117 protein-coding genes (1 of these 117 cut by a window edge) are annotated in these 110,632 nt (G+C 69.2%); 67 read left to right on the top strand and 50 right to left on the bottom strand.

The window, feature by feature from the left end; all coding sequences use genetic code 11:
• The 7 genes from E0H45_RS23520 to E0H45_RS23490 form a co-directional block, all read left to right on the top strand.
• Positions 1-279 carry the 3' portion of a DinB family protein gene (locus E0H45_RS23520; protein WP_131340927.1) on the top strand. 285 nt of this gene lie to the left of the window's left edge, so 279 of the gene's 564 nt are visible here — the last part of the coding sequence; its start codon lies beyond the left edge, outside the window; its stop codon occupies positions 277-279.
• A 156-nt stretch (positions 280-435) separates the two neighbouring features.
• Positions 436-642, top strand: coding sequence for a hypothetical protein (locus E0H45_RS23515; RefSeq protein WP_131340925.1), 207 nt, complete (start codon positions 436-438; stop codon positions 640-642).
• Positions 643-646: 4 nt separating this feature from the next.
• Positions 647-1,558, top strand: a complete 912-nt coding sequence (gene sigJ / locus E0H45_RS23510) for an RNA polymerase sigma factor SigJ (RefSeq protein WP_131340923.1) — start codon at positions 647-649, stop codon at positions 1,556-1,558.
• Positions 1,559-1,577: 19 nt separating this feature from the next.
• Complete coding sequence (locus tag E0H45_RS23505) at positions 1,578-2,303, top strand: SDR family oxidoreductase (protein ID WP_131340921.1); 726 nt, start codon at positions 1,578-1,580, stop codon at positions 2,301-2,303.
• On the top strand, positions 2,300-2,689 hold the full coding sequence (locus E0H45_RS23500) for a DUF4345 family protein (protein WP_131340919.1): 390 nt from the start codon (positions 2,300-2,302) through the stop codon (positions 2,687-2,689). The genes E0H45_RS23505 and E0H45_RS23500 overlap by 4 nt, the downstream gene beginning before the upstream one ends.
• Positions 2,690-2,723: 34 nt before the next feature.
• Positions 2,724-3,845, top strand: coding sequence for a CaiB/BaiF CoA transferase family protein (locus E0H45_RS23495; RefSeq protein WP_131340917.1), 1,122 nt, complete (start codon positions 2,724-2,726; stop codon positions 3,843-3,845).
• A 13-nt stretch (positions 3,846-3,858) separates the two neighbouring features.
• On the top strand, positions 3,859-5,001 hold the full coding sequence (locus E0H45_RS23490; protein ID WP_131340915.1) for an acyl-CoA dehydrogenase family protein: 1,143 nt from the start codon (positions 3,859-3,861) through the stop codon (positions 4,999-5,001).
• Between the two features lie 224 nt (positions 5,002-5,225).
• Here the strand turns inward: E0H45_RS23490 and E0H45_RS23485 are convergent, their stop codons facing one another.
• Positions 5,226-5,954: a GAF and ANTAR domain-containing protein gene (locus E0H45_RS23485; RefSeq protein ID WP_131340913.1), complete on the bottom strand. Its 729-nt coding sequence runs from the start codon at positions 5,952-5,954 to the stop codon at positions 5,226-5,228.
• A complete protein-coding gene (locus E0H45_RS23480) occupies positions 5,954-6,748 on the bottom strand; it encodes an ANTAR domain-containing protein (protein ID WP_131340911.1) in 795 nt (264 codons plus the stop codon). Before E0H45_RS23480 ends, E0H45_RS23485 begins: the two co-directional genes overlap by 1 nt.
• A gap of 349 nt (positions 6,749-7,097) precedes the next feature.
• On the opposite strand from E0H45_RS23480, the gene E0H45_RS23475 reads away from it, so the two are divergent.
• From E0H45_RS23475 to E0H45_RS23465, 3 genes are read left to right on the top strand one after another with little or no spacing between them, the layout of a single operon-like run.
• On the top strand, positions 7,098-7,694 hold the full coding sequence (locus tag E0H45_RS23475) for a sulfite oxidase-like oxidoreductase (RefSeq protein ID WP_131340909.1): 597 nt from the start codon (positions 7,098-7,100) through the stop codon (positions 7,692-7,694).
• Positions 7,664-8,422, top strand: a complete 759-nt coding sequence (locus tag E0H45_RS23470) for a ferredoxin reductase (protein WP_131340907.1) — start codon at positions 7,664-7,666, stop codon at positions 8,420-8,422. The genes E0H45_RS23475 and E0H45_RS23470 overlap by 31 nt, the downstream gene beginning before the upstream one ends.
• On the top strand, positions 8,419-8,679 hold the full coding sequence (locus tag E0H45_RS23465) for a DUF6510 family protein (RefSeq protein WP_131340905.1): 261 nt from the start codon (positions 8,419-8,421) through the stop codon (positions 8,677-8,679). Before E0H45_RS23470 ends, E0H45_RS23465 begins: the two co-directional genes overlap by 4 nt.
• Positions 8,680-10,043: 1,364 nt before the next feature.
• Here the strand turns inward: E0H45_RS23465 and E0H45_RS23460 are convergent.
• A complete protein-coding gene (locus E0H45_RS23460; protein WP_165546576.1) occupies positions 10,044-10,775 on the bottom strand; it encodes a MerR family transcriptional regulator in 732 nt (243 codons plus the stop codon).
• 62 nt (positions 10,776-10,837) lie between these two features.
• Here E0H45_RS23460 and E0H45_RS23455 point away from each other — a divergent pair, with 62 nt between their 5' ends.
• The 5 genes from E0H45_RS23455 (at position 10,838) to E0H45_RS23435 (ending at position 17,531) form a co-directional block, all read left to right on the top strand.
• On the top strand, positions 10,838-12,058 hold the full coding sequence (locus E0H45_RS23455) for an acetyl-CoA C-acetyltransferase (protein ID WP_131340903.1): 1,221 nt from the start codon (positions 10,838-10,840) through the stop codon (positions 12,056-12,058).
• A gap of 5 nt (positions 12,059-12,063) precedes the next feature.
• Positions 12,064-14,199 (top strand): 3-hydroxyacyl-CoA dehydrogenase NAD-binding domain-containing protein, encoded by a 2,136-nt coding sequence (locus tag E0H45_RS23450; protein ID WP_131343724.1) that lies wholly within the window; start codon positions 12,064-12,066, stop codon positions 14,197-14,199.
• 205 nt (positions 14,200-14,404) lie between these two features.
• On the top strand, positions 14,405-15,688 hold the full coding sequence (locus E0H45_RS23445; protein WP_131340901.1) for an ABC transporter substrate-binding protein: 1,284 nt from the start codon (positions 14,405-14,407) through the stop codon (positions 15,686-15,688).
• On the top strand, positions 15,685-16,647 hold the full coding sequence (locus E0H45_RS23440; protein ID WP_131340899.1) for a carbohydrate ABC transporter permease: 963 nt from the start codon (positions 15,685-15,687) through the stop codon (positions 16,645-16,647). Before E0H45_RS23445 ends, E0H45_RS23440 begins: the two co-directional genes overlap by 4 nt.
• On the top strand, positions 16,647-17,531 hold the full coding sequence (locus E0H45_RS23435) for a carbohydrate ABC transporter permease (RefSeq protein ID WP_131340897.1): 885 nt from the start codon (positions 16,647-16,649) through the stop codon (positions 17,529-17,531). Before E0H45_RS23440 ends, E0H45_RS23435 begins: the two co-directional genes overlap by 1 nt.
• A 46-nt stretch (positions 17,532-17,577) precedes the next feature.
• Here the strand turns inward: E0H45_RS23435 and E0H45_RS23430 are convergent, their stop codons facing one another.
• Together E0H45_RS23430 and E0H45_RS23425 are read right to left on the bottom strand one after the other, a co-directional pair.
• Complete coding sequence (locus E0H45_RS23430) at positions 17,578-17,937, bottom strand: DMT family transporter (RefSeq protein WP_131340895.1); 360 nt, start codon at positions 17,935-17,937, stop codon at positions 17,578-17,580.
• A 4-nt stretch (positions 17,938-17,941) separates the two neighbouring features.
• The gene (locus E0H45_RS23425) at positions 17,942-18,262 is read right to left on the bottom strand and encodes a DMT family transporter (protein WP_131340893.1); all 321 of its coding nucleotides are present in this window, start codon (positions 18,260-18,262) and stop codon (positions 17,942-17,944) included.
• Between the two features lie 73 nt (positions 18,263-18,335).
• Between E0H45_RS23425 and E0H45_RS23420 the strand changes: the two genes are divergently transcribed.
• Positions 18,336-18,686 (top strand): MerR family transcriptional regulator, encoded by a 351-nt coding sequence (locus E0H45_RS23420; RefSeq protein WP_131340891.1) that lies wholly within the window; start codon positions 18,336-18,338, stop codon positions 18,684-18,686.
• 15 nt (positions 18,687-18,701) lie between these two features.
• Here E0H45_RS23420 and E0H45_RS23415 read toward each other — a convergent pair whose 3' ends face one another.
• Positions 18,702-19,079 (bottom strand): MerR family transcriptional regulator, encoded by a 378-nt coding sequence (locus E0H45_RS23415; RefSeq protein ID WP_131340889.1) that lies wholly within the window; start codon positions 19,077-19,079, stop codon positions 18,702-18,704.
• A 76-nt stretch (positions 19,080-19,155) separates the two neighbouring features.
• On the opposite strand from E0H45_RS23415, the gene E0H45_RS23410 reads away from it, so the two are divergent.
• Entirely contained in the window at positions 19,156-19,884 is a 729-nt protein-coding gene (locus tag E0H45_RS23410; protein WP_131340887.1) for an SDR family oxidoreductase, read from the top strand.
• Between the two features lie 25 nt (positions 19,885-19,909).
• On the opposite strand, the gene E0H45_RS23405 is transcribed toward E0H45_RS23410, so the two are convergent.
• Positions 19,910-20,533, bottom strand: coding sequence for a class I SAM-dependent methyltransferase (locus E0H45_RS23405; RefSeq protein WP_131340885.1), 624 nt, complete (start codon positions 20,531-20,533; stop codon positions 19,910-19,912).
• Positions 20,534-20,552: 19 nt separating this feature from the next.
• Complete coding sequence (gene def, locus E0H45_RS23400) at positions 20,553-21,182, bottom strand: peptide deformylase (RefSeq protein WP_131340883.1); 630 nt, start codon at positions 21,180-21,182, stop codon at positions 20,553-20,555.
• A gap of 58 nt (positions 21,183-21,240) precedes the next feature.
• On the opposite strand from def (E0H45_RS23400), the gene E0H45_RS23395 reads away from it, so the two are divergent.
• Positions 21,241-21,714, top strand: coding sequence for a winged helix-turn-helix domain-containing protein (locus E0H45_RS23395; RefSeq protein ID WP_165546574.1), 474 nt, complete (start codon positions 21,241-21,243; stop codon positions 21,712-21,714).
• Positions 21,715-21,798: 84 nt separating this feature from the next.
• On the opposite strand, the gene E0H45_RS23390 is transcribed toward E0H45_RS23395, so the two are convergent.
• The gene (locus tag E0H45_RS23390; RefSeq protein WP_131340879.1) at positions 21,799-22,671 is read right to left on the bottom strand and encodes a GNAT family N-acetyltransferase; all 873 of its coding nucleotides are present in this window, start codon (positions 22,669-22,671) and stop codon (positions 21,799-21,801) included.
• A 60-nt stretch (positions 22,672-22,731) separates the two neighbouring features.
• Between E0H45_RS23390 and E0H45_RS23385 the strand changes: the two genes are divergently transcribed.
• Positions 22,732-23,682 carry a DNA glycosylase AlkZ-like family protein gene (locus tag E0H45_RS23385; protein ID WP_131340877.1) on the top strand — a complete coding sequence of 317 codons (951 nt, stop codon included), beginning with the start codon at positions 22,732-22,734 and terminating at the stop codon, positions 23,680-23,682.
• On the opposite strand, the gene E0H45_RS23380 is transcribed toward E0H45_RS23385, so the two are convergent.
• Complete coding sequence (locus tag E0H45_RS23380; RefSeq protein ID WP_131340875.1) at positions 23,671-24,534, bottom strand: nucleotidyltransferase domain-containing protein; 864 nt, start codon at positions 24,532-24,534, stop codon at positions 23,671-23,673. The two genes, E0H45_RS23385 and E0H45_RS23380, sit on opposite strands and share 12 nt — an antisense overlap.
• Positions 24,535-24,583: 49 nt before the next feature.
• On the opposite strand from E0H45_RS23380, the gene E0H45_RS23375 reads away from it, so the two are divergent.
• The gene (locus E0H45_RS23375; RefSeq protein WP_131340874.1) at positions 24,584-24,961 is read left to right on the top strand and encodes a YchJ family protein; all 378 of its coding nucleotides are present in this window, start codon (positions 24,584-24,586) and stop codon (positions 24,959-24,961) included.
• Between the two features lie 101 nt (positions 24,962-25,062).
• Here the strand turns inward: E0H45_RS23375 and E0H45_RS23370 are convergent, their stop codons facing one another.
• Positions 25,063-25,254 (bottom strand): hypothetical protein, encoded by a 192-nt coding sequence (locus E0H45_RS23370; RefSeq protein WP_131340873.1) that lies wholly within the window; start codon positions 25,252-25,254, stop codon positions 25,063-25,065.
• A gap of 52 nt (positions 25,255-25,306) precedes the next feature.
• Here E0H45_RS23370 and E0H45_RS23365 point away from each other — a divergent pair, with 52 nt between their 5' ends.
• Entirely contained in the window at positions 25,307-25,726 is a 420-nt protein-coding gene (locus tag E0H45_RS23365; protein WP_131340872.1) for a hypothetical protein, read from the top strand.
• Between the two features lie 43 nt (positions 25,727-25,769).
• Here E0H45_RS23365 and E0H45_RS23360 read toward each other — a convergent pair whose 3' ends face one another.
• Positions 25,770-26,300 (bottom strand): YbhB/YbcL family Raf kinase inhibitor-like protein, encoded by a 531-nt coding sequence (locus E0H45_RS23360; RefSeq protein ID WP_131340870.1) that lies wholly within the window; start codon positions 26,298-26,300, stop codon positions 25,770-25,772.
• 145 nt (positions 26,301-26,445) lie between these two features.
• On the opposite strand from E0H45_RS23360, the gene cobT reads away from it, so the two are divergent.
• The 4 genes from cobT (at position 26,446) to E0H45_RS23335 (ending at position 30,228) form a co-directional block, all read left to right on the top strand.
• Entirely contained in the window at positions 26,446-27,510 is a 1,065-nt protein-coding gene (cobT, locus tag E0H45_RS23355; protein ID WP_272949002.1) for a nicotinate-nucleotide--dimethylbenzimidazole phosphoribosyltransferase, read from the top strand.
• Positions 27,507-28,739 (top strand): uroporphyrinogen-III C-methyltransferase, encoded by a 1,233-nt coding sequence (gene cobA / locus E0H45_RS23350; RefSeq protein ID WP_131340868.1) that lies wholly within the window; start codon positions 27,507-27,509, stop codon positions 28,737-28,739. The genes cobT and cobA overlap by 4 nt, the downstream gene beginning before the upstream one ends.
• A complete protein-coding gene (locus E0H45_RS23345; protein WP_131340866.1) occupies positions 28,736-29,542 on the top strand; it encodes a TrmH family RNA methyltransferase in 807 nt (268 codons plus the stop codon). Before cobA ends, E0H45_RS23345 begins: the two co-directional genes overlap by 4 nt.
• A 137-nt stretch (positions 29,543-29,679) precedes the next feature.
• Positions 29,680-30,228: a phosphotransferase-like protein gene (locus E0H45_RS23335; RefSeq protein WP_131340864.1), complete on the top strand. Its 549-nt coding sequence runs from the start codon at positions 29,680-29,682 to the stop codon at positions 30,226-30,228.
• A 1-nt stretch (position 30,229) separates the two neighbouring features.
• Here the strand turns inward: E0H45_RS23335 and def (E0H45_RS23330) are convergent, their stop codons facing one another.
• The 3 genes from def (E0H45_RS23330) to E0H45_RS23320 all read right to left on the bottom strand — a co-directional run bounded on the left by def (E0H45_RS23330) (position 30,230) and on the right by E0H45_RS23320 (position 32,154).
• Positions 30,230-30,835, bottom strand: coding sequence for a peptide deformylase (def, locus tag E0H45_RS23330; RefSeq protein ID WP_131340862.1), 606 nt, complete (start codon positions 30,833-30,835; stop codon positions 30,230-30,232).
• Between the two features lie 109 nt (positions 30,836-30,944).
• Complete coding sequence (locus tag E0H45_RS23325) at positions 30,945-31,760, bottom strand: LLM class F420-dependent oxidoreductase (RefSeq protein ID WP_131340860.1); 816 nt, start codon at positions 31,758-31,760, stop codon at positions 30,945-30,947.
• A gap of 55 nt (positions 31,761-31,815) precedes the next feature.
• Positions 31,816-32,154 (bottom strand): winged helix-turn-helix transcriptional regulator, encoded by a 339-nt coding sequence (locus E0H45_RS23320; RefSeq protein ID WP_238155205.1) that lies wholly within the window; start codon positions 32,152-32,154, stop codon positions 31,816-31,818.
• Positions 32,155-32,219: 65 nt separating this feature from the next.
• Here E0H45_RS23320 and E0H45_RS23315 point away from each other — a divergent pair, with 65 nt between their 5' ends.
• The gene (locus E0H45_RS23315; protein ID WP_131340858.1) at positions 32,220-32,837 is read left to right on the top strand and encodes an NADPH-dependent F420 reductase; all 618 of its coding nucleotides are present in this window, start codon (positions 32,220-32,222) and stop codon (positions 32,835-32,837) included.
• Here E0H45_RS23315 and E0H45_RS23310 read toward each other — a convergent pair.
• The 8 genes from E0H45_RS23310 to tkt all read right to left on the bottom strand — a co-directional run bounded on the left by E0H45_RS23310 (position 32,796) and on the right by tkt (position 42,470).
• The gene (locus tag E0H45_RS23310) at positions 32,796-33,008 is read right to left on the bottom strand and encodes a hypothetical protein (protein ID WP_131340856.1); all 213 of its coding nucleotides are present in this window, start codon (positions 33,006-33,008) and stop codon (positions 32,796-32,798) included. The two genes, E0H45_RS23315 and E0H45_RS23310, sit on opposite strands and share 42 nt — an antisense overlap.
• A gap of 102 nt (positions 33,009-33,110) precedes the next feature.
• Positions 33,111-33,926, bottom strand: coding sequence for an isocitrate lyase/PEP mutase family protein (locus E0H45_RS23305; RefSeq protein ID WP_131340854.1), 816 nt, complete (start codon positions 33,924-33,926; stop codon positions 33,111-33,113).
• Between the two features lie 165 nt (positions 33,927-34,091).
• Positions 34,092-34,868: a 6-phosphogluconolactonase gene (pgl, locus tag E0H45_RS23300; RefSeq protein ID WP_238155204.1), complete on the bottom strand. Its 777-nt coding sequence runs from the start codon at positions 34,866-34,868 to the stop codon at positions 34,092-34,094.
• Entirely contained in the window at positions 34,865-36,004 is a 1,140-nt protein-coding gene (locus E0H45_RS23295) for a glucose-6-phosphate dehydrogenase assembly protein OpcA (protein WP_131340852.1), read from the bottom strand. Before E0H45_RS23295 ends, pgl begins: the two co-directional genes overlap by 4 nt.
• Positions 36,001-37,551, bottom strand: coding sequence for a glucose-6-phosphate dehydrogenase (zwf, locus tag E0H45_RS23290; RefSeq protein ID WP_131340850.1), 1,551 nt, complete (start codon positions 37,549-37,551; stop codon positions 36,001-36,003). Before zwf ends, E0H45_RS23295 begins: the two co-directional genes overlap by 4 nt.
• 25 nt (positions 37,552-37,576) lie before the next feature.
• On the bottom strand, positions 37,577-39,157 hold the full coding sequence (locus E0H45_RS23285) for a glucose-6-phosphate isomerase (protein WP_131340848.1): 1,581 nt from the start codon (positions 39,155-39,157) through the stop codon (positions 37,577-37,579).
• Positions 39,154-40,263, bottom strand: a complete 1,110-nt coding sequence (gene tal / locus E0H45_RS23280; protein WP_131340847.1) for a transaldolase — start codon at positions 40,261-40,263, stop codon at positions 39,154-39,156. Before tal ends, E0H45_RS23285 begins: the two co-directional genes overlap by 4 nt.
• 38 nt (positions 40,264-40,301) lie before the next feature.
• Entirely contained in the window at positions 40,302-42,470 is a 2,169-nt protein-coding gene (gene tkt, locus E0H45_RS23275) for a transketolase (protein WP_131340846.1), read from the bottom strand.
• Between the two features lie 259 nt (positions 42,471-42,729).
• Between tkt and E0H45_RS23270 the strand changes: the two genes are divergently transcribed.
• Both E0H45_RS23270 and E0H45_RS23265 read left to right on the top strand, forming a co-directional pair.
• Positions 42,730-43,695: a heme o synthase gene (locus tag E0H45_RS23270; RefSeq protein WP_131343716.1), complete on the top strand. Its 966-nt coding sequence runs from the start codon at positions 42,730-42,732 to the stop codon at positions 43,693-43,695.
• A 120-nt stretch (positions 43,696-43,815) separates the two neighbouring features.
• Complete coding sequence (locus tag E0H45_RS23265; protein WP_165546573.1) at positions 43,816-44,928, top strand: ScyD/ScyE family protein; 1,113 nt, start codon at positions 43,816-43,818, stop codon at positions 44,926-44,928.
• Between the two features lie 19 nt (positions 44,929-44,947).
• Here E0H45_RS23265 and E0H45_RS23260 read toward each other — a convergent pair whose 3' ends face one another.
• From E0H45_RS23260 to E0H45_RS23250, 3 genes are read right to left on the bottom strand one after another with little or no spacing between them, the layout of a single operon-like run.
• Positions 44,948-45,874: a COX15/CtaA family protein gene (locus E0H45_RS23260; protein ID WP_131343714.1), complete on the bottom strand. Its 927-nt coding sequence runs from the start codon at positions 45,872-45,874 to the stop codon at positions 44,948-44,950.
• Between the two features lie 19 nt (positions 45,875-45,893).
• On the bottom strand, positions 45,894-46,679 hold the full coding sequence (locus E0H45_RS23255; RefSeq protein WP_131340844.1) for an ABC transporter permease: 786 nt from the start codon (positions 46,677-46,679) through the stop codon (positions 45,894-45,896).
• Positions 46,676-47,386 (bottom strand): ABC transporter ATP-binding protein, encoded by a 711-nt coding sequence (locus E0H45_RS23250; RefSeq protein WP_131343712.1) that lies wholly within the window; start codon positions 47,384-47,386, stop codon positions 46,676-46,678. Before E0H45_RS23250 ends, E0H45_RS23255 begins: the two co-directional genes overlap by 4 nt.
• Positions 47,387-47,526: 140 nt before the next feature.
• Here E0H45_RS23250 and E0H45_RS23245 point away from each other — a divergent pair, with 140 nt between their 5' ends.
• From E0H45_RS23245 to E0H45_RS23210, 8 genes are read left to right on the top strand one after another with little or no spacing between them, the layout of a single operon-like run.
• A complete protein-coding gene (locus E0H45_RS23245; protein ID WP_131340843.1) occupies positions 47,527-48,252 on the top strand; it encodes a helix-turn-helix transcriptional regulator in 726 nt (241 codons plus the stop codon).
• Positions 48,249-49,661 carry a Fe-S cluster assembly protein SufB gene (gene sufB / locus E0H45_RS23240; RefSeq protein WP_131340842.1) on the top strand — a complete coding sequence of 471 codons (1,413 nt, stop codon included), beginning with the start codon at positions 48,249-48,251 and terminating at the stop codon, positions 49,659-49,661. Before E0H45_RS23245 ends, sufB begins: the two co-directional genes overlap by 4 nt.
• On the top strand, positions 49,661-50,863 hold the full coding sequence (sufD, locus tag E0H45_RS23235) for a Fe-S cluster assembly protein SufD (protein ID WP_131340841.1): 1,203 nt from the start codon (positions 49,661-49,663) through the stop codon (positions 50,861-50,863). Before sufB ends, sufD begins: the two co-directional genes overlap by 1 nt.
• Positions 50,860-51,198: a non-heme iron oxygenase ferredoxin subunit gene (locus E0H45_RS23230; RefSeq protein WP_131340840.1), complete on the top strand. Its 339-nt coding sequence runs from the start codon at positions 50,860-50,862 to the stop codon at positions 51,196-51,198. The genes sufD and E0H45_RS23230 overlap by 4 nt, the downstream gene beginning before the upstream one ends.
• A gap of 23 nt (positions 51,199-51,221) precedes the next feature.
• A complete protein-coding gene (gene sufC / locus E0H45_RS23225) occupies positions 51,222-51,983 on the top strand; it encodes a Fe-S cluster assembly ATPase SufC (protein WP_131340839.1) in 762 nt (253 codons plus the stop codon).
• Positions 51,980-53,236, top strand: coding sequence for a cysteine desulfurase (locus tag E0H45_RS23220; RefSeq protein ID WP_131340838.1), 1,257 nt, complete (start codon positions 51,980-51,982; stop codon positions 53,234-53,236). The genes sufC and E0H45_RS23220 overlap by 4 nt, the downstream gene beginning before the upstream one ends.
• Positions 53,237-53,238: 2 nt before the next feature.
• Positions 53,239-53,697, top strand: coding sequence for a Fe-S cluster assembly sulfur transfer protein SufU (gene sufU, locus E0H45_RS23215; protein ID WP_131340836.1), 459 nt, complete (start codon positions 53,239-53,241; stop codon positions 53,695-53,697).
• On the top strand, positions 53,690-54,070 hold the full coding sequence (locus E0H45_RS23210; protein WP_131340834.1) for a metal-sulfur cluster assembly factor: 381 nt from the start codon (positions 53,690-53,692) through the stop codon (positions 54,068-54,070). Before sufU ends, E0H45_RS23210 begins: the two co-directional genes overlap by 8 nt.
• 52 nt (positions 54,071-54,122) lie before the next feature.
• Here the strand turns inward: E0H45_RS23210 and E0H45_RS23205 are convergent, their stop codons facing one another.
• A complete protein-coding gene (locus tag E0H45_RS23205) occupies positions 54,123-54,599 on the bottom strand; it encodes a quercetin 2,3-dioxygenase (protein ID WP_131340832.1) in 477 nt (158 codons plus the stop codon).
• Between the two features lie 64 nt (positions 54,600-54,663).
• Between E0H45_RS23205 and E0H45_RS23200 the strand changes: the two genes are divergently transcribed.
• Positions 54,664-55,272: a TetR/AcrR family transcriptional regulator gene (locus E0H45_RS23200; RefSeq protein ID WP_131340830.1), complete on the top strand. Its 609-nt coding sequence runs from the start codon at positions 54,664-54,666 to the stop codon at positions 55,270-55,272.
• On the top strand, positions 55,269-55,886 hold the full coding sequence (locus tag E0H45_RS23195; RefSeq protein ID WP_131340828.1) for an acVLRF1 family peptidyl-tRNA hydrolase: 618 nt from the start codon (positions 55,269-55,271) through the stop codon (positions 55,884-55,886). The genes E0H45_RS23200 and E0H45_RS23195 overlap by 4 nt, the downstream gene beginning before the upstream one ends.
• Here E0H45_RS23195 and E0H45_RS23190 read toward each other — a convergent pair.
• From E0H45_RS23190 to E0H45_RS23170, 5 genes are all read right to left on the bottom strand, one after another.
• Positions 55,874-56,386 (bottom strand): hypothetical protein, encoded by a 513-nt coding sequence (locus E0H45_RS23190; RefSeq protein ID WP_131340826.1) that lies wholly within the window; start codon positions 56,384-56,386, stop codon positions 55,874-55,876. The genes E0H45_RS23195 and E0H45_RS23190 overlap by 13 nt on opposite strands.
• On the bottom strand, positions 56,383-62,868 hold the full coding sequence (locus E0H45_RS23185; RefSeq protein WP_131340824.1) for a hypothetical protein: 6,486 nt from the start codon (positions 62,866-62,868) through the stop codon (positions 56,383-56,385). The genes E0H45_RS23190 and E0H45_RS23185 overlap by 4 nt, the downstream gene beginning before the upstream one ends.
• Positions 62,869-62,979: 111 nt before the next feature.
• The gene (locus tag E0H45_RS23180; protein WP_131340822.1) at positions 62,980-63,555 is read right to left on the bottom strand and encodes a hypothetical protein; all 576 of its coding nucleotides are present in this window, start codon (positions 63,553-63,555) and stop codon (positions 62,980-62,982) included.
• Positions 63,556-63,558: 3 nt separating this feature from the next.
• Entirely contained in the window at positions 63,559-64,098 is a 540-nt protein-coding gene (locus E0H45_RS23175) for a hypothetical protein (RefSeq protein ID WP_131340820.1), read from the bottom strand.
• 44 nt (positions 64,099-64,142) lie between these two features.
• Positions 64,143-71,210, bottom strand: coding sequence for a hypothetical protein (locus E0H45_RS23170; protein WP_131340818.1), 7,068 nt, complete (start codon positions 71,208-71,210; stop codon positions 64,143-64,145).
• Between the two features lie 146 nt (positions 71,211-71,356).
• On the opposite strand from E0H45_RS23170, the gene E0H45_RS23165 reads away from it, so the two are divergent.
• From E0H45_RS23165 to E0H45_RS23105, 13 genes are all read left to right on the top strand, one after another.
• Positions 71,357-71,818 carry a hypothetical protein gene (locus E0H45_RS23165; protein ID WP_131340815.1) on the top strand — a complete coding sequence of 154 codons (462 nt, stop codon included), beginning with the start codon at positions 71,357-71,359 and terminating at the stop codon, positions 71,816-71,818.
• A 52-nt stretch (positions 71,819-71,870) separates the two neighbouring features.
• On the top strand, positions 71,871-72,605 hold the full coding sequence (locus tag E0H45_RS23160) for a hypothetical protein (protein ID WP_131340813.1): 735 nt from the start codon (positions 71,871-71,873) through the stop codon (positions 72,603-72,605).
• Entirely contained in the window at positions 72,605-73,411 is an 807-nt protein-coding gene (locus E0H45_RS23155) for a CpaE/TadZ family protein (RefSeq protein WP_131340811.1), read from the top strand. The genes E0H45_RS23160 and E0H45_RS23155 overlap by 1 nt, the downstream gene beginning before the upstream one ends.
• Entirely contained in the window at positions 73,408-74,718 is a 1,311-nt protein-coding gene (locus E0H45_RS23150; protein WP_131340809.1) for a TadA family conjugal transfer-associated ATPase, read from the top strand. The genes E0H45_RS23155 and E0H45_RS23150 overlap by 4 nt, the downstream gene beginning before the upstream one ends.
• Before the next feature lie 84 nt (positions 74,719-74,802).
• Positions 74,803-75,708, top strand: a complete 906-nt coding sequence (locus E0H45_RS23145; RefSeq protein WP_131340807.1) for a type II secretion system F family protein — start codon at positions 74,803-74,805, stop codon at positions 75,706-75,708.
• On the top strand, positions 75,705-76,625 hold the full coding sequence (locus E0H45_RS23140) for a type II secretion system F family protein (RefSeq protein WP_131340802.1): 921 nt from the start codon (positions 75,705-75,707) through the stop codon (positions 76,623-76,625). Before E0H45_RS23145 ends, E0H45_RS23140 begins: the two co-directional genes overlap by 4 nt.
• 100 nt (positions 76,626-76,725) lie before the next feature.
• Positions 76,726-76,944 carry a hypothetical protein gene (locus E0H45_RS23135; RefSeq protein WP_131292644.1) on the top strand — a complete coding sequence of 73 codons (219 nt, stop codon included), beginning with the start codon at positions 76,726-76,728 and terminating at the stop codon, positions 76,942-76,944.
• Positions 76,945-76,954: 10 nt separating this feature from the next.
• Positions 76,955-77,371 (top strand): TadE/TadG family type IV pilus assembly protein, encoded by a 417-nt coding sequence (locus E0H45_RS23130; RefSeq protein WP_238155202.1) that lies wholly within the window; start codon positions 76,955-76,957, stop codon positions 77,369-77,371.
• A gap of 8 nt (positions 77,372-77,379) precedes the next feature.
• Positions 77,380-77,835: a TadE/TadG family type IV pilus assembly protein gene (locus E0H45_RS23125; protein WP_131340797.1), complete on the top strand. Its 456-nt coding sequence runs from the start codon at positions 77,380-77,382 to the stop codon at positions 77,833-77,835.
• Positions 77,822-78,553 carry a TadE/TadG family type IV pilus assembly protein gene (locus E0H45_RS23120; RefSeq protein WP_238155200.1) on the top strand — a complete coding sequence of 244 codons (732 nt, stop codon included), beginning with the start codon at positions 77,822-77,824 and terminating at the stop codon, positions 78,551-78,553. The genes E0H45_RS23125 and E0H45_RS23120 overlap by 14 nt, the downstream gene beginning before the upstream one ends.
• 19 nt (positions 78,554-78,572) lie before the next feature.
• Positions 78,573-79,217 carry a hypothetical protein gene (locus E0H45_RS23115; RefSeq protein WP_238155198.1) on the top strand — a complete coding sequence of 215 codons (645 nt, stop codon included), beginning with the start codon at positions 78,573-78,575 and terminating at the stop codon, positions 79,215-79,217.
• Between the two features lie 108 nt (positions 79,218-79,325).
• Positions 79,326-80,270, top strand: a complete 945-nt coding sequence (locus tag E0H45_RS23110) for a hypothetical protein (protein WP_131340795.1) — start codon at positions 79,326-79,328, stop codon at positions 80,268-80,270.
• 21 nt (positions 80,271-80,291) lie between these two features.
• Positions 80,292-83,300 (top strand): AfsR/SARP family transcriptional regulator, encoded by a 3,009-nt coding sequence (locus E0H45_RS23105; protein WP_131340793.1) that lies wholly within the window; start codon positions 80,292-80,294, stop codon positions 83,298-83,300.
• 55 nt (positions 83,301-83,355) lie between these two features.
• Here E0H45_RS23105 and ypfJ read toward each other — a convergent pair whose 3' ends face one another.
• A complete protein-coding gene (gene ypfJ, locus E0H45_RS23100; protein WP_131340791.1) occupies positions 83,356-84,258 on the bottom strand; it encodes a KPN_02809 family neutral zinc metallopeptidase in 903 nt (300 codons plus the stop codon).
• Positions 84,259-84,387: 129 nt separating this feature from the next.
• Here ypfJ and abc-f point away from each other — a divergent pair, with 129 nt between their 5' ends.
• The gene (abc-f, locus tag E0H45_RS23095) at positions 84,388-85,986 is read left to right on the top strand and encodes a ribosomal protection-like ABC-F family protein (RefSeq protein WP_131340789.1); all 1,599 of its coding nucleotides are present in this window, start codon (positions 84,388-84,390) and stop codon (positions 85,984-85,986) included.
• Between the two features lie 24 nt (positions 85,987-86,010).
• Positions 86,011-86,781, top strand: a complete 771-nt coding sequence (locus tag E0H45_RS23090; RefSeq protein WP_131340787.1) for an enoyl-CoA hydratase/isomerase family protein — start codon at positions 86,011-86,013, stop codon at positions 86,779-86,781.
• Here E0H45_RS23090 and E0H45_RS23085 read toward each other — a convergent pair.
• From E0H45_RS23085 to E0H45_RS23075, 3 genes are read right to left on the bottom strand one after another with little or no spacing between them, the layout of a single operon-like run.
• The gene (locus E0H45_RS23085) at positions 86,778-87,221 is read right to left on the bottom strand and encodes an SRPBCC family protein (RefSeq protein WP_131340785.1); all 444 of its coding nucleotides are present in this window, start codon (positions 87,219-87,221) and stop codon (positions 86,778-86,780) included. The genes E0H45_RS23090 and E0H45_RS23085 overlap by 4 nt on opposite strands.
• A complete protein-coding gene (locus E0H45_RS23080) occupies positions 87,218-87,553 on the bottom strand; it encodes an ArsR/SmtB family transcription factor (RefSeq protein WP_238155196.1) in 336 nt (111 codons plus the stop codon). The genes E0H45_RS23085 and E0H45_RS23080 overlap by 4 nt, the downstream gene beginning before the upstream one ends.
• Entirely contained in the window at positions 87,550-87,990 is a 441-nt protein-coding gene (locus E0H45_RS23075) for an SRPBCC family protein (protein ID WP_131340783.1), read from the bottom strand. The genes E0H45_RS23080 and E0H45_RS23075 overlap by 4 nt, the downstream gene beginning before the upstream one ends.
• Positions 87,991-88,121: 131 nt before the next feature.
• Between E0H45_RS23075 and E0H45_RS23070 the strand changes: the two genes are divergently transcribed.
• The gene (locus E0H45_RS23070) at positions 88,122-90,020 is read left to right on the top strand and encodes an ABC transporter ATP-binding protein (protein ID WP_202872493.1); all 1,899 of its coding nucleotides are present in this window, start codon (positions 88,122-88,124) and stop codon (positions 90,018-90,020) included.
• Positions 90,020-90,196, top strand: a complete 177-nt coding sequence (locus E0H45_RS42555; protein WP_165546571.1) for a hypothetical protein — start codon at positions 90,020-90,022, stop codon at positions 90,194-90,196. The genes E0H45_RS23070 and E0H45_RS42555 overlap by 1 nt, the downstream gene beginning before the upstream one ends.
• Before the next feature lie 15 nt (positions 90,197-90,211).
• Here the strand turns inward: E0H45_RS42555 and E0H45_RS23065 are convergent, their stop codons facing one another.
• The 3 genes from E0H45_RS23065 to E0H45_RS23055 form a co-directional block, all read right to left on the bottom strand.
• The gene (locus E0H45_RS23065) at positions 90,212-90,715 is read right to left on the bottom strand and encodes a hypothetical protein (protein WP_131340781.1); all 504 of its coding nucleotides are present in this window, start codon (positions 90,713-90,715) and stop codon (positions 90,212-90,214) included.
• Positions 90,716-90,779: 64 nt separating this feature from the next.
• Positions 90,780-91,535 carry a polyprenyl diphosphate synthase gene (gene uppS, locus E0H45_RS23060; RefSeq protein ID WP_131340780.1) on the bottom strand — a complete coding sequence of 252 codons (756 nt, stop codon included), beginning with the start codon at positions 91,533-91,535 and terminating at the stop codon, positions 90,780-90,782.
• Entirely contained in the window at positions 91,535-92,611 is a 1,077-nt protein-coding gene (locus E0H45_RS23055) for an ATP-dependent DNA ligase (protein WP_131340778.1), read from the bottom strand. The genes uppS and E0H45_RS23055 overlap by 1 nt, the downstream gene beginning before the upstream one ends.
• A gap of 96 nt (positions 92,612-92,707) precedes the next feature.
• Here E0H45_RS23055 and E0H45_RS43335 point away from each other — a divergent pair, with 96 nt between their 5' ends.
• The 7 genes from E0H45_RS43335 (at position 92,708) to E0H45_RS23015 (ending at position 96,205) form a co-directional block, all read left to right on the top strand.
• Entirely contained in the window at positions 92,708-93,409 is a 702-nt protein-coding gene (locus E0H45_RS43335) for a DUF1707 and FHA domain-containing protein (RefSeq protein WP_238155195.1), read from the top strand.
• A gap of 212 nt (positions 93,410-93,621) precedes the next feature.
• On the top strand, positions 93,622-94,065 hold the full coding sequence (locus tag E0H45_RS23040; protein WP_131340776.1) for a hypothetical protein: 444 nt from the start codon (positions 93,622-93,624) through the stop codon (positions 94,063-94,065).
• A gap of 207 nt (positions 94,066-94,272) precedes the next feature.
• Positions 94,273-94,701 (top strand): FxLYD domain-containing protein, encoded by a 429-nt coding sequence (locus E0H45_RS23035; protein ID WP_131340774.1) that lies wholly within the window; start codon positions 94,273-94,275, stop codon positions 94,699-94,701.
• Positions 94,702-94,816: 115 nt separating this feature from the next.
• Positions 94,817-95,116: a hypothetical protein gene (locus E0H45_RS23030; RefSeq protein WP_131340772.1), complete on the top strand. Its 300-nt coding sequence runs from the start codon at positions 94,817-94,819 to the stop codon at positions 95,114-95,116.
• Positions 95,113-95,523: a MerR family transcriptional regulator gene (locus E0H45_RS23025; RefSeq protein WP_131340770.1), complete on the top strand. Its 411-nt coding sequence runs from the start codon at positions 95,113-95,115 to the stop codon at positions 95,521-95,523. Before E0H45_RS23030 ends, E0H45_RS23025 begins: the two co-directional genes overlap by 4 nt.
• Positions 95,520-95,855, top strand: coding sequence for a YnfA family protein (locus E0H45_RS23020; protein ID WP_131340768.1), 336 nt, complete (start codon positions 95,520-95,522; stop codon positions 95,853-95,855). Before E0H45_RS23025 ends, E0H45_RS23020 begins: the two co-directional genes overlap by 4 nt.
• Before the next feature lie 20 nt (positions 95,856-95,875).
• On the top strand, positions 95,876-96,205 hold the full coding sequence (locus E0H45_RS23015) for a hypothetical protein (RefSeq protein WP_131340766.1): 330 nt from the start codon (positions 95,876-95,878) through the stop codon (positions 96,203-96,205).
• Positions 96,206-96,260: 55 nt separating this feature from the next.
• Here the strand turns inward: E0H45_RS23015 and E0H45_RS23010 are convergent, their stop codons facing one another.
• Positions 96,261-97,235, bottom strand: a complete 975-nt coding sequence (locus E0H45_RS23010) for a zinc-binding dehydrogenase (RefSeq protein ID WP_131340764.1) — start codon at positions 97,233-97,235, stop codon at positions 96,261-96,263.
• A 100-nt stretch (positions 97,236-97,335) separates the two neighbouring features.
• On the opposite strand from E0H45_RS23010, the gene E0H45_RS23005 reads away from it, so the two are divergent.
• Positions 97,336-98,547 carry an ROK family transcriptional regulator gene (locus E0H45_RS23005; protein ID WP_131343701.1) on the top strand — a complete coding sequence of 404 codons (1,212 nt, stop codon included), beginning with the start codon at positions 97,336-97,338 and terminating at the stop codon, positions 98,545-98,547.
• Here E0H45_RS23005 and E0H45_RS23000 read toward each other — a convergent pair.
• The 6 genes from E0H45_RS23000 to E0H45_RS22975 are packed head-to-tail and all read right to left on the bottom strand — an operon-like array spanning position 98,519 to position 104,696.
• Positions 98,519-99,886, bottom strand: coding sequence for a GH1 family beta-glucosidase (locus E0H45_RS23000; protein WP_131340762.1), 1,368 nt, complete (start codon positions 99,884-99,886; stop codon positions 98,519-98,521). The two genes, E0H45_RS23005 and E0H45_RS23000, sit on opposite strands and share 29 nt — an antisense overlap.
• Positions 99,883-100,836 carry an aldo/keto reductase gene (locus tag E0H45_RS22995; RefSeq protein WP_202872491.1) on the bottom strand — a complete coding sequence of 318 codons (954 nt, stop codon included), beginning with the start codon at positions 100,834-100,836 and terminating at the stop codon, positions 99,883-99,885. The genes E0H45_RS23000 and E0H45_RS22995 overlap by 4 nt, the downstream gene beginning before the upstream one ends.
• Positions 100,833-101,624, bottom strand: coding sequence for a VOC family protein (locus tag E0H45_RS22990; protein WP_131340760.1), 792 nt, complete (start codon positions 101,622-101,624; stop codon positions 100,833-100,835). The genes E0H45_RS22995 and E0H45_RS22990 overlap by 4 nt, the downstream gene beginning before the upstream one ends.
• Before the next feature lie 27 nt (positions 101,625-101,651).
• Positions 101,652-102,476 (bottom strand): carbohydrate ABC transporter permease, encoded by an 825-nt coding sequence (locus tag E0H45_RS22985; RefSeq protein ID WP_131340758.1) that lies wholly within the window; start codon positions 102,474-102,476, stop codon positions 101,652-101,654.
• A complete protein-coding gene (locus E0H45_RS22980) occupies positions 102,473-103,390 on the bottom strand; it encodes a carbohydrate ABC transporter permease (protein ID WP_131340756.1) in 918 nt (305 codons plus the stop codon). The genes E0H45_RS22985 and E0H45_RS22980 overlap by 4 nt, the downstream gene beginning before the upstream one ends.
• 4 nt (positions 103,391-103,394) lie before the next feature.
• Positions 103,395-104,696: an ABC transporter substrate-binding protein gene (locus E0H45_RS22975; RefSeq protein WP_131340754.1), complete on the bottom strand. Its 1,302-nt coding sequence runs from the start codon at positions 104,694-104,696 to the stop codon at positions 103,395-103,397.
• 164 nt (positions 104,697-104,860) lie between these two features.
• On the opposite strand from E0H45_RS22975, the gene zapE reads away from it, so the two are divergent.
• The 3 genes from zapE (at position 104,861) to E0H45_RS22955 (ending at position 107,222) form a co-directional block, all read left to right on the top strand.
• Complete coding sequence (gene zapE, locus E0H45_RS22970; protein ID WP_131340752.1) at positions 104,861-105,871, top strand: cell division protein ZapE; 1,011 nt, start codon at positions 104,861-104,863, stop codon at positions 105,869-105,871.
• 191 nt (positions 105,872-106,062) lie between these two features.
• On the top strand, positions 106,063-106,335 hold the full coding sequence (locus E0H45_RS22960; protein ID WP_165546570.1) for a hypothetical protein: 273 nt from the start codon (positions 106,063-106,065) through the stop codon (positions 106,333-106,335).
• A gap of 17 nt (positions 106,336-106,352) precedes the next feature.
• Positions 106,353-107,222 carry a PPK2 family polyphosphate kinase gene (locus E0H45_RS22955; RefSeq protein WP_131340747.1) on the top strand — a complete coding sequence of 290 codons (870 nt, stop codon included), beginning with the start codon at positions 106,353-106,355 and terminating at the stop codon, positions 107,220-107,222.
• A 2-nt stretch (positions 107,223-107,224) separates the two neighbouring features.
• Here E0H45_RS22955 and E0H45_RS22950 read toward each other — a convergent pair whose 3' ends face one another.
• Both E0H45_RS22950 and E0H45_RS22945 read right to left on the bottom strand, forming a co-directional pair.
• Complete coding sequence (locus E0H45_RS22950) at positions 107,225-108,322, bottom strand: Clp protease N-terminal domain-containing protein (protein WP_131340745.1); 1,098 nt, start codon at positions 108,320-108,322, stop codon at positions 107,225-107,227.
• Entirely contained in the window at positions 108,322-108,549 is a 228-nt protein-coding gene (locus E0H45_RS22945) for a ribbon-helix-helix domain-containing protein (RefSeq protein WP_131340743.1), read from the bottom strand. The genes E0H45_RS22950 and E0H45_RS22945 overlap by 1 nt, the downstream gene beginning before the upstream one ends.
• A gap of 159 nt (positions 108,550-108,708) precedes the next feature.
• Between E0H45_RS22945 and E0H45_RS22940 the strand changes: the two genes are divergently transcribed.
• Positions 108,709-109,587, top strand: coding sequence for a DUF559 domain-containing protein (locus E0H45_RS22940; protein WP_131340741.1), 879 nt, complete (start codon positions 108,709-108,711; stop codon positions 109,585-109,587).
• 34 nt (positions 109,588-109,621) lie between these two features.
• On the opposite strand, the gene E0H45_RS22935 is transcribed toward E0H45_RS22940, so the two are convergent.
• The gene (locus E0H45_RS22935) at positions 109,622-110,416 is read right to left on the bottom strand and encodes a sirohydrochlorin chelatase (protein WP_131340739.1); all 795 of its coding nucleotides are present in this window, start codon (positions 110,414-110,416) and stop codon (positions 109,622-109,624) included.
• On the bottom strand, positions 110,413-110,632 hold a 220-nt coding region (locus E0H45_RS22930), incomplete at its 5' end, for an elongation factor 1-alpha C-terminal domain-related protein (protein ID WP_420323344.1). The genes E0H45_RS22935 and E0H45_RS22930, both read right to left, overlap by 4 nt.

Genomic DNA, 110,632 nt, shown 5'->3' with positions numbered 1-110,632 from the left:
CGCGAGGCCTGCGCCCACAGCGACCGCTCCATCGCCGAGCTCGACCTCGACCACCCGGCGGAGGTGCCGCACTGGGCCGAGGGCCAGCGCAGTACGACGTTCGGCGCCCTGCTGGTCCGCGTCGTCGACGAGACCGCACACCACGCCGGCCATGCGGACATCGTCCGCGAACTGATCGACGGCCAAGGCGGCAAGGACGCCGACATGCTCGACGAGGCCGCCTGGTCCGACTACTACGCCACGATCCAGCGGGCGGCCGAGAAGTTCCGCCAGTCCTGAAACAGGGTGTGACTGCCTGTTCACTGGCGCACCCGCGGTGTTACTGTCAACCCCGAGTGCGCCCCTGCCCCTGGCGACGATCCGTCGCTGCGGATGGTCCAGGGGGAAAATGAGCGTCACCGTCGTCGGGTTGCGGGTCGCCTTGGTGGCGCACCGATGAACCTCGCGGACATCATCCGCACCCAGGCCGCCCTGCGGCAGCTCGCGGAGCGGCTCGGCGCGGAGTACGCCGATGCTGCCCCCGGTCACGTCGTCCGGCTCGTGACCAAGGTTGCCCAAGGCCAGGCGAACGCGGGCCACCGCGGCTGGCAGCTCATCGAGCTCACCGAACTCGAGGTCCGTGCACGCCTGCTGACAGACTGAGCGCGTGGATGACTTCGAGCGCCAGCGGGGGCGGCTGTTCGGGATCGCATACCGGATGACCGGTACGGCGACCGATGCCGAGGAGATCGTGCAGGACGCGTGGCTGCGTTGGCAGGATGTCGACCGTACGACGGTGCGTGATCCGGACGCGTACCTGGCGAAGGTTGTCACCAACCTGTCGATCAGGCAGCTGACGTCGGCGCGGGCGCGGCGGGAGATGTACGTCGGGCAGTGGCTCCCGGAACCTGTGCTGACCGGGCGGTCCGAGTTCGATGCGCTCGGGCCGTTGGAGGTCGTGGCGGAGCGGGAGTCGGTGTCGTTCGCGCTGTTGCTCCTGCTCGAACGGCTGACGCCTGCCGAGCGAGCGGCGTACGTGCTGCGCGAGGCGTTCGCCTACGGGTACCGCGAGGTTGCCGAGTTGATCGGAACGTCGGAAGCGAACGCGCGGCAGCTGGCGTCGCGGGCGGGTAAGAAGCTGAGCGCCGAAGGGCCACGTCAGCAGCCGGTCGACCAGGCGGGTTGGCGGAAACTGGTCGAGCGGTTCATCGCGGCCGCTCGGCTGGGGGAGATCGAGGAGCTCGAGAAGCTGCTGGCCGAGGGCGTGGTGTCGCGCGCCGACAGCGGCGGCAAGGTGTCCGCGGCCCGCAACGTGCTGGTCGGCCGCGACCGCGTGGCGCGCTACCTGGTCGGGGCGCTCCAGCGTTTCGGTGTCGGTATCGAGGCCCGCTTGACGGAGGCGAACGGCGGTCCCGCGCTGGTGGCCGTCGGGCCCGAAGGGACCATCATGGCGATCTGCTTCATCGGCGTCGGGCCGGAGGGCGTCACCGATGTGCAGTTCGTGATGAACCCCGAGAAACTGGCCTTCGCCGTCGCCCAGTTGTCACAAATCGGAGGGCTGCCCGATCTCAGCTGGTGACCGAAAGGAATCCAGCACAATGACCTCCATCCTTGTCACCGGTGGAACCGGCACCCTTGGCCGGCCGACCGTGGCTCGATTGCGCGCCGCCGATCATCAGGTCCGCGTGCTCAGCCGGAAGCCTGGCCCCGACCGGGTCGTCGGCGATCTGACAACCGGCGAAGGACTGGCCGCGGCGATCGACGGGTCGGACGTGGTCGTGCACCTGGCCACGAGCCAGGGCCGCCGGGACGTCGAGCAGACTCGAAACCTGCTCGACGCCGCCAAGGGCGTGCAGCACCTCGTGGTGATGTCGATCGCTGGCATCGAACGCATCCCGCTCGCGTACTACCGGTACAAGCTCGAGTCCGAGCGCCTGGTCGCCGAGTCGGGCGTGCCGTACACGATCCTACGGGCGACCCAGTTCCACAACCTGGTCGACCGGGTCTTCGCCGCGCAGCGTTTCCTGCCGGTGGTGCTCGCCCCCTCGATCACGTTGCAGCCGATCGCCGTCGAGGACGTCGCGGTCCGGCTCGCCGAGCTCGTCGACGAGCCTCCGGTCAACGGTCGCACCGCGGACATCGGCGGTCCGGAGCGCCGGCCCGTCGTCGAACTGGCGCGGATGTGGAAGCAGGCGAGGTCGTCGCGCCGGCCGGTGCTGCCGTTGCGGCTGGGCGGCAAGACGTTCCGGGCGTTTGCCGACGGCGAGGCGACGGTGGACGGTCCGGCGTACGGGCGGATCACGTTCGCGGAGTACCTCGGATGAGGGGGTACGTGCGCGGCGTGCTGGTGGCGCTCGCCGCGCTCCAGTTCGTCCTCGGGTTCTGGCTGACGTTCGCGCCGAAGACGTTCTACGACAACGTTCCGACGGTCGACTGGGATCCGCCGTTCGCCGAGCACGCGTTCCGCGACTTCGGTGCGGCGTCGCTCGGCCTCGGCGTCGTCCTGACCGCCGCCGCGATCCGCCTCGACCGCTACCTCGCGACCTTGGCGCTGCTCGCCTATCTCGCCTTCTCGGTGCCGCACACGGCCTTCCACCTCGGCCATCTCGACGGCGACCAGCCCGGCTGGTCCGTCGTACTCGCGGTCGGCGTGGGCCTGATGGTGGTGCTGCCGCTCACCGCACTGGCGGGAACGCGCAGGATGACTTGACGACTGTGACAGTAGGACTGTCACAATAGCGCCCATGGGTCCACTCGAGGGCGTGCAGGTGGTCGAGCTGGCCGGTATCGGTCCGGCGCCGTTCGCGTGCATGATGCTGGCCGAGCTCGGCGCCGAGGTGTTGCGGATCGATCGCCCCGGCGGCGGGGTGTCGATGGGCCCGCCGGAGCTGGATCTGGTCAACCGCGGCCGGCGCAGTGCGGCCCTGGACCTCAAGCAGCCGGCCGCGGTCGACGTCGTACGGCGGCTGGTCGCGCAGGCCGACGTACTGGTCGAAGGGTTCCGGCCCGGGGTGGCCGAGCGGCTCGGGCTCGGGCCGGCGGACTGTCACGCGATCAGTCCGCGGCTGGTGTACGGGCGGATGACCGGGTGGGGGCAGGACGGTCCGCTCGCGCAAGCGGCCGGGCACGACATCGACTACCTCGCATTGTCCGGCGCGCTGCATCTGATCGGGCGGGCCGGCGGGCCGCCGCAGGTACCGGCGAACCTGCTCGGTGACTTCGCGGGCGGATCGCTGTACCTCGTGATCGGCGTACTCGCGGCGCTGAACGAGGCCCAGCGCAGCGGTCAGGGACAGGTCGTGGACGCGGCGATCGTGGACGGCTCGGCACACCTGACGACGATGCTGCTCGGGGCCCTCGCCGCCGGATCGTGGCAGCAGGAGCGCGGGACGAATTTGCTGGACACCGGTGCGCCGTTCTACGACGTGTACGAGACCGGCGACGGGAAGCATGTCGCGGTCGGGGCGCTGGAGCCGCAGTTCTACGCCGAGCTGATCGACAAGCTCGGTCTGGACGCGCCGGACCGCAACGATCCTTCGCGGTGGCCGGAGTTGCGGAAGGTGCTGACCGAGACGTTCCGGCAGCGGACGCAGGCCGAGTGGACGAAGCTGTTCGACGGCTCGGACGCCTGCGTCGCGCCCGTGCTTCCGTTGGCCGGCGACCACCCGCATCTCGTTGCCCGAGGCACCTTTGTGGACCACCACGGCGTCCGGCAGGCGGCCCCCGCGCCGCGCTTCGACCGTACGCCGACCAGCCTGGACCGGCCGCCCGCGCGGCCGGGGGAGCACACCCGGGAAGCCTTGGCCGACTGGGGGATCACAGATATCGACGGGCTGCTCGAGTCCGGCGCCGCCGTACAGGACTGAAAGGAATCCGCCCGTGGAACGTCAGCTGTTCGACGCCGATCACGACGCCTTCCGGGAGACCGTCCGGTCGTTCTGCGACAAGGAGATCGTCCCGCACCACGACAGTTGGGAAGACGCCGGGATCGTCCCGCGCGAGCTCTGGACCGCGGCCGGCGCGGCGGGCCTGCTCGGCTTCATGATGCCGGAGCAGTACGGCGGTGGTGGCGCGCGGGACTTCAGGTTCAACACCGTGCTCATCGAGGAACTGACCCGGGTTCGCGCGAGCGGGGTCGGCTTCACCATCCACACCGACATCAATTCGGCGTACCTGCTGGACTACGCGACCGACGAGCAGAAGGCGCGCTGGCTGCCGGCGTTCTGTTCGGGGGAGACGATCACCGCGATCGCGATGACCGAGCCCGGGGCCGGCAGCGACCTGCAGGGGATCCAGACCACCGCGCGGCGCGACGGCGACCACTACGTGCTGAACGGGCAGAAGACGTTCATCTCGAACGGGATCCTGGCCGACCTGGTGATCGTGGTGGCGAAGACCGACCCGGACGCCGGTGCGCAGGGGATCTCGCTGATCGTGGTCGAGCGCGGGATGCCCGGGTTCGAGCGCGGCCGGAACCTGGACAAGATCGGCCTCAAGGCCCAGGACACCGCGGAGCTGTTCTTCGACGACGTCCGGGTCCCCGTGGACAACCTGCTCGGCGAGGAGGGCAAGGGCTTCATCTACCTGATGGAGAAGCTGCCCCAGGAGCGGTTGACGATCGCGGTCGTCGCGGCCGCCGCCTGCGAGAACATCCTCGACGACACGCTGCGGTACGTGAAGGACCGCAAGGCGTTCGGCCGTCCGATCGGGTCGTTCCAGAACAGTCGTTTCGTCCTGGCGGAGCTTGCCACCGAGACCCAGATCGCCCGGGTGTTCGTCGATCGCTGCATCCAGGAACTGAACGCCGGCACGCTGACCGTCGCGGAGGCCGCGATGGCGAAGTGGTGGACCACAGAGCTGCAGAAGAAGGTCGTCGACCGATGCCTCCAGCTGTACGGCGGCTACGGCTTCATGACCGAGTACCCGATCGCCAAGGCCTACCTGGACACCCGCATCCAGACCATCTACGGCGGCACCACCGAAATCATGAAAGAGATCATCGGCCGCACGATGGGTGTCTAGACGCAGGGGAACCGTCGCTCGGTGCGCACGCGGGTGGCGCCGTCGCGACGGATCCTGCGCCTGATCACCAGCAGACGCTGCGAGCGTCCTGTGCTGGGTCTCACCGTGTGTCGTGCGCAACCCCTCCGGCGGCGCGACACACCTGGCGCCGAGGTCTTGGGCATGCCCGAACAGGCGCGCTCAGCCTAACCCGTACGGCACCAGGGCACCACGCCTCGTGACAACTACTCCGGCGCCGGGGCCGGGGTGAGTGTCAGCCTGGTCTGGACGATGTCGTCGGCGACTTCGGTCAGGCGGCGGTTGTTGGCCCGGGCGTACGAACGCATCAAGGCGAACGCGTCGTCGACGTCGATGTCGAGGCTGTGGCTGAGGAATCCCTTCGCCTGCTCGATCAGGATCCGGCTGTTCAGTGCGTTCTGGAGTTGCTCGGTGACGATCTCCTGGCGGGCCAGCGCGCGCTGGTGCACGATGCCGATCGTGGCCGCGTCGGCCAGTGCCTGCCCCAGGGTGATGGTGTCGGCATCCAGTTCCCCGGTGGTCCTGCTGAACAGATTCACCGCCCCGAGGACGGTGTCGCGCAAGCGCATCGGCAGCGCCTGCACCGAGAGGTAGCCGCCGCTGACAGCGGCCGCGGTGAAGCGCGGCCAGCGCCCGTGGGCGTTCCGCAGGTCCGGGTGCTGTACCGGGCGGCCGGTGCTGAACGCCTCGAAGCACGGGCCCTGGAGGGTCTGCAGCTGGGTCAGCTCGACCAGTCGCGCCTGTTCGGTGGAGGCCGCGACCAGGTTCAGCGCGCCGTGGTGATCGGCGAGCAGAATGCCGCAGGCCGACACCCCCAGTAGCTCGCTGCAGTGGGCGGCGAGCCGGTCCAAGAACTCGATGACGTCGAAGTCGTCGACGAGCGTGTCCGACAGTTCGATGAACACCTCGCGCACTCTACGGTCGGATGCACTCATCAGTCCTCCTCCTGTTCCTTCTCGTCCTGTTCGGGGTCTGTCGGGTCTGTCGGGTCTGGCTGTCGCGGTGGATGGCCGCCGGTCGCGAGGTCACCGTCCAGGTGCAGACGATCGGACATCACGTCGACGGCGACCGTGTACAACGACAGTCCACTGCTGTAGGCGTGGGCGCGCAGCCGCAGCAGCGCGTCGGTGACACTGATGCGCTGCTGGGAAGCGAGTCTGCCCGCGGCCTGGTGGACCTCGGCACGGCGAGCGGTGAAGGCCGCCCCGATCACCTCGTCCAGGTCCGGGCTGACGCCATGCCGGCTGTCCAGGGCGAGCACGAAGAGGGCGTCGGCGAACACCAACGCCTCCTCCAGTTGCTCGCGCTGCAGCGGTCCCGGCTCCCGCCGGTAAACGGTCAGTACGCCGACCCTCGCGGCTCCGGCAGCGACCGGGAACGCGAAGACGCCGCGCACACCCCGTGCGCCACCAGCCGCGGCGAACGCCGGCCAGCGTCGGCCGGCCGCGACCCCGGCAAGGTCGGGATTGAGCACCGGCGCACTGATGGTGGCCGCCTCACCGCTCGGTCCCTCGCCAAGCTCGAACTGCAGCTCGTCCAGCTCGCCGATCTCGGGGCTCGTGGCCAGCACCGGCTCGAGCAGCCCGCCGTCGCGTGTCATCGCGAGCCCGGCGCCGGCCGCGGAGAGGGCCTGCGCACAGGCGGACACGGCGTGCGCCAGCGACGGGCTCGCGCCGTCAGCAACGGCTCTGATCGCCCCCCACACCCTCGCGCTGCGGTCGTGATCCACCCAATCCGTCCAGACTCGAACCGCCGGTGGGCGGAATGCCCACCCTAGCGGCCGGATCGTCGAAGTGTTGTTCATAGCGCGCGCGTCACCAACAGACTCTTTGCGGCCGCGCCGTGCCCGGTCCCCAGCTCCGCCGGTCCAGCCGCCTAAGGATGACCAGTACCCGATGCCGCGATCCTCATCCGTCGGTCGCCGGGTTCCGCCGCCCCTCCCGGACCCACTGCGATGCGCGAGCCGTGGTCCGGGGCAGCGCTCTGGTTCTCGATTCTAGTCCCGTGTTCGGTCCCGCGGCTCTCCCAGCACGCAAGTGGTCGTGATTGACTGCGTTCAGGAGCCGAGGGAGGTCGTTATGGGCATCGTGTCGCCGGGGTTCACAGGTCGGCGCGGCGGTGGGACGGATCTGCCGCCGGGGCAGTACCTCACGCACGAGTTTCCGGTGCTGTCGGCGGGACCGACACCGCACATCCTGACCGACCACTGGGAGTTCACGGTCACCACGGAGACCGGCGAGAAATACAAGTGGGACTGGGCGGCTCTGACGGCGTTGCCGGCCGAGGAGATCACCAAGGACATCCACTGTGTGACCCGGTGGTCCAAACTGCAGACGACCTGGAAAGGCGTCTCGCTCGACACGCTGCTCGCGGACGTCGAGACCGGCGCGGACTTCGCGATGGCACACAGCTACGGCGGCTACACCACGAACGTGCCGCTCGAGGATCTGCTCGACGGGCAGTCCTGGATCGCCTACGAGTACGACGGTGAGCCGCTGCACCCCGAGCACGGCGGACCCGCACGGCTGCTCGTTCCGCACCTGTACTTCTGGAAGAGCGCCAAGTGGGTCCGGGGCCTGGTGCTGTCCGACACCGAGGACCTCGGCTTCTGGGAGACCGCCGGCTATCACGAGTACGGAGACCCATGGAAAGAACAGCGATACGCCGGCGACTGACGTGGCAGGTCGCCACAGTGGCCGACGTACGGCGGGAGACCGAGACGGCTCGCACGATCGTGCTCGACGTGCCGGACTGGCCGGGGCATCTCGCGGGGCAGCATCTCGACGTACGGCTGACCGCGGACGACGGGTACCGGGCGTCGCGGTCCTACTCGATCGCGTCGGCCTGGGACGATTCGCACGGCTCGACGATCGAGCTGACCGTCGAACAGGTACCTGACGGCGAGGTGTCGCCGTACCTGGTCGAGGTGCTGAAGGTCGGGGATCCGTTGGAGATCCGGGGACCGGTCGGCGGGTGGTTCGTGTGGAAGCCCGAGCAGGAAGGGCCGGTGCAGCTGATCGGCGGGGGATCGGGTGTCGTTCCGATGCGGGCAATGCTGCGCGCGCACGCAGTCGCCGGTACGACGCCGGCGCGGTTGCTGTACTCCGTGCGGCGGCCGGAGTCGGTGATCTACGTGAGCGATCTGAAGGAGCTCGCCGCGTCGGACGATGTCGACGTACGGCTCGTCTATACGCGGGAGGCGCCGGCCGGGGAGCCGCGGGTCGGGCGGATCGACGCGGAGCTGATCGAGCAGTACGCGTTCAAGCCCGAGGACGGCGCGACGACGTACGTGTGCGGCCCGACGCCGTTCGTGGAGACGGTGGCGGACCTACTGGTCGCAGCCGGGCACGACCCGGCCCGCGTCAGAACTGAACGTTTCGGCCCGACAGGAGGACCTCGATGAGCGACTACTTGGACGGCAACGCAGCCGCGGGCGCCCTGAGCGAACTGTTCGCAGTCGACCTCACCGCAGCCATCGCCCAATGCAACGGCTGCGGCCAAACCACCGTCTTCGCCGAGTCCCGCCTGTACGTCGACGCCCCCGGCATGATCGCCCGCTGCGCCGGCTGCGACACCGTCCTCCTCCGCGTAGTAACCACCCCCACCAACACCTACCTAGACCTCCGAGGCCTCACCTACCTCCGCATCCCCAACTCGTGATTCAGCGGGGGCGTGAACACAATCTGGTGCCGCCACACAACCAATAACCTGTCCAAGCACCCCGCCACACCAGCCCCCCCCCGCCCCTCGCCCCACCAACACCTACCTAGACCTCCGAGGCCTCACCTACCTCCGCATCCCCAACCCCTTAGGTCAGCGGGGGCATGAACGCCATCCGGTCCCGCCGCACACCAAATAACCTGTTCACCCACCCCGCCACACCGGCCCACCCCCACCCCTCGCCCCGCCGCACACCTAACGTCGCGCCGCACCCGACTCCCACCTCGTGCCGCGCCTCACGCCCACCTCGCGCCGCCCCCAGGCCCACCTCCCGCGCTGCACCCACGCGCACCTTCCGCGCTGCACCCACGCGTACCTTCCGTCCCACCCGCTCCCGCCTCCCGCGCACGCCGACTTCCCGCCCCAGCGGAGGGCCTCAACGCAGCCCGTGGTGGGGGCGCGCCGGCGTGGTGGGGGCGCTGAACAGGCAATAACAGGTGCGAGCCCCCGGCAACCTGTTCACACATCCCGACACACCGGCCTACCCCACCTCTCGCCCCACCCCAGACCTAACCTCGCGCCGTACGCCACTCCGTCTCCCTCCCGCCCACTCCCACCTCCGGCCCCACCCAGGCCGACCTCACGCTCAACGGGAGGGCGCCAACGCAGCCCGTGGTGGGGGATGTGTCGGCGTGATGGGGGCGCTGAACAGGCAATAACCGATGCGAGCCCCCGGCAACCTGTTCAACGCCCCGCGATGCGGCGAGCGCGGGCGGCGGGTTGGTTGGGTGGGCGGGTGGTTGAGTGGCGGACCGCGGGACCGTGCGCGGCGGGGCGTGCGGTTGGTGGGGCGGGGTGTGGCGGGAGGTGTCGGGGGCGGGGGTGTGCCGGCGTGGTGGGGGCAGTGAACAGGCAATAGCCGGTGCGAGCCCCCGGCAACCTGTTCACACACCCCGGCACACCGGCCACCTCCACCTCCACAGCGGAGGGCGTCAACGCAGCCTGTGGTGGGGGTGCCGGCGTGTGGGGGCAGTGAACAGGCAATAGCCGGTGCGAGCCCCCGGCAACCTGTTCAACGCCCCGCGATGTGGCGGACCACGTGCCGCGGGCGGTTGGTTGGGCGGGTGTGGCGGGAGGTGGGGGTGTGCCGGCGTGGTGGGGGCATTGAACAAGCAATAACCAGTGCGAGCCCCCGGCAACCTGTTCAACGGCCCGCGATGTGGCGGGGCGTCGGGCGGCGGGGCGGGTGGGTGGGTGGTTGGGTGGCGGACCGCGGACCGCGGACCGCGGACTGCGGGCGGTTGCTTGGGCAGTGGGCCGGGGTGTGGCGGGAGGTGGGGTGGGCGGGTGGGGCGGGGGTGGGGTTAGCGGGGTTTGTGTTGGGTTCGGCGGATGGTGTCTCGTTGGGTTTCGCCTACGGCTCGTTCGTAGGCCAGGACGAGGCCTTGGATGGTGACTGGTTTGAAGCGTTCTACTAGTTGCTGGATGTGTTCCGGGGGGCCGCCGGAGTCGCGGTAGTGGGGCCAGACCTTGGTGCGGAAGACCTCGGTCAGTTCCTCGGCGATTGCGCGGCCGTGCTCGGTGAAGATGCGGCCGGCGTCCAGTACGGCCTCGACCGGGAGATCCAGGTCGAGCAGTTCGACGCCGAGACTCAGGTGCGCGGTCGCGACCTGGAACACGTCCTCGTCGGGCGTCGGCTCGACCACCCCGAGCGCCACCAGCATTTCGATGTCGTCGTCGTTCAGCTCCCGGCCGGTACGCCGTACCAGTGTCGCCCGATCAAGCGTTTCGGGGAGATCGCGCATCCACGGCGTCAGTAGCGTCCGGTGCAGCGCGATGTCCTGGGGTGTCGCGTCGGTGGGGATCCGGTCCAGGTACCCCTCGATCGCCTGCAGCGTGAACCCGTGCGCCTGCAGCTCGCGCACCAGATCGAGCCGCGCGATGTGTTCTGCGCCGTAGTACCCGACCCGCCCGCGCCGGATCGGCGGCGGAATCAGCCCCCGCCCCGCGTAGAACCGCAACGTGCGCACCGTCATACCGACCCGAGTCGACAGCTCGTCGACTGTCAGGGTCGCGTCCCCCGCCACTTCCGACATGGCGGAGATCATAACGGCCCCCACTTGACCATCATGACAGCGTTACTGTCACAATCGACCCCATGACCAGCGAAGCCTTTCTGTACGACGCGATTCGGACACCGCGCGGCAAGGGCAAGCCCACCGGTGCGCTGCACGAGGTCAAGCCGATCCAGCTGATCACCGGGCTGCTGCAGGAGTTGCGGACCCGGCATCCCGATCTGGATCCGGCCGTCATCGACGACGTGGTGCTCGGGGTCGTGACGCCGATCGGCGACCAGGGCATGGACATCGCGCGGACCGCCGTACTGATGGCCGGCTATCCCGAGACGACCGGCGGCGTGCAGCTGAACCGCTTCTGCGCCTCGGGTCTCGAGGCTGTCAATCAGGCAGCGCAGCGGGTGCGGTCGGGGTGGGAGGACTTCATCCTGGCCGGCGGCGTCGAGTCGATGTCGCGCGTGAAGATGGGCTCCGACGGCGGTGCGTGGGCGATGGACCCGGAGACCGCTCTCGAGACCGGCTTCATCCCGCAAGGCATCAGCGCGGACCTGATCGCGACGCTCGACGGCTTCTCCCGCACCGACGTCGACACGTACGCCGCCGAGTCGCACGCTCGGGCCGCGAAGGCGTGGGTCAACGGGTACTTCGCGCGTTCCGTCGTACCGGTCGTGGATCGGAACGGGCTGCGGATCCTGGACCATGACCAGCTCGTCCGGCCCGGGACGTCCGTCGAGACTCTCGCCGGGCTGCCGTTGTCGTTCGAAGCGATCGGGGAGCACGGTGGGTTCGACTCGGTCGCGCTGGAGAAGTACCTGACCGTCGAGCGGATCTCGCACGTGCACCATGCGGGCAACTCGTCGGGCATCGTCGACGGGGCGGCCCTGGTTGCTGTCGGCAACGAGAAGGCGGGTGAGGCGCTCGGGCAGGCACCGCGCGGCCGCGTGGTCGCGACCGGCGTCAGCGGCGCGGATCCGACGATCATGCTGACCGGCCCGGCGCCGGCTGCTCGCAAGGCGCTGGCCAAGGCCGGGCTCGAGGTCGACGACATCGACCTGTTCGAGATGAACGAGGCGTTCGCGGCCGCGGTCATGCACTTCATGAAGGATCTCGGCGTACCGCACGAGAAGGTGAACGTGAACGGCGGTGCGATCGCACTCGGCCACCCGCTCGGCGCCACCGGCGCGATGCTGATCGGAACCCTGCTGGACGAGCTGGAGCGACGCGAGCTCCGCTACGGACTGGCCACCCTGTGCGTCGGCGGCGGGATGGGCGTCGCGACGATCATCGAGAGGCTGCCCGCATGACCACCATGATCGAGTGGAAGAACGACGCCGGTGTCGTCACGCTGACGATGAACGACCCGGACGCCTCAGCGAACACGATGAACGACGCGTACGTCGAGGCGATGGGCGCGACCGTCGAACGCCTGGTCGCCGAGAAGGCGCTGCTCAAGGGCGTGATCGTGACGAGTGCGAAGTCGACGTTCTTCGCCGGCGGGAACCTCCAGCTGCTGTCGCAGATCCAGCCGTCCGACGCGGCCGAGGTGTTCGCCACGATCGAAGAGGTCAAGCGGCAGCTCAGGACCCTGGAAACGTTGGGTGTCCCGGTGGTTGCCGCGATCAACGGATCCGCGCTCGGCGGCGGGCTCGAGATCGCGCTCGCCTGCCAGCACCGGATCGTTGCCGACGACAACCGGATCGAGATCGGCGTACCGGAAGTGACGCTCGGGCTGCTGCCCGGCGGCGGGGGAGTGACCCGCACGGTTCGGATGCTCGGACTCCAGGACGCGCTGATGAAGGTGCTGCTGCAGGGTCAGCGGATGAAGCCCGCGCACGCCGCGAGCGTGGGGATCGTCGACGAGGTCGTGCCGGCCGCGGAGCTGCTCGACGCGGCCCGCCGGTGGATCGCGACGTACGACGGCGACGCCAAGCAGCCGTGGGACCGCGACGGGTACAAGATCCCCGGTGGTACGCCGTCCTCGCCGAAGCTGGCCGCTTTCCTGCCCGCGTTCCCGGCGAACCTGCGCAAGCAGCTCAAGGGCGCGCCGTACCCGGCGCCGCGGGCCATCATGAGCGCCGCGGTCGAGGGCAGCCAGGTCGACTTCGAGACCGCCTCGCGGATCGAGTCGCGGTACTTCGTGTCGCTGGCGACCGGCCAGATCGCGAAGAACATGATCCAGGCGTTCTTCTTCGACCTGCAGTCGATCAACGCGGGCGGGTCGCGGCCGTCCGGCGTACCGAAGTACTCCGCGCGCAAGGTCGGTGTGCTCGGGGCGGGGATGATGGGCGCCGGCATCGCGTACGTCTGCGCGAAGGCCGGGATCTCCGTGGTGCTCAAGGATGTGTCGTTGGAGGCGGCCGAGCGCGGCAAGGAGTACTCCGAGAAGCTGCTCGCGAAGCAGGTCGCGAAGGGGCGCTCGACCGCTGCCGATGTGGAGGCGTTCCTGAGCCGGATCACCCCGACCGGCGACCCGAACGACCTGGCCGGCTGCGACCTGGTGATCGAGGCCGTCTTCGAGGACGGCGGGCTGAAGCAGAAGGTGTTCGCGGAGATCGCCGACGTGGTCGAGCCGGATGCGCTGCTCTGCTCGAACACCTCCACGCTGCCGATCACCGCGCTCGCCGACGGCGTCGACCGGCCGGACGACTTCATCGGCATGCACTTCTTCTCGCCGGTCGACCGGATGCCGCTGGTCGAGCTGATCGTGGGGGAGAAGACCTCGGACCGGGCGATCGCGCAGGCGTACGACGTCGTACGGCAGATCAAGAAGACGCCGATCGTGGTCAACGACAGCCGTGGGTTCTTCACGTCGCGGGTGTTCGGCACGCTCGTGATGGAAGGTGCCGCGATGGTCGCCGAGGGTGTCGACCCGGTGATGATCGAGCGTGCCGCGACGCAGGCCGGCTTCCCGGCGCCGCCGCTGGCGATGCTGGACGAGGTGACCCTGACGCTGCCGCAGAAGATCCGGGACGACGCGCGGGCGGCGGGTGACAGCGCGGGCGCGTTCGACGACCACCCTGGGATGGCGGTTACCGACCGGCTCGTCAACGAGTTCGACCGGCGCGGCAAGGCCGCCGGTGTGGGGTTCTACGACTACCCGGCCGACGGGCCGAAGCGGTTGTGGCCAGGGTTGCGGGAGCACTTCGCTGCCGACGGTGACGTGCCGCTCGTCGACCTGCAGGAGCGGATGCTGTTCGCGATGTCTTTGGAAACCGTGAAATGCCTCGACGAGGGCGTGCTGCGCTCGGTGCCGGACGCCAACATCGGGTCGATCTTCGGGATCGGCTTCCCGCCGCTGCACGGCGGCGCGTTGCAGTACGTGAACGCCTACGGGCTCACCGCGTTCGCGGACCGGGCCCGCGAGCTGGCAACGACGTACGGCGCCCGCTTCGAGCCGCCGGCGCTCCTGATCCGGAAGGCAGCGGCCGGCGAGATCTTTTGCTGATCACGGCCCGATACCAACTACACACGTTCAAACAAATTGCAGCGCGCCCGGTCTTGCGCCGGGCGCGCTTTTGAGCCATTGTGCTGCCACTTCTACAACGATTGACTTGCAGTACCGTGTGCCAGAACTCGGAGATGCTTAACGCCGTTAAGTACCTCGGAACCGTGCGTCCCCTGCGACGTTCCCTCTCGGGAAGGTGGAATTCATGCCTGCTCATGTTCCGAACGCCGGACTCTCCCGGCGCGACCTGCTCAAGCGGACCGGGGGCCTGGCCGCCCTCGCCGCATTCACCGCGGCCTGTGGCGGCAATACCGGCCGACCGTCGTCCGGCGGCGGAAGTGGCGGCGCCAAGGTCAACCTGGCGCAGTGGTACCACCAGTACGGCGAGACCGGGACCCAGCAGGCGGCGCTGAAGTACGCCAAGGCCTACCCCGACGCGAACGTCACCGTGCAGTGGACGCCTGGTGACTACGACGCCAAACTCGCATCCGGCCTGCTCTCCAGCAAGGGCCCGGACGTCTTCGAGGGCCACTTCAACATCGGCATGGTGAAGAGCAACCAGGTGGTGCCGCTGGACGACATCATGGCCGACGTCAAGGACGACTTCCAGCCGGGCGACCTGGCCACCAACACCCTGGACGGCAAGATCTACGGGGTCCGGATGATCATCGACCCGCAGGTCATCTACTACCGCAAGAGCCTGCTGGACAAGGCCGGGATCAAGCCGCCGGAGACGATCGACGACCTGATCTCCGCGGCCAAGGAACTCACCACGAACAAGGTCAAGGGCATCTTCGTCGGCAACGACGGCGGCAACGTCATGGGCGGTCCGGCGCTGTACTCGTCCGGCGGCGAGTACCTGACCAAGGACAACAAGCCCGGCTTCACCGATGATCGCGCCGCCCAGGCCTTCGGCAAACTGCACGAGCTTTATGCCAGCAAGAGCGTCCTGCTCGGTGCGCCTACGGACTGGTGGGACCCGACCGCGATCAACCAGGGCCTGGTGGCGATGCAGTTCATCGGTATGTGGGCGGTGCCGGGAATGCAGAAGGCGCTCGGCGACGACCTCGGCGTCATCCCGTTCCCGAAGCTCGACGCGCAGGCCAAGCCGGCCGTGTACTCCGGCGGCTGGACCCAGTTCGTGTCCACCAAGAGCGCGAACGTTGACGCGGCGAAGAAGTTCGTCAAGTGGCTGTGGATCGACAAGTCGGAGTACCAGGAGGACTGGTCGCTGAACTACGGCTTCCACATCCCGCCGCGCAAGAGCCTCGCAGCCAAGGCCGCCAAGCTGCAGAGCGGCGTCGCCGCCGACACGGTCAAGCTGACCCAGGACTACGGCTACACCGACAACCCGGCCTGGACGCCCAAGATGGGCACGGCATTCACCGATCTGCTCACCAACGTCATCAAGAAGGGAGCTGACCCAGCTGCCGAGATCGCCAAGGCCGAGAAGACTGTCAATGCCGAGCTGTCCCGGTTGTTCGGATGAGCGCTCCGGCCAAGGCGTCCGCGGACCCCGCTGCCCCTGGTGAGCGGCAGGGAACGCGGCGACGTCGTCACAAGGGGATCGCCGGGAACGCGCTGTGGTTCTGGATCTTCGTCGGCCCGTTCGTGGTCGGGCTGCTGATCTTCTCGTACCTGCCGATCATCTGGAGCCTGGTCCTCAGCTTCTTCGAGGCGTACAACACCGCGACACCGTCGAAGTTCGTCGGGCTGCGCAACTACGTCGACATGCTCACCGACCACAACTTCCTGTCCAGCCTGGGCACGTTCACGATCTTCGCGGTGTTCATCGTGCCGCTGACGTTCGTGCTCGCGCTCGCGCTGGCGTTGCTGGTCAACCAGGTGAAGATCGCGCGGGCGTTCTTCCGGTCGGTCTTCTTCCTGCCGACCGCGTGCTCGTACGTCGTCGCGTCGCTGATCTGGAAGCTGTCAATCTTCAACGGCGTCCGGTTCGGCCTCGCGAACACCGTGCTCGGCTGGTTCGGGATCGAGAACATCGCCTGGCTGTCGACCGTGGATCCGCCGTGGTACTGGATCCCGCTGGTGACCGTACGGCTGTGGCTGCAGCTCGGGTTCTACATGATCCTGTTCATCGCCGGGCTGCAGCGGATCTCGCCGACGTTGTACGAGGCGGCGTACGTCGACGGGGCGAAGCCCGGGTGGCAGGTCTTCCGGTACATCACGTTGCCGCAGCTGCGGGCGACGTCGGTCGCCGTACTGATCCTGAACCTGATCGCGGCGTACCAGGCGTTCGACGAGTTCTACAACCTGGTCGGCAACGTCAACTACGCGCGGCCGCCGCTGGTCTACCTGTACAGCATCTCGCTCGGCTCGATCCAGGACCTCGGGCACGGCTCGGCCGGCGCGCTGATCCTCGCGGTCATCATCATGATCGTGACGCTGCTGCAGAACCGGATCTTCGGCTTCGGAAAGGCGGGCGACTGATGGCTGTCTCCGAACGTACGACGGGAACTCCGCAGCCGATCGGGTTCAGCCGGAGCACCCTGGGCCGGGTCGGCCTGGTGCTGCGCTGGATCGCGCTGCTCATCGCGGTCGTGCTGTTCCTGGTCCCGTTCTACCTGATCCTGCGCAACGCGTTGTCCACCGAACAGGACATCACGGCACCCGACTGGACGCTGTTCCCGTCGCACCTGCAGTGGAGCAACATCACTGAGCTGTTCAACGACACCACGGTGCCGATGGCGCGGGCGCTGTTCAACTCCGCTGTCGTCGCGATCCTGGGTACGGCGGGACAGTTGCTGTTGGCATCGATGGCGGGGTACGGGCTGGCCCGCATTCCCTATCGGCACGCGGACAAGATCTTCTACGCGATCGTGGCGACGCTGATGATCCCGGCCGCGGTGACGTTCATCCCTTCGTTCATCGTGGTGTCGTCGCTGGGCTGGGTGTCGTCGCTGCGGGGCCTGATCATTCCGACGTTGTTCAGCGGGTTCGCGGCATTCCTTTTCCGGCAGTATTTCCTCGGATTTCCGCGGGAACTGGAGGAGGCGGCGCGGGTCGACGGCGCGGGGTACTTCGGGGTGTTCTGGCGGATCGTCGTACCGAACTCCCTGCCGTTCTTCGCGGCACTCGCGGCGATCACGTTCATCGGCAACTGGAACTCGTTCCTGTGGCCGTTGGTGATCGGCCAGGACTCGTCGTCGTGGACCATCCAGGTGGCGATGTCGACCTTCATCACCGCCCAAACCATCAACATCCACGAGCTCTTCATGGCGGTCGCGGTCTCGATCCTCCCGCTGGTCCTGATCTTCGCCTTCCTCCAGCGCTACCTCATCCAGGGCGTAACCCAGTCCGGCATCAAGGACTGACCCCGAACCGGCGGGGAGTCCACCAGGCTCCCCGCCACTTGGAGCGTCACGTGGGGTCGGGTTGGCGGTCGGCGAGTTTTAGCCAGATGACTCCGGTGATGGTGACTGCTAGCCAGAGGGCTTTGGTGGGGGTGAGGGATTCGTCGAAGAAGACCGGGCCTAGGAGAGCGGCGCCGGCGGAGCCTAGGCCTGCCCAGGTGGCGTAGCCGATGCTTACCTCGATGGTGCGTAGGGCCTGGCTGAGGGCCCAGAGGGTGAGCAGGAAGAACACGGCGGCCGCGACGGACCACTGCCAGACGGTGAAGGCGTGGCTGCCACCCACCGAGAGCGCGTAGCCGACTTCGAAGGCGCCGGCGAGCAGCAGCGTGAGCCAGGCGGTGCGGGGTGACTGGGGCTTGGCGTTCATGCGATCACGATCCGCTCGAGAGTTGGAGCCCGACGACGCCGCCGATGACCAGGGCGATTCCGATGGCCTTCCGCCACGTGAGTTGCTGGCCGAAGAGGAGCGCGCCGAGCAGGGTGATGCCGACTCCTGCGAGTGACGTCCACAGGGCGTACCCGACGCCGACGTCGAAGGTGAGGAGGGCGCGGCTGAGGAAGTACGTGCCGAGGCCGCCGGTGACGAGGGTCGCGGCGGTCCAGCCGCGGTGCTTGAAGCCTTGCGCCTTGCCGGCGGAGATCGCCACGGCGATCTCGAACACGACGGCGATCGCGAGGTAGAGCCAGTGCATGAGATTCCTTCCAGGGAGGTGCGACCTCCTCAGGGTGGAACTTCACACTGGTGTCAGGTGCAACACTGGGTGCATGCGGATCGGAGAGCTCGCCGAGGCCACCGGCGTGAGCACACGCTCGTTGCGGTACTACGAGGAGCAGGGCCTGATCCGCTCGAGTCGTACCTCGGGCGGATGGCGGGACTTCGACGAGTCGATGGTCGAGCGGGTTGTGATGATCCAGCATCTGTTCGCGGCCGGGCTGGGCAGTGCCGTCATCGGTGAGCTCTTGCCGTGCCTCGACGCGCCACCCGAAGAGCGCACCGGAGTGCTGGAGATGCTCCTGGCCCAGGAGGTTCAGCGCCTCGAGGCCAAGCGCCGCGAGATCGACCGCGAACTCGACGTACTCCAAGCGCTACGCCAAGAAACCACCGCACCCCGCTAAAGAGGCCGGCGGGCACTACGGGTGCGTGTCCGTGATCCCGATGACCTCGTCGAGGCGGTCCAGGGCGGCCTGCAGGTCGTCGACCTTGGCCTGGATGCGGTCGCGCTCGGCGCGCAGCATGGCTCGCTGCTCGGCGTCGGTGTGCCCGGAGTCCCAGCAGGGCAGGAGCTCCGCGATCCTCTGGCTGGTCAGGCCGGCGGCATACATCTGCTGGAAGAAGCGCACCAGAGTCACGGCGTCCTGCCGGTAGAGGCGCTGGCCCGACGGGCTGCGCTCCGCTGTGAGCAGCCCCTGCTGCTCGTAGTAGCGCACGGCGCGTACCGAGACGCCGGCGCCCCGTGCCACCTCGCCGATGCGGAGCACCCGCTCGGCCGACGTCTCCGTGACGGTCATGGTGACTCCTTTCACACCGGGTCCGAACGGCTGACACTTGCCCCTGACGTCAGCGTCAGGTTTTAGCGTACCGGACATGGACATCAACAACTCAGTTGCCCTTGTCACCGGGGCCAACCGCGGCCTGGGTCGCGCCTTCGCCCAGCGTCTCCTCGATCGGGGCGCGCGCAAGGTCTACGCCACGGCTCGCCGTCCCGAGAGCGTGGACCTGCCCGGCGTGGAGGTACTGGCCCTCGACGTCACCGACCCCGTGTCCGTGCAGGCAGCGGCCGCGGCGGCCCCCGACGTCTCGCTGCTTGTCAACAACGCGGGCATCCAGACGGGGACCGACCTCGTGACCGGTTCCTTGGACGCGATCCGGCTCGAGTTGGAGACCAACATGCTCGGCCCTCTGGGGCTGATCCGGGAGTTCGCGCCGGCCCTCGCCAGGAACGGCGGGGGTGCGATCGTGAACGTCCTCTCCGCGATGTCGTGGTTCGGGACCGGCGGTGGCCACGCCTACCATCTGAGCAAAGGCGCCTCGTGGGCCATGACCAACAGCGTCCGCTTGGAGCTCGCAGAGCGGGGCACCATCGTGACGGGCGTCCACCTGGGCCTGGCGGACACCGACATGGCAGCCGGCTGGCCCGTGGACAAGATCGCGCCGTCGGACCTGGCCGACGCTGCGCTCGACGGTGTCGAGGCGGGCTCCGCCGAGGTCCTCGCCGACCAGTGGAGCAGGGACGTCAAATCCCGGCTGTCGCTGTCACCCGAAGAGTTCAACGCCGCGATGGACCGCTCCCTGGCAGCACTGACAACCGCCTGAACTCTCGCCCCGGAGCTGGTCGCGGTTACGTTCCGGAAAGCCGGTGGGTCCAGAAGAGGGTGTGCCCACCCGACCCTTCGGGGACGAAGGACTCGGTGTCTACGACGAGACCGGCGTCGGCCAGCCAGCTTCGGTACGTCGCCGTGTCGGTGTGGCTCCACCACATGGGGGCGCCGCCGTCCAGCCAGTTGTCGTCGGTGCCGGTCCAGGCGGTGTGGCCCGTCGTACAGAGGAAGCATCCGCCGGGCCGGAGCCACGTGGCAATCCGCGCGAGCAGCTCCTGCTGCTCGTCGAGCGGCAAGTGGATCAGTGCGTAGAGCGAGACGACGGCGTCGAAGGATTCGGGTGCGAAGTCGAGCGACATCGCGTCGGCGTTGATGAATTCGGCCTGCGGTACGAGTTCGCGTGCGCGACTGATCTGGACCTCGCTGATGTCCACGCCGACCACGTGGTGCCCGGCGGCGGTGAGCGCACGCGCCACGGGTACGCCGCTGCCGCAGCCCACATCGAGCACCCGGCTGGTGGTCCCGAGTCGTGCGATCAGCTCGTCGATCCAGGACTGGTACTTCGAGTCGGCGTCGGTGGCGTCGTCGTAGCGGCGTGAGAGTACGTCGTATCCGCGTCGTACGAGCTGCTTCGGGTCCTTCACGTCACGGACGCTAACGCGTTCAGTGGACTGCGGCGAGTTGATTCTGGCGGCTGGTGCGATGGGCGAGGACCGACGGGCGTTGGTCGGTTGACCGGGCCAGGGTCTGAGCGCGAGTGGTGGGGGAGAGGTGGTCGAGGTAGACGGTGCCGCCGAGGTGTTGGGTTTCGTGGACCAGGCAGCGGGCGAAGTAGCCGGTGGATTCGAGCGTGAACGGGTGGCCGTTGACGTCGTACGCATGCAGGGTGGCGCGGGCGGGGCGGTCCAGCGGGGCGTTGGCGCCGGGGACGGACAGGCAGCCTTCGGTGCCGGGCTGGGTGCCGACCAGGGCTGGGGCGGTCTCGATCCGCGGGTTGAACGCGTGCCCGACGTGGCGGTCGCCGTACTCGTCGGTGAGGTCGTAGACGAAGAGCTGCGCGTCGACATCCACCTGGTTCGCCGCCAGCCCGCATCCCTCGGCGATCCACATCGTCGTGAACATGTCGTCGATCAGACCGCCCCAGCGCGCGGCGCCGTACTCGGTCACCGGTCGGCACGGGCGGTGCAGGATCTCCTCGCCGTACTCCGTGATACGCAACGGTGCGCCGCGTCGTACCTCGTCCGTCAGTTCCGGCAGGCGACGGCTGGGGCGGCCCAGGATGTACGTCGGCATACAAAGACCGTACTATGCAAAGTCGGAGCTTTGCAAAGGCGAGGATAGGATACGCACCATGGAGAGCAGCACGCCGAACCGTCGTGATGTCGTGCGCGCGCACCCGCTGCGTGAGGCGCTCCTGACGCTGATCGACCGCGACGGTACGACGACCTCGACGATCGCCGCCCGTGAGTTGGGGGAGAGCACCGGCTCATGCTCGTTCCACCTGCGCCGGCTCGAGGCGCTCGGGGTGATCGAGCCGGAGCCGGGCGCGGCGGGCCGGGTGAAGCCGTGGCGCCGGGTGCGGACCGAGCAGTCGACGCTCAACCGCGAACTCGAGGACACCGCGTACGCGAGCTGGCTGGCCGCGAAGACCTCCGACGACGAGGATTTCGCGTTCAGCGAGGTCGTCACCCTCGCGGACGGCGAACTCGCCGAACTCCGCGCCCGCCTGCACCGCGTCCTCCGCGACTTCACCACCACCGAACCAACCTCCGGTACCCCCACCGCCGTCATCATCCGGGCCTTCCCCCTCCGCGAAGAGCGCTAACGACAGGAGGTATGCGCCCAACGACCGCCAAGCCACGCTCAACCCGCCGCGCGAGGCCATGCGGAACGGCACTACCTCCTGTTGTTACGTAGGTCGAACAGGCCCCGAGATCGTCAGCCGGTGTCCCTCGGGCAGGGCGAGCGTGAAGGTACGGCGGTACCAAGGGGTGTCCTGTGGCGGTGTGGAGTCGACGAGGCCCGCGGCATGAGCGGCGTCGTACAGCGGATCCACCAGTACGCCGACCTCGAAGGTGATCGTGGCGGGGGAGATGTCGCCCGTCGCACGCCGTACTTCGAGGCCGCTCTGACCGTTCCACTCGGTGAGTCCGAGCTGGACGAAGTCGTCGAACTGGAAGCGGATATGGAGTCCGAGGAGGTCGCACAGGAGTCGCACGGTGCCGGCCACGTCGTTGACGTGCAGTACTGGCGAAATGCCGAGCGTCACCGGATCCCGCGTGTCGGCGGCGCGGCCCATCACGACCGACTGTGCGATCTCGCCGTAGTGCGTCCGCGGCAACCGGCCGACCAGGTCCAGACCGGCGTGCCGCGCGACCGCGATCGACCGTACGTTGCGCGAGTCGATCCACGCCTCGATCCCGGTGATCGACGGCTGCTGCAGGAGGTGGTCGATCACGGCACGCGCAGCCTCGCTCATCAGCCCCGCGCCCCAGTGCTCGCGCGTCAGGTACCAGCTGATGCCGCGGATCGAGCTGCCCTGATCCGAGAACACGCCGATCACTCCCGCCGCGTCCACGTCCGGCCGCACCCGCAGTACCCAGGTCCACCCACCGTTGTCCCCGAACTCCTGCACCAACCGCTCCCGCGACTCGTCAACGGACGCGGTCGGCGTCATGTATCCGCCGCGCGCCCACTCCGGATCCGAGAACATCGCGTGCAACGCGCCGAGATCCCGGTCCGGATCGAGCGCCACCAGATCGAGTCGGACTGTCTTCAACATGCGGGGTGCTCCTCGAAATCAAGTCAGGCGGTGGCGTGTTTTCTGTCTACGGTCGGGGCTATGCGGATTGTTACGCGGGAGCAGGCCATCGCCTACCGGCTGCGGGCCAACAACCTGGTGGACCGCCTGCCGCCGGGCTCGCACGAGAGGGCGGCGTACGTCGGGTTGCAGGACACTGCGCCGCGGGACGCGTTGCTCGGACTGCACGCGCGGATGGCGGGGTGTACGCCGGGCGACTGGGAGCACCCGTCGCTGATCCAGACGTACAGTCCGCGGGCGGCCGTGTACGTGTTGCCGGCGCGGGACTTCGGCGTGTTCACGCTGGGCCGGATGCCATTGGATTCGCGGCGGATCGACGTACTCGCGGAGCAGGTGTGCGAGACGCTCGACGGGCAGGAGCGACGGCGCGGGGCCGGGATTGACGGGCTGCGTGAGGCGTGTGCGAGTGGGCGGGTCGCGGTGCGGTGGGACACGACGTCGTTGTGGGTGCGTGAGGTGCCGCGACCGGAGATCGACGTGGTCGCCGCGCGGCTGGAGTTGTGTCGGCGGCACGTTCATTGCTTTGGGCCCACGACGCCGAAGGTGTTCGCGTGGTGGTCCGGGCTGTCGCCGGCCGATGCGCGGGCGGTGTGGGACCAGTTGGCCGGCGAGCTGGTCGAGATCGACTTCGACGGCGTACCCGGCTGGGTACTTCGAGACGACGCGGACCGTTTGTGGTCGGCGGAGGCGCCGCGTGGGGTGCGGTTGCTGGCGGCACCGGACCTGCGGTTGTTCGGTCGCGACCGCGACGGCCGGTTCATCGCGCCTGGTCTGCGGGCCCTGACGGCGGCGGCCGATTCCTTCCATCCGAACGGGCTGCTGATCGACGGGCGGATCGTCGGTGCGTGGGGGCGGAAGGGAGGTCGCGTCGACGTGGTGCTGTCGGAGCAGCTCAGCCGGGAGCAGTACGACGACCTGTGCGCGGAGGTGGCGACGCTGCCGGTGCGAGATCCGCGGCTCTCAGTCCGCTGACTCGACAGGCTTGCGGTCGCTGCGGAACGTGGCGCGCAGGAGGTCGACATCGACCTCGGGCAGGTGGCGTTCGACGAGGTCGAACGTTTCCTCGATGAGATCGTGCAGGGTCTGCGCGCCCTCGGGGGCGGGCCGGGCGAACACTGCGCGGACGCGGGCCGCGAGCGTCGGTGGTGCCAGTGGGAGGTCGAGCGCGTCGAGGCGTTTGAAGGCCAGCACGTGACCGCAGTACCGGCCGTTGAGGGCGTAGAGGACGTTGAGTAACTGGTTGGTCATCCGCACGAACTCACGCGCGACGAGCAGCGGGTTGTCGCGCTCGAAGAACATCTGCCAGCGCCAGAACTTCTCGATGTTCCCGTTGTGCCGTACGACGGCGAGCGCCAGATCACGTGGGTACGTCGCCACGCGCCCCTGCCAGCGTGCGACGAGCTCCGCCCGCGGGCCGATGACCTCGCGGCCGTCGATGATCCCCTGCGCCAGCTGCATGACCTGGCCATCGGGTTTGCCCTTGAGCAGCTCGTCCAAGGCGGTCTCCACCGTCTGCGTCAGCATGTGGGCGACCTCGACCATCAACCCGTCCGGTCGCGGCGCACCCAGATACAGATGGTCGTCCCACGGCGGGCCATCGACGTTCACCAACCGAACGTCAGCAGCCCCATCAACCGCGAGGCGCTCAGCGGTCGTCGGCGGCCGTTGCCAGAACACGCCGACCTCGACGTCCGACCAGCGATCCGCGTCCCCACGGGCGGTCGATCCACCCAGCATCACCGCGTCGACGCCTTCCACAGCGGCGTACCAGTCGAGAACGGGCCGCACCATCTGCCGTCGCCAGCGTGCCGCCTCGGTCACCATCACCGCAGTAGACCACGAGGGCGGCCGACGGATCGGGGACAATCGGCACATGCCAGTTCCCACCTGCCCCTGCGGACAAGACCTGCCGTACGCCGCCTGCTGCGGCCGCCTCCATCGCGGCGAAGCGACGGCCACCACCGCGGAGCAGCTGATGCGGTCCAGGTACGCCGCCTTCGCGATGCGCGATGCGGCGTACCTGCGCCAGACCTGGTCCCTCACCACCCGCCTGGCGACCATCGACTTCACCCCAGGCCAGAAATGGACCGGCCTGGAAATCGTCGGCACCACCGGCGGCAGCCCGTTCCACAGCGAAGGCACGGTGGAGTTCCACGCCCACTACACCAGAAACGGCGCCCCCGGCGTCCAATCCGAAAACAGCACCTTCACCCGCGAAGCCGGCGAATGGGTGTACGTCGCAGCTCTGTGAGGCCCCCAGCCGGAGCGGGGTATACGTTTGGGGCCGGCGGGTCGATACTGGCCCGGTGCGGCGCTGGGGGCGGGGCCGCGAGGGGGAGCAATGGGGATTGTTCACGCGTGGCGCGGTGCGAAGCTCGCAGCGGCCACCGGGGTGCTTGTCATGTGTGCGGGCTGCGTCATCAACGCGCCCTCGGCGTCGCCGACCAGTGCGTCGCCTCCACCGACAGCGCCGTCGGCACGTGCGGCGCCCAGCAGCCCACCAGTGAGTCCGCCGGTCAACAGCCCAGATAGCGCTACAGCCACGCCGGCCAAGTTGACCGGGCCAGGGACGTACACGTTCTCGTACCAAGGGGCGGTGGGCACCATTCAAGTGCCCGCGAACATCATGGACCCGCGATTGGAGCGGTACGGCGACTATCGCCGACTGGCGCAGGCCCGAGCGATCACGTATCTGATCGCGCAGGTCGACAACAGGTCCGACGACACGATCACCATGTACGAGGTCGTTGTCGTGACGAACGACGGGCAGCAGATCGAGGCGACGTCCATCAGCGATTACGTCGACACCTGGCGCGATGCGTTCGCGGGTGAGGGCGGCGATGCGACGACGTACAACCGCGGCATCGCGCTGTCGAACTCGAGCAACTTCTACCTGCACCCGGGCGCGAAGGGGACAGCGATCCTCGGCGCCAAGGAGCCGATCAAGACGGTCAAGCGGGTCTTCGTTTACCCAGCGGGCGCATTCGACCGGGTCGAAGCGCGGAGGACCAGCTAGGACGGGTGGGGAGCCGGCTCGGTGGAGGCGGCTCCCCCTGGGACTACTCCGCGATCTGGTAGGTCGGGGTGAGGATGGCTCGGGCCAAGGTGTGGAAGGCGAGGTTGAAGCCGACTACCGCGGGGGAGGCTTCGGCGTCGACGTCCAGGGCTTCTACGTCGATGGCGTGGATGACGAAGTAGTAGCGGTGGATCTGGTCGCCGGCGGGGGGTGCGGCGCCGCCGAAGGACTTGGTGCCGAAGTCGTTGCGGACGTGGAAGGCGCCGTTGTCGAGGCGTTCGGTGGTGCCGGCGCCGGTGGGGAGTTCGGTGACGGTCGCCGGGAGGTTGACCAGGACCCAGTGCCAGAAGCCGGAGACGATCGGGGCGTCCGGGTCGTAGCAGGTCACGACGAAGGCCTTGGTCTCCGCCGGGAACCCGGACCAGCTGAGCTGCGGCGACGTGTTGCCGCCGGCGAACGCGTGGTCGTCCGGCAACGGCTTGCCGTCGGCGACGTCGGTGCTGGTGACAGTGAACGAACCGACCTCCGGGAGGAGTTTGTACGGGTCCGGTGCGACGGGACGATCGAGCGACATCTGTGAGCCCTCCGGGATCTCGCGGGATGTGGTGATTCCGACACTACTGTCCACATCCCGCTGGTCCGTCCCGGGGCACAGGCTCGGGGATGCGAAGATCGGAGCGGTACGACGGGACCGTCGGCCGGACTGGTGGACGGGACGGATGGAGGACGCGATGGACGGCGCGCTGCAGGAGTACCTGGAGCGGATTGCTCCGGCGGATTCGGGCGCGATGCGGGCGGCTGAGGAGCGGCACGCGCAGCTGACGAAGCCGGCCGGGTCGCTCGGTGTGCTCGAGGAGCTGTCGGTTCGGGTGGCCGGGATGACCGGGAGTTGCCCGCCGCAGGTGCCGCAGCCGGCCGTGGTGGCGGTGTTCGCGGCCGATCACGGCGTCCATGCGCAGAATGTCTCGCCGTGGCCGCAGGAAGTGACCGCCGCGATGCTGGCGAACTTCGCCGCCGGCGGTGCCGCGGTCAACGCGTTCGCCAAGAACAACGGTGTCGACGTCCGCGTTGTTGACGTCGGCGTCGCCACCCCGGTCGAGCAGCTGGACATCGTGCACGCGAAGGTCCGCCCAGGCACGCGCGACCTCTCGCAGACGGACGCGCTGAGCGAGGATGAGGCGCGGGCAGCGATCGCGGTCGGGTTCGACCTCGCCGACCAGCTGGTCCGGGACGGGTACCGCTGCCTGCTGACCGGCGACATGGGTATCGCCAACACCACCGCCTCGGCAGCGCTGATCGCGACCTTCACAGGCGCGACCGCCGACGCCGTCACGGGTCGCGGGACCGGTATCGACGACGCGGCGCTCGCGCACAAGACAGGCGTCGTACGGGATGCTCTGGCACTCCACGCCGTACCGCCGACCGAGCCGCTCAAGGCTCTGCAGGCGTACGGCGGTCTGGAGCATGCCGCCCTCGCCGGGTACATCCTCGGCGCGGCGGCCAACAAGGTGCCGGTGATCCTGGACGGCGTGATCGCTGGGGCGGCCGCGCTTGTAGCGCAGGCATTCCACCCGGCTGTCATCGACTACTGCGTCGCCGGACACCGGTCCGCGGAGCCCGGGCATGCGGTCGCGCTCAAGCAGCTCGGCCTGCAGTCGCTGGTCGACCTGGACCTGCGGCTCGGTGAGGGCACCGGTGCGGTGCTCGCGTACCCGATCCTGACCTGCGCGGTCCGCGCGCTCGCCGAGATGGCCACGTTCGAGGACGCGGGGATCACTTCGTGACGAACCAGTACCTGTCCGGCCTCGTCCTCGAAGGGCGGCGCGTGGTCGTCGTCGGCGGAGGCGGTGTCGCCCAGCGACGGTTGCCGCGGCTGCTCGAGTCCGGGGCGCGGATCGACCTGGTGTCGCCGTCGATCACGCCGACGATCGAGGGGCTGCTCGGCAACCCGGCGCTGACCTGGATCGAGCGCGGTTACGCCGCCGGCGACCTGGACGGAGCCTGGTACGTCGTGGTGGCGACGGATGATGCGGCGGTCAACGATCAGGTGTCGGCGGAGGCAGAGGAGCGGCGGATCTTCTGCGTGCGATCCGACGACCGGTCCCGGGCGACCGCGTGGACGCCGGCGTCCGGGCAGCACGACAACGTGACGATCGGCGTCCTGGGCGGTGGCGACCACCGCCGGTCGGCCGCCGTACGGGACGCGATCCTCGAGGGGATGCGGACCGGTGAGCTGGCCGCGCGGGACGTGGATCGGCGGCCCGGGGTGTACCTGGTCGGCGGGGGACCGGGCGATCCGGATCTGATCACCGTGCGCGGGCGGCGGCTGCTGGCCGAGGCGGATGTCGTGGTCGCGGACCGGCTGGCTCCGCAGCAGTTGCTGGACGAACTGCATCCTGATGTCGAGCTGTTCGATGCGGCGAAGCTGCCGCGCGGGCGGGCGGCGCAGCAGGAGGAGATCAACCGGATCCTGGTGGATCGCGGGCAGCAGGGGAAGGTCGTCGTACGGCTGAAGGGCGGCGACCCGTACGTCTTCGGGCGTGGGTTCGAGGAGGCGCTGGCGTGTGCGGCGGCCGGGGTGCCGTGGACCGTGGTGCCGGGCATCACGAGCTCGATCTCGGTGCCGGCGGTGTCGGGGATCCCGGTCACGCACCGCGGGGTGACGCACGAGTTCACGGTGGTGTCGGGGCACATCCCGCCGTCGCATCCGGACTCCCTGGTGAACTGGGATGCGTTGGCGCAGCTGCACGGGACGCTGGTCCTGCTGATGGCGGTGGAGAACCTGCCGGCCATCGCGTCCCGCTTGATCGAGGGTGGTCGCGCGGCGGAGACGCCCGCGGCGGCGATTGCCGACGGCACCCTTCCGGGACAGCGGATGGTCACGTCGGATCTGGCCGGTATCGCCCAGGCGATGGCGGACGAGGGCGTCGGCGCACCGGCGATCGTTGTCATCGGCAACGTGGTCGACGTGGCAGGGCAGGCGCGGGATGGCGAGCGGGGTGCCTCGGCGTGACGCTGGTACCGGTCGAGGAGGCGGGGGACTCGCGGCTGGCGGATTACGTGCGGTTGCGGGAGGTCAGTCTGCGCCGGCTTCTCGAAGAAGAGCACGGGTTGTTCATCGCCGAGGGCGACAAGGTGATCCGGCGCGCGGCCGACGCCGGGTACGAGCCGCGGTCGTTCCTGCTCGCGCCGCGCTGGCTCGACTCGTTGCAGGACGTGCTGGAGAAATGGCCGGACAAGCCGGTGTACGTCGTCTCGGAGGAGCTGGCCGAGCAGGTCACCGGGTTCCACGTGCACCGCGGCGCGCTGGCGTCGTACAAGCGGCTGCCCGCCGTACCGCTGCCGGACCTGCTCACCGACGACGTACGACGGATCGCGATCTTCGACGAGATCGTTGACCACACCAACGTCGGCGCCGGCTTTCGCGCCGCGGCCGCGCTCGGCGTCGGGCTGGTCCTGGTGACACCGACGTGCGCCGACCCGCTGTACCGGCGCTCGATCAAGGTGTCGATGGGGACCGTTTTCCAGGTTCCGTGGACCCGCCTGCAGAGTTGGCCCGGCGACCTGCGGCTCCTGCAGGACAACGGGTACGTCGCCGCCGCGATGGCGCTCGCCGACGACTCGATCACGCTCGACGAGCTCGCGGACCGCAAGGACGACAAGCTCGCACTGATCTTCGGCACCGAAGGCCACGGCCTCAAACCGCACGTGCTCGAACAGGCAGACCTGACCGTACGCATCCCGATGGCCGGCGGTGTCGACTCCCTCAACGTGGCATCCTCAGCAGCAGTAGCGTTCTACGCCACTCGACGCTGAGGGGGAGCCGTGCGTACGACGGAACGGGTAATTGCGGTGACCGACACTCCGAACGTCCGTAGCATCGGCGTCATGCGCCGGCTCGGGATGAGCTTCGTACCGTTCGACGCCACGATCTACTCGATGACTGGAGCAGCATGGCAGGCACGCCCAAGGTAGTCCTCGTCACCGGCATGCAGGCCGCGGGGAAGTCCACGATCGCGCCGCTCCTTGCCGCCCGGATGGGGCCGCCGGCCGCAACGCTCGACGGAGACGTGTTCTTCCGCGGCGTGGTCGCGGGCGCCGAGGTCATGACACCGGACCCGTCGGCGGAGGCGGTGCGGCAGCTGGAACTCCGGTACGACGCCAGCGCCTTGGTCGCACAGCACTACGCCGACGCCGGGTTCGACTTCGTCTGCAGCGACATCATCCTCGGCGACGACGTCGAGCGCTGGTTCTCCCGGCTGCACGACGTCGACCCGTACCTCGTCGTACTCGTCCCGTCGGTCGAGTCGATCGTCGAGCGGGAGATCGGCCGCGGCGGCGCCAACTCGTACCGCGATTGGGGCCCCTCGCTCGAGGACGGCGTACGCGCATTGCAGGCCGGCCTCGACGAGATCCCGCGCCGAGGCCTCTGGCTCGACACCAGTGGTCAGACCGCGGCCGAAACCGTCGACGGGATCGACCTGGAGAAGGCCCGCTGGTAGCTCAGGTGGCCGGCGTGTCCTCGTGGTCGTCCTCGTGCTCGACCATGGGAGAGATGGGCCAGTCCGACGGGTAGTCGGGGGCGAACTCGTCCGCCTCGGCGAACAGGCGCTTCTTGTACTTGCGGGAGAGACGGTCGCCGAAGACCATGCCCTGCGTGTGGTCGGTCTCGTGCTGCAGGCAGCGGGCCAGCAGGCCGTCGCCTTCGAAGCTGACCGGCTTGCCGTGCTGGTCGACGCCGGTGACCTTGGCGAAGTCCGGGCGGGCGCACTTGGTGAACGCGCCGGGCAGTGACAGGCAGCCCTCGTCGCCCTCGTCCAGGTTGCGGTCCTTGCCCTCCGGGAGCTCCAGCACCGGGTTGCACACGACGCCCTGGACGCGGTTGCCCTCCTTGTCGGGGCAGTCGAACACGAACAGCTGCAGGTCCACGCCGACCTGGTTCGCCGCGAGGCCGACGCCTTCGGCCGCGTTCATCGTCGCGACCATGTCGGCGACCAGCGTCTGCAGGTCGTCCCCGAAGTCGGTGACAGGCTGATTGACCCGATGCATGACGTCCTCACCCCAACGGGTGATAGGCCGCACCGAACCATTCCCAGGCAACGTAGACATGCCCGAAATCCTAACCGCCGCCCCTGCGGCAGCTTTGAGCACCCACCAACCGTTTCCGGGTCGCGTGGATGGTTGGTGGGTGCCCAAAGTGCTCACAGTGGAGCGGGTGCTACTTGGCGTTGACTTCGTCGCGCCAGCTGACCCATTCGCGGAGGAGGCCGAGGTCGTAGTCGGGGCCGGAGGAGGACACCGTGAAGAGGCGGGTGCCTACGTCTAGCAGCGACTTGCCGATGTCCTCGGGGGACTTGTCGCCGACGCCTGCGGAGCGCTCGATCTCGCCCGGGTCGCGGCCGATCGTCTTGCAGTGCTCGTCCAGTACGGCGTGCTTGTGGGCGAGCGTCTCGGCGTCGCCGAACCCGTGCCAGATGTTCGCGTGCTTGGCGACGAGCTTCAGCGTCTTCTTCTCACCGCCGCCGCCGATCAGCACCGGGATGTCCCGGGTCGGCTTCGGGTTGAGCTTCTCCCAGCGCTGCTCGATCCGCGGCAATGCCTCGCCGAGGGCGTCCAGGCGGCCGCCCGCCGTACCGAACTCGTAGCCGTACTCGTCGTAGTCCTTCTCGAACCAGCCGGAGCCGATACCGAAGATCAGCCGGCCGTCGCTGATGTGGTCGACCGTCCGCGCCATGTCGGCGAGCAGGTCGGGGTTGCGGTAGGAGTTACAGGTGACCAGGGCGCCGAACTCGACCCGCTCGGTCGCCTCGGCCCAGGCGGCCAGCATGGTCCAGCACTCGAAGTGCAGACCCTCGGGCTCACCGCTGAGCGGGTAGAAGTGGTCCCAGTTGAAAACAACGTCAACGCCGATCTCTTCGGCCGCCGCGACGGTCCGCCGGATGTCGGCGTACTGGGCGTGCTGGGGCTGGACCTGCAGACCGATCCGGGCGGGAAACGCGCCGTACGGACGGTCGGTGGAATCGGAAGCTGTCATGCCGGGAATCCTATCCCGCTTTGCGGAGGACCCTCCGGATAGGTCACCGGGTGAACTACGGCTCGTTGTCGGTCGGGAGTTGATCGGCGTAGACGGCGGCCCAGTCGCCGAGGGCGCGGATCGGGACCAGGAGGTCCTTGCCGGCGACGGTCAGCGAGTACTCGACCCGCAGCGGTGCTTCGGCGTATCGGGTGCGCTCGACCAGACCGTTGTGCTCGAGGCGGCGGAGCGTCTCGGTCAGGACCTTCTGGCTGATGCCGCCGATCTGCTTGCGGAGCTCGCCAGGCCGCGCGGGGCCGTCGGAGAGCGAGTACAGCACGACCATCGGCCAGCGTCCGCTGATCAGGTCGGAGGCGACGCGCGCCTGGCAGTCGGCGAAGAATCTCGGCTCCACACATCCATTGTGCGTCGGCCGTTGGACACCTGGAGGTGCGCATCGAACTCTCTACGGTCAGCACCATGCGAATAGGAACACTGGGCAACGGGTTGATGGCCGAGGCGCTGGCCTTGCAATGGGTCAAGGCGGGCCACGACGTGATGGTGGGCGGTCGCGATCCAGGGCGGTCCGGCGAGGTCGCGCGGCGGGTCGGTGCTGCGGCCGGGACGTTGGAGGAAGCAGCGGCGTACGGCGAGGTCGTGCTGCTGGCCGTGCCCGCCGAAGTGGCGGTGACCGTTGCGGGGGTGGTGCCGGCCGGGAAGACGTTGATCGACTGCACGAACGCGTTGGATCGCCGGGACTTCACGCTGGCGCAACCGGCCACGGCCGAGGCGATCAGCCGGGCCGTGCCGGAGGTGCAGGTCGTGAAGGCGTTCAATCTGGCGGCCGACGCGGTGTGGCGCAATCCGCCCGCCGGCCTCGGCGTACCGATCTGTGCGGACGGCGGGATGGAGCAGGTCGCACAACTGGTGCGCGATCTGGGCTGTACGCCGGTGCCCGCGGGCGGACTGCGGCGGGCCAGGTTGCTGGAGGCAACGGCCGCGCTGGCGATCGGGATCTGGGTCAGCGGGGGAGACGTCCGCGAGATGTTCCCTCCGCTAGCTGCCGCCTTCGGTACGGTCCTGCCCGGCCAGTCGTAGGCTCCAGACCGGGAACAGCAAGTACGTCCCGGCCCAGCTGACGCCGGCCACGAAGGTCCACGCCGGGGCGTTGTCCATGTCGTCGATGCCCATCAGGATCCCCGGTACGCCGACCAGCCCGAGCAGCATCACCAGACCGGCGACCAACGCCGCTCGGCGCAGTCGTACCAACCCGAGGCGGCTGATCCCGACCAGCCAGACCCCGATCAGCGCGAACCCGAAACTCGACCACAGCCCGGCGAGGTAGAAGCCGGTGATGCCCGAAGGCCTGCGTCAGTGCTCACCCTTGGGTGATCGCGCAAACAGCTGGTTCAGGTCAGTCTGTGGGATCTGGTCGGCGGCGAACGTGATCGTGCCCTTCGTCGCCAGTTCCTCCGCGCTGCGGCGGATGAAGCCGAGGGCTGCGCGGGCGATGCTGCCGCCGAGGCTGATCCGGACGACGCCGGCCGCCTGCAGGTCGGCGACCGTCAGCGTGGAGGTGCCGAGACCGATGACCACGTTCAGCGGTCCGTCGATCTCGGCGACCAGGGTGCGGATCGTGTGGAGATCGTTGACGCCGGGGACGTAGAGGCAGTCCGCCCCGGCCGCGCGGAAGCGGTTCGCGCGGTCGATCGAGTCGCTCAACGAGGTCGGCGTACGCAGCAACTGCCCGTCGGTCCGCGCGGTCAGCACGAACTCGTCCCCGGCCGCCTCACGCGCCGCCACGATGCGCTCCACCGCGAGCGCTACGTCGTACAGCTCCCGCCCGTCGTAGTCCTCGATGTTCCCGCCCGCCAACCCGGCCTCGCGGGACACCCTGATTGTGTCCGCGACCTGTGACGGCTCAGCGCCGTACCCGTCCTCCAGATCGCCGTTCACCGGTACGGCGCTCGCGGCCGTGATCTCCCGCACCCGGTCGAACATCTGCTCCCGCGACACCGCAGGCGCCCCGTCCGGAAGCGTGTGATCGCCCTTCGCCAGCGAGAACGCGATCCCCGCACTGGTGGTCGCGATCGCCGGAAACCCGGCCTCCGCCAGAATCACCGCGCTCCCGGCATCCCACGCATTCGGCATCACAAACTGCCCGGCATGCAACTCACGAAAGCTCATGCCCCAACTCTGCCACCGCCAAAGTTCGGCGCCGGCCGCACCGTGGCGTGAGGGCCGGATATCCCCTGGTGTTGTGGGTTCTCCCCTCGCATACCAACGGAGAAGCCACAACGCCGTCGGATATCCCTTCGTGTGCGGGGGCTCTCGTCGTGCTCGGTCCCTCGACTACTCGATGCGTGACGCCGCGGCTTCGTCGAGGAGCCAGAGTGTGCGGTTGCGGCCCTTGGGGGCCGAGGCAGGAAGGGTGCTGGTTTCCTTCAGGGCGTCGGCCACCGCAGCGGCCTTGTCTTCGCCGGAGACGACGAACCAGACCTCGCGCGAGCGGTTCAGGGCCGGGACCGTGAGCGAGATGCGGGTCGGCGGCGGCTTGGGGGAGTCGTGCACCGCGACCGCCGTCACGTCGGTGACGGCGAGCTGCGGGTAGCCCGGGAACAACGACGCCACGTGCCCGTCCGGCCCGACACCCAGCATCAGTACGTCGAACGCCGGTACGGCGCGACGCTTGTCGTCGCTCAACGCCGAGATGGCGGCAGCGAGTTCGCTGGCATACGCCTCGGCGGCTGCCTCGGGCGACTGCCCGGTATCGGCGGGCATCGGGTGCACGCGAGCTGGGTCGACGTCCACGTGGGCGAGCAGGGCGTCGCGAGCCTGGGTCTCGTTGCGCTCGGGGTCACCGGGCGGCAGGAACCGCTCGTCACCCCACCAGAACTCGACCCGCTGCCAGTCGATGCTCGCCGCGGCCGGCGAGTCGGCGACGGCGCGGTACACCGCGGCCGCGACCCGGCCGCCGGTCAGGACCACCTGCGCGACGCGGCCGTTGCTCTGGGCATCGACCAGTGCGGTGATGAAGCGGGCCGCCACTGCGTGCGCCAGCGCCGCGGCATCGCGGTGGATCAACAGCTCCGGGTCGACCACGCGGCTGGGAGTGGATGCATCAGTCATGAGCGCCCCGCCACTCTCTTACCCGCAGCCTTCTCAGCCGTGGACTTCTTGGCCGCGGCCTTCTTCACGGCCGTCTTCTTCGCCACAGACTTCTTCGCGACGGACTTCTTCGCCGGGGCCGCCTTCTTCGCGGCCGGCTTCTGGGTGGACACGACCTTCTTCCCGGCCGCGGTCACCTTGGCCGCCGTGGACTTCCGCGCCGTCTCCGTGACCTTCTTGGCGTCGTCCGGCAGCGCGTCCCGCTCGACCATGCACGCCAGCGTCTTCGCGTACACATCGTCCGGATCGAGCCGCCGCAGTTCCTCGCTCAACAGCTCGGACGTCGTACGCCGCTTCAACGCCACCGGCCGATCCGGCTGGCCCGGCACGCTGAACGTCGCGACCGCACCGTCCGGCCGCGTCAACGCGATCGGACCGGAGGGCGTGAACAGCCGTACGGCGGTGACACCCGGACCCCGCGAATTCCGCTGCTCCACCGGCACCTTGAGCCGCGACTGCAACCACGCAGACATCAGATCCGCACTCGGGTTCCCGCGAGCGGCCGTGACCTCGGCCCCGGTCACCTTCGTCGGGTACTGGTCCAGCGCAGCCGCCATCAGCGCACGCCACGGCGTCAACCGCGTCCACGCGAAGTCGGTGTCACCAGGCGCGTAGCCCTCGGCCCGCGCGCTGTAGTCCACCGACGCCCGGCGCGTAGCAGCCGCGTCGGTCACCCGGCGCCGGCCCAGCCGGCCCAACGGGTCCTCGGCGGGAACGCGCGGCCCGCCGCCCGGCCACCAGACGATGACGGGGGAGTCGGGCAGCAGCAGCGGCGTGACCACGGACTCCGGCACCTTCGCCAGTTCACCGTGCAGCCGCAGCAGCACCGCCTCACCCGGAATGCCCTCGCCGACCCGTACCTCGGCGTCCAGCCCGGACGCGCCGCGGCCCGGCCGCAGGATCGCGACCAGGACCCGGGACGGGTGTTCGCGACCGGCCTCGTTCGCGGCCTTCATCGCGTCGTGGTGGGACGCCTCGTCGACGACCACCACGATCGTGCCGACCATGCCCATGGCCGGCGAGCCCGCGTTCCGCCGGGCCTTCAGCAGCGCCGACGCGATCTCGCTCGACGTGGTGTCGGTCAGGTCGATGATCATGGCCGCCTCCAGGCACGTCCGTCGCGGGCGAGCATCTCGTGGGCCGAGTCCGGGCCCCAGTCTCCGGACGCGTACTGCTCCGGCTTCCCGTGCCGCGCCCAGTAGTCGAGCACCGGGTCGAGGATCTTCCAGCCCAGTTCGACCTCGGTGTGCTGCGGGAACAGCGGCGGATCACCGAGCAGTACGTCGAGGATCAGCCGCTCGTACGCCTCGGGGGAGGACTCGGTGAACGAGCCGCCGTACGCGAAGTCCATGTTCACGTCGCGGATCTCCATCGACGTACCGGGCACCTTGGCGCCGAAGCGGACCGTGATGCCCTCGTCCGGCTGGATCCGCAGCACCAGGGCGTTCTGGCCGAGCTCTTCGGTCTCGGTCTTGTTGAACGGCAGGTGCGGCGCGCGCTTGAACATCACCGCGACCTCGGTGACGCGCCGGCCGAGCCGCTTGCCGGTGCGCAGGTAGAACGGGACGCCCGCCCAGCGCCGGGTGTCGACGTCGACCCGCAGCGCCGCGAACGTCTCCGTCGCCGACGACGCCGGGATGCCGTCCTCCTGCAGGTACCCCTTCACCTTCAGGCCACCGGCCCAGCCCGCCGCGTACTGCCCGCGGGCACTGTGCAGGTCGAGCCGCTCCGGCAGCTGTACGGCGTTCAGTATCTTCTTCTTCTCCTGGCGCAGCGACCAGGCGTCGAAGCTGACCGGCTCCTCCATCGCGACCAGCGCGAGCAGTTGGAGGAGGTGGTTCTGGATCACGTCCCGCGCGGCGCCGATGCCGTCGTAGTACCCGGCGCGGCCGCCGATGCCGATGTCCTCGGCCATCGTGATCTGCACGTGGTCGACGTAGTTGCTGTTCCAGATCGGCTCGAACATCGCGTTCGCGAACCGCAGCGCGAGGATGTTCTGGACCGTCTCCTTGCCCAGGTAGTGGTCGATCCGGAAGACCGCCTCGGGCGGGAACACCGACTCGACGACCTGGTTCAGCTCACGGGCGCTCTTCAGGTCGTGACCGAACGGCTTCTCGATCACCACCCGCCGCCACGAGCCCGGCTTCTCGTCGGTGAGCCCGTGCTCGGACAGCTGCCGCACGACCTCCGGGAACAGCCCCGGCGGGATCGACAGGTAGAACGCGTGGTTGCCGCCGGTCCCGCGGGTGACGTCGAGCTCGTCGACCGTCTCCCGGAGCCGCTTGAACGCCTCGTCGTCGGTCAGGTCGCCCGGCACGAACCGGAAGCCCTCGGCGAGCTGCTGCCAGACCTCCTCGCGGAACGGCGTCCGCGCGTGCTCCTTCACCGAGTCGTGCACGATCTGGGCGAAGTCCTGGTTGGTGTAGTCCCGACGGGCGAACCCGACCAGAGCGAAACCCGGGGGCAGCAGCCCCCGGTTCGCCAGGTCGTAGACCGCCGGCATCAGCTTCTTGCGGGCCAGGTCGCCGGTGACCCCGAAGATCACCAGGCTGCACGGCCCGGCGATCCTCGGCAGCCGCCGATCCTGCGGATCGCGCAGCGGGTTCACCGGACCTGTCGGCTCTTCGCCGAGCTCAGCGGTCATGGGCCGCTTTCCTCCGAGTGTCGTGTTACTTGAACAGGGACAAAAGCTGCTGTACGCCGGACGCCACGTCCGTCAGGTGCAGACGCAGCACCGGACGGCCGCGCTCCGCGATGACGCCCGCGTCACCGGCCGCCTGCGCCGAGATCAGCGTGCCGAACGTGAACGGCCGGTCCGGGATCTCCACGTCGATCGGGTGCGCACCGGTGATCTGCAGGTACACGCCCTCCGGGTGGCCGCCCTTGTGGTACTGACCGGTCGAGTGCAGGAACCGCGGGCCCCAGCCGAACGTCACCGGACGGTCCGTCTTGGTCGCCAGCGCCGGCCGGATCGCGATCAGGTCGGCGTCGCGCTCGGAGTCCAGGTACGCCATCACAGCTACGTAGCCCTTCGGCTCGAGCTTGCCCAGCAGCGCGTCGACCGCGCCCTGCAGCGAGTCCACACCGTCGAGCAGGCCGTCGGTAGCCCGGACCTCTACGGCGCCGTCGGTGAACGCGGCCGCTTCCGGCTCCGGCTGCGCGTCGAGCAGACCACGCGCTGCCTTCTTCGCGCTCTCCACGTCCGGCTGGTCGAACGGGTTGATACCGAGCAGATAGCCCGCCACTGCCGTCGCCGTCTCCCAGAGCAGCATCTGACCACCGAGCGAGCCCGACGTCAGCGCCGTCGGGACCCCGCTGGTCGCCTTCTCGGCGAGCAAGGCGTTGGTCAGGTCAGCAGCGTCGCTGTGCAGCTCCGGCGCACCGACCTCGACCGCGACCGGGAGTACGCCGGTGCCGTTCTTGCCGGTGCTCTCCGCGATCAGCTGCTCGGCCCAGTCCGCGAACCCGACGATGTCCGAGCCGTCGGCCGTGATGATCGCCTTGTCCCGGCCCGCGCTCGCCGCGAGCACCGCGCCCAGCCACAGCGCCGGGTTGTCGGTGGAGTCGGCCTGCAACTCCGGCGCCGCCTCGGCCGCCTGGTCGAGCAGGTCGGCGATGTCGGCGCCGGCCAGACCGGACGGCACCAGGCCGAACGCCGTCAGCGCGCTGTATCGCCCACCGACGTTGGGGTCCGCGAGGAACGTCTTGCGGTAGCCCTCGTCCGCCGACAGCTTCTCGAACGGCGAACCCGGGTCCGTCACGACGACGATCCGCGAGGCCGCGTCGATACCCGCGTCGGTGAATGCCTTCGCGAAGGTACGACGGTGGCTGTCGGTCTCGACCGTGCCGCCGGACTTGCTGGACACCACGATCACGGTCTTCGACAGGTCACCGTCCAGCGCGCGCTTGACCACGCTCGGGTCGGTCGAGTCGAGGACGACGAGCTCGACGCCCGCCGTCCGGGTGATGACCTCCGGAGCCAGCGACGAGCCGCCCATGCCGGACAGCACGATCCGGTCCAGGCCCTCGGACCGCAGGTCGGCCTGCAGCGCCTCGATCTCGGCCAGCAGCGGCCGCGAGGTGTCGTGCAGGTCGACCCAGCCGAGCCGGATCGACGCCTCGGACTCGGCGTCCGGGCCCCAGACCGTCGCGTCCTTCGCGGCGATCCGGGACGCGATCTTCTCCGCGACCAGCTTGTCGACGACCTCGGCCCAGTCGCCGTTCTGCGTGCTGACCTTCGGAGCGCTCACTTGGTGGCCGCCTTCAAGGCTGCCGCGACGGTGTCCTGCAGCTCCGACCAGGAGGCGTCGAACTTCGCGACGCCCTCGTCCTCGAGCAGCTGCACGACCTCGTCGTACGAGATGCCCAGCTTCTCCAGGTCGTCGATCACCTTGCGGTCACCGGCGTAGTCGCCGCGGACCGTGTCGCCGGTGATCTCGCTGTGCTCCTCGACCGCCTTGATCGTTGCCTCGGGCATCGTGTTCACGACGCCCTTGGTGACCAGGTTGTCGACGTACAGCGTGGGGGAGTACGACGGGTCCTTGGTGCCGGTGGACGCCCACAGCGGGCGCTGCGGCTTCGCGCCGGCGGTCTCGAGCTCGCGCCAGCGGTCGGTGTCGAAGATCTCCTCGTACGCCTCGAACGCGAGCCGGGCGTTGGCGATCGCGGCCTTGCCCTTCAGCGCCTTCGCCTCGGCGGTGCCGATCGCGTCCAGCCGCTTGTCGATCTCGCTGTCCACCCGGCTGACGAAGAACGACGCGACGCTGGCCATCTTGGTGACGTCGTGACCGTTCTCGACGGCCTGCTCCAGGCCGCTCAGGAACGCGTCCGCGACCGCCTTGTAGCGCTCCAGCGAGAAGATCAGCGTCACGTTCACGCTGATCCCGGCGGCCAGGGTCTGGGTGATCGCCGGCAGGCCCGCCTTGGTGGCGGGGATCTTGATGAAGACGTTGTCCCGGCCGACGATGTCCCACAGCTGCTTGGCCTGTTCGACCGTCTTCGCGGTGTCGTGCGCCAGGGTCGGCTCGACCTCGATCGACACCCGGCCGTCCTGACCCTCGGAGTCGTCGTACGCCGGCTTGAACACGTCGGCGGCGTCGCGGACGTCGCTCGTCGTGATCGCCCGGATCGCCTCGTCGACGGACACGCCCTGGGCGGCCAGCCGGCTTACCGTCTCGGCGTACGCGTCGGCATCCGAGATGGCCTTGGCGAAGATGGTCGGGTTCGTGGTCACCCCGACCACGTGCTTGTCCTCGATGAGCGCCTGCAGGCTTCCGCTGGTCAGCCGCTCACGGGACAGGTCGTCGAGCCAGATGGAGACACCCGCGTCGGCGAGTGCTTTCAAGCGATCGTTCATGTGTCCGATGCCTTCTTCCGAATGTTCTGTTGTGGTCTTCAGTTGGCGTCGGCCGGTCCGACCGGGCCGGCGGCGGCGCGCCCGGGCGGTACACCCGGACCGCTGATCGCCGCGGCGGCGGCGATGCTCTCCTTCGCGGCCTGCACGACCGCGTCGGTGGTGATGCCGAACTCGTCGTAGAGGGTCTGGTACGCCGCGGACGCGCCGTAGTGCTCCAGGCTCACCGAGCGGCCGGCGTCGCCGACGATGTCGTGCCAGCTCTGCGCGATCCCGGCCTCGACCGAGACCCGGGCCCGCACGTCGGCCGGGATGACCGACTCGCGGTACGCGTCGTCCTGCTCGTCGAACCACTCACGCGACGGCATCGAGACCACGCGGGCGTTGACGCCCTCCTCGGCCAGCTTCGCGCGCGCCTCGACGGCCAGCTGCACCTCGGAGCCGGTGCCGATCAGGACCACGTCCGGCGTACCGTCCGTGTCGAGCAGCACGTAGGCGCCCTTGTGCACGTTCTCCGTGGTGGCGAAACCATCGGCGCCGCGCGGGAAGGTCGGCACGTTCTGCCGGGTCAGCACCAGGCCGGCCGGACGGTCGGTGTGCTCGAGAATGGTCGCCCACGCGGCCGCCGTCTCGTTCGCGTCACCGGGCCGTACGACGTCGAGGCCCGGGATCGCCCGCAGCGCCGAGAGGTGCTCGATCGGCTGGTGCGTCGGACCGTCCTCGCCGAGACCGATCGAGTCGTGCGTCCAGACGTACGTCACCGGCAGCTGCATCAGCGCGGCCAGCCGGACGGACGGACGCATGTAGTCCGAGAAGACCAGGAACGTACCGCCGTACGGGCGGGTCAGGCCGTGCAGCGCGATACCGTTCAGCACCGAGCCCATGGCGTGCTCGCGGATACCGAAGTGCAGCACCCGGCCGTACTCGTCGCCGGAGAACTCCTTGGTCGAGTACTCCGCCGGGATGAACGACGGCTGACCCTTCGGAGTGGTGTTGTTCGAGCCGGCCAGGTCGGCCGAACCGCCCCACAGCTCGGGCAGCTCGGGTGCGAGATTCGTCAGCACGTCACCGGACGCGGCGCGGGTCGCGACACCCTTGGCGTCGGCTTCCCAGCTCGGCAGCTTGTCCTTCCAGCCGGCCGGCAGCTCACGCTTCGAGAGCCGGTCCAGCAGCGCGGCTCGCTCCGGGTTCGCAGCCTTCCACTCGTCGAACTTCGCGGTCCACTCGGCCTCCAGGGCCTTGCCGCGGTCAAGCGCCTCGCGGGTGTGCGCGATCACGTCGTCGGCCACCTGGAACGTCTGCTCCGGGTCCCAGCCGAGGACCTTCTTGGTGGCGGCCACCTCGTCCCCGCCGAGCGCCGAACCGTGGATCTTGCCGGTGTTCTGCTTGTTCGGGGAAGGCCAGCCGATGATCGTGTGCAGCCGGATGAAGCTCGGCTTGTCGGTGACCGCCTTGGCTTCCTCGAGGGCGTCGTACAGCGCCTGGACGTTCTCCTCGTAGCCGGTGCCGCCGTTCGTCCAGTCGACGTCCTGGACGTGCCAGCCGTACGCCGCGTAGCGCGCCGCCACGTCCTCGGAGAAGGCGATGTCGGTGTCGTCCTCGATCGAGATCTTGTTCGCGTCGTAGATGACCGTCAGGTTGCCGAGCTTCTGGTGCCCGGCCAGCGACGAGGCCTCCGCCGAGACGCCTTCCTCCAGGTCGCCGTCGGAGGCGATCACGTAGACGTGGTGATCGAACAGGCCCTCGCCCTTCGGCGCGTCCGGCTCGAGCAGGCCGCGCTCGCGGCGGGCCGCCATCGCCATGCCGACCGCGTTGCCGACGCCCTGACCGAGCGGGCCGGTGGTGGTCTCGACGCCGGCGGTGTGCCGGTACTCGGGGTGGCCCGGGGTCTTGCTGCCCCAGGTCCGCAGCGACTTCAGGTCGTCCAGCTCGAGGCCGAAGCCGGCCAGGTAGAGCTGGATGTACAGGGTCAGGCTGGAGTGCCCCGCGGACAGCACGAACCGGTCGCGGCCGGCCCAGTGCGGGTCCGCCGGGTTGTGCCGCATCACCTTCTGGAACAGCAGGTACGCCGCCGGTGCCAGGCTCATCGCCGTACCGGGATGTCCGTTCCCGACCTTCTCGACCGCATCCATCGCGAGCACCCGTACGGTGTCGACCGCGCGCTGGTCTAGCTCGGTCCATTCAAGCTTTGGGCTGGTCTTCTCCGTCACGCCGGCGGCGCTCCTCTCGATGGTGACCTTCTAGGTATCTCACGCAGAGCCTACTGTGACGCAGGCTGTCGGCTGCACATTGCCCAACGCCTTGTCAACCAGCTGGTGACTCCTGCTGTTCCCCGACGTCTCGGACATCACACCGGCAACACATCCGGCTCATCGGAGGGGGGTGCGACAACCCTCCTACGGGGCGTCGTAGACTGCTGAATCGTCAGCGCCGCTCATCCGGCGTCAACCCACTCTGTTCGAGGTGTTCGTGACGGCCGTCGACCCGCGTCCCGCCGCGACGACGTCGTACCCGACGCCGCTGCCGGACGCTACCGCTGTGGTGAGTCCGTCGGTGCGCGACGTGGTGAAGGCGTACGTCGGTCTGACCAAGCCGCGCATCATCGAGCTGCTCCTGATCACCACCGTTCCGGTGATGTTCCTGGCAGCCGGTGGAGTGCCCGGTCTTGAGGTGGTCGTGGCCACGCTGATCGGCGGCATCCTGGCCTCCGGCAGCGCCAACACGATCAACTGCGTCCTCGACCGCGACATCGACGAGCAGATGCGCCGGACCCGGCGCCGCCCGTTGCCGCGGCACGCGGTCAGCCCGCGCTCGGCGACGATCTTCGGCGTCGTTCTCGGTGTGCTGGCCACCCTCGAGCTCGGCTTCTACGTGAACTGGCTGTCGTCCGGCCTGGCCCTGGCGGCGAACCTGTTCTACGTCTTCGGCTACACGATGGTGCTCAAGCGCCGGACCGTGCAGAACATCGTCTGGGGCGGGATCGCGGGCTGCTTCCCGACCCTGATCGGCTGGACCGCGGTCACCGGCGAGCTCGCCTGGACGCCGGTCGTGCTGTTCCTGGTCGTCTTCTTCTGGACGCCGCCGCACACCTGGTCGCTCGCGATGCGGTACCGCGAGGACTACGCGTCGGTCGACGTGCCGATGCTCCCCGTGGTCGCGACCCCGGTCGCCACCGCGCGGCAGATCATGGCGTACTCCGTGGTCATGGTGATCACGTCGCTCGCGCTCTGGCCGATCGGCGACACCGGCTTCGTGTACCCGCTGGCCGCGGTCGTGCTCGGATTCGTGTTCCTCCGCGAGGCACGCCGGTTGTTGCTCCGGGCCCACACCGGCGCGGACGGCGCCGCGCTGCGCCCGATGCGGCTGTTCCACTTCTCGAACATCTACCTGGCGCTGCTGTTCATCGCGGCAGCCATCGACCCGCTCCTGCACTGAGAGTCGCCTCGCGGGCGCGGTGGGTCTTCCCGTTGACCTGATCGTGATCTGATGTTGCGATGGGTCCTGCCTGTGGAGGGGCATCCACGCCTGGGGAGGCGTAGCAGCAGGGGGATTCGCATGGGGGTACGAACACGCATCGCCGCGGTCGCGGCACTCGCACTGACCGGTTCGCTCCTGGTCGCGGCACAGGCCGACGCCGGGCACAGCCACTCGAGTCTGAAGCCGGTGGCAACAGGTCTGAACGGTCCGCGCGGCGTCTCGACGTACGGGAACAAGGTCATCTACAGCGTCACCGACGGGTCGGTGTACGTGACCGACGGACACCGGACCCTGAAGCTCGGCACGGTGCCGGGCACGGCTGGGTTCCCGCCGGCGATCGACACCAACAAGTGGGGTACGACGTACGCGCTGACCGGCGCGGGCGGTGAGCCGGGGCAGCCGCCGGTGCCGGGGGCCACGACGCTGTACCGGATGCGGTACGGGAAGGCGCCGGTCAAGATCGCCGACATCGGCGCGTACCAGAAGAAGGACCCGGACCCGTACGACCTGGAGCAGAACCCGACCGACTCCAACCCGTTCGGCGTCGCTGCGCTGAGCGACGGCACGGTCCTGGTCTCGGACGCCGCCGGCAACGACCTGCTCCGGGTCTGGCCGAACGGCCACATCAAGACGGTCGCGAAACTCAAGCCACGCGTCGTGAAGGTTCCTACCGGTCTGCCCGCCACGGACCCGGACGGCAACCCGCTGCCACCGGCCGGTACGCCGATCCCGGCCGAGGCCGTCGCCACGTCGGTCACGGTGGGCTCGGACGGCTACTGGTACGTCGGTGAGCTCCGTGGCTTCCCGGCCACGCCTGGCACGTCCCAGATCTGGCGGATCAAGCCGGGCTCGGTGGGCGCGGTGTGTGACCCGGCCAAGCCGTACAAGGGCAAGTGCCAGCGGTACGCCGACGGGTACACGTCGATCGTCGACCTGGCCGGAGGACCGCGGGGCACGCTCGCGGTCGTCGAGCTCGACAAGGCCAGCTGGCTGCAGTTCGAGCTGAGCGGCCCGACGAAGGGCGGCCTGTTCCTGCAGTACCCGGGCAAGTCTCACAAGGCCGGGTACAAGCGTGAGCTGGTGAAGGACCAGCTGACCCTGCCGGGTGGCGCGGGCTTCAACCGCGCAGGGCAGCTGTTCGTCTCGGCGCCGGTCTTCGGGCCAGGAGCTGTCTACAGAGTGAAGTACTGAGTGACGCGCGGGACGTCCGTCAGGTGGCGGGCGTCCCGCGTTCGCCGTAGACGGCTGTGACGAGGGCGATCAGTAGGCCGGCCAGGAACATGTGGACCAGGACGACACCCCACGGCAGGCCGGTGAAGTACTGCGTGAAGCCGACGGCGCCCTGCAGAACCTCGATCGCCAGTAGCCAGGCGGCGAGCTTGCGCAGCGTCCGCGAGGTCGCGGTCACGCGGGTCGCGATCACCAGGGCGATCGAGATTCCGAGCAGGCCGAAGACGACGTCGGAGTGCAGCTGACTGACCAGCTCGGGGTCGAAACCGTTGCGGCCGGTCTCCGGATCGCCCGAGTGCGGACCGGCCCCGGTGACAATGGTGCCGAGGGCAACGGTCAGCCAGACCGCCACCACGGCGGCCGTTGCGAGGGCGCGGACCACCGGGGGAGTGTGCGGGTACGGGCTGGTGCGCGACCGGCGCATCATCGCGACCGTCAACGTGATGATGACCGGCGAGACCAGGAAGTGCGCCGAGACGATCCATGGGTTCAGACCGGTGAGCACGCTGATGCCGCCGATCACCCCTTGCAGCGGGACACCGAGCGCGGCCGCGGTCGCCAGCCGGCGCAGGTCCCGCCGGATCGGGCGGTAGCGCATGACGACCAGCCAGGTGAGGATCGCGACGATCGCGACGACGAACCCGAGCATCCGGTTGGTGAACTCGATCGCGCCGTGGATGCCGAGGGCGGCGTGCGGGACGTAGGAGTCGTCGGTGCACGACGGCCAGGTCGGGCAGCCGAGCCCTGAGCCGGTCAGCCGGACCAGTCCGCCGGTGACCACGATGCCGATGTTCACCACGATCGACGCCCAGCCCCAGCGCCGGACGACGTCCAGGCTCGGCTCGGGAACCAGTCGCCAGAATCCGCTGACTGGCTCAGTCTCTTGGGGCGGGGTCTCGGTCGTCATCACCGGCACACTCTAAAGGTCAGTCCCAGCGGAAGGTGCGGGACACCAGGTAGCCCAGCACCCCTGCCCAGAGTGCCAGCGAGAGCGCGGCCGCCCACGGAATCACCCCTTCTACGGTCGAATTCGCGATCCCGTTGGCGAGCGCGGCACTCGGCAGCAGGCGTACGACGCCTTGCAGGCCGGCCGGGTACTCGTCGACGGGCGTCATGATCGCGCCGCCCACGAGCAGCAGCAGGTACAGCAGGTTCGCCGCGGCCAGGGTCGCCTCGGCCCGCAGTACGCCGGCCATCAGCAGACCCAGCGACGCGAAGGCCGCCGTACCGCAGAGAACGGTGAGGACCACGCCGAAGACGGCCTCGAACCCGCCGATCGGCTTCCATCCGAGCGCGAACCCGGTCCCGATCAGAACGACCAGCTGGATGACCTCGACGATCAGGACCGCGCCGATCTTTCCCGCGAGCAGACCGGTGCGGGACAACGGGGAGGCGCCGAGGCGCTTGATGACGCCGTAGCGCCGCTCGAAGCCGGTCGCGATCGCCAATGAGGTGAACGAGGAGGAGAGGATCGCGAGCGCCAGCACCCGGGGGACTGCTTCGTCGATCGGCCGGCCGCTTCCGAGCGGCAGCCGCTCGCCGAGGCCGGTGCCGCCGAGGAGGAGCAGCAGACCGAGCGGAATCACCAGGGCGAGCAGCAGTTGCTCGCCGTTGCGGACGAGCAGCTTGAACTCCATCCGGGTGTGCGCGAGCACCTTCCGCGGCCAGGGTGCGCTGCCCGGCCTCGGGGCATAGGTCGCAGCGCTGCTCATCGCGTCTCCCGCTTCGGCGCGGTCAGTTCGAGGAACACGTCCTCGAGGGACTTGGTGTGGTGCTCGGTGAGGGAGTCGGGGGTACCGGAAGCGATCACCTTGCCGGCCGACACGACGTGCACCTGATCGGACAGCTGCTCGGCCTCGTCCATCGCATGCGTCGTCAGCACGACGGTCACGCCGTCGTTACGCAGGTCCCGGATCAGCTGCCAGATCTCGCGGCGGCCATGCGGGTCCAGTCCGGTCGTCGGCTCGTCCAGGAACGCGATCTCCGGCCGTCCCACGATCGCCAGCGCGAACGACAACCGCTGCTTCTGCCCACCCGAGAGCCGCCGGTACGGCGTTCGCCCGCAGCTGCCCAGGTCGAGGCGCTCCACCAGGGCGGGCACGTCGAGCGGGTGGGTGTGCAGCGTGGCGACGTACCGAAGCATCTCGACCGCGCGGACGCCCGACCAGGCGCCGCCCTCCTGGAGCATCACGCCGATCCTCGGCATCAGCTCGTCGTGGTCGGCGAGCGGGTCCAGGCCGAGGACCCGGACGCTGCCCGAGTCCGGGCGCCGGAAGCCCTCACAGGTCTCCACGGTCGTGGTCTTGCCGGCGCCGTTCGGGCCGAGCACGGCCGTCACCGTTCCGGCGGCTACGGTGAGACCGAGACCGTCGACAGCGGTCTTCTCGCCGTACCGCACGACGAGGTTGTCGATCTCCACCGCGACTGGCACAAACGGCAGCATAGAGAACGGCCCGGAGTGACCTCGCTCACGGTCGGGTCCCGGGCCCCGCGTGAGCGCCCGAACCGGTTAGGGGACCCTTATTTGAAGGGCCTGGGGAATTACGCGACACTGATGTTGTGAAAACTCCTGCGACCGACCGAGCCGTGTCCCACGGCGCTGCCGGCGCGCGGGACGAGTCCACCCGGGACCGGGTCGCACGCTCGATCCTGACCAATGGCCCGTCCAGCGCCGCGGTGCTGGCGGAACGGCTCGAACTCACCCCGGCGGCGGTTCGCCGGCACCTCGACCACCTGCTGGACGAGGGCCTGGTGGAATCCCGCGAGGAGCGCGTCTACGGCCCCCGCGGCCGCGGCCGTCCCGCGAAGGTGTTCGTGCTGACCGACTCGGGCCGGCACGCCTTCCACCAGGCGTACGACGACCTCGCGGCGACCGCGATGCGGTTCATCGCCGAGGCCGGCGGTGACGACGCCGTGGCGGAGTTCGCCCGGCACCGGGTCTCCGAGGTCGAGGAGCGCTACCGGGAACTGCTCGCGCAGGCTCCGGAGAACAAGAAGACGGAGGTGCTCGCCCAGGCCCTGACGGCCGACGGCTACGCAGCCTCCACGGCGGAGGCGGGCCACGGCGCCCAGCTCTGCCAGCACCACTGCCCGGTCGCGCACGTGGCCGCGCAGTTCCCCCAGCTGTGCGAGGCCGAGACCGAGGTGTTCTCGAGACTCCTCGGCAAGCACGTACAGCGACTGGCCACCATCGCTCACGGCGACGGTGTGTGTACGACGCATATCCCGGGCCCTGCCCCTGCGGCCCCTGTATCCGACGGCGAATCTGCGAGGACGACTCGATGACGCAAACCGCTCACCCCGAACTGGAAGGCCTCGGCAACTACCAGTACGGCTGGGCCGACTCCGACGCCGCCGGCGCGGTCGCCCAGCGCGGCCTCAGCACCGACGTGGTGCGGGGCATCTCCGCGCTGAAGAACGAGCCGGAGTGGATGCTCGACCTGCGGCTGAAGGGCCTGAAGCTCTTCGACCGCAAGCCGATGCCGTCCTGGGGTGCCGACCTGTCCGGAATCGACTTCGACAACATCAAGTACTTCGTGCGGTCGACCGAGAAGCAGGCGACCAGCTGGGAAGAGCTGCCCGAGGACATCAAGAACACCTACGACAAGCTCGGCATCCCGGAGGCGGAGAAGCAGCGCCTGGTCGCCGGCGTCGCCGCACAGTACGAGTCCGAGGTCGTCTACCACCAGATCCGTGAGGACCTGGAGGCCCAGGGCGTCATCTTCCTGGACACCGACACCGGCCTGCGCGAGCACCCGGAGATCTTCAAGGAGTACTTCGGCTCCGTCATCCCGGTCGGCGACAACAAGTTCGCCTCGCTGAACACCGCGGTCTGGTCCGGCGGCTCGTTCATCTACGTCCCCAAGGGCGTCAAGGTGGACATCCCGCTGCAGGCGTACTTCCGGATCAACACCGAGAACATGGGCCAGTTCGAGCGCACGCTGATCATCGTCGACGAGGGTGCCTACGTGCACTACGTCGAGGGTTGTACGGCGCCGATCTACAAGTCCGACTCGCTGCACTCGGCGGTCGTCGAGATCATCGTGAAGAAGGGCGCCCGCTGCCGCTACACGACGATCCAGAACTGGTCGAACAACGTCTACAACCTGGTCACCAAGCGCGCCACCTGCGAAGAGGGCGCGACCATGGAGTGGATCGACGGCAACATCGGTTCCAAGGTGACCATGAAGTACCCGGCCGTGTACCTGATGGGCGAGCACGCCAAGGGCGAGACCCTGTCGGTCGCGTTCGCCGGCGAGGGCCAGCACCAGGACGCCGGCTCCAAGATGGTGCACAACGCGCCGTACACCTCCAGCTCGATCGTCTCGAAGTCGGTGGCCCGCGGTGGCGGCCGGACGTCGTACCGCGGTCTGGTCGAGGTGGCGCCGGGCTCGCACCACAGCAAGTCCACGGTGCGCTGTGACGCGCTGCTGGTCGACACCATCAGCCGTTCGGACACCTACCCGTACGTCGACGTCCGCGAGGACGACGTGGCGATGGGGCACGAGGCGACCGTGTCCAAGGTCAGCGACGACCAGCTCTTCTACCTGATGAGCCGGGGCATGGCCGAGGACGAGGCGATGGCGATGATCGTCCGCGGCTTCATCGAGCCGATCGCCCGCGAGCTCCCGATGGAGTACGCGCTGGAACTCAACCGGCTCATCGAGCTGCAGATGGAAGGGGCCGTCGGCTGATGTCCGCCGCTGAAACGCTGGTTGCCACCGGCAACCGGGCACACTCCCACGGGCCGGGGTCCCCGGTCCCGCTCCAGGCGCGCAGCGAGCGGCCGACGTCGTACGACGTCGCCGACTTCGCGGTGCCGAACGGGCGCGAGGAGGAGTGGCGCTTCACCCCGGTCAAGCAGCTCAAGGCCCTGTTCGACGACGCGGCCGGCACCGAGACCCCGAAGATCGACGCCTCCGGTCCCGAGGGCGTCGTCTTCGAGACCGTTGCGGCGGACTCGCTGAAGGTCGGCAAGCCGCAGGACCGGTCCGCGGCCGTCGCCTGGAACCACGCGGGCGAGGCGTTCGCGGTCCGGATCCCGGTCGAGGCCGAGCTGACCGAGGCGGTGCACGTGAACGTCGCGAGCCTCGGTGCCCGCGGCTTCAGCCACCTGATCGTCGAGGCCGGCCGGCACAGCCGCGCGATCGTGATCATCGATCACACCGGCGCCGGCGAGCTGAGCAGCAACGTCGAGGTCGTCGTCGGCGACGCCGCCGAACTGCGCGTGGTCAGCATCCAGCAGGGCGACCACGAGTCGATCCACCTGGGCCAGCACGACGCGCTGGTCGGGCGGGACGCGAAGCTCCACCACGTCGTCGTCACCCTGGGCGGCAAGGTCGTCCGGATCGGCACCAACGTCCGGTACGCCGGACCTGGCGGTGACGCGGAGCTCCTCGGGGTCTACTTCGCCGAAGGCGGGCAGCACCACGAGAACCGGCTGTTCGTCGACCACGAGGCGACCAACTGCAAGAGCAACGTGCTCTACAAGGGCGCGCTGGCCGGTGACAAGGCGCGCTCGGTGTGGATCGGCGACGTGCTGATCCGGGCCGCGGCCGAGGGCACCAACACGTTCGAGCTGAACCGGAACCTGGTCCTCACCGACGGCGCCCGCGCCGACTCGGTGCCGAACCTGGAGATCGAGACCGGCGAGATCGAGGGCGCGGGGCACGCGTCCGCGACCGGCCGCTTCGACGACGAGCAGCTGTTCTACCTGCAGGCCCGCGGCATCCCCGAGGACGCGGCCCGGCGGCTGGTGGTGTCCGGCTTCTTCAACGACATCATCGGCAAGATCGGCGTACCCGAGGTCACCGAGCACCTGCACGACGTGATCGAGGAGAAGCTCGCACGGGCCGCGGAGTTGAGCGCATCGGCCAAGGCGGTCGTCGGGCAGTGAGCGACACGTTCGAGCGCGCCTGCGCCGCCGCCGACGTCCCCGACGAGGGAGTGATCCCGGTCGAGGTCGGCGGTGTGGAGGTCGCGGTCGTGAAGAGCGAAGGACAGTACTTCGCGGTGCGGGACGAGTGCTCGCACGCGCAGATCCAGCTGTCCGAGGGTGACGTCGGCGAGTGCGAGATCGAGTGCTGGCTGCACGGGTCCCGCTTCGACCTGCGCACCGGTGAGCCGACCAGCCTGCCGGCCTACGACCCGGTGCCGATCTACCCGGTGCGCCTCGACGGCGACGACGTACTCGTCGACGTGAAGAACCCCCTGAACCAGGCATCCCTGTAAACAGACGGAGATAGAAGAAACCCATGGCGACACTCGAGATCCGCGACCTGCACGTGTCGGTCGACACCGAGAACGGCCCGAAGGAGATCCTGCGCGGCGTCGACCTGACCATCGCCGGTGGTCAGACGCACGCGATCATGGGCCCGAACGGCTCCGGCAAGTCGACGCTGGCGTACTCGATCGCCGGGCACCCGAAGTACAACATCACCAGCGGCACGGTGACCCTGGACGGCGAGGACGTGCTGGACATGGCCGTCGACGAGCGCGCCCGGGCCGGCCTGTTCCTGGCGATGCAGTACCCGGTCGAGGTGCCGGGGGTGTCGGTGGCGAACTTCCTGCGCACCGCGAAGACCGCGATCGACGGCGAGGCGCCGAAGCTGCGGACCTGGGTCAAGGACGTGAACAAGGCGCTGTCCGACCTGGACATGGACCCGACCTTCGGCCAGCGCAACGTCAACGAGGGCTTCTCCGGCGGTGAGAAGAAGCGCCACGAGATCGTCCAGCTGGAGCTGCTGAACCCGAAGATCGCGATCCTCGACGAGACCGACTCCGGCCTCGACATCGACGCGCTGAAGATCGTCTCCGAGGGCGTCAACCGGTTCGCCGGCCAGGGCGACAAGGGCGTCCTGCTGATCACCCACTACACGCGGATCCTGCGCTACATCAAGCCGGACTTCGTGCACGTCTTCGTCGACGGCCGCGTCGCCGAGGAGGGTGGCCCGGAGCTGGCCGAGGAGCTGGAGGCCAACGGCTACGAGCGCTTCCTCAAGGCAGGCGCGAAGTGACCGACGCCCGGACCTTTAGCAGTCCGCTGGACCTGCAGTCGGTCCGGGCGGACTTCCCGATCCTGTCCCGCGAGCTCGCGGGCGGATTCCCGCTGGTCTACCTGGACTCGGCCAACTCGTCGCAGAAGCCGCGCCAGGTGGTGCAGGCGATCGAGGACCACTACCTGATCCACAACGCCAACGTCGCGCGCGCCATGCACCAGCTCGGTGCCGAGGCGACCGCGGCGTACGAAGGCGGCCGGGACAAGGTGGCCGCGTTCATCGGCGCCCCGAACCGGGACGAGATCGTCTTCACCAAGAACGCCTCCGAGGCGCTCAACCTCGCCGCGCACACGCTCGGCGCTTCGCTGAAGCCGGGGGATGTCGTCGTGGTCTCCGAGATGGAGCACCACAGCAACATCGTCCCGTGGCAGCTCGCGTGTGAGCGCACCGGCGCCACCCTGAAGTGGTTCGGCGTGACCGAGGACGGGCGGCTCGACCTCAGCAACATCGAGGAACTGCTCACCGAGAACACCAAGGTCGTCGCCCTCACCTGGGTGTCGAACGCGCTCGGCACGATCAACCCGATCAGCGACATCGCCGCCAAGGCGCACGCGGTCGGCGCGACCGTGGTGGTGGACGCGTCGCAGGCGGTCCCGCAGTTCCCGGTCGACGTGTCCACGCTCGGCGCGGACCTGCTGGTCTTCACCGGTCACAAGGTCGTCGGCCCGACCGGCATCGGCGTGCTCTGGGGCCGGTACGAGCTGCTCGCGTCGCTCCCGCCGTTCCTCGGTGGCGGCGAGATGATCGAGGTCGTCCGGATGACCGGTTCGACGTACGCGCCGCCGCCCGCCCGGTTCGAGGCCGGTACGCCGCCGATCGCACAGGCGGTCGGGCTCGGTGCGGCCGTCGACTACCTGTCCGGGATCGGGATGGACAAGATCGCCGCGCACGAGCACGCGATCGTCGAGTACGCGCTCGAGGGCCTGAAGACGGTCCCCGGGCTGACGCTGCTCGGGCCGACCGACGCCACGGACCACGGCGGTGCGATCAGCTTCGCGCTGGACGGCGTCCATCCGCACGACGTGTCGACCGTGCTGGACACCCGGGGGATCGCGGTCCGGGCCGGGCACCACTGCGCGCGGCCGGTGCACGAGCGGTTCGGAATGCAATCGTCGACCAGAGCGTCTTTCTACCTGTACACGACTCCCGAGGAGGTCGACGCGCTCGTCGACGGACTCGGGTTCGTCCGATCGTTCTTCAAGGTGGACTGATAATGCAGCTCGACAGCCTCTACCAGGAGATCATCCTGGACCACTACCGGAGCCCGCATCACGCGGGCCTCGCGGACCCGTACGACGTGGAGGTGCACCACGTGAACCCGTCCTGCGGGGACGAGGTCACGCTCCGGGTCGAGCTCGACGGCGACACCGTGAAGGGCGTCACGCACGACAGCGTCGGCTGCTCGATCAGCCAGGCGGCCACGTCGGTGATGTCGGACCTGGTGGTCGGCAAGCCGGTGGCCGAGGGTATGGCGACGTACGAGAAGTTCCTCGAGCTCATGCAGGGCCGGGGGAATGTCGAACCGGACGAAGAGGTTCTGGAGGACGGCGTCGCGTTCGCGGGCGTCGCGCAGTTCCCGGCCCGGGTGAAGTGTGCACTGCTGGGCTGGTCGGCCTGGCGGGACGCCACGGCCCAGGCACTGGCCGCGAATCAAGGAGTGAACAATGCCTGACCAGACCGACGAGAAGATCGAGCTGCCCGAGGTCGACCTCGAAGCGGCGCAGGCGGGCACGACCCCGGCCAAGGTCGAGGACGTGAACGAGGCCCTCAAGGACGTCGTCGACCCCGAGCTGGGCATCAACGTGGTCGACCTGGGCCTGATCTACGGCATCACCGTCGACGACACCAGTACGGCGATCATCGACATGACGCTGACGTCCGCGGCCTGTCCGCTGACCGACGTGATCGAGGACCAGACCCGGATGGCGCTCGAAGGCCTCGTGAACGACTTCCGGATCAACTGGGTCTGGATGCCGCCGTGGGGCCCGGAGAAGATCACCGACGACGGCCGCGACCAGCTGCGCGCGCTGGGTTTCAACGTCTGAGTGTTTCCGCAGTGCAGAGCCCGGGTCAGGTGGCCCGGGCTCTCGCATGTGGTCAGAACGGTGGCGGTCCGACGATCTGGATGGCACCGGTCTTCTCGGCGGCGTCCCGGACCCGGTCGAAGTCGACCGGGATCGGCCGGCTTCCGTCGGGCGCCGGCTCGCTGGCGAGCCGGTAGAACGCCTCGTCCGTACCCGGGGTCTGGATCGTCAGGAACCTGGTCGTCGGGGACACGACCCTGAAGGCATGCGGCACGCCGCGGGGAATCACTACGACTCCACCGGCCGAGAGGCTGCGTTTCTTCCCGTCGAGGTCGAGCAGGATCTCTCCGTCGAGGAGGTAGAACGTCTCGTCCGACGCGGGATGGATGTGCAGCGGTGTCACCTTGCCCTGCTCGCCGACGAACTCGAAGAGCAGGAACGCACCTCCGGTCTCCGCCGAGGTCGCCAGCCAGGTGTGCAGACCGCCGCCGCTGAACCACCGCCGTTCGCCCTCGCCGTGATCGCGGACCGTCGCAGCCAGTGTGGTCATGTCGAGCACCCCTCCCGTTCGTGGGACTGGAGTCCCATTACGAACGTACGGTACCGTGTATGCCATGTCAACGGCGTACGAGCAGTCCGGCCGGACCCGGCAGAAGCAGCGCACGCGCAACGACCTGATCGCCGCCGCTCGCGACCTGATCACCCAGGGCGGGGCGGCTCCGACGGTCGAGGAGGCTGCCGCGGCCGCGTCGATCTCACGGACAACGGCGTACCGGTACTTCCGCAGTCAGGCCGAGCTGCTCGCCGCCGCCCACCCGGAGGTCGAGCTCACCTCCTTGTTGCCGGCCGACAGCGGTGACGACCCAGAGACTCGGCTGCTCGCGGTCGTGGCGGCGTTCATCGAGAGTCTGCTGAAATTCGAGCCGCAGCAGCGCACGATGCTTCGGCTGTCGCTCGAGCCGTCCTCGCAGCCGGAGCAGCTGCCGTTGCGGCAAGGGCGTGCGATCGGCTGGTTCGAGGATGCGCTCGCGCCGGCCCGGGACAGGTTGTCCGAGGCCGCCGTCCACCGTCTCGCTATCGCCGTGCGCAGTGCTGTCGGTATCGAGGCGCTGGTCTGGCTCGTCGACGTGGCCGGCCTGAGCCGCGACGAGGCCGTAGACGTCATGCTGTCGTCCGCGCGCGCGATCGCGCGTGCGGCGCTGTCCGAGGGAGTTGACGCATGACGCGCATCGTTTCCGTGGCGCCCGAACGGCTCGACCGGTGGCTGACCGGGTTCGGTGAACGGCATGGTGAGGTCGTGTACGACGTGACGCCGACGAGCGTCACGTTGTCGGCCGAGGACGGCGCGTCCGCTGTCGTCACTGTGCCCTTCGAGCCCCTCGCGGAGTTGTCCCGCGCAGGGCTCGTGGCGCATGTGCTCACCGAACGACGGCTCGGCGTACTGCTCGTCCGGCGCGGTGGTTACGGCGCCGGGGTGTTTGCCGGCGGCAAGCTTCTCGACTCGAAGGTCGGGTCGCGGCACGTGCAGGGCACGACCAAGGCGGGTGGCTGGTCGCAGCAGCGGTACGCGCGTCGGCGGGACAACCAGGCGCGCGAGGCGTTCGCGGCGGCCACCGAGGTCGCGGTGCGGATCCTGGCGCCGGCGAAGCTCGACGTGCTGGTGTGCGGGGGAGACCGGCGGGCCGTCGAAACGGTGCTCGACGATCCCCGGCTGAAGGAGATCGCCGGGTTGGTGCGGCCGCCGTTCCTCGGCGTACCGGATCCGAAGCTGAAGGTTCTCGAGCAGGCCGGCGCCGACGCCCGGGCGATCCGGATCGAAGTGGATCAGTCGGAGTAGCTGTCCCGGACGGCCAGCAGCCGTTCCCGCCGGAAGCGTCCGGGGTCGCGGTCCCGTTCAGCCTGCCCGGCGTCGGTCCAGAATGCTTCCGCTGGCACGGAGTCGCCGGCCGGCGGGACGAACTTCAGGACCTCCTGCACGGCCTGGCGTGCGTAGGCCATCACGGCGCGGGCCGCCTCGGACCGGTCGTCGGCCGCCACCTCGCCGGCGATCCAGTCGGCGACCGCCAGCCATTGCCCGGCGTCGACCAGCTCCGACGGCTCCGGTCCGCCGAAGGTCGCGACCTCATCGAGAAGTCCCTGGTACGGCGGTGAGAACAGGTACTCCCGCTCTGCGCCGCAGCCCGCGCACGTACCGACGTACCTCAGCGCTGCGTCGTGGATGTCGTACTGCCAGGCCGCTTGGTCCGAGCCGCAGTCCTGGCACGCGGTGAGGTCGAGGTAGAGCATCGCCTCGGTGGTCGTCCGGGCGATGGCGTACGGCGGGTCGTAGTCGTTCACTCGATGGTCATCCCGGTCGCGGGGTTGGCCGTGTGGCTTCGGCGCATCGATGCCTTCGCGGTCCGCGTGTGGCTCATCCGCGAGTCGGTTTCGGCGAGGGCTGCCGCCGGAATCCCGTGCTGTTGCAGTGCCTCGACGACCGCGCTGGTGAAACGCCGCGGTGGAGCATCCGGCGTGTGCAGCGCCCTGAGGTCGACGCGGCCCTCGGCGAGGAGGGCCAGCCGCGGGTGCAGCGTTGCGAACGCCGCCGCGAAGCCACGGTCGCCCCGGCCGGCCATGGTGCCGTCCGGATGCGCGACGTAGACGGTTCGCCGGCCGTTCGCCTCGCGGACCGCCAGCCGGACGTTGACGTCCTCGCGCCGGGCCTGGTCGAGGGCATCGACCAGAGGCCGGTACGGATGCTGCTCGTCGGCATCCACGGTCACCTGCACGGTCCGGACCCGCTCCGGCCTGGCCGAGCCGGCCGAGCTGGTACGAGCGGCTCCACCGGATTCCATCCGCGCCCGCATCTCGTCGTACTCGTGCCGGTACATCGTCAGATACGCCTCGCCGGACGCCGCCCGCCGCAGCGTGGCGGAGCGTTCGACCTTCGGTTGCTTGCGCCGGCCGAGCCGGAGGCGCTCGAAGTCCAGGTGGTAGTCCACCCGCACTTTGACCGTGACGACCTGCCCGGACTCGTACAGCCCGGTCTCATGGCGCGCACCGACCGTACCGGTGTCCTGCTCGCTGACCCGCCGGCTGCTCGTCGTGCTCACGCTGAGTTCTCCGCCTGGCGTAGAGGTACCGATCGTCCGGGAACCGGGCAGCAGCCTGTTGCTGCGGGCGGTCACCTGGCTGACCCGGAGCGCGCGGGAGTTCTGGCCGAGCTGGGTGGTCGACTCCTCGTCCGGATCCGACAGCAGTTCCAGGCCCGAAACCTCCGCGCGGACCCGGATCGCGACCACCCGCGCGCTGTCCCCGGGAACGGCGAGCGGGACGAGCTCGTGCCCCGACGGGCCGGCCATCTCCTGGAACGCGACCATCCGGTTCGCGCCGCCGAGCCGTGACTCCAGCGTCGAGGCGTGCATTCGGACACCTTCGGGCTTGAGCAGATCGACCTCGCCGAGACGAGCGCAGGCAGCCTCGAACAAGGCGTTGTCCTCCTCCGCGCCGGGCAGGTACGGCAGCGTGCCCTCGGCGAAGTAGTGCTCGGGCAGGACCACAGGCCGGTGGTCTGTGTGGTCCGGGATCTCGAGCCCGAGCTGCGGGGGAGCCGAATCGAGCACAGACGCCGGTACGGCGAGACTCATCCGCCCGTGGGCTTCCCGGCGAGTCGTGGAATCAGCCGTCCCGCCGGGAGTCGCCGAGTCCTCGATCTCGATGAACAGCTGATAGTCCCGCTCGACCCGGGCCGTTTCGACCGCCAGGGCGGTGCTGATCTGGGTGCCGGCCTCGGTGCTCGCCGCGGTAGTGGAGGTGTTGAGCTCCGCGCCGGCACCGGCCGTCGCCGGGATCCCGTCCGATCCTGACAGGTCGAGCGAGGCGCCGTACGACGTGCCCTCGGTCCGGCTGCGGCTACGGTCACGCAGGCTCCACAGCTGGGCGAGGCCGAAGCCGCTGCCGCTCTGCCCCTGCGTTCCGCCCGCCTCAGTGCTCTGTTGGCCGACGAACCGCAAGCGCACCCGGACCCGGAGATTGCGGGTGCTCGCACCGATGCGGACCGGACGCTCGAGGACGAAGCCGCGCGGGTCGAGCATGTCGTCCAGCTGGTTTCGCCAGCGGGTGCCGGCGAGCTCGCCGCGCAGCGCGTCCACCAGGACGGGATCGTCCAGCGCCTGCGGCGAGTGCTCCGCGACGGCTGCGCAGACCTCCCGGAACGGGTCGGTGTCGTTGCCGTCCTGGTCCTGCAGCGAGGCCTGGTCGACCTGCGCGGCGCCCATCATGCGGTCGTAGTGGCGGGGGAGCTGTGGCTCGACCCGCCGCCGAGCGAGATCTTCGGCCTGGGCCAGTACGGCGTCGAGCCGCTGATCGGTGTGCGCCGGAAGTCCGGCCGCCGTCCGGACCGCGTCGGCCAGCACCTCGTGGGTGTGTGCGGCGGCGAGGCCGCCGGTGGCGCCCCGTTTGTCGATCCGGTAGCGGCGCATCAGGGCGGTCATGGTGCGGCGCGGGAGAACCAGGTTGCCGTTGAGCACACGCTCGACGGCGTCGGAGACCTGGTGCAGCGGGAGATCCAGGTCGCGCCGCCCGTACGACAGCAGCGCGTCGCGCTCGGGAAGCGTGAGGAGTACGGCGCCGTTCTCGAGCGGGATCCGCCGCGGTGCGGCACCGCCGGACCGGAGCTGGGCCTCGAGGACGAGATCGCCCCAGAACTGGTAGTGCTGGCCGTCCCGCATCAGGGTCCGCTCGACGCCGGTCGTGGCCGACTCGGACGCGCTCGACGAGACCGTGGTCGTGCGGGTCAGCCCGACCGAGCCTCCGTACGACTGCCCGTCGGCAGACACGGCGCCACTGCCGCCGTTGATCCCTGCGCTCGTGGCGGTTGAGACGCCCGCAGTACTGCCGGTGGTCGCCAGCGTGACGTTGAGCTCGGCGAGAATGGGATGCCCGGCACCGACGTACCTGAGGTTCTCGACCCGCGTCGTCACGGTCAGGGCGGTCGGCCGTGGAGTGAGACCGCGTTGCCGGATCGCCTCGAGCGGGTCAGACGGTTCGGAACCGACGGCCAGGCTGGTGCGGTACTCGGTGGTGAGCAGCTCGGGCCGGGCGATGAGGTTCCGTGGGGCGAGGAATCCGCTGAGGTGCTGCAGCGCGGAGCTGCCCTCGAGGCCGGGTACGGCGGCGGTCAGCTGGGCGATCGGGTCCCGCGCGTCGATGTGGTGGACCGCTGCCGTCTGCAGCAGCTTGGCTTTGACGCGACCCGGTACGGCGACCGTGGGCTGCGCTGTTCCACAGAACTCGCTGTCGAGCCAGACGCGCGCGCTGCCCTCGGACGAGGCCACCGGCACCGCCGTACCGTCGGAGGTGACCTCGCTGACCGTGATCGTGTGCGGTACGTCGAACACCGCGACCGTCGAACCCGACTCGGCCACCGTCATCCGGTACGCGCCTCTGGTGGACGACCAACCGAGGGAACGGCCTCGCGACGTCCGGCCGACCGAGACACCCGCCGTCGGCGTGGTCCCGGCATCCCCTGTGGCCGGCGCGTTGCTCAGACCCAGCCGTGCCGACCAGGGCACACTCTGCGCCCGGGAGCCGGTACGTCCCGACGTACTGACGCCGATGTCGACGTTGACGACCATGTCGTTGTCAGCGACGCCGATCGGCGTCACGCGGTCGAAGTGCTGCTCGAGTGCGATCTGGTAGGTCCGGACCCGCGGCGGGTGGCCGGTGCGGTGCTCGGTGAGCTGAAAGCGCAGCCGGTCCTGCGCGGCGTGGTCGTACCCGGTCTCCAGCCGGTGCTTGGCGATCTGCTGACAGGCGCGTTCCCAGTTCTCCGCCTGGCTGAGTACGACGGCGGGGTCCTGACCGGCGAGGGCCGCGGGCAGTGGGTGGCCGTGGTCGTCGAGCGGCGGGATCATGCCCTGCTGCGACAGGTGCGTGAGGAAGCCCTTCAGTGCGTCGTCGGCGCCGGTGAGCTCCCGGATCATCGCCGGTCCGGCACCGCGCAGCTGCCCCGGCCCGTTGCCCAGCCACGGCGGGAGTTGCAGCGGAGTGTCGGTCGGGCGCGGGTCCCCGCGCAGGAGGAGCTGGCCGTCCGAGCCACGTCGTACGGCTCCATCGGCATCCCGGAGGAGGGCCGCGGCGGGCACCGGGAGCCCGTAGCGGAAGGCGTCCCGCTCCGCCATCCGCAGGCAGGCGTCGCCCGCGCCTTCGGTCGTGAACGAATCGTCGCGGTCGAGGCGGTGCACAGTGACCTTGTGCCGCAGGCGCAGCTTCACACCGACGGTCGGCGCCACCCGCTGGGTGCTCCACCGGCTGCCCAGGTCGGCCGTCGACGCGGTGTCCTCGTGGCTGGTGTTCCGTCCCGCATGCACTCCCGGAGCGATGTCTGCGGTGGTCGAGCCCAGGTCGGAGATCGACGTGGTGGCCGTGAGGCCGGCCGTGCGGGACCGGCTGAACGACTGACTGCCGGACGCGCCCGAGTTGCCGACGCGCCAGAGTTCGAGTTTGTGATCCGGCGAGCTGTCGCTGGTCAACTCGGCGGACTCCAGGTCGACGTCCGTCTCCAGCTGTGCCCAGGCGACCGGTCGGCCGCCGTCGGTGATGAGCCGCCAGACACCGCCGGGCCGGGTGGTCTCGTCCAGCCGGATCATCCCGTCCTCGACGACCAGACTGCGGACCCGGTCGTGGCCGACCCGGTCGAGCGATCCGAGTCGGTGCTGCAGCTCCGCCAGGGTTCGGTCGCAGAGGTCGTTGAGGCCGTCGACGCGGGTGGCCATGTGTTCGGGCATCGCCGTACGGCGTTCCGCGGCCAGACCGAGCGTCTCCAGATCGGTCGTCTCGGTCGGCGGCGGAACCGTGTAGGTGTGGATGTACCCCAGGTCGAGCGTGGCCGCGTCGTGGTCCGCGCCGGTGTCGACGACGTTGGGCGGTGACCAGTCCGCGGTGGCCGACTCCCGGATCCGCCAGATCCAGCGCGGCCGGTCCGAGCGGTACCGCAGGAACTCACCGCGGAGCGCCTCGACCGCGCCCGTCTGGGCGAACTCGGTCGCCCCGCCGGTGACCGTCCGGCCGCGGCCGCGGCTCAGCTCGACGCCGGGCGCGACGAACGCGGCGACCGCCTTCAGTTTGCTCGAGTCCGGCAGCGCCTGCGTCACAGTCCGGAGGCTTGCGTCGGCTGTCGTCGCGGAGTTCTGGGCCGCGGCGGTGGCGACGCTGAAGCCGCCCTGGACCACCTGCCCCACCTGGGCCTCGTCGATGGTCAACGGGCTGTCCAGCACCTCGTGGAGCTCGCCGGGATCGAGCTGGAGGTGGAACTGCAGGAGGTGGTCGGCATCCGTGCGCGCGTCGTTCCCGATCGTCAGCACGAAACCGTCGGGCGAGAGGATCCGGCGGCTCTCGCCGCGCAGCGTCCGGTGCAGGACGTCCGGGGTGAAGGAGTACGGCACCTTGCGTTTCTCCAGTGCCTCGTTGAGCTCCTTGCACAGCTTGGTCAGGTGGGGGAGCCGGCCGGACGGAAGGCCGTTGTGCTGAACGTCCTTGGCCGGGAGAGTGGCCGCGGTCGCCTCCTCGTACGCCCGAACCTCCCGTACGGCGGCCTCGGCGTTGCCGCCTGCCGGGGACAGCGCACGGTAAGCCTCGGCGGCGGTGCGGGCCTGATTCGCCGCGGCTGTGCACAAGCTCGCGATCTCGGTATGGCGGTCGGCGACCCGGAGCCGCGCGACGGCCCGGACGCGGAGCCGGCGGGCGCGCTCGCTCGCGGACGCGTCCCGCGCGCCGGCCTCGTCGTCGGCCGCAGCGAACAGTTCCGCCGCCTGATCGCGGGCGGCTGCCGCGCTCAGGGTTCGTACGTCGGCGCGATGCAGATGATCCGCTGCAGCGGAGTCGAGATCGGCGATCTGCCGACGTACCCGCGCTTGGAAGCGTTCCTCCGGCGTCGTCGCAGGCGCCTGCTGCGCGTCAGGTACGACGACCTGCACGCCGGTCCACGGCACGCTCGGAGCGGGGTGCCCGCCGTGTCGGATGGCTCCGGACAGGTTCGTCAGGTCGGTCTCGACATCGGCGAGCGCGCGGACGCCCAGACCGGCCCGGGTGTCCCGCCACTCCACGCTGAGCCGGCGGAATTCCTCGTACTGCGCTTCCGCTCGACGATCCCGTACTGCGCGGTGCGCCCCGGCGCTCGTCCTGATATCGCTCAGGAGCCGGCGGATCGGGCCGAAGAACCCACCCGCCGCTGGGCGCCCCACGCCGCCGCTGGTTTGGTGTCCGCCTCCGACCGGGCGCCGCGAGCGGCCCGGCGTCCGCAGCGTTGCGGGCTGTGGCTGTGGCTGGGCCAGGCGTTCCGCGTCGTGGGCGAGGGAGCGGGCGTTGGCGACCAGATCCGCCGCGAAGGGCCGGTTCGAGCCCTCCTGCCGGGCTCGCGTGCTGGTCAGCCGCCGAAGGTCGGCCTCGGTTTCGAGGCGATTGCCGTCCAGCAGGTCCTGCAGCAGAGCCTGCGCCTCCCTCTGCTGCACTGCGGGCAGCCCGGGGAGGTCGAGCAGAGCATCGAGCCCAGCGGTCGCACCGTCTGCCGCAGTCCCGCCGCGCACCAGATCGAGCTCGGCCCCGACGAACGCCACCGCCTCGGCGACCAGGCGGTCGTCGCCGACCGCGGTCGCTCGCCGGGCCAGCCGGCGCTCCAGCCGGCGAAGAGCCTTGCGAGCCAGTCGTTCACGAGAGTGCCGCAACCGCAGCGTGCCGTCCCGGAGCGCAAGAGCCTCGGGCGCCACCACGCCGACCGCGAGCCCGAGCGCCTCCCGCGCACGAACCTGCGGGCTGTTCGCTGTGCTGGCAGCAGACGTCAACGCCAATCTCCCCGTTCAGATCACCGGACGGGGAGATTAGCAACCAGCTGTTCAGTTTCTCGCTACAAATCCCACCAGACGAGTTAACAATTGCCGGTGGGGATTGTCACATCAGGAATCGCTGTACAGCGCGCGGAAGTCCGCCAGCGTGCCGGTGTAGTACTCCAGGTCGTCATCCAGCCGGGCGCGGCTGACCAGGTACGGGTCGCGGGCCTTGGCGTCGGTGCCGAAGCTGGTCCAGATCTCCGAGTCGGGGACCGTGTCGCCGCCGTTGGTGCCCTCCGGCAGGGACTTCATCGCCTCCCGGATCGCCTCGGCGGCGAGTTCCCAGCCGAGCTCGACGTAGTAGCGTTCCCGGCCCGGTTGACCGTCGTAGGCCATGTCGGCCCCGATCGTCCGGTCGGCGTACAGGTGCCCGACGACCGCCCACTCCGCTGCGTCGACCAGCTGCGACCGGCCCAGTCCCCAGTGCGCTCCGAGCCGGGTGGAGGAGTGCTGGGACGAGTACGGGATGGTGATCTCGCCGATCGGCGACCGGTAGGTCCAGGCATCCGGGCCTTCGACGAGGTTGTCGCCGAGCTCGAAATCGGGAGCAGGCGCCAACACCTCACCGGGTTGTGGTCCGGCCTGCGCGGTCTCCAGCGCGACGTAGATCTGGGCCTCCCACAGGGTCCGTGCGATCGGCATCGGTTATCTCGCTCCTGTCTGGCTGATTTCTCTGCGCAGTTCGGCATACGCGTCACGAGTCACGAGTAGCCGGTCCAGCCGGAAGCGCCCCGGCTCCGCGGCACGCATCGCCCGTCCTTCCGGTGTCCAGAACTCGTCGTCCGGTACGGCGTCCGCGCCGGCCGGGACGAACTTGATCACCTCGACGACGGCGGCCTGCGCGATGGCCAGCACCCTACCGGCCTCGACGGGCTCCGTGGGGACGGCCGCCGCGGCGGTGTCGGCGACGTCCAGCCACTGGCCCGCGTCGAGGATCTCGGACGGCTCCGGACCGCCGAACGTCGGCCAGCCGTGCACCGGCGTCTCGTGCTCCGGCACCCCGAACAGGTACTCGCGTTCGGCGGAACACCCCGGGCAGGTCGCGGCGTAACTGGACGCCAGTTCACCTCTGATCTGGATCAGTGCCTGTTCCCAGGGGGCGTCGACCGACCCGCAGTCCGGACACGGATGCAGCTCGAGGTACAGCTGCGCCTCATCCCAGGTGCGCGCGACCGCGAATGCCATCAAGCCCCTCTCGTCCACCAGGTTCTGGAGTATCCATGATCGGCTCACGGACCGGACAGCGACGGCCCGTGGCCGGTTGGTGCAATCGTCCGTCCGGCCGCGCTGCCCGGCGACGTCCGCGCTCCTTGGTCCGCATGCGGCAGCGTCCGCGCGGCCGTCGTGTAGTCGAGGCCCTTGAGCACATCCCGCGGCACGTTGGCCTTCTCCAGCGCGCCGGCCACCTTGGCGCTGAAGCTGCCGTCCGGTGACGACGTGTTGTACAGCTCCCGCAGGTCGACCCGGCCCTCGGCCATCAGCGCCAACTGCGGGTGCAGCGTCGCGAACGCGGAGGCGAACCCGCCGTCGCGGTCGCCGAGCATGGTTCCGTTCGGCAGGGCCTGGTACTTCCGCTCGGTGCCGTCGGCCTCCTGGACCAGCAGTACGACGGGTTGGCGCTCGGCCTTCGCGCGCTCGAGGGCGTTCAGCAACGGCCGGTACGGCTGGAAGACCGCGCCCGACTCGCCCTGCCCGTACTCGGTCGCCGTGATGTCCGGCGGCCCGAGCTCCTCCGGCACCGCCTGCAGCCGCGCGTTCGCCAGTACGGCGTCGAGGGACGCGCCGGTCTCCATCTGCCGGAGGCCCTCGAGGTACTGGTGCCGGAGCATCCGGACGAACATCTCGCCGCGGGCCAGGTCCAGCAAGTTGGTCGACTTCTTCACGACCGGCTCACCGCGGCCGTTGTCGGTGGTCATCCGGACCGTGGCGTCGTACACCACCGGGATCCGGACCGTGACCATCTGACCCTCGAGGAACCGGCTGGTCTCGAGCCGGGTGCCGTTCGCGTCCGACGACTGCTCCTTGACCTGTTCGCCGATCGAGCCGCCGACCGAGACGAGCCCGCCGTCGACGCCGCCGGACGCGGTGACCGGGGTCAGCCGGTTGTTGCTGCTGGACGAGCGGTACACCTCCTGCCGGCGCCATACCCGGCCTGCCTGACCCTCGAGCGACGGTCCGTGCAGCTCCCAGCCCATGGCGGTGGCGTTGATCGCGACGCTCACCGTCGTCCGCCCGTTGCCCGGCCGCGCCATCGGCTGCAGCGCGATGCCCTCGCCGAGCAACCGGCCGGCTTTGGCCTTCAGCGCGCTCGGCTTGAGGTTCGACCTGATCAGATGCCGGTACTCCGCCGCGCCCCGGCGGCCGAGGACGCCGGGCTGCTCGAGATGGGCGGTCAGGTTCTCGACCAGCTCGTTGCGCCGGGTGCCGCCCTTCGCGTGCAGTGCCGCCCGGATCGGGACGGCGCCCTCCGGGAGCCGGATCGGGCGGTGCTCGGCGCGTTCCTCCAGCTCCGGCTGCGTCTCGATCCGGGGGCCGTCCGTCAGGTCGCCTCGCGGGATCCACTGGACGATGTCCGCGCGGAGCTCGCGAGGCTCGGACACGCTGGTGACGTCGGCCGGGTCGATCCGGCCGAGCTTCCAGCGGGCACTGGCCATCGCGGCCGCGCCGGCGTTGCGAAGCCTGACGACCTGGGTGGTGAACACGATCTTCTGGTGCGTCTTGACCAGGTCGAAATGGCCCAACCGGTCGAGCGTGGCGTTCTGCTCACCGCTGCCGGCCGTGTTGGAGGTGGTCCGGTCCGTGGCGACCCCGCCGGAGCCGTCGCCGAGTGCGGTGGGGCCCTTGCCCTCGACACCCCCGGAGATGGTCACGTTGTGGCCGGTCGACCGGTCGAGCTGCTTGTAGTCGTAGTTCTGGTCGACGCCGCCGGCCTCCTCCTTCGGGATGTCAGGCTTGCCCTCGGGCGTGGTCGGGACGCCTTCGATGATGCGCTCGCCCTCGTACCGGGCGCGCACCTGGACGAACAGGACGTCGGGCCGCTCCTGTCCCTGGATCGGCACCTCGATCGGAACGTCGAAGTCCGCGCCGAGGATGTCCTCGAGGTGGCCGTGGAAGTTCCCCGGCTTCAGGTCGGTGTCCAGGGCGCCTTGGAGCAGGCGGCTGGCGTCCCGCAGCCCGGGAGCGAGTGCGTCCACCTGCGGCTCGACCAGTGTCCGCAGGTCGACCTGCTTCTTGGTGCCTTCGACGGTGAGCGACTCGATCTTGGCCGCTCCCTGGCTCTCGTCGTACGCCTGGGAGGTGCTCACGACGTGGGGGACGAGAGCCTGCGCCTCGACGCTCTTGGCGGTCGCGGCGAACTCCTCGTCGGCGGTCGGGGCCTGGACGGCCGGGACCCGGCTGTTCTCCCGCAGCTTCGCCGTCAGACTCTCGACCGTGTGCTCCGCGGCCAGGCCGGTGGTGACGCCGGCCTTCTCCCGCTGGTAACGACGCAGGAAACCGGCCGCGACCCGGTGACTGATCGGCAGCTTGTCGTTGAGGTACCGCTCGGCGGCGTCGGACGCCACCCAGAGCGGCAGATCGAGCTTGCCGGAGGCGTACAGGTCCAGCGCTCGCCGCTCGGCCATCGCCTTCTGGGCCAGTGCGTCCGGCAGCGCGACGGACTTGATCACCTGACCGTTGTGGATGATGTCCGCGGTCATCTTGTGGCGCTCGATGAACTCGTGGTGCGTGCCCGGGTTGACCAGCAGCCGCTCGTCGCCGGAGGTCTCGCTGGTCGTGGTGGACTGCGACCGGCCGCCGATGCGTCCGACCGACAGGTTCCCGGAGCGGGCGGAGCCGTCAGCCTCGACCAGGCCGCCACCGACATCCCCGCTGACGCCGCCGGACGCCGACGTACCGGTCGTGGAGCCGACGTCGGTCATCGTGAAGTTGATGTCGACGGAGTTCTCTTGGCTCATCGCGACGTGCGTGAGGCTGACCGCCTGGCCGCGGATCACGATCTCGTACTCCTGCGGCAGGATCGTCCCGTCCGCGAGCGCGTGCGCCGGGCTGCCCGGGGCGCGGACCACGGTGAACGGCAGTCGGTAGCTGCCGTTCAGCCACTCGCGGTTCGCCACCAGGCTGGTCGGCGACAGGGCCTCGTGCAGCGCGGGCAGGGCAGTGGAGTCGGACCGGATCGCGGGGATCGCCTTGCACAGTTCGTCGGCCGCGTTACCGGCATCCACCGCGACCGGGAACGCCTGCTCGACGGCCAGGTGGTGCGGCCGCTTCGGGTTCTTCTCGTACACCGGAGCGTCGGCACGCGTCATCGAGCTGTCGTACGCGACCTCCAGGCTGCCCCGGACGTCGGCGATCGGCGTGGCGTCGCCGTCGTCGGTCATCTCGGCGAACGTGATCCGGATGTCCTGTTTGAGCCTGTCGAGCGGTTCCGTGCTCTCGCTCAGGGTGACGTTGTTGACGCGCCGACCCGCGGTCCAGCTGAAGGTGCGGCCGAGCGCGTTCCGGCTGAACTTCACGCCGATCTTGCCCATCCAGCCGCGGACGCCTTCCGGCGGCGGGTTGGAGCCGCCGACCCCGGCGGACAGCGGCACCCCTCGGGACCGGCTCGAGGTCCGGCCGGTGGCCGCCGAGCTGATACCGAGCAGTACGACGTTCTCGTTCGTGCTGGTCCCGGCGCCGGTGGCCTTGAACTGCTTGGTCGCCTCGTCGTAGTCCTGCGTGACCGACAGCCGGAACGGCCGCCAGCGCGGCGTGCCGGCGAAGCCGGTGTCCTCGAGCATCACGACCAGGCCGCCCTGACAGGCCTGGTTGATGCCGGCCTCGATGCGCGGCGCGCTGATGTGCTGCTCGATCCGCTCGCGGTTGGCCTCCTGCTGAGCGGTGGCCTGCTCCCCGGGCCGCGCCACCAGGCCCATCTTGGCCAGCTGCTCCAGCGCCTGGCGCTGCGCTTGCTCGGCGCCCTTCAGGTTCTGCGGCAGGGCCTTGCCGACGCCGCGCATCTGGTTCTCGCCGCGGCCCATCCACGGCGGCAGCGTCTGCGGCACGGTCGACGGCTCGGCATCGCCCCGCAGCAGCACGTGTCCGTGCTTGTCGGTCTTGATGGTGCCGTCGTCTTCCCGCAGTACGGCGTCCTTGTGCGCGCGACCGCCTGCGCGCAGTAGGTCGTTCTCCGCGGCCCGCAGCAGCGCGCGGCACTCGCCGGTCTCGACGATGGGCTTGGCCGTGGAATCGCCGACCTTGCGCAGCGTGGCGCGCACCCGGAGACCGACCAGCACGCCCTGCGTCGGGCCTTGGTTGCGGTGCACGGCCGGGGTGATCGTGGTCATGCTGACGCTCTGGCCGCCCGACCGGGACACGTTGCGGCCGGCCGACACGTTCGGCCCCACGTTGATGCCGGAACCGGCGACGTTGTTGAGCGCGGCCGCCGCGGCGACCGGGCTCACGTCGGAGGGCTTGCCCGGGAACCCGACCGACCCCGTGCCGGTGACCGACGCCGTGTAGGTCTGGCTCGCGTTGACGCCGGCGAAGTCGACCAGGACCTCTTCCTGCCACATCTCCGAGCTGGGCTCACCGACGAGTTTGGCGTCGGCCCAGATCGGCTCGACCTCCCAGGTGAGGTCGTACTCCGTCTCGCCGCCGGTCGGGATCCGCCGGGTGACACCGCCGGGCTGGCTGAACTCGCGCAGCAGGCGGTGCGAGTCGTTGATCATCAGGCCGGCGATGTGGTTGTACGAGACCCGGTCCAGGTCGCCGTACTCCTGCTGCGCCTTGCGGACCAGGCGATCCGTGACGTCGTGCAGTCCGGTGATGCTGGTGACCGCGTGCCGCGGGAACTCTCCCGTGACCTCCTGCCCGTGGCCGATCTCTGCCAGCGAAACGGTCTCGGCCGGCGGCTTCACCGTGTAGGCGCTGGAGACCCAGGTCTGCTGGCGGCCGGCGTCGACAGTCTCGACCGCCGACCAGGGCTCGGTGGGGGAGGCCCGTACCTCGATCTGCCACTTGCCGGACCACTCGTAGAGGATCGACTCGCCGCGGTTGTCGTCGACCCAACCGGACTGGTGGTGCGCCGTGGCCCCGCTGCTCTCGGCGAGCGAGCGGCCGCGCGACACCTCGACCTTCGGCGAGACGAGCTGCGCGGCGGCGTGGACCGGCGTACCGGGTGCGGCCAGGGCCAGCAGCGGACCGATGTTCACGCCGACGTTGACGTTCGTCGAGTGGGTGTCCGTCGTGGCGACGTTCGTGCCGCCCTCGCCGAGCGAGCCCGACATCTGCTCGGCCATCCTGAAGTCGATGTCGTCGCGCTCGGTGATGTCGTCCGGGATCAGCCGCAGCCGCACCTGGCGCAGCGAGGAGACGTCCGTGTCCGCGTCGTTGTCGACGTTGAACACCATGCCGTCGCTGGACAGCAGCCGCCGGTACTCCGCCGCGGGCACCGGGAGCGGGCCGCGGGTCGACAGCTGTTCGCTGAACTTGTTCGCGGCCAGGACCCGGTTGATGTCGGCGACCGGCAGGTTGAGCTGGTCGCCGTCCGGCACACCGGTCATCAGCAGGTCCTTGGCCGGCATCGCCTGGCCGAGGCTGCGTTCGTACACCGCCACCTGATGCTTCGCGGCAGCGGCCAGATCGGCGATCTGGCTCTGCGAACCGTCCGCGTCGATCTCGGTGAGCAGCGTCTGGTAGCCGGCCAGGGCCAGCCGCGCGTCGGCGGCGGCCTGCTCGTAGGCACCGGCGATCTCGGTGTGCCGGCCGGCCTTGTTCCGCGAGGTCTGGGCCGCGACGCGCAGCTTGCGCGCCCGCTCGGGAGCGCCCCGGTCGCGTTGCCGGTCCTCGGCGCCGGCGTCGTCGTCGGCCTTCCCGGCCGCTTTGGTTGCGTCCCGGGAGCTGTTCCGCTTGTGCGTCGCCTTCTTGTCGAGGTCCTCGACGGCGGCCTGGAGCGTCTCGATCTGGGTGACGACCTGACCGCGCAGGTGAGCGGGCGTGTTCCGGGCGGGCTTCGCCTCGGCCTCGGCGCGCGCGGCGGCGCGGCCTGCGGCCGTTGCCTCCGGGGTTGCGACTGCTCCGGCGGTCCAGGGGAGTGCGGGCTCGGAACCACCGTGCCGGCGGATGGTCCGGGCCAGGCCCTCCAGGTCGCGCTCGAGGTCGGCGACGCTGCGCGGGCCGCTCGGGTGCCCGTTCGCGAGCGTCTCGGCGCGCGCCTCGTGCCAGTCCGTGACCAGGCCCTGGAACGCGGCGTGATCCGCGTGCAGCCGCCGGTCGCGGCGCTCATGGCTGAAGACGGACCTCAGCTTGCCGAGGACACCGCGGGACCGGCCGGCCTCCGCGGCGGCGATCTCCTGCGACATCAGTGTCAGCTGGTGCGTCCAGACGTAGCGGACCTGTTCGTCGCTGAGTCCGGGCGGAATCCGCAGTACGTGCGGGTCGTTCGCCGTACCGGCCCGGATGATGCCCTGCCCCATCGCGCGCAGGGTGGTGTCGCCGATCTCGACCCGGAGATGCTGCGGTACGTCGGAGCCCGTCGTCTGCAGCAGGGTCTGACGGGACTGAGGATCGACGGCCGGACGATCGGTCACCGCGGCGGCGAGGGCCTGGCGGTCCATCGAGGCGAGCAGGTTCAGCGCGTGCAGGTCGGTCAGCGGCCCCTGCGAACTCGGACGCGCGCCGACCGTCAGCCCGGTACCGCGGATCTGCGACGTCCAGAGTCGGCGTCCTTCCGCGCTCCGGTGCTTGCTGCCGACCTGTGCGCGGTGGCGGCCGGCGCGCCGCGATGCAGGCGGCGTACCCAGGTCCAGGAGCTCCGCGTCGCGGTTGATCGCGGCCGAGGCGGCCACGAGCGTCGAGGTCGCGAGGGCGTTCGGCGGCGCTGTCAGCCGGCTGAGGCGGGCGGCCGCCTCGGGGTCGTCCGGCGCCGCGCCGCTGAGGGCGACCCGGAGCATCGCGTCGGCCTCGGTACGACGGGACTGATCCAGCCCCGGAACCCGGAGGTACCGGTCGAGGGCGTCGACCGCGCCGCGCGCGGGCAGCTCACCTCGGGCCCGGGCCACTTCGGTCCCGATCACGCTGACGGCCTCCGCCAGCAGACGGTCGTCGCCGGCGCGGTCCGCGGCCCGGCGGTGGAGCAACTCCTCGATCGCGCGCATCACACGCGCGGCGAGCATGTCGTCGGGCGTGGTCAGCCGGACCCGGCCGTCACGGAGCTGCACCGCCGAGGGGTGCAGGATCCCGAGCGCGTTTCCGACCGCACTGCGAGCGCGAGCCGTCGGATCCGTGGCGGACAACGTCGTTGTAGTCAGCCGAACCACCCCTCCCGTTAAGTGCCCGGGTGATCACCAGTTGTCACCCGGACCCTCTGGTCCGGAATTTAGCAAACAATCGGTTACTTGCCAGCAACTCGATTCACCCGAACCGTTAACGATTTACGCCCAGGGACCCACCTAGGATCAAGAGCATGTGGGAGAAGTTCGGTGACTCCGAGTGGAACATCCCCCAGGCGCGCAGCACCGTCGCCGAGTTGCGGCACCATGCGGGCGACGGCCGGGAGTACGACGGCATCGAACTGTTCCTCGCGCTCTGCGAGTACCTCGACCGGCTGCACGGCCAGCACGGGTTCGACTACTTTTTCACCGGCGCCGAGCAGGCAGCCCTAGCTGCCGCGGTCCAGGAGGTACGCGGCCGGGAGATCGAGCCGGACCTCGAAACGGACCGGCTGGTGCAGCCGGTGAACGCCGCGGTCACGCTGGTCGAAGGGCGGGACCTCGTGGTCTGGCTGGAGGGACAGCCCGACTGGCAGCGGCAGATCGGCCTGTGCCTGCGCGCGATGTATGCCTATCTAGACCAGTTGTACGGCGGACCGGGCGCGTTCAACCAACTGCTCAAGCCCGCCGAGCTGGAGCGGGTCGCGGCGCGGTAACGGCAGTGGCCTCCTGGCACGGATGGCACCTCGCTGCCATTACGGTATGCGGGTGAGTCTCTCGTCCTCCACGCGTAGCTCTTCCCAAGGCGCCCGGGCAGCGGGCCGATCGACGGGTGGCGGTTCGACCCGCCTCCCGAGCGGCCGGGAACGCCGTCCTGCCCTGGCCGCGCTCGCGGTCATCCTGATCCTGCTCGGCGCCGCCGGATCGGCGCTGATCGCGCTGAACAGCGGCAACCGCTCCGACTTCGTGGCGATCTCGGTCGACGCGCTGCCACCGGGCAGCAAGCTCGAAGCGAAGGACCTCTCCAGGGGTGACCTGGCCGGCGCCACCGGTGGCTTGATTCCGTGGTCGGAAGCGGAGAAGTACCTCGGCCGCTACACGAAGACCTGGATGTACAAGGACCAGTTCGTCACGCCGGAGAACCTCACCCAGGAGGGCGAGCAGCCGATCCCGGCCGGCGGCGCCCTGGTCGGTGTCAGCCTGGAGGCCGGGCGCGCACCGTCGGACGGCCTTCAGGTCGGCGACGTCGTCAAGGTCATCCGCGTACCGTCCGCCAACGCGGAGGGTGCCGCGGTGCCGTTGGTCAGCGCTGCCGAGGTGACGTCCGCCGCCGGCGCGATCACCGACAGCAAGACGAGCTCGAACAGCACGCTCAACGTGACGGTCCTGATCCCCGCCGAAGACATCACCACGGTTGCGGCAGCGGCCGCGGCGAAGACCCTCGTGCTGGTGAAGCTGGCGCCGGGCACCAAGCCGGACGTGTCGCGCAACGGGGCCAACTGATGGCACTTGTGGCGCTGGCGAGCGCGAAGGGCTCGCCCGGGGTGACCACGGCAAGTCTGGTCTTCGGTGCACTCTGGCCGCGGCAGGTGCTGCTGGCCGAGTGCGACCCGGCGGGCAGTGACGTAGCGATCCGGATGACTGGACCGGGCGGTGCCGGCCTCAACTCCGATCGCGGCCTGGTCAGCCTCGCGGCTGCGAGCCGGAAGGGTCTGGGCGACGAGGTCATCCTCGCGCACAGCCAGCAGCTCGACGGCGGCCTCGACGTACTGCTCGGTGTGCGCTCGCCGGAGCAGGTCGGTGGCATGGGCGGTCTGTGGCACCCGCTCGGCATCACGTTCAACCAGATGCAGCACGGCGACGTACTGGCCGACTGCGGGCGGATCGGTGCGTCCTCGCCACAGCTGCCGGTCATCCAGTCCGCGCGCCTCGTCGTTCTGGTGTGTTCGGCGACAGGCTCGTCGGTGGCGCACCTGCGGGAGCGGCTGTCGACGCTGGTGCACCATGTCGACGCACAGCTCGGTGTGGTTGTCGTAGCCGACCCGAAGCAGCGGGACGGCGTGAAACAGGTCTGGTCCGTGCTGGACGCCATGTCGTTGCCGGTGCGGCACCGCTGGCACCTGGCGTACGACCCGGTCGGAGCGGCGTTCTTCGACGGGCGTGGCCACGGCCGGCTCGACAAGACCCAGCTGATCCGGTCCGCGAGCGTCATCACCGCGGAGATGGCGGCCCTGGTCGCCGCTCCGCCGCCGCAGGACTTCGACATGGCCAACGCGGCCTTCCCACCATCGCCTGGTGACTATCGATGAGCGCCGATCAGGAGCTCGTCCGGAAGCTGCGGGTGCAGGTCGCCGAGCGGCTGAACGAGCAGCGGCGCCGCGACCAGGTGAACGGCGTACCTCCGATGAGCGCGGAGGACGAGCGGGAGTACGCACGGTCGCTGATCGTGCAGGTGCTCGAGGACCACGCGCGGTACGAGCTGGCCGAGGGCCGTACGCCGCCGACGCCGGACGACGACGCGCAGATCGCCGGCGCGATCCACTCCGCGCTGTTCGGTGTCGGCCGGCTGCAGCCGCTGATCGACGACCCCGAGGTCGAGAACATCGACATCAACGGCTGCGACCAGGTCTTCGTGCAGTACGGCGACGGTCGCGAGGAGACCCCGGGTCCGGTCGCAGAGAGTGATGAGGAACTGATCGAGCTGATCCAGGTACTGGCGGCGCACGCCGGCCTGACCAGCCGCCCGTTCGACTCGGCGAACCCGCAGCTGGACCTGCGGCTGCCCGACGGCTCCCGTCTGTCCGCCGTGATGGGCGTGACGTCCCGTCCCGCGGTGTCGATCCGGCGCGCCCGCCTCGGCAAGGTGTTCCTCAAGGACCTGGTCGCCAACGGAACCATCTCCGACGACGTCGGCTCGTTCCTGCGGGCTGCGGTCGCGGCGCGGAAGAACGTCATGATCGCCGGCGCCACGAACTCCGGGAAGACAACGCTGCTGCGAGCACTGGCCAACGAGATCCAGCCGCACGAGCGGCTGATCACCGTCGAGCGCTCGCTCGAGCTCGGCCTCGGCGAGTTCAAGGACCTGCACCCGAACGTGGTCGCGTTCGAGGAACGGCTGCCGAACTCCGAAGGCGTCGGCGAGGTCAGCATGGCCGACCTGGTCCGGCGTTCGCTGCGTATGAACCCGAGCCGGGTGATCGTCGGTGAGGTGCTCGGCGACGAGATCGTCACGATGCTGAACGCGATGAGCCAGGGTAACGACGGCTCGCTGTCGACGATCCACTCGAACAGCTCGATGGAGGTGTTCAACCGAATCAGCACCTACGCGATCCAGGCCCGCGAGCGGTTGCCGATGGATGCCACCCAGATGCTGATCGCCGGCGCGCTCGACTTCGTGGTGTTCGTCCGCAAGCACAACGACTACTCGCGCGGCGGCGGCCTCAGCCGGTACGTCGAGAGCATCCGGGAGGTCACCGGATGGGACGGCCGGGTGCTGTCCGGCGAGGTCTTCGCACCGGGACCGGACGGCCACGCCGCGGCGCACGCGCCGATCGCGTGCATGGACGAGCTCGAGCACTTCGGGTACCAGCCGCTCGTGCACGGAACGTGGGCGTGAGGCCGTGAGCGAGCGGAGCGAGGTCACCATCAAGCACAGTACGCCTCGTGTCTCGTCGGCGCCCGGAGCGAAGCGAGGACGTCGATGAGCAACCGGACTCTGGGCGCGCTGCTGTGCGGGGCGTTGGTGGGCGGCGCGGTGATGCTGCTGATCGTCGCGATCCGCGGGACCGAGCCGAAGGACGAGACGCCGTCGCTGTTCCGCAACCGCAGCGTCGAGGCGCGTAAGAACCTCGTCCGGCTGGGCGCCGGCTTCGCGGTCGGCCTGCTCGTGCTGGTGGTGACCCGCTGGCTGGTGCTCGCGGTCGCCCTCGGCCTGCTCGCGGCCATGGCGGACCGCTTCTTCGGCGGCACCGGTGAGGAACGCCGGGCGATCGATCGACTGGACGCGCTGGCCACCTGGACCGAGGCGCTCCGCGACACGATCGCCGGCGCGGTCGGCCTGGAGCAGGCGATCCCGGCCACCGCGGTGAACGCGGCGCCCGCGATCAAGCCCAGCCTGAACCTGCTGGTCGACCGGCTGCGGATCCGCGAACCGTTGCCGTCGGCCCTGATGCGGTTCGCCGACGACCTGGACGACCCGTCCGCGGACCTGATCGTCGCCGCCCTGGTGCTGAACGCCCGGCTGCGCGGTCCCGGTCTGCGCGAGGTGCTGAGCGCGCTCGCCGATTCGGCCCGCGAGGAGCTCGACGTACGCCGGAAGGTCGCGGCGGAACGTCGTTCGACGCGGCGCAGTGTGCAGGTCGTGGTCGCGATCACGCTGCTCATGGCGGCCGGTCTGGTGCTGTTCAACTCGGCGTACATGGCGCCGTACACGAGCTTCGTCGGGCAGGTCGTGCTGGCCGTGGTGATCGGGCTCTACGCAGTCGGACTGCTGTGGCTGCGGCGACTCGCGAAGATCGAGGTGCCGGACCGGTTCCTGATCGGCATGACCGACGACCAGCGGCCGAGCCGGTCGGGCGACGACCGGATGGAGACGGTGAGCGGATGACCTGGGCCTTCATTACCGGCGGTATCGCCGGACTCGGCGTGTACGTGCTGGTCCGGATGTTCATCAGGCCGCGGGCCAACGTGCTGTCCACGATCGCGCGGATCGACGCCGGCCGTGGCGGTTACACCAGCGGTGTCACCACCAGTGCCGCCGGCGAGCGGGTGCTCGGCGGCGTGGACCGGGCGCGGGAGACGCTGGGCCGCCGGCTCGAGGCGGAGGCGAATGCGCGGGGCTGGGCGTTCGGCAAGCTGCGCCGCGACCTCGCGGTGATGAACCAGCCGTTCGCCGCGATGCTCGCGACCAAGGTCTTCTTCGCGCTCGGCGCGATGATCTTCGTCCCGATCGTGCTGTTCCTGGCGTCCGCGATCGGGATCAGCGCGCCCGGAGTGGCCCCGGCGATCGTCACGCTCGGGTTCATGGCGCTGGCGTTCTTCCTGCCGGACCTGGCCTTGCGTTCGCAGGCGGAGGCGCGGCGGCGCGACTTCCGGCACGTGGTCGGCAGCTTCCTGGACCTGGTCGCGATGAACCTCGCGGGCGGCCGCGGTCTGCCCGAGGCGCTGATGACGGCGTCGACGATCGGCGAGCACTGGGCGATGGCCCGGATCCGGCAGGCGCTCGCGAACGCGCGGCTGATCGGCATCACGCCGTGGGACGCGATGGCCCGGCTCGGCGAGGACCTGGGCGTCGAGGAACTGCGGGACCTGGCCTCTGCGCTCGCGCTGGCCGGTGACGAGGGCGCGAAGATTCGTTCGTCACTGCTCGCCCGGGCCGCCTCGCTGCGGCGCAAGGAGCTGGCCGACGTGGAAGGCAAGGCGGGTGAGCGGTCCCAGTCGATGCTGGTCGCGCAGCTCGTGATGATCTCGGCGTTCTTCCTGTTCCTGGCCTTCCCGGCCGGCGTGGCGATCCTCGGAAGTTAGGCAGGACAGGGATGAGGGCAAGGGATCCGTTGGGCGGAGTTGCCCGTCGAACACGTCATACTGAGGCCTGCTTCGGCCTCACGATCTGGAAGGCATGTGGATGACCTCGGAGTTGATGTTCTGGCGGGCCATGGCCGGCTACGCGGTGGCACGGGCGCAGGCCCAGCGGGCCCGCGCGAAGCAGGGGAACACCGAGCTGGGCGCCTCCGCACTCGAGTGGGCGATCATCTCGGGGATCCTGGTCGTGGCCGCGCTGGCGATCGGTGTGGTGGTGAAGCGAGTGATCGCCAAGCACACCGCTGATATCGAGAAGGAATGACGGCAGAGCAATGCGGCTGGGGCGCAAGCGGTCCGAGCGGGGGGTCAGCACTCTCGAGCTGGCCATCCTCGCGCCGGCGCTCATCGCGCTGGTCTTCGTGTCCATCCAGACCGCCTTGTGGCTGTACGGGCGGTCCGTCGCGCTGAACGCGGCGCAGGAGGGCGTGTCCCGGCTGCGGCTGGTGCAGCCGCCCGTGTACACCCCGGCGGTGGGGGAGAAGGTGCGGGCCGACATCCAGTCGTACGCGCAGCAGCTCGGCGGTACGACGCTGCAGAACGCCACCGTCCCGTTCCCGTCGTACAACACCCCGGAGGGCGTGGTCTCGTTCACGGTCACCGGCAAGACCGTTTCGCTGGTGCCCGGCCTGGAACTGAAGGTGACCCGGACCGCCACCGGCCGCATCGAACAGTTCGAAGCCGACAAGTGAGCGAGCAGATGACGAGCAGACCAGGGTCGCGCGGGCGGCGCCGCCGTACCCGCGAGCGCGGCACGATGGCGCTGGAGATGGTGATCCTCGCGCCCGTGCTGCTGGCGCTGTTCATGTTCCTGCTGGCCTGCGGGCGGTACTTCCAGTCGTCGTCGCTGCTGGAGAGCGCGGCCCGTGACGGTGCCCGTGGCGCCAGCCAGGCGCGGTCGCTGCAGGACGCGCAGGCGCGCGTCGACGAGGCCGTCAACTCGGCGATGAGCCAGGCGGTGGCTTCGTGCAAGGAGTCCGCGGCGGGCTCGATCACGACCGGATTCGTTGCCGGTTCGCCGTTGTCGGTCGAGGTCACCTGCACGATCAACTACCGCGACCTCGGCCTGCTCGGCCTGGGCGGCGACACCAAGATCACCAAGCGCTTCACGTCCTCGCTCGATCCGTACCGGGGGGTGCGCGGTGACGGCTCGTAGGCTCGTCGAGTTCTTCCGGATCGATGCGCGACGCAACGACCGGCGGTTCGGCCGCGGCGCGCTGAGCCCCGCGGTCGCGATCCTCGCGGTGATGATCTTCACCCTGGCCGGCCTGGTGATCGACGGCGGCCGGCAGCTGGGCGCCCGGTCGCGCGCGGTCGGGTACGCGCAGGAGGCCGCGCGCGTCGGCGCCGCGGCCATCCAGCTGAACGTCGCCGAGGCCAAGATCGACACCGCGAAGGCCGCGGCCGCGATCACGGCGTTCTGCGGCCAGGTGCGGTCCAACGACCCGGCGGTCACCTCGTGCGGACCGACCACGCTGACCGACAAAGAGGTCGACATCCAGGTCGACATCGCCAACAAGACGACGTTCCTCGGCCTCGTCGGCAAGCAGTCGCTGAAGGCCAGCGGCACCGGCCAGGCGCACGCCGAACAGGGCGTCGACAAGGCCGACGACAGCCCGACCATCCCGCCGATCGTCGTGAACCCGACCACCGACGGCCCCGGCGGCCCTATCGACACCCCGCGCCCGCCGACGATCGACCTGCCCTGCCCGACCTGGACCGTCGGCTCGCCGACCCCGACCTGGACGCTGTCGCCGTTCCCGTTCCCGGCCTCCTGCTCGCCGAACGTGACACCGACCCCGACCCCGTCCGAGACCCCGCCGACCGGCGAACCGTCAGGCCCCACGAGCAGCTCGCCGCCGAGCGGGCGCTAGAACCCGGAGGATTCTGTCCGTGCGTAGGTTTGCCCTCCCGGCCTTTGCAGTGGTCGGTGTCCTGCTGTTGAGTGCCTGCAGCAAGGACACCGGCGACGGCGGCCGCCCGGTCCCGGTCGGCGGCGACTCCGGTACGACGACATCCAGCACGCCGTCCACCGCACCGTCGTCAGCGCCTCCCGCGACTACCGCGCCGGCCACCACGGCCAAGCCGACCGCACCGACCGCGAAACAAGTCATCATCCAACCCGGGAACTTCGCGTCCAACCCCGCCGTCCAAGGCCTCGTGACCAGCTACCCGCTCTACTTCCAGGCCCTCGTGTCAAAGGACGACACAATCCTGAAGAAGCGGTTCCCGTCCTTCTTCTATGAGGACGTATCGGAGGAGATCGTGGATGCCAAGCGCAACGGCTGGGTAATGAAGCCGCCGGGGAGTGTGGTCGTAGTCGGCGCGAAGGCCACGCCGGACGACACCGTCGCTGTGCAGACCTGCCGCTCGCAGACCACGCAGTACTGGGACCCGAAGACCCGGAACTGGACTGTCGTCGCGCCCAAGGGGACGCCCGAGGTGATCGAAATGATCCAGACCGGGGTCGGCTGGTTGCCGTACCGCATGGCGACCAGCAAGGGCGTGAACTGCTCGAGCGTCCGCTACCCGGCCTAGACCGGAACGTGGAATTTCAGGTTGCGAAGAGGTGACGGGGTACTGGGTACCGGGCATGATGCCCCTGGTCGAAGATAATCTGCGCATAGCCAAGTCTGGGGAGTGAGGATGCACAACCGAGTGGGCCGTACGCTGCTCGTCCTGAGCGCTGTTCTCGCGCTTGTGACGGTCGCCCCCGCCACAACTGCCACCGCGGATACCATCCAGACCGGCAACTCCGTGTGCAGCATGTACGTGAACTCGGTCGGCTTCGGCGCGTACTGCAGTTCCGGCAACGCCTACATTCCGCGGATTCAGCCTGCGCCACCGCCCCCGACCTGGCGGGACAAGCTCAACGGTCGGCCCTTCGTCCCGTGCCGCGACTTCGAGATCCCGAAGGGGATCCGGCTGCCGAAGGCACCGGACGGCAAGGAGTGGGTGATGCGGATCACGATCACCGACTACGAGCTGGACACCTACAACGGTGGCCCGAAAGCACACCTCGAGCGGGCCTACGTTCCCGTGGATGCGCAGGACCGGGCCCAGTGCCCGTTCCCGGACTACATGGCAGATTTCTGGAGGCGGTTCCAGGGCGTTTACCCGCCGCCCGCGCTGCAGGTCATGCCGACCTACACACCGCGGGTCAACGTGCCGGCCTACTTCACCCTGACCCCGGACAGCTCGAAGGTGACCACGGACAACACCGGGAGTCTGAGCGGTCTCTACGACGACAGGCACAACCTGAGCATGCGCGGCATGGTCGTCGAGATGGTCGTCGACCCAGGTGACAACACCGGGACGTTCAAGTGCCCGGTCGGTGTGACGCCGCTGGACGACCCGGACGGGTACGACCAGACGCAGGACCCGTACCACCAGATGAACCCGTGCAAGCACGTCTACAAGAAATCCAGTGCGAGCCAGCCGGACAAGATGTACACGGTGAAGCTCACCATCACGTGGGAAGTGTCGTACTGGATCGGCAAGGACGCCGGTGGCTGGAAGCCGATCGGCCAGGCAAATGTGACGGCCGTGCAGCGCCTGCCTGTGCAGGAAGCTCAGGCAATCGGTGGCTGATGGTGGGGGTATGGAGGAGCGATGGTAAGGACGAATGAGCCTGCGCAGGCGGCGCGGTTGCCGCAGCGGCGTCAGGGGAGTCCGGGTGCGGACCGGCTGAAGGGCTTTGTCGCGCTGCTCGCGATCCTGGCGATCGTCGGTGGCGTGCCGTACGTGCTGCTGCGGTTCTTCGGTACGCCGTGGCCGGACACGATGCCCACCAAGAGCATGCTGTTCAGCGAGCTGAGCGTCGAGACGGTTCTCGGCATCATCGCGTTCTTCATCTGGCTCGCGTGGCTGCACTTCGTCGTCTGCCTGATCGCGGAGGCGGCCGCGGAGATCCGCGGTCACGGCCTCTCACCACGCGTCCCGCTCGGCGGCGGCTCGCAGGTCCTGGCCCGCCGGCTGATCGGCACGGTCGTGCTGATCGCCGCAGGTGCCGGTGTCAGCCTGCCGGTCGCGAGCGCGGTCACCACGGCCGGCCCGGCCGCTCCGACGTCCGTGAGCGTGCGGCACGGCAACGAGCAGTCCTCGACGTCGCAGTTCCGCCAGACCGAGGCAGCCAGCACGGTGCTCAGCGGCAGCCACGGGAAGACGAACGTCGGCGTACGGACGAACAACGACCACAAGGGTCAGGTCGTCAAGTACACCGAGGTTCGTCCGCCGGAGGCCCGGAACTACGACTGCCTGTGGGACATTGCGGAGCGGTATCTCGGTGACGGTCGCCGGTACAAGGAGATCTACGACCTCAACAAGAACAAGCTGCAGCCCGACGGCCGCCGGCTGACCAACCCGGACCTGATCCTGCCGGGCTGGCAGGTGCGGCTGCCGGCCGACGCCAAGGGCCCGGGTGTGCACACGGTTCGCGTGAGCATCGGCGACCACACGACCACCAAGACCACCACCAAGACGACGGTCAGCACGAAGACGACCCCGGCCAAGCCGAAGACCGCGGTCGAGAACAAGACCGAGACCCGGACGACGCCAGAGTCGAAGCCGGTCGGTCCGGGGCGCTACTCGGAGCAGGGCATCGAGAAGCCCTCGTCGGTCGTCATCGGCAGCGCGAAGGGCGACCCGGGCGCGAAGAACGTCAAGCCGGGGGAGCCGAACGTCACCGTCGAGCCGCACGCTCCGGGGGCCGGTCACGAGCACGGCGAGCCGGCCGGCGGCGGTACCCAGGTTCCGGAGGTGACTCCGGTCGCGGCCGACGACGGTGGCATCAGCCTGAAGGACGCCGGCATCTTCGGCTTCGGGGCGACGCTGCTTGCGGCTGGTCTGGCGCTGGCGCTGAAGCGGCGCCGCGGCTGGGCGCAGGGCCCTGGCCCGAAGGCCGCCGGTCACCGGCAGACCGAGATCGGTCTGCGGCTCGCGTCAGACGTTCCGACCGCGCAGTTCGTGGACAACTCGCTGCGCAAGCTGGGCGCCGACATGACGCAGCTGGAGCGGCCGATGCCGAAGGTGGTCGCCGCGCTGGTGACCGACCGGTCGCTCACGCTGGTGCTCGACCCGTACGGCGCACAGCCCGAGCCGCCCGGTCCGTGGCAGGCGATTGCCGAGGGCACCCGGTGGACACTGCGCCGCGGGTACGGCCCGAGCGGTGAGGTCAACGCGCCGGCGCCGTACCCGACGCTCGTGACGGTCGGCCAGAACGCGGACGGCGCGACGGTACTGATCGACCTCGACACCGCGAACGGGATCGTCGCGTTCGGCGGCGTGACCAACGCGTCCCGCGACGTGGTCGGTTCGCTCGCGGTCGAGCTGGCGACGAACCTGTGGTCCGAGGGCGCGCACATCAGCATGGTCGGGTTCGGCGACGACCTGTCGTCGCTCGCGCCGACGCGGCTGAGCTACTGGATCCGTCTCGACGACGCGATGGCCGAGGTCGTCCGCCGTACCGAGGCGCAGGTCCAGGCCTCCCAGCGGCGGAACGCCGGCTCCGTGGCGGATGCCCGGATGACGCATCCGGACGCGGCGCTGTGGGGTCCGGAGATCATCTTCGTGTCCGCGCCGCCGTCGCCGGAGGAGCAGGACCAGCTAAACCGGCTGGCCGCCGACACCAACCGCAGCATCGCGGTGGTCGTGGTCGGCGACGTGATGAACTCGCCGTGGCGGTTCGTCGTGGACGAGAAGAATCAGGCCGTCTGCCGGCTGCTCGGCCTCGAGGTGGACGCGCACAGCGTCAACCCGGAGCAGTTCGCCGACCTGGTCGCGCTGTTCGACGCGGCCGAGACGGACGCCCGCGACAAGCGCCGGTCCGAGCAGGACATGCCGGCGTACGAGTTCTCCACCACCGACCTGAGCCAGCCGGCACCGGTCGAGGTCGACCTGCTCGGCCCGGTCGAGGTGGACGCCCGCGGGGTCATCGACGACGGCCGGATTACGCTGTCGACGGAGATCATCGCGTTCCTGGCCAGCCAGGACTACGGCGTACACCCGAACGTGCTCGCCGGGGCGATCTGGCCGCGCGGCATCAGCGAAGAGCTGCGCGACGCGGCGCTGGAGCACACCCGGCGCTGGGTCGGTGTGGACGCCATGTACGCCGACGAGTCGGGCCGCTGGATGCTGAACCGCAGCGTTGTCCGGGTCGACTGGGACGTGTTCCGCACGCTGGCGAAGCAGGCGACGATGATCGACGACCCGCGTGGCCCGCTGTCGACGGCGCTCAGCCTGGTGCACGGCCCGGCCTGGTCGAACCTGCCCGGCGGCCGCTACTCGTGGCTCGCCGCGTCCGGGATCGAGCGCCGGATGGTGGAGGCCGTCGTCGACGCCGCGCTGCGGCTCGCCGAGTCGTCGCTGAGCCACAACGACGGCAACCTGGCCCGCACCGCCCTCCAGACCGGCCTCAGCTTCTCGCCGGCCTCGGAGGAACTGTGGCGCGCCACCCTCCGCCTGGCGGCCCACTTCGGCACCACCGGGGACGTCACCAACGTGGCCGGCCAGATGTACGCCGCCCTCACCAAACACGGCGGCCCCCGCGGCCCCGAGGCGGAGACCGACGCCCTCGTCGAAGAACTCCTCCCCGGCTACCACCGCCCCGCCCAGGTCGCCTGACAGCTACAGACGAACCGCCCCGCACGCTTCGGCGTACGGGGCGGTTCGTCTTTTGTCAGAGGGACTTGGCGGACCAGGTGTCGCACGCGTTCATGTCGCCGGAGTCCATGCCGGCCTGGAACCATTTCATGCGTTGCTCGGCGGTGCCGTGGCTGAAGCTTTCCGGGGTGACCTGGCCCTGGGTCTTCGACTGGATGCGGTCATCGCCAACCGACGCGGCGGCGTCCAGGCCGCGGGCGATGTCGTCCTCGCTGAGCTCGGTGATCAGCGGCTGGCCGCTCGCGTTCGGGACCGTGGTCGCGTGGTTGGTCCAGATACCGGCCAGGCAGTCGGCCTGGAGCTCGGAGCGGACCGAGTCGGACGTCGGGCCGTTGCGGGTCTTGATCCGGTCGAGGATGCCGTACAGGTTCTGGATGTGGTGGCCGTACTCGTGCGCCACGACGTACGCCTCGGCGAACTCGCCGCCGCGGGCGCCCAGGTCCTGCTGCAGCGTCTCGAAGAACCCGATGTCCAGGTACACCCGCATGTCCGGCGGGCAGTAGAACGGGCCGACCGCGCTGGTCGCCGGGCCGCAGCCGGTGTTCACCGAGCCCTCGAACACCCGCATCGGCGCGCGGGTGTACTTCTTGCCGCGCCGGGGGAGCTCCGCGGCCCAGAACCTCTCGATCGAGTTCTGGTAGAACACGAACCTGCAGTCCGAGTTCGACTGCAGGTCGGTGCCCTTCTTGCAGGAGCCCAGGTTGCCGGTTGCCGTGTTCTGCGAGACCGGTTCGTCGCTGCCACCTCCGCCTGGCAGGCCACCGGTCAGGAGGAGGATCACGACAAGAAGGATGATGCCGCCGATGCCGCCGCCGACCGGGATCATCCCGCCGGGGAGGCCACCGCCGCGTCCGCCGCCACTACCGCGGGTGTCCTCGACACCACTGGTGTCGAGATCCGCATCCGGATTGAATTTCACGCCACCTACACTAGTCCTGAGAGCGGGGGATTTCGGCGTGCCGTGACACTGCGAGGACGCCGCCATGACACCGCCATGCCGCCCAGAGCTCAGCCCCGTATCCCAGCGTAAGGACGCCCGCGACCCCCGATGATTACCGTTTCCAATCTCGAGGTGCGCGTCGGTGCCCGTCAGTTGCTCGCCCCCGCCTCGTTCCGGGTCGGCCCCGGCGACAAGGTCGGGCTGGTCGGTCGCAACGGCGCCGGCAAGACGACGCTGACCAAGATCCTCGCCGGTGAGGGGCTGCCGGCCAGCGGTTCCGTGACGTCCTCGGGCCAGATCGGCTACCTGCCGCAGGACCCGCGCACAGGCGATCTCGACGTACTGGCCCGCGACCGGATCCTGTCCGCGCGCGGTCTGGACGACGTCGTACGCCGGTTGCGCTCCGCCGAGAAGTCGATGGCCAGTGCGGACGAGAAGACCCGCTCCAAGGGCATGCGGCGGTACGAGCGTGCCGAGGCGGACCTGCACGCCGCCGGTGGGTACGCCGCCGAGTCCGAGGCGGCCCGGATCGCGGCCAACCTCGGCCTCCCGGACCGCGTCCTCGGCCAGCCGCTGTCGACGCTGTCCGGTGGTCAGCGCCGCCGCGTCGAGCTGGCCCGGATCCTGTTCGCGCAGGCCGAGACGCTGCTGCTCGACGAGCCGACCAACCACCTGGACGCCGACTCGATCATCTGGCTGCGCGATTTCCTCAAGTCGTACGCCGGTGGCGTGATCATGATCAGCCACGACGTGAACCTGCTCCAGGAGACCGTCACCCGGGTCTTCCACCTGGACGCGAACCGGGCCGAGGTCGACATCTACAACGTCGGCTGGAAGGCGTACCTGAGCCAGCGCGAGACCGACGAACGCCGTCGCAAGCGGGAGCGGGCGAACGCGGAGAAGAAGGCGACCCAGCTGGTCGACCAGGCGAACAAGATGCGCGCCAAGGCGACCAAGGCGGCCGCGGCCCAGCAGATGCTCCGCCGTGCCGAGCAGTTGATGTCCTCGCTCGACGAGGTCCGCGCCCAGGACCGCGTCGCGAAGATCTCCTTCCCGACGCCGGCGCCGTGCGGCAAGACGCCGCTGATGGCGCGGGAGCTGTCGAAGTCGTACGGCTCGCTGGAGATCTTCACCGACGTCGACCTGGCGATCGACAAGGGCTCACGGGTCGTCGTCCTCGGCCTGAACGGTGCCGGCAAGACCACGCTGCTGCGGATCCTCGGCGGGATCGAGAAGGCCGACACCGGCGAGGTGCTCGACGGCCACGGCCTCAAGCTCGGGTACTACGCCCAGGAGCACGAGACCCTGGACGTGAACCGGACGGTTCTGGAGAACATGAAGACCGCCGCCCCGGACCTGAACGAGACGCAGGCGCGCAGCGTGCTCGGCTCGTTCCTGTTCACCGGCGACGACGCGGACAAGCCCGCCAAGGTGCTGTCCGGCGGCGAGAAGACCCGCCTCGCGCTCGCCACGCTGGTCGTGTCGGCGGCGAACGTCCTGCTCCTCGACGAGCCGACCAACAACCTGGACCCAGCGTCCCGCGCCGAGGTGCTGAACGCGATCCGCTCGTACACCGGCGCGATCGTCCTGGTCACCCACGACGAGGGCGCCGTCGAGGCCCTCGAACCGGAGCGTGTCGTCCTGCTTCCCGACGGCGTCGAAGACCTCTGGTCGAACGAGTACGCCGACCTGATCTCGCTTGCCTGATTACTTCCCAGTAATGTTCGGTGCATGACGGATCTCGGACTGCGGTTCACGGTGGACGGCCCGGTCGCCCGGGTAGTGCTGGATCGGCCGGAGGTGCGCAACGCGCAGACTCCGGCGATGTGGAGTGCTCTCGCCGACTTCGGTACGTCGCTGCCGCCCGAGGTCCGCGTGGTGATCGTGTCGGGGGAGGGGCCGTCGTTCTCGGCCGGACTGGACCGCCGGCTGATCATGGGCGAGAACGATCTGGGTCAGGAGCCGCTGCTCACGCTCGGCGCCAAGCCGACCGACGAGGTCCTGGAGCTGATCGCGAAGTTCCAGTCCGGGTTCTCCTGGCTGCGGCGGCCCGAGATCGTCAGCATCGCTGCGGTGCAGGGTCACGCGGTGGGCGCCGGCTTCCAGCTCGCCTTGGCCTGTGACCTGCGGGTCGTCACCCCCGACGCCCGCTTCAGCATGCGCGAGCCGTCCCTCGGGCTGGTGCCGGACCTCGGTGGTACGAAGCCGCTCGTCGAGCTGGTCGGGTACTCGCGGGCGCTGGAGATCTGCGCGACGAGCCGCTGGGTCGAGGCCGCGGAGGCGAAAGAGCTCGGGCTCGCGAACGTCGTCGTACCGGCGGACGAGCTGGAGGCGACGGTCAAGGACCTGTCCGACGCGTTGCTCGGCCCGCTGCCCGGCGCGATCCGCGAGACCAAGGCGTTGCTCCTCGGTGCCGCGGACCGCGCGTACGACGACCAGCTCAAGGCCGAACGTGAGGCCCAGGAACGCCGTCTGAAGGAGCTCCTGGCCGCACTCGGCTAGTGCCAGTTGCTGACCAGTACGTCGTGCGGCGCGGGCTCGCCCTTGCCGGTCTCGACGTACTGCTTCAGGCTCATCAGGAACGTGGCCCACTTGGTGCTGCAGTGGTACATGAACTCGACCGGCTCGCGCCAGCCTGCCTGCTTGAACAGGATGATCGTGTACTCGTCGGTCTGGGACAGCTCGAAGGTGACGTGGGTGCCGATCCACTCCTCCGGGCCGCCGACGACCTCCCAGTGCACGAGCTCGCCGGGTTTGGTCTCGACGACCTTCATGTCGAAGCCGTCGCCACCCGCTGTGGCGAAGCGGAACTGGATCACCCCATCAGGGTCGCCGACGGTGTCTTCGGTCCACCAGCCGGCCAGGCCGTCGATCGTGGTGAGGGCGGTGCAGACGTCCTTCGGGGACGCGATGATGCCAACTCGGTGCAGGATGTCGCTCATTGGAGTTTCCTCTCGGCTTGTTCGATCGCCTCGGCGATGCGCTTGATGCGTTGCAGCCGCCGGTCCCAGGCGTCGGTGACGTCGGTCAGCTGGTTGATCGCGCGGGCGAGCCGTTCCTCGTCCACGGTGTAGCGGCGTTCACGTCCGGACGGCGTGGAGTGCACCAGCCCGGCCCGGTCGAGTACGCCGAGATGCTTCGCGACCGCCTGTCGTGTGACGGGCAGCTGCTCGCTGAGACCGGTCGCCGTACCGCCGTCGCCCGCGAGCAGCAGGTCGAGCATCCGCCGCCGGGTGGGGTCGCCGATCGCCGACCAGAGCTCGTCGTCGATCACGGCCGCTGCGCCAACTTTTCGACGTACGGCGCGAGGCGGGGGAGGAAGTAGTCCCAGCCGCTGGTGTGGTCCGCGAGCACCGCGTCGGACTTGGCCGCTTCGTCGTACCCGGTCTCGGCGAACCGCAGCAGCGTGCCGCCGTCGACCGGAATCAGGTCGAAGGTCACGAGCAGCGAGTTCTCCGGCGTGGCCTCCTCGCCGTCGTAGTCCCAGCGGAACGCGAACCGCCGCGGTGGCTCGGCCTCGACCACGGTGAGCGGCACAACCTTCGTCCCCTCCGCCTGCCGGAAGCCGACAGTCCCGGTCGCGCCGGGGACGGCGTCGAGCTCGGCCTCGTCCGGCCACCACTCGCGCAGGTGCTCCGGCGAGCTGATCACCTCGTAGACCACCTCTGGGCTAGCCTCCACCCGGATCTCCCGCTCGATGCTCCTGGTCATTGCTTCCGTCCTTTCGCAACCTTTGGTTGCATGTGACTCTAGACCAGGTCGTGCCGATGCGCAACCAAAAGTTGCGGGAAGCGCGGAGTGACCTCGAGTGTTATGAAGGTTCACCACAGGGAGGGAGCCGGATGTCGGGAATGATGCGCCCAGGAATGGGCGCGATGGGCTGGCGGCGCCAGGACTCGTCGGTCCTCGAGCAGAAGCTCGCCAAGGGCACGCTGCGGCGGATCGTCCGGTTCGCCAGGCCGTACCGCTGGCACATCGCGGCGTTCCTGCTGCTGGTGATCGTCTCGGCGGTGCTGGTCATCGCGTCGCCGCTGTTGTTCAAGAAGATCGTCGACGACGGGATCTCCAAGGGAAACGCCGGCCTGGTGACCGCGCTGGCCCTCGTGGTCGCGTTGCTCGCGGTCGTGGAAGCGGCGCTCGGCCTGGTGCAGCGCTGGTTCTCGGCGCGGATCGGTGAAGGGCTCATCTTCGACCTGCGGACCAAGGTGTTCGCGCACGTGCAGCGGATGCCGGTCGCGTTCTTCACCCGGACCCAGACCGGTGCGCTGGTCTCGCGGCTCAACAACGATGTGATCGGCGCCCAGCAGGCCTTCACCTCGACACTGTCCGGCGTCGTCTCGAACGTCATCAGCCTGATCCTGGTCATCGGCGCGATGCTCGTGCTGAGCTGGCAGCTCACCGTGGTCGCGATCCTGATGCTGCCGATCTTCCTGATCCCGGCGCGGGTCCTCGGCCGCCGCCTGGCCGCGATGACGCGGGAACAGATGAACCTCAATGCCGAGATGTCCACCTCGATGACCGAGCGCTTCAGCGTCGGCGGCGCGCTCCTGGTCACCCTGTTCGGCCAGCCGCACCTCGAGAACGCGGACTTCGGCGAGCGGGCCGGGCGGGTCCGCGACCTGGGCATCCGGATCGCGATGCTCGGTCGCGTGTTCTTCACGGCGCTCACCCTGGTCGCCGCGCTGGCCACAGCCCTGGTGTACGGCGTCGGCGGCAACCTGGCCGTCCGCGAGACGTTGACCATCGGCACGCTGCTCGCGCTCGTCGCCCTGCTCGGCCGGCTGTACGGTCCGCTGACCGCGCTCTCCAACGTCCGCGTCGACGTGATGACCGCGCTGGTGTCGTTCGAGCGGGTCTTCGAGGTGCTCGACCTCGAACCGATGATCAAGGACGCCCCGGACGCCAAGGACCTGCCGGCCGACGCGGCGAGTGTCGAGTTCGACCATGTCGCGTTCGCGTACCCGACGGCCGAGCAGGTCTCGCTGGCCAGCCTCGAGTCCGTCGCCGTCCTGGACAAGCGCGTCTCGGCGCAGGTGCTGGAGGACGTGAGTTTCGTCGTACGGTCCGGACAGATGGTCGCGCTGGTCGGCCCGTCCGGAGCGGGCAAGACAACGATCACCAACCTGGTCGCCCGGCTGTACGACGTGACCGGGGGAGCGGTGCGCGTCGGCGGTCAGGACGTCCGCGACGTCACCCTGCAATCCCTGCACGACACGATCGGGTACGTCACGCAGGACGCGCACATGTTCCACGACACGATCCGCGCCAACCTCCGGTACGCGAAGCCAGAAGCGACCGAGGACGAGATGGTCGCCGCGCTGCGGGCCGCGCAGATCTGGGATCTGGTGTCAGCGTTGCCGGACGGGCTGGACACCGTGGTCGGCGATCGCGGCCACCGGCTGTCCGGTGGCGAGCGGCAACGGCTCGCCATCGCCCGGTTGTTGCTGAAGGCCCCGAAGATCGTCGTACTCGACGAGGCGACCGCGCACCTGGACTCGGAGTCCGAGGTCGCCGTTCAGCGGGCCCTGGACACCGCGCTGGAAGGCCGTACGTCGCTGGTGATCGCGCACCGGCTGTCGACGGTGCGGAACGCGGACCTGATCCTGGTGGTTGACCACGGCAACATCGTCGAGCGCGGCACGCACGAGCAACTGCTCGCGGCCGGCGGCGAGTACGCTGATCTGTACCACACGCAGTTCGCGGATTCCGACCACATCTCCGGCACAGCGGCAGGTGTCTGATGATCAAGCTGGGGCTCGTTCTGGCGGCCGGGTACGCCGGCTTCAAGGTCGCGTACCACTCCGAGGACGGCCGCCACTACGGCCGCACCGGTGAACGAGCGCTCCGCACCACCCTGTCCCTGCTGATCGCCAGTCTGGCCGGCGGAATCACTTACGCGGCTCTGCTCCCGCACTAAGAGGGCGACACGGCACTAGCTGGCCGCGGCTTCCCGTGAGTCGTGCTCCAGTAGGTGGAGGACCGGTACGCCGAGGTGCCGGCGGGCCGAGTTGGTCCAGTCGAGGTGGAAGAACTCCGCCACGATGTGCGGCCGGGTGAGGATGATGACCTCTTGGCCGTGGACGTGCTGCACGGTCGCGACCAGGGCGTCGATCGGCCGGTCGTGCGAGATGCCGCCCTCGGCGGACTGCCCGAGGTCGCGGAGCCGCTGGACGCTCCGCCCGGTGCAGCCCTTGGCCTCGGTGTCGATCGCCTTCTGCGCCTCCGCGAGATCCTGGCGCTGACCGGCCAGGCCCGGCCCGTAGAGGTCCGCGGTCCCGAGGGCACTGATCGAGGCCTCGACGCCGGCCTCTGCGTTGTGGCAGGGCACCAGCACGTGGTACGTGACCGGATCGGGCATGTCCTGATGGAGTTCGACGACGCGTTTCGCGTCGGGCTCGGACAGTTCCTGCTCGACGAGCAGTACGACGTCGTACATCGCGCCACCTCCGTGCTTACCAGTCGGTATACCCCCATAGTGCCCCCTCAGGGGCGGGAAGTATTCAACTGGATCGTTCCAGTCTCCGGTGTCCGTAGGTGCGGAGCGCCCGCAGCAGGTCCACCTCGCGGAACGCGGGCCAGTACAGGTCGCAGAACTCGATGTCCGAGCGGGTCGTCTGCCACAGCAGGAAGTCCGACATCCGCAGCTCGCCGCTGGTCCGGATGACCAGATCCGGGTCGGGCAGGCCGGGCACGTACAGGTGCCGGCCGATCTCCTCCTCGGTCAGCCCGTCCGCGACCTCCGCGAGCGACCGCCCCTCCGCCGCCGCGTCGTCGAGCACGGACCGTACGGCGTCCAGCACCTCGAGCCGGCCCGAATACCCGATCGCGAGCGTCAGGTCGCCGGCGTCGCGGTCGCGGCTGACCTCGACCGCTTCCTTCAACGCGCGGGCCGTTGAATCAGGCAACAGGTCCAGCTGGCCCGCGATGTGCAGCCGCCAGCGGTGGTCACGGCGTACGTGATCGGCCAGCACGCTCTCGGTGAGTTCCATCAGGTAGTCGATCTCGGCCGAGTCGCGTTTGCGCATGTTGTCGGCCGACGCGACCCACGCGGTGACACAGGTGACTCCGGCGTCCGCGCTCCACTGCAGGAACGCCTCCAGGTGCTTGGCGCCGAAGCGATGACCGATGCGTACGTCGTCGTACCCGGCGCCGCGGGCCCAGCGGCGATTGCCGTCCATCACGATCGCGACGTGATCTGGCTTCGGCAGGCCGACGAGCTGGCGGCGGAGGCGGCGGGTGTAGAGGCTGTAGAGCATCAGCGTTGGGCGCTCGAGAGGACGTCGGCCAGGTCGAACTTGATCGGCTCCTCCAACTGCTCGTACGTGCAGGACTCCGGGGTGCGGTCCGGGCGCCAGCGGACGAACTGCGCGGTGTGCCGGAAGCGGATGCCCTCCATGTGGTCGTACCGGACCTCGACGACCCGCTCGGGGCGCAGGGGAGTGAATGACAGGTCCTTGCCCGCCTGCCACCGGCTGCCCTCGGCGTTGCGCGGCGTCCGGACGCCTTCCTCCTGCTTCGCCCACGCCCACGGGTGCTCGTCGAACGTGGTGACGAGCGGCTGCATCTCCTGGAAGAGCTCCTTACGACGCTCCATCGGGAACGCGCCGATCACGCCGACGCTCGCCAGCGTGCCGTCGTCGTTGTACAGCCCGAGCAGCAGCGAGCCGATCCGGTCCGGCCCGCTCTTGTGCAGGCGGTAGCCCGCCACGACGCAGTCCGCCGTACGCTCCGGCTTGATCTTGAACATCACCCGCTTGTCCGGCTGGTACGTCCCGTCCAGCGGCTTGGCGATCAGCCCGTCCAGGCCGGCGCCCTCGAACTGCTCGAACCATTGCGCGGCCGTGTCGTGGTCGGCGGTCGCGGGGGTGACGTGGATCGGTTCCTTCACGTTTGCGAGCGCGTCGATCAGCGCCGTACGGCGTTCGCTGAACGGGCGCTCCGTGTAGTCGTCGTCACCGAGCGCCAGCAGGTCGAACGCGACGAACCGTGCCGGGGTCTTCTCGGACAGCATGTTCACGCGGCTCGCGGCCGGGTGGATCCGCTGCTGCAGCACCTCGAAATCGAGCCGGTCGCCGGATTCGCCGATCACGATGATCTCGCCGTCGATCGCGCAGCGCTCCGGGAGATTCGCCTTCACCGCCTCGACCAGCTCGGGGAAGTACCGCGTCATCGGCTTCTCGTTCCGGCTGCCGATCTCCACCTCGTCGCCGTCGCGGAAGATGATCGACCGGAACCCGTCCCACTTCGGTTCGTAGGACAGGGCCCCGCGGGGGATCTCCTTGACCGGTTTGGCGAGCATCGGCTTGACCGGCGGCATGACAGGCAGTCGCATCCCGTCATTCTGTCCCACAGCGCGGACAGTCACCAGGAACGTACTGTCACAGTCTCGTGGTGGACAGTGAACCGCCGCCGCACGGACAATGCGCGCATGACCTCGGCGGTGGAGTGGGGGCGTCCCTCGGACGCCGAACGCGACCGTGCGCTGGCGATCCTCCGCGACGGCGCCGGCACGGGCCGCCTGTCCCACGACACCTTCATCCGCCGGATGAACTTCGTCCTCCGCGCCCAGAGCCGCGCCGAACTGGCCGACGTACTCCGCGACCTGCCGCGGGAGGAATCCCGCCGTACCCGCTGGATGCGCGATGTCCGGTCCAAGCTTCCGCGGCTGCAGGTGACCCGACCTGCCAGTCGGACAACCGCAGCCCTGCCAGGCGCTAGGCCGGCGGAGCAGCCGGCCGGGCAACGCGGCCGGACCGCAGGGGCGGCGGGTGGCTTCCTGGCGCGGTTCGACCCGTTCTTTGTACGTCTGGGCAGCTTGCCCGGGCTCGCGGTCAAGCGGAGCACTCCGGCTGCACCGCCGACCGGTCTTGCACTGCCGGCGCCGGGCTCACCGACCGTCCGGATCGGACGCGGTCCGGGTGCGACCCTCCGAATGGCCGACGTGTCGGTGTCCCGGTTCCACGCCGAGCTCCGGTACGTCGACGACGGGTGGATGGTCCGCGACCTCGGCTCGATGAACGGCACCGAGGTCAACGGCCTGCGGATCACCACGCCGGTCCGGGTTCGCCCCGGCGACCACATCCGCTTCGGCGCGGTCGCCTACGTTCTCACCTGGACCGATCAGCCCTAGCCTCGCCGAATATGGTTGCTGCTAGCAAGTAATCTGATCGTCGATCGTGGGGCCCTGTCGAGCATGTTCACCGGAGATCCGAGACTCGAGCAGCAGGACCAAAGTCCCGATTCTGGTAGGTACCCGGCCTCTGCCGGTTGCTTGCATCAAGCGTCAGAGTAAATGTGCGGTGGCCGCCAAGAGCGCCGTTCACTCACGGGGGATGTCTGACGATGGCTCAGCTACGTGCGTCGCAGCCGAAGACGACGAGCGCGGAAGGTACCGCACGACGCACCATCACGTGGTTCGTGATTGTCAGCGTCCTTCTGACGCTGCTCGCGTTGGTCGGCGTGCATTTCCTTCGCGGCGAGGGAACGCATGTAGTGGATTACCGATCCTATTGGTCCGGCCTGCGTGACGAGTCCATGTGTCGTGATCTGAGCAGCTCGACTGATGTCACTGTCAGCGATGGCGGTGGTCGGGTGGTTGGGGCTGCTCGTGGCATCCGGGGTCGATGGGACGGCGGCAAGTGCTGGGCCTCGACCAAGATCACCGTGTTCGACGCCGACATGTACAGCTTCCGTGCGACCTGGACGAATGTGGAGTCGCGCGAGGACAAGGAGCGGATCGACACCATCTCGCGGGCCGAGCTCGAGTCGAAAGGCTGGGTCTTCTGAGGTTCGCGGCATCGACCTGCCAATCCCGGACTACCAGACGCCAAGTTCCCCGGGGTCCTGTTTTCAGCAGGTCGATACAGGGGGCGTTTTGAGGCTCCGAGCTGGGGCGCAACCAAGGTCGGGTTATGGAGCATCGTGCAGGGCGGGCAAGAGCCATCCCGCACGGTGTGCTGCACCTCGGCAGCACAATGAAGTGAGAGAGGCATTATGAAGAAGTACATCGTGGGGCTGGCGGTCGTCCCGTTCGTTCTGATGGGGTGCACCGCAACCGACTCCGGTTCGGAGCCTGGGGCAACGAAGACCGCAGCGAAGAATCGCACTGATCCAGTGGCGGTTGCCGTGGGCAAACCGTTCACCATCGGCAAGCACCGCCTGGACGCCGGCTGGAAGCTCGCCTACCAGCAGTACCTCGGTGCCAAGGTCACCGGCACGGTGACGAATACGTCGAAGAAGACCAGCACGGCGATCTTCACCATCAAGTTTCTGAAGGCCACGACGGTCGTCGGCAACATGAGTTGCGTGTCGAACGAGCTGGAACCGGGACAATCGCAGGCGATCGAGTGCTTGAACGGCGTGGCCGGGGACGTGAACCTCAAGGGGAAGTACGACAAGGTGACGGCTGAGGCCGACTTCTGATCGTGGGGTGGCTCGCTCGTCCTCGTGCGAAGGACGGTGATAGCCATCGCCATCACCGTCGGCTGGGTATCAGGTAGTTGCATCCGGTACGTCGGTACAGGTTTACCGTCGAACCATGGACGAAATCTGGGCTCCGGAAGCCTGCACCTTGCCCACTGCGGAGCGGCCGTTCCGTGTGGCCGAGTTCGACGACCTGTTCAGCACCTACCTGCGGGGCGCCGTCCGCGTGGACCGGCAGACGCTCGACCTGACGCTCGACGCAGACGCCCGTACGACGGTCGAGGATCTGACCGCTCGCGAGAACGAGTGCTGCTCCTTCTTCACCTTCACCCTGACCGGTACGACTCTTCGCATCGCGGTCCCGCCGACGCAGACCGCCGTACTCGATGGTCTGTCCGAACGCCTACCGCGATGAGATCGAGCGAGGTTGCGGCCGCGGCCGGGGTCAACCTGCAGACTCTGCGGTACTACGAACGGCGCGGGCTGATCGACGAACCGGACCGCACTCTCGGCGGCCACCGCCTGTATCCCGCGGAGGCCGTCACGACGCTGCGGGTGATCAAGGCGGCGCAGCGGCTTGGGTTCACGCTGGCCGAGATCTCCGAGCTGCTCGACACCGCCAGGCATCGGCACGCGCGCGGCGGGGGAGCAGGACTGCAGACGCGCGCCCGCGAGAAGCTGGCCGACGTGGAAGCGAAACTCGCCGACCTGACCGTCATCGCCGAGACCCTCCGCGCCGGCATAGCCGCCGGCTGCCAGGACCTCGAGACGTGCACCGGCAACCCCGACTGCCCCCTGCCCTTCTCGGAGATCGCTCAGTGACCGTACTGAAGTCCGTCGTACTCTTCGTACTGGCGGCTGTTGCCGAGATCGGGGGAGCATGGCTGATCTGGCAAGGGTGGCGCGAACACCGCGGTCTGCTGTGGATCGCCGGCGGAATAGTTGCCCTCGGCGCCTACGGCTTCGTCGCCACCTTCCAGCCCGACCCCCACTTCGGCCGCATCCTGGCCGCGTACGGCGGAATCTTCGTAGCCGGCTCCCTGACCTGGGGCATGCTCGTAGACCACTTCAAACCCGACCGCTACGACCTCCTAGGCGCCACGATCTGCCTCCTCGGGGTCCTGGTCATCATGTACGCCCCCCGCAACACCTGATACGCCTAAGGTGAGTCGCCATGGGTGTTGATGTGGTGCTGAACGAGGTGAGTCAGCAGGGGACGAGTTCGAGGCGGCGGCGGTTGACTCAGCTCGACGTCGTACCTGATCCGGACGAGGTGTTCGTGCGGGTCTGCGCCCGGAGTTCGTTGCCCCTGTTGGGGCGGGTGGATCCGTACGGCGACCTGGTGCTGACGGCGGTGGAGATGCCGCAGTTCGTCGCGGAGCTGGACCAGGAACTCGCGGGCACTGTCACGAGTGCGGAACGTGAGGTGCTGTCCGCCGTACGACGTCTCGCCGAGCGTTGCGCGACGGACGCGTGCACCGAACTGCAGCTTGTGGGTGACTGAGGGGGTTGGGGAGGATTCTGTGCCGAATCGGGTAGGAAATCCTCCCCAAGCCGCCTCAGGGGATGAGGACGACCTTTCCGGTGGTTGCGCGTTCTTCGAGTGCTCGATGCGCGGTGGCTGCCTCGGACAGCGGGAACGTGGTGGTGAGTGCCGTCCAGCGGCCGGAGATAGTTTCCTCGAGGGCGGCTGCTTCCAGGTCCCGGAGGTGGCGGGCGAGTTTGGCACCGATCGCCCACCCGGCGGTCAGGCCGCGGCTCATCAGGTCCTCGTGGGTGAATTCGATGGGGCCACCGCCCGACCAGCCGAACATGAGCGCCCGGCCGCCGACACCGAGGAGGTCGAAGGCTTGCTGACCGTTGGGCCCGCCGACGCCGTCGAAGAGCAAGGTGATTTCACGGTCGCCCAACTCGGCCTTCAACCGAGCCGTCCAGTCGGGGTCCCGATAGTCGATCGCGTACTGCGCACCGAGCGAGCGGACCGTTTCGACCTTGGCGGGGCCGCCGGCCAGACCGATGGCGATCGCGCCGGCGTTGCGTGCCGCCTGGATCAGGTAGCTGCCGATCCCGCCGGCGGCAGACGTGATCAGTACGACGTCGTCCGCGGTGAGATGCGCCTGTCGCAGGATGCCGGCCGTCGTACGGCCGGTGCCGATCGCGGCGACTGCCTGGGCGGCGTCGACGTGGTCGGGAAGTTCGTACAGCGACTCGACCTTGGCCACCGCGCGTTCGGCGTACCCGCCTGGCACCATGCCCAGATGGACCACGACCCGCTTGCCGATCCACGTCGGGTCGACGTCCGGTCCGGCCGCGCTGACCCGGCCCGCGACCTCGCGCCCCGGGATCGTCGGCAGCTCCGGGACGGGGATCGGGCCGCCGCCGGTGGTGCCCGCGCGGATCATCGTGTCGACGAGGTGGACGCCGGCGGCCTCGACCTCGACCAGCACCATGCCGCTGTCAGGAGCGGGGTCCGGCACCTCCTCGTAGACCAGGTTCTCCGCCGGGCCGAATGCGTGCAATCTGATGGCTTTCACGCCGCTCACGCTAGGACCTCAACAATGATTGAGGTCAACCTCTGCCGCTTCCTTACGTTGTGTACTAAAGTGCGCTCCGAGGGAGGGTGACGTGGCCAAGATGCTGAGAGGTGCGACCGCGCAGGAGACGCACAGCGCGATCCTCGACCTGATCCGTTCCAGCGGGACGGTGACCCGCGTCGACCTCGCCGAGCGCTCCGGCCTGACCGGCGCGTCGATCTCCCGGGTGGTCAAACGGCTGCTCGCCGACGGCCTGATCATCGAGACCGGGTACGGCGACCCGACCGGCGGGAAACGCGCCACGCTGCTGCAGTTCAACCCGCGCGCCCGGCACGCGGTCGGTATCGCGGTCGACACCCCGAGTACGACGTACGTCGTCACCGACATGAGCGGCCGGGTGATCGAGCAACTGTCGTCGCGGGGGATCGGGAAGGACGCGCCGGCGACCGCGGTGCAGCGGATCACGGCCGAGCTCGAGGACCTGATCGTGAAGGCGGAGATCGAGCCGTCCACGCTGGTCGGGGTCGGCGTCGCGCTGGCCGGCCGGCAGGGCCGGGGCGGGACACGGCTGCTGCGGACGGACTCGGAGAAGTACGCGTGGGAGCCGTTCGCGGTGCGGGACACGCTGAAGGCGGCGATCGACCACCCGATCGTGGTGGAGAACGACTCGACCTGTGCGGCGATCGGCGAGTTCTGGGCCGGGAAGATCCCGTCAGCGAACGACTTCGCGACGGTGTACCTAGCGGCCGGTTTCGGGCTCGGCCTGGTGACGAACGGCGATGTCTACCGCGGCTCGTCGTCGAACGTCGGCGAGATCGGCCACATGGTGCTCGACGTGAACGGGCCGATGTGCTGGTGCGGCGGGCAGGGGTGCCTGGAGAGCCTGGCCGCTCCGGCGGCGGTCGTCGCGCGTGCCGAACAGGACACGACACTGGCCGACAAGCTCGGTCTGCGCGGCCGTCAGACGTCCGTACGCGCGGACTTCGCGAAGATCGCGCGCCTCGCCGCCGGCGGTGATACGCGCTGCGTGGGGCTGATCGAGGAGTCCGCGACGTACCTGGCGAAGGCGCTGCTCTCGATCACCAACCTGCTGGACCTGGACCAGATCATCCTGGCCGGCCCCGGCTTCAGCGAGGCCGGCGACATCTACGTCCGGGTCGCGTCGACGGAGCTCAACCGGCTGTCGTTCGTCCGGGCGATGCACCCGACCCGCGTGGAGCTCTCCAAACTCGGCCCGAGCGCGGCGGCGCTGGGGGCCGCCTCACTCGTCCTGCACAGTCAGCTCACTCCGCACCAGAACGCGCGCTCGTGAGGAAGTTCTGCAGCCAGCGGCCGCTCTTCTTCACGATGCGCGCCTGCGTCGCGTAGTCGACGTACACGATGCCGAAGCGGCGGCTGTAGCCCCAGGACCACTCGAAGTTGTCGAGCAGCGACCAGGCGAAGTACCCCTTCAGCGGGAAGCCCTCGGCGGCCAGGTCCCGGCAGACGGCGACGTGCTGCTGGAGGTAGTCGAGTCGCTCGTCGTCCTCGACCGTCCCGTCCGCGGTGACCTCGTCGGGGTACGCCGAACCGTTCTCCGTCACGTACAACGGCAGCTCGGGCGCGAGCTTGTTGATCGTGACCAGGAGGTCGCGCAGGCCGGTTGCCTGGATCGGCCAGCCCATCTGGGTCTGCGGGAGACCGGTGTCGACGGCAACGACGTTCTCGCTGCCCGGTTGGGTCGAGGCGACCAGCGATGAGATCGGCCCGTCCGGCGCCGCCACCGTGGTCGGGCAGTAGTAGTTGACGCCGATGAAGTCGAGCGGCGCCCCGATCAGCGGCAGGTCGGCCTCCTGCGCCGCGAACCACTCCGACATCCCGGTGTCTTCCAGGACGTCCGCCGGGTACTGCCCGGACAGCAACGGCTCCAGGAAGAGACGGTTCCGCAGGCCGTCGATCCGGCGCGCGGCGTCGCGGTCGGCGGGGGAGTCGGAGGCGGCGTGGATCGGCGCCGGGTTGAGCGCGATGCCGTACGTCCCGCCCTCGGAGCGGATCGCGTCCAGCGCCAGACCGTGCCCGAGCAGCAGGTGGTGCACCGCCTTCAACGCGTCGGCGCCTTCGGTCCGGCCCGGCGCGTGCTCACCGTTGCCGTACCCGAGGAACGCCGAGCACCACGGCTCGTTCAGCGTCATCCAGTGCTTGACCACGTCCGACAGCGCGTCGTGGGTGACGGCGGCGTAGTCGCGGAAACGCTCGGCCGTGTCGCGCACCAGCCAGCCGCCGGCGTCCTCGAGCGGCTGCGGCAGGTCCCAGTGATACAGGGTCGCGTACGGCGTGACGCCGTTCTCCAGGCACGTCTCGGCGAGCCGCCGGTAGAAGTCGAGCCCGGCCTGGTTCGCCGTACCCGAGCCGGTTGGCACGATCCGCGGCCACGCGATCGAGAACCGGTACGCGTTCAGCCCCAGGTCCGCCAGCAGCCGGACGTCGTCGGCGAACCGGACGTAGTGCTCGTCGGCCACATCGCCGGTGGTGCCGTCCGCGATCCGGCCCGGAGTGTGGGCGAACGTGTCCCAGATGCTCGGGCCACGTCCGTCCGCGGAGACCGCACCCTCGACCTGGTACGACGCGGTCGCCGCGCCCCAGGTGAACCCGCTCGGGAAGCCGTTCGTCACGTCGTCTCCTTCTCCACCCAGTACTGCTTGTCCGGCAGCAGGCTACCTAACCGGTTAAGCAGCTCCTCGGGCAGGTCCGCATCCCGGGCGGCGAGCAGCGCGTCGACGCGGGCCGGCTTGGTGATGCCGACGACCGTGCCGGTGATGCCGGGGTCGTCGATCGAGTGCCGGAGTGCGGCCGTCGCGAGGTCGGTGCCGTACTCGCGGCACGCCTTGTCCATCTCCGCCACGGCCTCCAGGACCGCAGCCGGCGCCTCGCGGTAGGCGTACTTGGTGACGCCGGCCGGATTCGCGAGGATCCCGCCACCATAGACCGCGGCGTTCACCACCGCGATGCCCTCCGCACGAGCTCGCTGGAAGATGCCGTCGGCCGAGTGGTCGACCAGGCTCCAGCGGTTGTGCACGAGCAGTACTTCGAACCCACCGAGATCCAGGTACCGGGAGAGCTCGCGAGTGTCGCCGCCGGCCAGGCCGACGTGCCCGATCTCCCCGTCCGCGCGCAGTTGCATCAGCGTGTCGACGGCGTCGCGCATCGACTCGAAGTCATGCGCCTCGGGGTCGTGCAGGTGGACCAGCGGCAGCTCGTCCAGCCCGAGCCGCTCCTTGCTCTCGGCGACGCTCGCCCGGACCCGTGCGCCGGAGTAGTCGCCGTCCTTCGCGTCGACCTTCGTCGCGACCAGGAACCCTTCGGGCAGTCCGCCGTACTCGCGGATCGCCTGGCCGATCCGGGTCTCGCTGGAGCCGTCGCCGTACCCGTTCGAGGTGTCGATCCAGGTGAGCGGGCTGTCGAACACGCGCAGTACCAGGTCGACGGCTTCCTGGGGCGTGACGTCGTACCCGAAGACGGCGGGCATGCCGGCGATCCCGCTGCCGCCGGCACAGGCGGCGGAGACGGTCAGACCGGTCGAACCAAGCGGGCGGAGCCAGTTGCCCTTCATGTCTTCTGTCATGCGCCGGAGCCTACGGCGTCGGTGCTTATGGTGTACGGGAACCCGTCGGGGTCGACGTAGACCTTCGTCCCGTCCGGCGAGATCGCGACCGGCAGGTCCGGCGGGTCGCCCGCGAGTTCGGCGTACGCGAACCCCGCGACGTCGAGTTGCGGGTCCCGCGACGTCTTGGGGACGTCGTACGTGAAGACCTCGAGCACCGTGTCGCCGCCCTTGAGGTAGCCGATGTGGAAGCCGCGGCTGTCGTGCGGCTGCTCGATGGTTCCGATGAAGTCGAAGCCGTGGTGCTCGTGGTAGTGGGCTGCGGTGGCGCCGCGGTCCTCGATCGTGACAGCGACGTGGTCGAACCGCGGCCGCTCGGGAACGCCCAGAGAGCGCTCTCTGGCGACGCCGGCGGCGTCCAGGACCTCGGCGTACTCCAGGTCGCCCTGGATCATCTCGAGCAGTGTGCCGTCCGGGTCGTAGAAGAAGCAGATCCGGACGTTGCCCTCGGCGTCGAGCGGGTCGAGTTTGAACTCGACGCCGGCGTCCTTGACGACACCGGCCCGTTCGTCGATCCGGTCCACCTTGAACCCGATGTGCCGGAACCCTTTCTGCAGATCGTCGGGCGACCATGTGCTCTGTCCCCGGTCGTTGCTGACGGCCCGTAATTCGACCGTCGCGGTCACCGCGTCGAGTACGGCGCGTTCCGGTGTCGGCTCTCCGACCACGCCGAGCTCGAGAAACCTGGTGTAGAACTCGACGGAGCGCTGCACGTCCGTGCAGTTGACCACGACGTTCTTGATCGGCATAGCACCTCTCTCAGTGTTTGACCGCGCTCAGTTCTTGACGGCGCCGAGCATCATCCCGGCGACGAACTGCCGCTGCATCCGGACGTAGACGATCACGACCGGTACGACGGACAACGTGAGGCCGGCGGTGAGCGCCGGCCAGTTCGTGGAGTACTGGCCCATCAGCGTGAACAGCACCGGCTGCAGCGGCAGCGAGTCGGTGTTCCGCAGGACCGTGTTGGCGATCAGGAACTCGTTCCAGGTGGACAGGAACTGGAAGATCACCACGGTCGCGATCCCAGGCCGGGTGAGCGGCAGGATCACCCGCCGGAAGATCGTCAGCTCACTGCCGCCGTCCACCCGCGCGGCCTCGATCAGCTCGTCCGGCAACGTCTGGAAGAACGCCCGCATCAGGAACATCGCGAACGGCGCCGATCCGGAGATGTAGAGCACCAGCAGACCGGCCTGGCTGTCGAGCAGCCCGAACGACTTGAGCTCGAGGTACAGCGGGATGATCAGCGCCGTCGACGGCATCATCAGCGTCGTCAGCAGCAGCACGAACAGCGTGTTGCGGAACGGGAAGTCGAGCTTCGCGAACGCGTACCCGCTGAGTGTTGCGAACACCAGCACGCCGACCACCGTCACCGACGTGATCCACACGCTGTTCCAGAAATGCAGCGGGAACTCGATCGACGTCCAGGCCTCCCGGTACGCCGAACCGGTGAACTTCCGCGGAATGATCGGCCCGTTGAAGATCGTGTTCTGCTCGCGCAGCGACGTGAGCAGCATCCACACGAACGGGAACGCCATCACCAGGCAGAACGGCAGCAGCACGAACGTTGCGAACGACTTACCGAGCAGGCTCTTCCTCATCGGTCCGCCCTCCGGGTCAGCCAGAGCTGCGCGATCACCGCGAGCGTGCAGAGCACCATCGTCACGACACTGAACGCGCTGGCGTACCCCAGTTGCGGAATCGAGCCGGACGTCGTACCGAAGGCCAGCGAGTAGAGATACGTGCCGAGGACTTCGCTGGCGTGGTTCGGCCCGCCGCCGGTCATCACGAAGATCACGTCGAACGCCTTGAACCCGTTGAGCAACCCGAGGCTGACGATCAGGCCGGTCACGATCCGCAGACTCGGGACGGTGATGTGGCGGAACTGCTGGACCGTGTTGGCCCCGTCCATGGCCGCGGCTTCGTACAGGTTGGGATCGATGCCCTGCAGACCGGCGAAGTAGATCAGCATGTTGAACCCGAGCCCGCCCCAGACCGTCACCACGACGATCGCCGGCAGCACGGTCTTGTGGTCGGCCAGCCACGGGTGCTGCAGGCTGTCCAGGCCGATTGCCCCGAGCAACCGATTGAGCGTGCCGATGTTCGGGTCGTAGATCAGCTTCCAGAGCACCGCCGACACGACGAACGAGACGATCCCGGGGATGAACAGGATGGTGCGGACGACGACACCGACCTTCGGCCAGATCACGTTCACCAGCACCGCCGTGACGAGGCCGAGGAACGTCAGGATCGCCGTCGTCACGCCGGTCAGCACCAGCGTGACGACCAGCGCCCGGCGCGCCACCGGATCGTGCAGCATCCGGCTGTAGTTGTCGAAGTTCACGAACCGCGGCGCCCCGAACCCGCCCCACGAGGTCAGGCTCAGGTACGCCGTGTAGAGGATCGGCCAGAGTACGAAACCCAGGAACAGGACGAACGTGGGAAGAACGAAGAGATAGCCTGCGACTCGTTGCGATTTTCTCAGCGGCGTCCCGAAGAATTGGGCTGACGCCATCCGATCAGCCGCCCTTGGCGTTCTGCACCGCCTGCTGCATCGCCTTCGCGACCGCCGCCGGCTCGCCGCTGCCGTCGAAGATCTTCGCGAGCGGATCGCCGGCCGCCACCGAGCCGGGACCGAACGGGATGTGCGGGCAGCCGTCGCCGTCGAGCAGCCACGACGTCATCTGCTTCATGATCGGCAGCTCGATCCGGGCCGCCGCGCTCTTCGTGGCCGGCATCGAGTTCGAGCCGTTCATGGTGGGGGAGTACTGGTCGGCCGAGTACATGAACTTCAGGAACTCCAACGCGGCGTCCTTGTTCTTGCTGGTCGCCGACAGCGCCCACCCGGCGCCGGCCTGGTTCGCCGTCCAGTGCCGCTTGCCGGGCGCGATCGCCGGCGTCTTCATCACCTTGTACAACTTGTTGAACGCCGGCGTCGCGTCCTTGGTCAGGCCCTGCGGCGTCCAGCTGCCGTTGAACAGCATCGCGGACTTCCCGGTGTAGAAGATCTGCGGCGCCTGGTCGCCGCTGGTGCCGGTCGTCCCGGGCTGGAACACGCCGGCCTTGACGATCTTCTGCTGCAGCTCGATCGCCTGGACCACCTTCGGGTCCTCGTACGTCGCGCCGTCCTTGAGCTGGTCGAGTTTCAGGTAGTACGTCGGGTCGTCGGCGACCTGCGTGATCAGCGGCAGGAAGAAGTCCAGCGAGCTCGTGGTCGGGTTGCAGCTGAGCGCCACCGGGAACTTGCCGGTCGCCTTGATCTTCGCGGCCGCCGCGATCAGGTCGTCCCAGGTCTCGATGCCGTCCTCCGCGACGCCGGCTGCCTTGAGCATGTCCGGGTTGTAGAACAGCCCGAACGTCTGCGCCATCCAGCCGACGGCGTACTGCTTGCCGTCCAGCGTGTACTCCTGGTTGGCCGAGTCGAAGAAGTCCTTCAGGAAGTCGTCGCCGAGCTCCTGCCTCAGGTCGGCCGACACCCCGCCGGTGCCGTAGGTCAGCGCCCGCGTGTGCGGCGCGAAGATCTCCGGTACGTCGCCACCCGCGACCGCGGCCTGCAACGCGGGCAGGTACTGGTCCGGGGTGCCGAAGATCCGGTTCTCGATCTTGATGTTGCTGTGCGCGGCCTCGAACGCGCTGATCAGCTTCGGGAACTGGTCCTCCTGGTCGTTGTACCAGGACCACATCCGGACCACGGCCTTCCCGCCGCTCGTGGTGCCACCCCCGCTGTCACTCCCGCCGCAGGCGGCCAGCGCCGGCCCGAGGCCGAGCGCGCCCACCGCCCCTTTCAGAACCGTCCGCCGCCGCACGTGCTGTTCGCCCATCGGAGACTCCTCGTCGTTCGCCTCACGAACCTCACTCACAACTTCCTAACTGAAAGTAAGAAAGTGGTCAAGGCCACAGCCCAACTTTGTGCACGCATCGACCATTTCAGGGGGCTGTCCATGGTTGGTGGGTGCTCAAGGTGCGAGACCTTAGGGTTGGGCGCATGGTGGTGCGGTTGAGTGAGCGGACGCCGGAGGTGACGCCGGATCGGCTGTTGTCCGAGTGCGTGCCGCCGCCGCGGTTCGCCGATGTCCGGTTCGGCACGTACCGCCCAGATCCGGACGAGCCGTCGCAGGCGGACGCGCTCGCGGTGCTGTCGGCGCGTGCCGAGAAGCTCGCCAAGCCGCGGCCGACGCCTTCACTGTGGTCGCGGTGGCGCGGACGGATCGAGTCCCCGGACAAACCGGGCATCTACCTCGACGGCGGATTCGGCGTTGGTAAGACGCACCTGCTCGCTTCGTTGTGGCACGAGTCCTCGGGCCCGAAGATGTACTGCACGTTCGTCGAGCTCACCAACCTGGTCGGTGCGCTCGGGTTGCGGACGGCGGTCGAGGCGCTGTCGTCGTACCGGCTGATCTGTATCGACGAGTTCGAGCTGGACGATCCCGGCGACACGATGCTGATCTCGCGGCTGCTCGGCCAGCTGGTCGAGGCCGGCGTCGAGTTCGCGGCGACCTCGAACACGTTGCCCGACAAGCTCGGCGAGGGCCGCTTCCAGGCGATCGAGTTCCTCCGCGAGATCCAGGGTCTCGCCGCGCGTTTCGACGTACGGCGGGTGGACGGGCCCGACTACCGGCACCGAGGGCTCCCGGTGGCGCCGGACCCGTGGCCCGACGAGAAGGTCGAGCAGGAGGCCGCGGTACGGGCGAACGCGTCGTGCGATCACTTCGTCGATCTGCACCGGCACCTGGCCGAGCTGCATCCGAGCAAGTACGGCGCCCTGCTCGACGGGATCGAGACGGTGGCGATCACCGACGTACGGCCGTTGACCGACGAGAACGTGGCGTTGCGGATGGTGGTGCTCGCGGACCGGATGTACGACCGCAACCTGCCGCTGCTCGCGAGCGGCGTCCCGCTCGACCAGCTGTTCTCGGCCGAGATGCTGAAGGGCGGCTACCGGAAGAAGTACCTGCGGGCCCTGTCGCGCCTGATCGCACTGGCTCGTGCCGCGTGATTCCCTGAATCGATGAGAGTCGAAGGACGGCGACGTACCGTCTCGCTGGTGCTGTTCGCGGTAGCGCTCGGGTTGCTGGGTGCCGGGGGATTCGTGCAGTTCCGCGACACGTCGGGGTTCGGTAGCAGTTACTGGATCTTCCCGCTCGGGCTGCTCTCGGTGGTGCCGGCAGTGGCGGCCGTAGTGGTCGCGTGGCCGGAGCGCGGCTCGGCGGCGGGCGGTGGTTGCTGCGCGCCGCGGCGTACCTGGTCGGCACCGTCGTGGTGTCGCTCGTCGTCACGGTGATCGGGATGATGTACCACGACAAGACCGGGTGTGCCCCCGACGCGGAGGAGTGTCTGGCTGCGCTCGTGGGGATCCTGTGGGGTGCGGCCGCGGTCGTGGTTTGCCTGGTGGCGGTCGTCGTGATCGAGCTGATCTTGTGGTCCAGACGACGGCGTAAAGCCGCTGAAGTCACGGGCTGATGAGGCAGGATGACCTCATGGCGAAGCAGAAGAAGGGCCAGAAGGCAGCCGGTGGGGGACTGCGGGAGCAGCTGCTGGTGCCGGCCGGCGAGGTGGACCTGACGACGTACGACACGCGTGCGACGACGGGGTTCAGCGGGACCAAGGACGACGGCAAGCTCGCGCTGGAGAACCTCGGCCCCGAGGTCTCGGACTGGCAGGAGCGGCTGTTCGCCGAAGGCCGGACCGGTGGCGAGCGGAGCATTCTGCTGGTGCTGCAGGGGATGGACACCTCCGGCAAGGGCGGGGTGATCCGGCACGGTGCGGGGCTGATGGACCCGCAGGGCCTGAAGATCACGTCTTTCAAGGCGCCGACGCCGGCCGAGAAGCGCCGCGGGTTCCTGTGGCGGATCCGGCAGGCGGTGCCGGAGCACGGCATGATCGGGATCTTCGACCGGTCGCACTACGAGGATGTACTGATCGCGCGGGTCCGTGAGCTGGTCACGCCGAACGTGTGGAACCGGCGGTACGACCAGATCAACGAGTTCGAGGCCGAGCTGACCGCGAGCGGCGTGACGATCGTGAAGTGCTACCTGCACATCTCCGCCGACGAGCAGAAGGCCCGCCTCGAGGAGCGTCTCTCCGACCCGACCAAGTACTGGAAGTACAACCCGGGCGACGTCGACGAGCGGAAGCTGTGGCCGGACTACATGGAGGCGTACCAGGCCGCGATCGAGCGCTGCAACACGCCTGACGCGCCCTGGTACGTCATCCCGAGCGACCGCAAGTGGTACCGCAACTGGGCCGTCACCACGATCCTCCTGGAGACGCTCAAGGAGCTGAACCCGGAGTGGCCCGCGGCCGACTTCGACGTCGAGACGGAGAAGAAGCGCCTCGCCGCGACCTGAGCTCAGCTGTCCGGGTCGATGTTGTGGCGCCGGAGCAGGTCGCGGAGCGCGGCGACCTGCTCGTGCAGGCGCTCGTTCTCTTCGAGGACGGCGTTGAGCTCGGCGAGCAGGTGATGCCGGCGGCCGTACGTCGTCCACGTGTTGGCGGGATCCTCGGCGAGCATGCCCGCGACGAGGTCCTCCGAGCGTCGGCGCCAGTTCATCCGCTCCTCGAGCTTCCGGCGTACCTCGTCGGTGCTCTCGGCGAGTTTGGTGACGATCTGTCCGCCGACCCCGTCGCCGTCATGGAGAACGCCGAGGAGCAAGTGCTCCGGGCCGACCTGCTCCGCGCCACGGGCCCGCGCCTCGCCCCACGCGAACTCGAACGTGCTCTTCGCGCGCGGCGTGAACGGGATCGTCCCGGCAGCCGCACCGCTCCGGCCGCGGCCGATGATCTCCACGACCAGATCCCGCACCGCCGGAGCCGTGATGCCCAGATCGGCGAGCACGCGCGACGCGACGCCCTGGCCCAAGGTGATCAGGCCGAGCAGCAGGTGCTCGGTGCCGACGTACACGTGGTCGAGACTGCGCGCCTCCTCCTGCGCGAGCACGATGACGTGGCGGGCCGGCTCGCTGAACTGTTCGTACATGGGATCTCCCCTCCACCAGTCCTGCACGAGATCGAAGGTCAGCGCCTCCTCGTCGAGAACCAGCTCGACCCGAAGGCGTTCCTGCAGGTCCTCGGCCGCCACCGGGTGATGCTCGAGCCGGCTCCGAATGAAGGCAGCGGCCTCGTGGTACCCGGCGTCATCGGATGCGATCCGATCGAGCAGGTCATCCACGTCCGCCACCGGCTCGAGTTGCAGCTCGGCCCGGTTCAGCGTGACGAACTGCAGCACGACCGCGACCGCCACCACCCTGTTGGCTCCGCCGAACGGCCGCGCCCGGACCAGACCCGCGAGCAGTACTCCAGCCGATTCCGCGAGGCCGCCGGTCAGCCGGACGCCGTCCAGCACGCGATCGATCGCGTCGAGGTTCGATCGGCGGACGACGTCGTCGGAGTCGCACCGCAGCACGCGTGCGGCGATCGCGAGGACGTCGTACCGACCGAGGTAACGCATCAGTCGTCTCCACGCAGCCTGCGCAACGACTCCTCGTGCCGGACGAGGTTCTGCTCGAGCAACTGGCTGAACTGCGCGTCCTGCCGGCGCTGATCGACCAACGCCGCGATCGCCTCACGCGCCACGTCGGACACCGAACGCCCCTCCACCGACGCCACAGTCTGCAACCGCTCGGCCAGCACCGGGTCAAGCCGCAGCAAGATGTTCTTGGTCCCGTCCTTCGCCATAGCTATCAAGATATCACGCTAGCGCGAGCGTGGACGGCCGTGCAGGCGGAACCCCTTGAAACGGCCTGTTGGACCGCTCAGACGGGGGTTGTGCCTGCGTGGCGGTCCGCCTGTGGATGACGGCCGCGGCGACGGCGCGATCCCTGCCACGCTTGGTCGGTGGCCGACGTGGTTGAAGTCCTGCAGAAGGCGGGTGGGAGCGCGACGTTCGCGCAACTGCACGCACTCGTCTCCGCGCGTGCGATCCGGATCGCTCTGGCGCAGGCGCGGATCAAGCGGGTAGCGAAGGGCCTGTACGCCCTGCCGATCGATCCGTCGCCGCTGACAATCGCCCGAGCGTACGGCGGCGTGCTGTCACACGAGAGCGCAGCGCAGCACCTTGGGCTGGACGTCGTCACGATGCCGCTCAAACCCCATGTCACCGTCGCGCGCCGCCGGCGAAGGCGTGAGACGCGGCTCGCATGCACCCTTCACTGGTCCGATGTCCCCGAACTCGACGGCGCGACCACGCCGCTTCGCACCGTCCTGGACTGCGCGCGGAGCCTCCCGTTCTGCGAGGCACTCGCGGTCGCCGACTCGGCCCTGGGCAAGGGCGTCGTGACGCGGGACGAACTACTCGCAGCGGCGGTCGCGGTTCGTGGGCCGGGGCGGGCGCGGGGGATCAGGGTGGCCGAGGCGGGTGATCCGCGCGCGGCGTCCGCTCTCGAGTCGGTGCTGCGCGGTCGCGTCCTTGATGCCGGGTGTTGTGGTTTCGTACCGCAGTTCGTGATCGCGGACGACGAGTTCTTCGCGCGTGTGGACCTCGGCCACCCCGAGTTGCGGCTGGTCCTGGAGGCTGACTCGTTCGCATACCACGCGTCCCGCGAGGCACTGCGCCGTGACTGCCGCCGCTACGTCAACCTCGCCATGCGCGGTTGGACCCTGCTGCGATTCTCGTGGGAGGACGTGGTGTTCGACGAGGGGTGGGTCGCGCAGGCGTTGGCAGGTGTCTTGAGCGGACGGGCACGCAGGCAGAACCCCCGGAAATGGGCCGCTTGAGGGTCCAAAGTAGGGGTTCTGCCTGCGTGGAGGTTCAGGCCGTCCGCACCAGCTCGGGGCGGGCGATGACGGGGCGGGGGGCCGGCTCCAGGGTGAGGAGGTCGAGGCCGGCTACGCCGTAGCGGAGGAGGACCAGGCGGGCTACCTCCGTGCTCACGCCGAGGGGGGCCGAGACCGCGACCGCGCCGGCGCGGCGGGAGGTGGATTCGGCTCGGTCGGGGAGTACGCCGGGCGCGAGGAACAGGGAGCCGACCGCCACGTGGCGGCGACCCTCCAGGCGCCACTGGAGCACGGCCTCGGCCGGTGACGGCGAGGCGGCGCAGACGAACGCGGCGGTGACGGGGAGCCGGTGACGCTGGCCCCACAGCCGCGCGAGGCGGGTGACGCTCGCGTTCGCGTGCGAGTCGCTCGAACCGGCCGCCGCGAGCACCAGTGCATCCAGCTCACGCACCCGGCCGCCCTTCAGCTCGGCGCGCATCCGGCGGTCGAGTACGTCGAGCAGTGTGTCGTCGTACCCGAGCACGTCGGACGCGATGATCCGCAGGTTCGGGAACCGGCTGCGCGCCTCGTCGAGGACGGCCGGTACGTCGATCCGCGCGTGGTACGCGGCCGACAGCAGCAGCGGCAGGACGACGACCTCCTCGACGCCTTCGGCGGCGAGCTTGCCGATCACCTGGTACGGCGTCGGCGGGCAGTGGTCGAGGAAGGAGGCTTCGATCCGCAGGTCGTCACGCATCTCGCGCAGGCACTTCACGAGCGAGTGGACGGTGGCGGCCGAACGCGGATCGCGGCTGCCGTGGGCGAGGATCACGAGCGCTGGAGCAGTCACAGCAGTTCCCCTTCTTCGTCGTCGATCATTCCGGCTGCGAGTGTCCACCCGTCGTGGGCGTCGATGAGCAGGAAGGATCCGGTGATGGCGTTGCTGGAGTACGGGTCGGCGGCCAGTGGTGCGGCGATTTTGAGTTGTACTTTGCCGATGTCGTTCAGTGCGAGCTCGGTGGCGTCGATGACTCCGAGCGTGTCGAGGTCGAGGGCGCCGGTGATT

The sequence above is a fragment of the Kribbella soli genome (assembly GCF_004331345.1).
Classification (GTDB): Bacteria; Actinomycetota; Actinomycetes; order Propionibacteriales; family Kribbellaceae; genus Kribbella; species Kribbella soli.
This window is presented reverse-complemented; position numbering and strand designations above follow the sequence as displayed.

Bases quoted from the DNA above. Each gene is read 5' to 3' on its own strand.
- E0H45_RS23105 (WP_131340793.1), top strand. From the start codon at position 80,292: ATGGTAAGGACGAATGAGCCTGCGCAGGCGGCGCGGTTGCCGCAGCGG.
- E0H45_RS22950 (WP_131340745.1), bottom strand. From the start codon at position 108,322: ATGCGTTACCTCGGTCGGTACGACGTCCTCGCGATCGCCGCACGCGTG.
- E0H45_RS23210 (WP_131340834.1), top strand. From the start codon at position 53,690: ATGCCTGACCAGACCGACGAGAAGATCGAGCTGCCCGAGGTCGACCTC.
- E0H45_RS22955 (WP_131340747.1), top strand. From the start codon at position 106,353: ATGGCGAAGCAGAAGAAGGGCCAGAAGGCAGCCGGTGGGGGACTGCGG.
- E0H45_RS23495 (WP_131340917.1), top strand. From the start codon at position 2,724: ATGGGTCCACTCGAGGGCGTGCAGGTGGTCGAGCTGGCCGGTATCGGT.
- E0H45_RS23360 (WP_131340870.1), bottom strand. From the start codon at position 26,300: ATGTCGCTCGATCGTCCCGTCGCACCGGACCCGTACAAACTCCTCCCG.
- E0H45_RS23180 (WP_131340822.1), bottom strand. From the start codon at position 63,555: ATGCCGATCGCACGGACCCTGTGGGAGGCCCAGATCTACGTCGCGCTG.
- sufU (WP_131340836.1), top strand. From the start codon at position 53,239: ATGCAGCTCGACAGCCTCTACCAGGAGATCATCCTGGACCACTACCGG.
- E0H45_RS42555 (WP_165546571.1), top strand. From the start codon at position 90,020: ATGATCAAGCTGGGGCTCGTTCTGGCGGCCGGGTACGCCGGCTTCAAG.
- E0H45_RS23070 (WP_202872493.1), top strand. From the start codon at position 88,122: ATGTCGGGAATGATGCGCCCAGGAATGGGCGCGATGGGCTGGCGGCGC.
- E0H45_RS23445 (WP_131340901.1), top strand. From the start codon at position 14,405: ATGCCTGCTCATGTTCCGAACGCCGGACTCTCCCGGCGCGACCTGCTC.
- E0H45_RS23200 (WP_131340830.1), top strand. From the start codon at position 54,664: ATGTCAACGGCGTACGAGCAGTCCGGCCGGACCCGGCAGAAGCAGCGC.
- E0H45_RS23390 (WP_131340879.1), bottom strand. From the start codon at position 22,671: ATGTTGAAGACAGTCCGACTCGATCTGGTGGCGCTCGATCCGGACCGG.
- E0H45_RS23175 (WP_131340820.1), bottom strand. From the start codon at position 64,098: ATGGCATTCGCGGTCGCGCGCACCTGGGATGAGGCGCAGCTGTACCTC.
- E0H45_RS23155 (WP_131340811.1), top strand. From the start codon at position 72,605: ATGGCACTTGTGGCGCTGGCGAGCGCGAAGGGCTCGCCCGGGGTGACC.
- E0H45_RS23065 (WP_131340781.1), bottom strand. From the start codon at position 90,715: ATGTACGACGTCGTACTGCTCGTCGAGCAGGAACTGTCCGAGCCCGAC.
- E0H45_RS22980 (WP_131340756.1), bottom strand. From the start codon at position 103,390: ATGGCGTCAGCCCAATTCTTCGGGACGCCGCTGAGAAAATCGCAACGA.
- E0H45_RS23265 (WP_165546573.1), top strand. From the start codon at position 43,816: ATGGGGGTACGAACACGCATCGCCGCGGTCGCGGCACTCGCACTGACC.
- E0H45_RS23195 (WP_131340828.1), top strand. From the start codon at position 55,269: ATGACGCGCATCGTTTCCGTGGCGCCCGAACGGCTCGACCGGTGGCTG.
- E0H45_RS23090 (WP_131340787.1), top strand. From the start codon at position 86,011: ATGACGGATCTCGGACTGCGGTTCACGGTGGACGGCCCGGTCGCCCGG.
- E0H45_RS23410 (WP_131340887.1), top strand. From the start codon at position 19,156: ATGGACATCAACAACTCAGTTGCCCTTGTCACCGGGGCCAACCGCGGC.
- zwf (WP_131340850.1), bottom strand. From the start codon at position 37,551: ATGACCGCTGAGCTCGGCGAAGAGCCGACAGGTCCGGTGAACCCGCTG.
- pgl (WP_238155204.1), bottom strand. From the start codon at position 34,868: ATGACTGATGCATCCACTCCCAGCCGCGTGGTCGACCCGGAGCTGTTG.
- E0H45_RS23470 (WP_131340907.1), top strand. From the start codon at position 7,664: ATGGAAAGAACAGCGATACGCCGGCGACTGACGTGGCAGGTCGCCACA.
- E0H45_RS23135 (WP_131292644.1), top strand. From the start codon at position 76,726: ATGACCTCGGAGTTGATGTTCTGGCGGGCCATGGCCGGCTACGCGGTG.
- E0H45_RS23145 (WP_131340807.1), top strand. From the start codon at position 74,803: ATGAGCAACCGGACTCTGGGCGCGCTGCTGTGCGGGGCGTTGGTGGGC.
- def (WP_131340883.1), bottom strand. From the start codon at position 21,182: ATGCCGACGTACATCCTGGGCCGCCCCAGCCGTCGCCTGCCGGAACTG.
- E0H45_RS23385 (WP_131340877.1), top strand. From the start codon at position 22,732: ATGCGGATTGTTACGCGGGAGCAGGCCATCGCCTACCGGCTGCGGGCC.
- E0H45_RS23130 (WP_238155202.1), top strand. From the start codon at position 76,955: ATGCGGCTGGGGCGCAAGCGGTCCGAGCGGGGGGTCAGCACTCTCGAG.
- E0H45_RS23295 (WP_131340852.1), bottom strand. From the start codon at position 36,004: ATGATCATCGACCTGACCGACACCACGTCGAGCGAGATCGCGTCGGCG.
- E0H45_RS23030 (WP_131340772.1), top strand. From the start codon at position 94,817: ATGGACGAAATCTGGGCTCCGGAAGCCTGCACCTTGCCCACTGCGGAG.
- E0H45_RS22985 (WP_131340758.1), bottom strand. From the start codon at position 102,476: ATGAGGAAGAGCCTGCTCGGTAAGTCGTTCGCAACGTTCGTGCTGCTG.
- E0H45_RS23465 (WP_131340905.1), top strand. From the start codon at position 8,419: ATGAGCGACTACTTGGACGGCAACGCAGCCGCGGGCGCCCTGAGCGAA.
- E0H45_RS23395 (WP_165546574.1), top strand. From the start codon at position 21,241: ATGGAGAGCAGCACGCCGAACCGTCGTGATGTCGTGCGCGCGCACCCG.
- E0H45_RS23140 (WP_131340802.1), top strand. From the start codon at position 75,705: ATGACCTGGGCCTTCATTACCGGCGGTATCGCCGGACTCGGCGTGTAC.
- E0H45_RS23450 (WP_131343724.1), top strand. From the start codon at position 12,064: ATGATCGAGTGGAAGAACGACGCCGGTGTCGTCACGCTGACGATGAAC.
- tal (WP_131340847.1), bottom strand. From the start codon at position 40,263: ATGAACGATCGCTTGAAAGCACTCGCCGACGCGGGTGTCTCCATCTGG.
- E0H45_RS23375 (WP_131340874.1), top strand. From the start codon at position 24,584: ATGCCAGTTCCCACCTGCCCCTGCGGACAAGACCTGCCGTACGCCGCC.
- cobT (WP_272949002.1), top strand. From the start codon at position 26,446: ATGGAGGACGCGATGGACGGCGCGCTGCAGGAGTACCTGGAGCGGATT.
- E0H45_RS23515 (WP_131340925.1), top strand. From the start codon at position 436: ATGAACCTCGCGGACATCATCCGCACCCAGGCCGCCCTGCGGCAGCTC.
- sufB (WP_131340842.1), top strand. From the start codon at position 48,249: ATGACGCAAACCGCTCACCCCGAACTGGAAGGCCTCGGCAACTACCAG.
- E0H45_RS23315 (WP_131340858.1), top strand. From the start codon at position 32,220: ATGCGAATAGGAACACTGGGCAACGGGTTGATGGCCGAGGCGCTGGCC.
- E0H45_RS23035 (WP_131340774.1), top strand. From the start codon at position 94,273: ATGAAGAAGTACATCGTGGGGCTGGCGGTCGTCCCGTTCGTTCTGATG.
- E0H45_RS23055 (WP_131340778.1), bottom strand. From the start codon at position 92,611: ATGCGACTGCCTGTCATGCCGCCGGTCAAGCCGATGCTCGCCAAACCG.
- E0H45_RS23440 (WP_131340899.1), top strand. From the start codon at position 15,685: ATGAGCGCTCCGGCCAAGGCGTCCGCGGACCCCGCTGCCCCTGGTGAG.
- abc-f (WP_131340789.1), top strand. From the start codon at position 84,388: ATGATTACCGTTTCCAATCTCGAGGTGCGCGTCGGTGCCCGTCAGTTG.
- def (WP_131340862.1), bottom strand. From the start codon at position 30,835: ATGTCTACGTTGCCTGGGAATGGTTCGGTGCGGCCTATCACCCGTTGG.
- E0H45_RS23165 (WP_131340815.1), top strand. From the start codon at position 71,357: ATGTGGGAGAAGTTCGGTGACTCCGAGTGGAACATCCCCCAGGCGCGC.
- E0H45_RS23305 (WP_131340854.1), bottom strand. From the start codon at position 33,926: ATGAGCTTTCGTGAGTTGCATGCCGGGCAGTTTGTGATGCCGAATGCG.
- E0H45_RS22990 (WP_131340760.1), bottom strand. From the start codon at position 101,624: ATGCCGATCAAGAACGTCGTGGTCAACTGCACGGACGTGCAGCGCTCC.
- E0H45_RS22975 (WP_131340754.1), bottom strand. From the start codon at position 104,696: ATGGGCGAACAGCACGTGCGGCGGCGGACGGTTCTGAAAGGGGCGGTG.
- E0H45_RS23150 (WP_131340809.1), top strand. From the start codon at position 73,408: ATGAGCGCCGATCAGGAGCTCGTCCGGAAGCTGCGGGTGCAGGTCGCC.
- E0H45_RS22995 (WP_202872491.1), bottom strand. From the start codon at position 100,836: ATGACAGAAGACATGAAGGGCAACTGGCTCCGCCCGCTTGGTTCGACC.
- E0H45_RS23260 (WP_131343714.1), bottom strand. From the start codon at position 45,874: ATGACGACCGAGACCCCGCCCCAAGAGACTGAGCCAGTCAGCGGATTC.
- E0H45_RS23435 (WP_131340897.1), top strand. From the start codon at position 16,647: ATGGCTGTCTCCGAACGTACGACGGGAACTCCGCAGCCGATCGGGTTC.
- E0H45_RS23380 (WP_131340875.1), bottom strand. From the start codon at position 24,534: ATGGTGACCGAGGCGGCACGCTGGCGACGGCAGATGGTGCGGCCCGTT.
- E0H45_RS23415 (WP_131340889.1), bottom strand. From the start codon at position 19,079: ATGACCGTCACGGAGACGTCGGCCGAGCGGGTGCTCCGCATCGGCGAG.
- E0H45_RS23335 (WP_131340864.1), top strand. From the start codon at position 29,680: ATGGCAGGCACGCCCAAGGTAGTCCTCGTCACCGGCATGCAGGCCGCG.
- E0H45_RS23110 (WP_131340795.1), top strand. From the start codon at position 79,326: ATGCACAACCGAGTGGGCCGTACGCTGCTCGTCCTGAGCGCTGTTCTC.
- E0H45_RS23420 (WP_131340891.1), top strand. From the start codon at position 18,336: ATGCGGATCGGAGAGCTCGCCGAGGCCACCGGCGTGAGCACACGCTCG.
- E0H45_RS23505 (WP_131340921.1), top strand. From the start codon at position 1,578: ATGACCTCCATCCTTGTCACCGGTGGAACCGGCACCCTTGGCCGGCCG.
- E0H45_RS23040 (WP_131340776.1), top strand. From the start codon at position 93,622: ATGGCTCAGCTACGTGCGTCGCAGCCGAAGACGACGAGCGCGGAAGGT.
- E0H45_RS23460 (WP_165546576.1), bottom strand. From the start codon at position 10,775: ATGTCGGAAGTGGCGGGGGACGCGACCCTGACAGTCGACGAGCTGTCG.
- E0H45_RS23500 (WP_131340919.1), top strand. From the start codon at position 2,300: ATGAGGGGGTACGTGCGCGGCGTGCTGGTGGCGCTCGCCGCGCTCCAG.
- E0H45_RS23425 (WP_131340893.1), bottom strand. From the start codon at position 18,262: ATGCACTGGCTCTACCTCGCGATCGCCGTCGTGTTCGAGATCGCCGTG.
- E0H45_RS23085 (WP_131340785.1), bottom strand. From the start codon at position 87,221: ATGAGCGACATCCTGCACCGAGTTGGCATCATCGCGTCCCCGAAGGAC.
- E0H45_RS43335 (WP_238155195.1), top strand. From the start codon at position 92,708: ATGACCTCGGCGGTGGAGTGGGGGCGTCCCTCGGACGCCGAACGCGAC.
- E0H45_RS23475 (WP_131340909.1), top strand. From the start codon at position 7,098: ATGGGCATCGTGTCGCCGGGGTTCACAGGTCGGCGCGGCGGTGGGACG.
- sufC (WP_131340839.1), top strand. From the start codon at position 51,222: ATGGCGACACTCGAGATCCGCGACCTGCACGTGTCGGTCGACACCGAG.
- E0H45_RS23325 (WP_131340860.1), bottom strand. From the start codon at position 31,760: ATGACAGCTTCCGATTCCACCGACCGTCCGTACGGCGCGTTTCCCGCC.
- uppS (WP_131340780.1), bottom strand. From the start codon at position 91,535: ATGCTCTACAGCCTCTACACCCGCCGCCTCCGCCGCCAGCTCGTCGGC.
- E0H45_RS23430 (WP_131340895.1), bottom strand. From the start codon at position 17,937: ATGAACGCCAAGCCCCAGTCACCCCGCACCGCCTGGCTCACGCTGCTG.
- E0H45_RS23485 (WP_131340913.1), bottom strand. From the start codon at position 5,954: ATGAGTGCATCCGACCGTAGAGTGCGCGAGGTGTTCATCGAACTGTCG.
- E0H45_RS23205 (WP_131340832.1), bottom strand. From the start codon at position 54,599: ATGACCACACTGGCTGCGACGGTCCGCGATCACGGCGAGGGCGAACGG.
- zapE (WP_131340752.1), top strand. From the start codon at position 104,861: ATGGTGGTGCGGTTGAGTGAGCGGACGCCGGAGGTGACGCCGGATCGG.
- E0H45_RS23075 (WP_131340783.1), bottom strand. From the start codon at position 87,990: ATGACCAGGAGCATCGAGCGGGAGATCCGGGTGGAGGCTAGCCCAGAG.
- E0H45_RS23005 (WP_131343701.1), top strand. From the start codon at position 97,336: ATGCTGAGAGGTGCGACCGCGCAGGAGACGCACAGCGCGATCCTCGAC.
- E0H45_RS22945 (WP_131340743.1), bottom strand. From the start codon at position 108,549: ATGGCGAAGGACGGGACCAAGAACATCTTGCTGCGGCTTGACCCGGTG.
- sufD (WP_131340841.1), top strand. From the start codon at position 49,661: ATGTCCGCCGCTGAAACGCTGGTTGCCACCGGCAACCGGGCACACTCC.
- E0H45_RS23125 (WP_131340797.1), top strand. From the start codon at position 77,380: ATGACGAGCAGACCAGGGTCGCGCGGGCGGCGCCGCCGTACCCGCGAG.
- E0H45_RS23025 (WP_131340770.1), top strand. From the start codon at position 95,113: ATGAGATCGAGCGAGGTTGCGGCCGCGGCCGGGGTCAACCTGCAGACT.
- E0H45_RS23015 (WP_131340766.1), top strand. From the start codon at position 95,876: ATGGGTGTTGATGTGGTGCTGAACGAGGTGAGTCAGCAGGGGACGAGT.
- E0H45_RS23455 (WP_131340903.1), top strand. From the start codon at position 10,838: ATGACCAGCGAAGCCTTTCTGTACGACGCGATTCGGACACCGCGCGGC.
- E0H45_RS23255 (WP_131340844.1), bottom strand. From the start codon at position 46,679: ATGAGCAGCGCTGCGACCTATGCCCCGAGGCCGGGCAGCGCACCCTGG.